At 67.7% G+C, this 114,911-nt stretch carries 101 protein-coding genes and 1 pseudogene (2 of these 102 cut by a window edge); 67 read left to right on the top strand and 35 right to left on the bottom strand.

Translation table 11 applies throughout. The annotated features are described in order from the left end of the window. From pheT to GS424_RS13375, 3 genes are all read left to right on the top strand, one after another. Positions 1-1,447, top strand: partial view of a phenylalanine--tRNA ligase subunit beta gene (pheT, locus tag GS424_RS13385; protein ID WP_160942576.1) — the 3' portion only. 992 nt of this gene lie to the left of the window's left edge; only the last 1,447 of its 2,439 coding nucleotides appear in the window; its start codon lies off the left edge, out of view; the stop codon is at positions 1,445-1,447. Positions 1,448-1,598: 151 nt separating this feature from the next. Further along, positions 1,599-2,315: a TVP38/TMEM64 family protein gene (locus GS424_RS13380; RefSeq protein ID WP_160942577.1), complete on the top strand. Its 717-nt coding sequence runs from the start codon at positions 1,599-1,601 to the stop codon at positions 2,313-2,315. 301 nt (positions 2,316-2,616) lie between these two features. Continuing rightward, positions 2,617-3,501 (top strand): methionyl aminopeptidase, encoded by an 885-nt coding sequence (locus tag GS424_RS13375; protein ID WP_160942578.1) that lies wholly within the window; start codon positions 2,617-2,619, stop codon positions 3,499-3,501. Positions 3,502-3,575: 74 nt separating this feature from the next. On the opposite strand, the gene GS424_RS13370 is transcribed toward GS424_RS13375, so the two are convergent. Then, positions 3,576-5,237 carry an FAD-dependent oxidoreductase gene (locus GS424_RS13370; protein ID WP_160942579.1) on the bottom strand — a complete coding sequence of 554 codons (1,662 nt, stop codon included), beginning with the start codon at positions 5,235-5,237 and terminating at the stop codon, positions 3,576-3,578. A 299-nt stretch (positions 5,238-5,536) separates the two neighbouring features. Between GS424_RS13370 and GS424_RS13365 the strand changes: the two genes are divergently transcribed. The 4 genes from GS424_RS13365 to GS424_RS13350 all read left to right on the top strand — a co-directional run bounded on the left by GS424_RS13365 (position 5,537) and on the right by GS424_RS13350 (position 8,707). Beyond that, positions 5,537-7,021 carry a LuxR C-terminal-related transcriptional regulator gene (locus GS424_RS13365; protein ID WP_244977553.1) on the top strand — a complete coding sequence of 495 codons (1,485 nt, stop codon included), beginning with the start codon at positions 5,537-5,539 and terminating at the stop codon, positions 7,019-7,021. 191 nt (positions 7,022-7,212) lie between these two features. After that, the gene (locus GS424_RS13360) at positions 7,213-7,458 is read left to right on the top strand and encodes a hypothetical protein (protein WP_160942580.1); all 246 of its coding nucleotides are present in this window, start codon (positions 7,213-7,215) and stop codon (positions 7,456-7,458) included. Further along, positions 7,445-8,296: a hypothetical protein gene (locus GS424_RS13355; RefSeq protein WP_160942581.1), complete on the top strand. Its 852-nt coding sequence runs from the start codon at positions 7,445-7,447 to the stop codon at positions 8,294-8,296. The genes GS424_RS13360 and GS424_RS13355 overlap by 14 nt, the downstream gene beginning before the upstream one ends. Before the next feature lie 234 nt (positions 8,297-8,530). Then, positions 8,531-8,707 (top strand): hypothetical protein, encoded by a 177-nt coding sequence (locus tag GS424_RS13350; protein ID WP_193666525.1) that lies wholly within the window; start codon positions 8,531-8,533, stop codon positions 8,705-8,707. Between the two features lie 130 nt (positions 8,708-8,837). Here the strand turns inward: GS424_RS13350 and GS424_RS13345 are convergent, their stop codons facing one another. From GS424_RS13345 to GS424_RS13335, 3 genes are all read right to left on the bottom strand, one after another. After that, complete coding sequence (locus GS424_RS13345; RefSeq protein ID WP_154333666.1) at positions 8,838-9,266, bottom strand: FKBP-type peptidyl-prolyl cis-trans isomerase; 429 nt, start codon at positions 9,264-9,266, stop codon at positions 8,838-8,840. Between the two features lie 216 nt (positions 9,267-9,482). Then, on the bottom strand, positions 9,483-9,917 hold the full coding sequence (locus tag GS424_RS13340) for an FKBP-type peptidyl-prolyl cis-trans isomerase (RefSeq protein WP_160942582.1): 435 nt from the start codon (positions 9,915-9,917) through the stop codon (positions 9,483-9,485). Then, positions 9,914-11,197, bottom strand: a complete 1,284-nt coding sequence (locus tag GS424_RS13335) for a glutamate-cysteine ligase family protein (RefSeq protein WP_160942583.1) — start codon at positions 11,195-11,197, stop codon at positions 9,914-9,916. Before GS424_RS13335 ends, GS424_RS13340 begins: the two co-directional genes overlap by 4 nt. Positions 11,198-11,334: 137 nt before the next feature. Between GS424_RS13335 and GS424_RS13330 the strand changes: the two genes are divergently transcribed. The 21 genes from GS424_RS13330 to feoB all read left to right on the top strand — a co-directional run bounded on the left by GS424_RS13330 (position 11,335) and on the right by feoB (position 41,200). Beyond that, on the top strand, positions 11,335-13,182 hold the full coding sequence (locus tag GS424_RS13330; RefSeq protein ID WP_160942584.1) for a polysaccharide biosynthesis protein: 1,848 nt from the start codon (positions 11,335-11,337) through the stop codon (positions 13,180-13,182). Between the two features lie 323 nt (positions 13,183-13,505). Continuing rightward, complete coding sequence (gene argC / locus GS424_RS13325; RefSeq protein ID WP_160942585.1) at positions 13,506-14,570, top strand: N-acetyl-gamma-glutamyl-phosphate reductase; 1,065 nt, start codon at positions 13,506-13,508, stop codon at positions 14,568-14,570. A gap of 36 nt (positions 14,571-14,606) precedes the next feature. Further along, a complete protein-coding gene (argJ, locus tag GS424_RS13320) occupies positions 14,607-15,869 on the top strand; it encodes a bifunctional glutamate N-acetyltransferase/amino-acid acetyltransferase ArgJ (RefSeq protein WP_160942586.1) in 1,263 nt (420 codons plus the stop codon). Beyond that, positions 15,866-16,852: an acetylglutamate kinase gene (argB, locus tag GS424_RS13315; RefSeq protein WP_154333671.1), complete on the top strand. Its 987-nt coding sequence runs from the start codon at positions 15,866-15,868 to the stop codon at positions 16,850-16,852. The genes argJ and argB overlap by 4 nt, the downstream gene beginning before the upstream one ends. Positions 16,853-16,874: 22 nt before the next feature. Further along, positions 16,875-18,152 (top strand): aminotransferase class III-fold pyridoxal phosphate-dependent enzyme, encoded by a 1,278-nt coding sequence (locus GS424_RS13310; protein ID WP_160942587.1) that lies wholly within the window; start codon positions 16,875-16,877, stop codon positions 18,150-18,152. Between the two features lie 204 nt (positions 18,153-18,356). Continuing rightward, on the top strand, positions 18,357-18,785 hold the full coding sequence (locus tag GS424_RS13305; protein WP_009305040.1) for an arginine repressor: 429 nt from the start codon (positions 18,357-18,359) through the stop codon (positions 18,783-18,785). 220 nt (positions 18,786-19,005) lie between these two features. Then, complete coding sequence (locus GS424_RS13300) at positions 19,006-20,394, top strand: argininosuccinate synthase (protein WP_160942588.1); 1,389 nt, start codon at positions 19,006-19,008, stop codon at positions 20,392-20,394. Between the two features lie 9 nt (positions 20,395-20,403). Beyond that, the gene (gene argH, locus GS424_RS13295; protein WP_160942589.1) at positions 20,404-21,798 is read left to right on the top strand and encodes an argininosuccinate lyase; all 1,395 of its coding nucleotides are present in this window, start codon (positions 20,404-20,406) and stop codon (positions 21,796-21,798) included. 268 nt (positions 21,799-22,066) lie between these two features. Next, the gene (locus tag GS424_RS13290) at positions 22,067-24,304 is read left to right on the top strand and encodes a transglycosylase domain-containing protein (RefSeq protein ID WP_244977552.1); all 2,238 of its coding nucleotides are present in this window, start codon (positions 22,067-22,069) and stop codon (positions 24,302-24,304) included. Between the two features lie 86 nt (positions 24,305-24,390). Next, entirely contained in the window at positions 24,391-24,897 is a 507-nt protein-coding gene (locus GS424_RS13285) for a hypothetical protein (protein WP_160942591.1), read from the top strand. Between the two features lie 198 nt (positions 24,898-25,095). Further along, entirely contained in the window at positions 25,096-25,701 is a 606-nt protein-coding gene (locus GS424_RS13280; RefSeq protein ID WP_160942592.1) for a HEAT repeat domain-containing protein, read from the top strand. Positions 25,702-25,799: 98 nt separating this feature from the next. Continuing rightward, positions 25,800-26,897 (top strand): isocitrate/isopropylmalate dehydrogenase family protein, encoded by a 1,098-nt coding sequence (locus GS424_RS13275; protein ID WP_160942593.1) that lies wholly within the window; start codon positions 25,800-25,802, stop codon positions 26,895-26,897. 9 nt (positions 26,898-26,906) lie between these two features. After that, complete coding sequence (gene acnA / locus GS424_RS13270) at positions 26,907-29,567, top strand: aconitate hydratase AcnA (RefSeq protein ID WP_160942594.1); 2,661 nt, start codon at positions 26,907-26,909, stop codon at positions 29,565-29,567. Positions 29,568-29,663: 96 nt separating this feature from the next. Further along, positions 29,664-31,586, top strand: a complete 1,923-nt coding sequence (locus GS424_RS13265; protein ID WP_160942595.1) for a Tat pathway signal sequence — start codon at positions 29,664-29,666, stop codon at positions 31,584-31,586. Positions 31,587-31,866: 280 nt separating this feature from the next. Then, positions 31,867-32,388: a 50S ribosomal protein L10 gene (gene rplJ, locus GS424_RS13260; RefSeq protein WP_015761102.1), complete on the top strand. Its 522-nt coding sequence runs from the start codon at positions 31,867-31,869 to the stop codon at positions 32,386-32,388. A 90-nt stretch (positions 32,389-32,478) separates the two neighbouring features. Then, the gene (gene rplL, locus GS424_RS13255) at positions 32,479-32,856 is read left to right on the top strand and encodes a 50S ribosomal protein L7/L12 (protein ID WP_015761101.1); all 378 of its coding nucleotides are present in this window, start codon (positions 32,479-32,481) and stop codon (positions 32,854-32,856) included. A 238-nt stretch (positions 32,857-33,094) separates the two neighbouring features. After that, positions 33,095-34,027 carry a DUF4013 domain-containing protein gene (locus tag GS424_RS13250; protein WP_015761100.1) on the top strand — a complete coding sequence of 311 codons (933 nt, stop codon included), beginning with the start codon at positions 33,095-33,097 and terminating at the stop codon, positions 34,025-34,027. A 102-nt stretch (positions 34,028-34,129) separates the two neighbouring features. Continuing rightward, the gene (locus GS424_RS13245) at positions 34,130-36,148 is read left to right on the top strand and encodes a YgiQ family radical SAM protein (RefSeq protein ID WP_160942596.1); all 2,019 of its coding nucleotides are present in this window, start codon (positions 34,130-34,132) and stop codon (positions 36,146-36,148) included. A gap of 103 nt (positions 36,149-36,251) precedes the next feature. Then, on the top strand, positions 36,252-37,658 hold the full coding sequence (locus GS424_RS13240; RefSeq protein ID WP_160942597.1) for a uracil-xanthine permease family protein: 1,407 nt from the start codon (positions 36,252-36,254) through the stop codon (positions 37,656-37,658). 15 nt (positions 37,659-37,673) lie between these two features. Beyond that, a complete protein-coding gene (locus GS424_RS13235; RefSeq protein ID WP_160942598.1) occupies positions 37,674-38,048 on the top strand; it encodes a VOC family protein in 375 nt (124 codons plus the stop codon). A 605-nt stretch (positions 38,049-38,653) separates the two neighbouring features. Beyond that, on the top strand, positions 38,654-41,200 hold the full coding sequence (feoB, locus tag GS424_RS13230; RefSeq protein WP_160942599.1) for a ferrous iron transport protein B: 2,547 nt from the start codon (positions 38,654-38,656) through the stop codon (positions 41,198-41,200). A 62-nt stretch (positions 41,201-41,262) separates the two neighbouring features. Here the strand turns inward: feoB and GS424_RS13225 are convergent, their stop codons facing one another. Next, complete coding sequence (locus tag GS424_RS13225; RefSeq protein WP_160942600.1) at positions 41,263-43,044, bottom strand: ABC transporter ATP-binding protein; 1,782 nt, start codon at positions 43,042-43,044, stop codon at positions 41,263-41,265. Between the two features lies 1 nt (position 43,045). Beyond that, positions 43,046-45,079: an ABC transporter ATP-binding protein gene (locus GS424_RS13220; protein ID WP_218958860.1), complete on the bottom strand. Its 2,034-nt coding sequence runs from the start codon at positions 45,077-45,079 to the stop codon at positions 43,046-43,048. Positions 45,080-45,307: 228 nt separating this feature from the next. Between GS424_RS13220 and GS424_RS13215 the strand changes: the two genes are divergently transcribed. Continuing rightward, on the top strand, positions 45,308-45,901 hold the full coding sequence (locus GS424_RS13215) for a TetR/AcrR family transcriptional regulator (protein WP_015761093.1): 594 nt from the start codon (positions 45,308-45,310) through the stop codon (positions 45,899-45,901). A gap of 43 nt (positions 45,902-45,944) precedes the next feature. Here the strand turns inward: GS424_RS13215 and GS424_RS13210 are convergent, their stop codons facing one another. The 4 genes from GS424_RS13210 to GS424_RS13195 are packed head-to-tail and all read right to left on the bottom strand — an operon-like array spanning position 45,945 to position 49,807. Next, positions 45,945-46,898, bottom strand: a complete 954-nt coding sequence (locus tag GS424_RS13210) for a helix-turn-helix domain-containing protein (RefSeq protein ID WP_160942601.1) — start codon at positions 46,896-46,898, stop codon at positions 45,945-45,947. Beyond that, entirely contained in the window at positions 46,885-48,429 is a 1,545-nt protein-coding gene (locus GS424_RS13205) for an ABC transporter ATP-binding protein (RefSeq protein ID WP_160942602.1), read from the bottom strand. The genes GS424_RS13210 and GS424_RS13205 overlap by 14 nt, the downstream gene beginning before the upstream one ends. 1 nt (position 48,430) lies before the next feature. Next, the gene (locus GS424_RS13200; RefSeq protein ID WP_244977551.1) at positions 48,431-49,174 is read right to left on the bottom strand and encodes an energy-coupling factor transporter transmembrane component T; all 744 of its coding nucleotides are present in this window, start codon (positions 49,172-49,174) and stop codon (positions 48,431-48,433) included. A gap of 3 nt (positions 49,175-49,177) precedes the next feature. Next, positions 49,178-49,807 carry an MptD family putative ECF transporter S component gene (locus GS424_RS13195; protein WP_160942604.1) on the bottom strand — a complete coding sequence of 210 codons (630 nt, stop codon included), beginning with the start codon at positions 49,805-49,807 and terminating at the stop codon, positions 49,178-49,180. A 418-nt stretch (positions 49,808-50,225) separates the two neighbouring features. Here GS424_RS13195 and GS424_RS13190 point away from each other — a divergent pair, with 418 nt between their 5' ends. The 4 genes from GS424_RS13190 (at position 50,226) to GS424_RS13175 (ending at position 55,112) form a co-directional block, all read left to right on the top strand. After that, on the top strand, positions 50,226-50,447 hold the full coding sequence (locus tag GS424_RS13190) for a hypothetical protein (RefSeq protein WP_015761088.1): 222 nt from the start codon (positions 50,226-50,228) through the stop codon (positions 50,445-50,447). A 67-nt stretch (positions 50,448-50,514) separates the two neighbouring features. Next, entirely contained in the window at positions 50,515-51,213 is a 699-nt protein-coding gene (locus GS424_RS13185; RefSeq protein ID WP_160942605.1) for a TetR/AcrR family transcriptional regulator, read from the top strand. A gap of 299 nt (positions 51,214-51,512) precedes the next feature. Then, complete coding sequence (locus GS424_RS13180) at positions 51,513-53,339, top strand: ABC transporter ATP-binding protein (RefSeq protein ID WP_160942606.1); 1,827 nt, start codon at positions 51,513-51,515, stop codon at positions 53,337-53,339. A 9-nt stretch (positions 53,340-53,348) separates the two neighbouring features. After that, positions 53,349-55,112, top strand: coding sequence for an ABC transporter ATP-binding protein (locus GS424_RS13175; RefSeq protein ID WP_160942607.1), 1,764 nt, complete (start codon positions 53,349-53,351; stop codon positions 55,110-55,112). On the opposite strand, the gene phnX is transcribed toward GS424_RS13175, so the two are convergent. Together phnX and GS424_RS13165 are read right to left on the bottom strand one after the other, a co-directional pair. Then, positions 55,096-55,869, bottom strand: coding sequence for a phosphonoacetaldehyde hydrolase (gene phnX / locus GS424_RS13170; RefSeq protein ID WP_015761084.1), 774 nt, complete (start codon positions 55,867-55,869; stop codon positions 55,096-55,098). The two genes, GS424_RS13175 and phnX, sit on opposite strands and share 17 nt — an antisense overlap. Position 55,870: 1 nt before the next feature. Next, the gene (locus GS424_RS13165; protein WP_160942608.1) at positions 55,871-56,977 is read right to left on the bottom strand and encodes a 2-aminoethylphosphonate--pyruvate transaminase; all 1,107 of its coding nucleotides are present in this window, start codon (positions 56,975-56,977) and stop codon (positions 55,871-55,873) included. 318 nt (positions 56,978-57,295) lie between these two features. On the opposite strand from GS424_RS13165, the gene GS424_RS13160 reads away from it, so the two are divergent. The 7 genes from GS424_RS13160 to GS424_RS13130 all read left to right on the top strand — a co-directional run bounded on the left by GS424_RS13160 (position 57,296) and on the right by GS424_RS13130 (position 64,908). Then, complete coding sequence (locus tag GS424_RS13160; protein ID WP_160942609.1) at positions 57,296-58,003, top strand: TetR/AcrR family transcriptional regulator; 708 nt, start codon at positions 57,296-57,298, stop codon at positions 58,001-58,003. Continuing rightward, positions 58,000-58,191: a cysteine-rich KTR domain-containing protein gene (locus GS424_RS13155; protein WP_057385171.1), complete on the top strand. Its 192-nt coding sequence runs from the start codon at positions 58,000-58,002 to the stop codon at positions 58,189-58,191. Before GS424_RS13160 ends, GS424_RS13155 begins: the two co-directional genes overlap by 4 nt. 132 nt (positions 58,192-58,323) lie before the next feature. Next, positions 58,324-60,153, top strand: a complete 1,830-nt coding sequence (locus GS424_RS13150) for an ABC transporter ATP-binding protein (protein WP_218958859.1) — start codon at positions 58,324-58,326, stop codon at positions 60,151-60,153. Beyond that, positions 60,150-61,889 carry an ABC transporter ATP-binding protein gene (locus GS424_RS13145; RefSeq protein WP_160942610.1) on the top strand — a complete coding sequence of 580 codons (1,740 nt, stop codon included), beginning with the start codon at positions 60,150-60,152 and terminating at the stop codon, positions 61,887-61,889. Before GS424_RS13150 ends, GS424_RS13145 begins: the two co-directional genes overlap by 4 nt. A gap of 81 nt (positions 61,890-61,970) precedes the next feature. Further along, positions 61,971-62,609 (top strand): MptD family putative ECF transporter S component, encoded by a 639-nt coding sequence (locus GS424_RS13140; protein WP_015761079.1) that lies wholly within the window; start codon positions 61,971-61,973, stop codon positions 62,607-62,609. After that, entirely contained in the window at positions 62,609-63,382 is a 774-nt protein-coding gene (locus GS424_RS13135; RefSeq protein ID WP_160942611.1) for an energy-coupling factor transporter transmembrane component T, read from the top strand. The genes GS424_RS13140 and GS424_RS13135 overlap by 1 nt, the downstream gene beginning before the upstream one ends. Continuing rightward, the gene (locus GS424_RS13130) at positions 63,376-64,908 is read left to right on the top strand and encodes an ABC transporter ATP-binding protein (protein ID WP_160942612.1); all 1,533 of its coding nucleotides are present in this window, start codon (positions 63,376-63,378) and stop codon (positions 64,906-64,908) included. The genes GS424_RS13135 and GS424_RS13130 overlap by 7 nt, the downstream gene beginning before the upstream one ends. Before the next feature lie 3 nt (positions 64,909-64,911). On the opposite strand, the gene GS424_RS13125 is transcribed toward GS424_RS13130, so the two are convergent. From GS424_RS13125 to GS424_RS13115, 3 genes are all read right to left on the bottom strand, one after another. Next, positions 64,912-66,954 carry a heavy metal translocating P-type ATPase gene (locus GS424_RS13125; protein ID WP_160942613.1) on the bottom strand — a complete coding sequence of 681 codons (2,043 nt, stop codon included), beginning with the start codon at positions 66,952-66,954 and terminating at the stop codon, positions 64,912-64,914. 404 nt (positions 66,955-67,358) lie between these two features. Further along, positions 67,359-67,634: a metal-sensing transcriptional repressor gene (locus GS424_RS13120; protein WP_021409250.1), complete on the bottom strand. Its 276-nt coding sequence runs from the start codon at positions 67,632-67,634 to the stop codon at positions 67,359-67,361. Positions 67,635-67,672: 38 nt separating this feature from the next. Then, a complete protein-coding gene (locus tag GS424_RS13115; protein ID WP_160942614.1) occupies positions 67,673-68,908 on the bottom strand; it encodes an MFS transporter in 1,236 nt (411 codons plus the stop codon). Positions 68,909-69,201: 293 nt separating this feature from the next. On the opposite strand from GS424_RS13115, the gene ahpC reads away from it, so the two are divergent. The 6 genes from ahpC (at position 69,202) to GS424_RS13085 (ending at position 74,372) form a co-directional block, all read left to right on the top strand. Then, entirely contained in the window at positions 69,202-69,765 is a 564-nt protein-coding gene (ahpC, locus tag GS424_RS13110) for an alkyl hydroperoxide reductase subunit C (RefSeq protein WP_154333683.1), read from the top strand. Between the two features lie 275 nt (positions 69,766-70,040). After that, the gene (locus tag GS424_RS13105; protein ID WP_160942615.1) at positions 70,041-70,808 is read left to right on the top strand and encodes a class I SAM-dependent methyltransferase; all 768 of its coding nucleotides are present in this window, start codon (positions 70,041-70,043) and stop codon (positions 70,806-70,808) included. Positions 70,809-70,883: 75 nt separating this feature from the next. After that, positions 70,884-72,035 carry an ABC transporter substrate-binding protein gene (locus tag GS424_RS13100; protein WP_160942616.1) on the top strand — a complete coding sequence of 384 codons (1,152 nt, stop codon included), beginning with the start codon at positions 70,884-70,886 and terminating at the stop codon, positions 72,033-72,035. A 3-nt stretch (positions 72,036-72,038) separates the two neighbouring features. Then, positions 72,039-73,067, top strand: coding sequence for a FecCD family ABC transporter permease (locus GS424_RS13095; RefSeq protein WP_160942617.1), 1,029 nt, complete (start codon positions 72,039-72,041; stop codon positions 73,065-73,067). Next, entirely contained in the window at positions 73,067-73,846 is a 780-nt protein-coding gene (locus GS424_RS13090; RefSeq protein ID WP_160942618.1) for an ABC transporter ATP-binding protein, read from the top strand. Before GS424_RS13095 ends, GS424_RS13090 begins: the two co-directional genes overlap by 1 nt. Before the next feature lie 157 nt (positions 73,847-74,003). Beyond that, a complete protein-coding gene (locus GS424_RS13085; protein WP_160942619.1) occupies positions 74,004-74,372 on the top strand; it encodes a heavy-metal-associated domain-containing protein in 369 nt (122 codons plus the stop codon). Positions 74,373-74,411: 39 nt separating this feature from the next. Here the strand turns inward: GS424_RS13085 and GS424_RS13080 are convergent, their stop codons facing one another. The 5 genes from GS424_RS13080 to GS424_RS13060 all read right to left on the bottom strand — a co-directional run bounded on the left by GS424_RS13080 (position 74,412) and on the right by GS424_RS13060 (position 80,783). After that, a complete protein-coding gene (locus tag GS424_RS13080; RefSeq protein WP_160942620.1) occupies positions 74,412-75,068 on the bottom strand; it encodes a DUF6320 domain-containing protein in 657 nt (218 codons plus the stop codon). Beyond that, positions 75,065-76,315, bottom strand: a complete 1,251-nt coding sequence (locus tag GS424_RS13075; RefSeq protein ID WP_244977550.1) for a phthiocerol/phthiodiolone dimycocerosyl transferase family protein — start codon at positions 76,313-76,315, stop codon at positions 75,065-75,067. Before GS424_RS13075 ends, GS424_RS13080 begins: the two co-directional genes overlap by 4 nt. A gap of 71 nt (positions 76,316-76,386) precedes the next feature. Further along, on the bottom strand, positions 76,387-77,406 hold the full coding sequence (locus GS424_RS13070; protein ID WP_160942622.1) for an alpha/beta hydrolase: 1,020 nt from the start codon (positions 77,404-77,406) through the stop codon (positions 76,387-76,389). A gap of 199 nt (positions 77,407-77,605) precedes the next feature. After that, entirely contained in the window at positions 77,606-79,996 is a 2,391-nt protein-coding gene (locus GS424_RS13065) for an FtsX-like permease family protein (RefSeq protein WP_244977549.1), read from the bottom strand. Positions 79,997-80,051: 55 nt separating this feature from the next. Further along, on the bottom strand, positions 80,052-80,783 hold the full coding sequence (locus tag GS424_RS13060) for an ABC transporter ATP-binding protein (protein ID WP_160942624.1): 732 nt from the start codon (positions 80,781-80,783) through the stop codon (positions 80,052-80,054). A 412-nt stretch (positions 80,784-81,195) separates the two neighbouring features. Between GS424_RS13060 and GS424_RS13055 the strand changes: the two genes are divergently transcribed. The 4 genes from GS424_RS13055 (at position 81,196) to GS424_RS13040 (ending at position 83,835) form a co-directional block, all read left to right on the top strand. Beyond that, a complete protein-coding gene (locus GS424_RS13055; protein WP_160942625.1) occupies positions 81,196-81,780 on the top strand; it encodes a TetR/AcrR family transcriptional regulator in 585 nt (194 codons plus the stop codon). Between the two features lie 122 nt (positions 81,781-81,902). After that, positions 81,903-82,535 (top strand): class I SAM-dependent methyltransferase, encoded by a 633-nt coding sequence (locus GS424_RS13050; protein WP_160942626.1) that lies wholly within the window; start codon positions 81,903-81,905, stop codon positions 82,533-82,535. After that, positions 82,532-82,861, top strand: a complete 330-nt coding sequence (locus tag GS424_RS13045) for a metal-dependent transcriptional regulator (protein ID WP_160942627.1) — start codon at positions 82,532-82,534, stop codon at positions 82,859-82,861. Before GS424_RS13050 ends, GS424_RS13045 begins: the two co-directional genes overlap by 4 nt. Before the next feature lie 107 nt (positions 82,862-82,968). Further along, the gene (locus GS424_RS13040; RefSeq protein WP_160942628.1) at positions 82,969-83,835 is read left to right on the top strand and encodes a hypothetical protein; all 867 of its coding nucleotides are present in this window, start codon (positions 82,969-82,971) and stop codon (positions 83,833-83,835) included. A gap of 50 nt (positions 83,836-83,885) precedes the next feature. Here the strand turns inward: GS424_RS13040 and GS424_RS17980 are convergent, their stop codons facing one another. Both GS424_RS17980 and GS424_RS17975 read right to left on the bottom strand, forming a co-directional pair. Next, positions 83,886-84,326 carry a hypothetical protein gene (locus GS424_RS17980; protein WP_244977548.1) on the bottom strand — a complete coding sequence of 147 codons (441 nt, stop codon included), beginning with the start codon at positions 84,324-84,326 and terminating at the stop codon, positions 83,886-83,888. Positions 84,327-84,399: 73 nt separating this feature from the next. Continuing rightward, a pseudogene (locus tag GS424_RS17975) lies at positions 84,400-84,657 on the bottom strand (LCP family glycopolymer transferase); the annotation flags it as partial. Between GS424_RS17975 and GS424_RS17970 the strand changes: the two are divergent. The 3 genes from GS424_RS17970 to GS424_RS13025 are packed head-to-tail and all read left to right on the top strand — an operon-like array spanning position 84,626 to position 86,056. Next, entirely contained in the window at positions 84,626-85,033 is a 408-nt protein-coding gene (locus GS424_RS17970) for a hypothetical protein (protein WP_244977547.1), read from the top strand. The pseudogene GS424_RS17975 and the gene GS424_RS17970 overlap by 32 nt on opposite strands. Before the next feature lie 22 nt (positions 85,034-85,055). Beyond that, a complete protein-coding gene (locus GS424_RS18155; protein WP_425321383.1) occupies positions 85,056-85,508 on the top strand; it encodes a LysR family transcriptional regulator in 453 nt (150 codons plus the stop codon). Next, positions 85,403-86,056, top strand: a complete 654-nt coding sequence (locus GS424_RS13025) for a LysR substrate-binding domain-containing protein (RefSeq protein WP_244977546.1) — start codon at positions 85,403-85,405, stop codon at positions 86,054-86,056. Before GS424_RS18155 ends, GS424_RS13025 begins: the two co-directional genes overlap by 106 nt. Before the next feature lie 14 nt (positions 86,057-86,070). Here the strand turns inward: GS424_RS13025 and GS424_RS13020 are convergent, their stop codons facing one another. Then, on the bottom strand, positions 86,071-86,538 hold the full coding sequence (locus tag GS424_RS13020) for a C-GCAxxG-C-C family protein (protein WP_160942630.1): 468 nt from the start codon (positions 86,536-86,538) through the stop codon (positions 86,071-86,073). A 100-nt stretch (positions 86,539-86,638) separates the two neighbouring features. Between GS424_RS13020 and GS424_RS13015 the strand changes: the two genes are divergently transcribed. The 4 genes from GS424_RS13015 to GS424_RS13000 all read left to right on the top strand — a co-directional run bounded on the left by GS424_RS13015 (position 86,639) and on the right by GS424_RS13000 (position 90,140). Further along, positions 86,639-87,361 carry a response regulator transcription factor gene (locus GS424_RS13015; protein WP_160942631.1) on the top strand — a complete coding sequence of 241 codons (723 nt, stop codon included), beginning with the start codon at positions 86,639-86,641 and terminating at the stop codon, positions 87,359-87,361. 118 nt (positions 87,362-87,479) lie between these two features. Further along, positions 87,480-88,397, top strand: a complete 918-nt coding sequence (locus tag GS424_RS13010) for an ABC transporter ATP-binding protein (protein ID WP_160942632.1) — start codon at positions 87,480-87,482, stop codon at positions 88,395-88,397. Then, a complete protein-coding gene (locus tag GS424_RS13005) occupies positions 88,397-89,167 on the top strand; it encodes an ABC transporter permease (protein ID WP_222617711.1) in 771 nt (256 codons plus the stop codon). Before GS424_RS13010 ends, GS424_RS13005 begins: the two co-directional genes overlap by 1 nt. A 25-nt stretch (positions 89,168-89,192) precedes the next feature. Next, positions 89,193-90,140 (top strand): sensor histidine kinase, encoded by a 948-nt coding sequence (locus GS424_RS13000; RefSeq protein ID WP_160942634.1) that lies wholly within the window; start codon positions 89,193-89,195, stop codon positions 90,138-90,140. Here GS424_RS13000 and GS424_RS12995 read toward each other — a convergent pair. From GS424_RS12995 to GS424_RS12985, 3 genes are all read right to left on the bottom strand, one after another. Continuing rightward, the gene (locus GS424_RS12995; RefSeq protein ID WP_160942635.1) at positions 90,137-90,604 is read right to left on the bottom strand and encodes a MarR family winged helix-turn-helix transcriptional regulator; all 468 of its coding nucleotides are present in this window, start codon (positions 90,602-90,604) and stop codon (positions 90,137-90,139) included. The genes GS424_RS13000 and GS424_RS12995 overlap by 4 nt on opposite strands. A 192-nt stretch (positions 90,605-90,796) precedes the next feature. Then, the gene (locus GS424_RS12990; protein ID WP_160942636.1) at positions 90,797-92,497 is read right to left on the bottom strand and encodes an FAD-dependent oxidoreductase; all 1,701 of its coding nucleotides are present in this window, start codon (positions 92,495-92,497) and stop codon (positions 90,797-90,799) included. 163 nt (positions 92,498-92,660) lie between these two features. Beyond that, positions 92,661-94,142: a helix-turn-helix domain-containing protein gene (locus tag GS424_RS12985; RefSeq protein WP_160942637.1), complete on the bottom strand. Its 1,482-nt coding sequence runs from the start codon at positions 94,140-94,142 to the stop codon at positions 92,661-92,663. Between the two features lie 601 nt (positions 94,143-94,743). On the opposite strand from GS424_RS12985, the gene GS424_RS12980 reads away from it, so the two are divergent. Further along, positions 94,744-97,281: a ribonucleoside-diphosphate reductase subunit alpha gene (locus GS424_RS12980; RefSeq protein ID WP_160942638.1), complete on the top strand. Its 2,538-nt coding sequence runs from the start codon at positions 94,744-94,746 to the stop codon at positions 97,279-97,281. Between the two features lie 144 nt (positions 97,282-97,425). Beyond that, positions 97,426-98,469 carry a ribonucleotide-diphosphate reductase subunit beta gene (locus GS424_RS12975; protein WP_160942639.1) on the top strand — a complete coding sequence of 348 codons (1,044 nt, stop codon included), beginning with the start codon at positions 97,426-97,428 and terminating at the stop codon, positions 98,467-98,469. A gap of 281 nt (positions 98,470-98,750) precedes the next feature. On the opposite strand, the gene GS424_RS12970 is transcribed toward GS424_RS12975, so the two are convergent. Beyond that, a complete protein-coding gene (locus GS424_RS12970) occupies positions 98,751-100,034 on the bottom strand; it encodes a type II toxin-antitoxin system HipA family toxin (RefSeq protein ID WP_160942640.1) in 1,284 nt (427 codons plus the stop codon). Further along, positions 100,031-100,375, bottom strand: coding sequence for a helix-turn-helix transcriptional regulator (locus GS424_RS12965; RefSeq protein WP_160942641.1), 345 nt, complete (start codon positions 100,373-100,375; stop codon positions 100,031-100,033). Before GS424_RS12965 ends, GS424_RS12970 begins: the two co-directional genes overlap by 4 nt. A 146-nt stretch (positions 100,376-100,521) precedes the next feature. Here GS424_RS12965 and GS424_RS12960 point away from each other — a divergent pair, with 146 nt between their 5' ends. Continuing rightward, the gene (locus GS424_RS12960; RefSeq protein ID WP_160942642.1) at positions 100,522-101,670 is read left to right on the top strand and encodes a DUF3810 domain-containing protein; all 1,149 of its coding nucleotides are present in this window, start codon (positions 100,522-100,524) and stop codon (positions 101,668-101,670) included. Here GS424_RS12960 and GS424_RS12955 read toward each other — a convergent pair. Then, positions 101,667-102,623, bottom strand: coding sequence for a DUF2268 domain-containing putative Zn-dependent protease (locus GS424_RS12955; RefSeq protein ID WP_160942643.1), 957 nt, complete (start codon positions 102,621-102,623; stop codon positions 101,667-101,669). The two genes, GS424_RS12960 and GS424_RS12955, sit on opposite strands and share 4 nt — an antisense overlap. Positions 102,624-102,768: 145 nt before the next feature. Here GS424_RS12955 and GS424_RS12950 point away from each other — a divergent pair, with 145 nt between their 5' ends. The 3 genes from GS424_RS12950 to cysK all read left to right on the top strand — a co-directional run bounded on the left by GS424_RS12950 (position 102,769) and on the right by cysK (position 106,646). Further along, positions 102,769-104,220, top strand: a complete 1,452-nt coding sequence (locus GS424_RS12950; protein WP_160942644.1) for a M20/M25/M40 family metallo-hydrolase — start codon at positions 102,769-102,771, stop codon at positions 104,218-104,220. A gap of 6 nt (positions 104,221-104,226) precedes the next feature. Further along, a complete protein-coding gene (locus GS424_RS12945; RefSeq protein ID WP_160942645.1) occupies positions 104,227-105,615 on the top strand; it encodes an MFS transporter in 1,389 nt (462 codons plus the stop codon). Between the two features lie 101 nt (positions 105,616-105,716). Continuing rightward, on the top strand, positions 105,717-106,646 hold the full coding sequence (cysK, locus tag GS424_RS12940) for a cysteine synthase A (protein WP_160942646.1): 930 nt from the start codon (positions 105,717-105,719) through the stop codon (positions 106,644-106,646). A gap of 121 nt (positions 106,647-106,767) precedes the next feature. On the opposite strand, the gene proC is transcribed toward cysK, so the two are convergent. Beyond that, a complete protein-coding gene (proC, locus tag GS424_RS12935) occupies positions 106,768-107,577 on the bottom strand; it encodes a pyrroline-5-carboxylate reductase (protein WP_160942647.1) in 810 nt (269 codons plus the stop codon). A gap of 173 nt (positions 107,578-107,750) precedes the next feature. After that, positions 107,751-108,731 carry a bile acid:sodium symporter family protein gene (locus GS424_RS12930; protein ID WP_160942648.1) on the bottom strand — a complete coding sequence of 327 codons (981 nt, stop codon included), beginning with the start codon at positions 108,729-108,731 and terminating at the stop codon, positions 107,751-107,753. Positions 108,732-108,894: 163 nt separating this feature from the next. Between GS424_RS12930 and GS424_RS12925 the strand changes: the two genes are divergently transcribed. From GS424_RS12925 to GS424_RS12910, 4 genes are all read left to right on the top strand, one after another. After that, positions 108,895-109,398 (top strand): RNA polymerase sigma factor, encoded by a 504-nt coding sequence (locus GS424_RS12925; protein WP_160942649.1) that lies wholly within the window; start codon positions 108,895-108,897, stop codon positions 109,396-109,398. After that, positions 109,395-110,240, top strand: a complete 846-nt coding sequence (locus GS424_RS12920; RefSeq protein WP_160942650.1) for a hypothetical protein — start codon at positions 109,395-109,397, stop codon at positions 110,238-110,240. Before GS424_RS12925 ends, GS424_RS12920 begins: the two co-directional genes overlap by 4 nt. A gap of 68 nt (positions 110,241-110,308) precedes the next feature. Beyond that, positions 110,309-111,220 carry an ABC transporter ATP-binding protein gene (locus tag GS424_RS12915; RefSeq protein WP_160942651.1) on the top strand — a complete coding sequence of 304 codons (912 nt, stop codon included), beginning with the start codon at positions 110,309-110,311 and terminating at the stop codon, positions 111,218-111,220. Continuing rightward, positions 111,213-112,478, top strand: coding sequence for an ABC transporter permease (locus GS424_RS12910; protein ID WP_160942652.1), 1,266 nt, complete (start codon positions 111,213-111,215; stop codon positions 112,476-112,478). Before GS424_RS12915 ends, GS424_RS12910 begins: the two co-directional genes overlap by 8 nt. A gap of 8 nt (positions 112,479-112,486) precedes the next feature. Here the strand turns inward: GS424_RS12910 and GS424_RS12905 are convergent, their stop codons facing one another. The 4 genes in view from GS424_RS12905 to GS424_RS12890 are tightly spaced (at most 24 nt apart) and all read right to left on the bottom strand, a layout consistent with a single transcriptional unit that may run on beyond the window. Then, a complete protein-coding gene (locus GS424_RS12905; protein ID WP_160942653.1) occupies positions 112,487-113,410 on the bottom strand; it encodes a slipin family protein in 924 nt (307 codons plus the stop codon). After that, on the bottom strand, positions 113,407-113,817 hold the full coding sequence (locus tag GS424_RS12900) for a GntR family transcriptional regulator (RefSeq protein WP_160942654.1): 411 nt from the start codon (positions 113,815-113,817) through the stop codon (positions 113,407-113,409). The genes GS424_RS12905 and GS424_RS12900 overlap by 4 nt, the downstream gene beginning before the upstream one ends. A 24-nt stretch (positions 113,818-113,841) precedes the next feature. After that, the gene (gene nrfD / locus GS424_RS12895) at positions 113,842-114,750 is read right to left on the bottom strand and encodes an NrfD/PsrC family molybdoenzyme membrane anchor subunit (protein WP_160942655.1); all 909 of its coding nucleotides are present in this window, start codon (positions 114,748-114,750) and stop codon (positions 113,842-113,844) included. Positions 114,751-114,770: 20 nt separating this feature from the next. Continuing rightward, positions 114,771-114,911: the 3' end of a ferric reductase-like transmembrane domain-containing protein gene (locus GS424_RS12890; protein WP_193666522.1), read on the bottom strand. It continues 453 nt past the right edge of the window; the window shows 141 of its 594 coding nt (coding positions 454-594); its start codon lies off the right edge, out of view; it ends in the stop codon at positions 114,771-114,773.

Below are 114,911 nucleotides of genomic sequence, written 5' to 3'. Positions count from 1 at the left end.
GGTCACCGAAGCCACCACCACGGTGCTGCTGGAGGCCGCCGCGTTCGACCGCGCGCACACGAGCCGCACGAGCCGCAACCTGGGCCTGATCAGCGAGGCGTCCATGCGCTACGAGCGCGGGGTGGACGACAACCCGGTGGCCCTCAACGCCGACATGGCCGCCGCGCTCATTGCCGAGGTGTCGGGCGGCACGGTGTGCCCCGGCATGGTGGACGTGTGGCTGGAGAAGACCGAGCCCATCGATCTGACGTTCCGCGTTCCGCGCTTCTGCGCCATGATGGGCGCCGAGATCCCGCGCGAGGAGGTCGTCGACATCCTCAGCCGCCTGGGCTGCGCGGTGGCCGAGACCGACGACGTCGACGTGCTGTCCGTGACGGCGCCGACGTTCCGCCCCGACCTCGAGCGCGAGATCGACCTGTACGAGGAAGTGGTGCGCCTCTGGGGCATGGACCGCATCCCGGCCACGCTGCCGGGCGGCCGCGGCCGCTACGGCACGCGCTCGCACCTCGAGCACGTGACCGACGTCATCAACCGCGCGATGTGCGCAAGCGGTCTCAACGAGACGATGACCTACTCGTTCGCCGAGCCGGGCGACCTCGATCGCCTGCGCATGAGCCCTGAGGGCCTGGGCCAGCCGGTGGAGCTTATCAACCCGCTGAACGCCGACCAGTCCATCATGCGCCAGAGCATCGTCCCGGGCCTCGTGCGCAGCGTCGCCTACAATCAGAGCCGCGGCGTGAAGAACGTGCAGCTCTACGAGACGGGCGCCGTGTTCTTCGCGCACGAGGGCAAGAAGCAGCCGAAGGAGCGCCGCCGCCTCGCCGGCGTCATGGCCGGCGCCATGGGCGAGACCGGGTGGAACGTCGCGCCCGCCGCGTTCGACTTCTTCGACGGCAAGGGCGTGGTGGAGAGCCTCGCGCGCGAGCTGGCGCTGCCGAAACTGCGCTTCAAGGCGCTCGCGGCCGACGAGGCGCCGCACCTGCAGCCCGGCCGCGCGGCCGCGGTGCTGTCCGGCGGCACGGAGCTCGGCTGGGTGGGCGAGCTGCACCCGCTGGCGGTGGACGCGTATCACGCGACGGCGCCCATCGTGGCGTTCGAGCTGGACGTGGACGCCCTCGCGAAGGCCAGCCGCCCCGCGCGCGACTACGTGGACGTGCCGACGTTCCCGGCCGTGTCGATGGACGTGGCGTTCGTCGTGGACGAGGGCGTCACGCACGAGAAGCTGCTGCAGTGCATGACCTCGGCCGGTGGCAAGCTCTTGGAGGACGTGCGCCTGTTCGACGTGTACCGCGACGACGCGCGCGTCGGCGTCGGCAAGAAGTCCATGGCGTACGCGCTCACGTACCGCGCCGCCGACCGCACGCTCACGAGCGAAGAGGTGGACAAGGCGCACGAGCGCCTGATCAAGAAGGTGTCCGGCGCCACCGGCGCCGAAGTGCGCGGGTAGGCTCTCCCGCGCGCCCTGCGCCCGACGCGGCTCCCGGCATCCCCCGGCCCGCGTCGGGCGCGGCGTCTCGTTACCCGTTCGTTAACGGATGCGCACCCGCGCGCGCTGCCGCCGTACGACAATCAGTGTCGAACGGCACGGAAGGGACGGCATGGCGAACGGTGAGAACAGAGGGCTGCGCGATCGTCGCGTGGCCGTGGCGGTGGCGCTGCTCGTGTTTTTGGGCATCGTCGGGGTGCTGGCGCTCCTGTTCGGCCGCGACGTGCTGGGGTTTCTGCTCGACGGCCACCGGGTGCAGCAGCAGGTGGACCGCATGGGGCCGCTCGCGCCCGTCGCGCTCGGCGTCCTCATCGTGGTGCAGGAGGTGACGGTCGTCATCCCCAGCGAGCCGCTCGAGCTGGCCGCCGGCTACGCGTTCGGCTTCTGGAAGGGCGCGCTCGTCTACCTCGCCGCCAGCGTGGTGGGCTGCATCGCCATCATCGCGGTCGTGCGCTTCGGCGGCGACAAGGTGCTTGAGCTCATCCTCACGGAGAAGCGCCGCACCCAGCTGGCCCATATGCGCGAGGCGCAGAAGTTCGACCTCGCCATCCTCGTGGCGTTCTTCATCCCCGGCCTGCCGAAGGACCTCATGGCCTACCTCGCCGCGTTCGCCGGCATGCATCCCGTGCACCTCGTGCTGATCACCACGGCAGGGCGGCTGCCGTCGGTGCTGGCCATCACGCTGGCCTCCTCGTTCGCCGCTGCGGGCGACTGGCGGGCCACGGCCGTCGTGTTCGGCGTCACCGCCGTGGCCGTGGTGGTGGGCGTCCTCGTCTACCACCGATTCAAGCGCCGTCACGGCGGGAGCGCGAAGGCGTCGCCGAAGTAGCCTTTCGCGGCGCGCGCGGATGCCCCCGCTTCCGGTTTTGGGCGCAAATCGGCACCCATGACAATTCGAAGGGTGAAATCGAGCGGCCAAAGAACGAGCGAGCTCCCGTCATCTGGGGTTTCTTGTGACCCCAGCGTGGCAAACCACCTCCTGCTCGCCCCGAGATTGTCAGGAGTGCCGTTTTGCGCCCAAGGTCGGGAGTTCTGCGTTTCGATTGCGGAAACCCTCGCACCGGTGGGCTTTCACGATGTTCGCGGGGGCTAACAGGGGTACAATAGCCCGCGAACGAAAGGACAACGCTATGTACGACGGCAAAGGACAACCGGGTCGCAACGACGAATGTTGGTGCGGCAGCGGCAAGAAGTACAAGAAGTGCCACCTCGATTTCGACGAGCGCCTGCAGGCCCTGTACGAGCAGGGCTTCGAGCTGCCCGAGCGCGCGCTGCTGAAAAGCGCCGCCGACCTCGAGGGCATCAAGCGCAGCGCGGCCATCAACATCGGCGTGCTCGACTACGTGTCCGAGCGCATCGGGCCGGGCACGACCACCGAGGAAGTCGACCGCTGGGTGCACGACTACACGGTGGAGCACGGCGGCATCCCCGCCGACCTCAACTACGAGGGCTATCCGAAAAGCGTGTGCACGTCCATCAACGAGGTGGTGTGCCACGGCATCCCGTCCGAAGACGACGTGCTGCGCGAGGGCGACATCGTGAACGTGGACTGCTCCACCATCCTCGACGGCTACTATTCGGATTCCTCGCGCATGTTCTGCATCGGGGACGTGTCGCCCGAGCGGCAGCGCCTGGTGGACGAGACGAAGAAGGCCATGGAGGCCGGCCTGGCCGCCGTCAAGCCCTGGGGGCTGCTCGGCGACGTGGGCGCAGCCGTGAACGCGTACGCGAAGGCGCAGGGCTACTCGGTGGTGCGCGAGTTCGGCGGCCATGGCATCGGGTTCGACTTCCACGAGGACCCGTTCGTGAGCCATGTGGCCGAGGCGGGCACGGGCATGGTGCTCGTGCCGGGGCTCGTGTTCACCATCGAGCCCATGGTGAACGCCGGCGAGGCGCCCATCGACATGAGCGATCCGAACGGATGGACCGTGCGCACGGCCGACCGCTCGGACACGGCGCAGTGGGAGATCCAGGTGGCGGTCACCGAAGACGGCTACGAGCTGCTCAGCTGGTAGCCGTCTTCGGCAGTTGAGGGAGAGCCGGGAAGGGGTCGGCTCTCCCGCGCGGGTTGTTCGCGGCCTCGCGCCTGCTACTTCTCAGCCACCATGCGGCCGATGACGTAGCCCTCGGTGTAGCAGCGGCCCAGCGACAGGCCGAACACGGTCAGCGGGTAGTCGATGCCGCCGTAGAAGTTGCCCGAGCAGTTGCCGATGGCGTACAGGTTCTCGATGACCTCGCCTTCCGGGGTAAGGCACTCGTGGTTCGCGTTCACGTCCACGCCCGAGCAGATGGCGCTCATGCGCACGTGGCGATGGATGCCGTAGAAGGGCGGGGTGTCCACGGGGATCAGGTAGTTCGCGGGCTTGCCGAAGTCCTCGTCCTTGCCGGCGGCGACCAGCTCGTTGTAGCGCTTCACGCTCTCGACGAACGCGGCCTTGTCGGTGATTTCCAGCTTGTCGGCCAGCCCTTCCAACGTGTCGGCCTTGAACGTGTTGATCTGGCCCTCAAACACGCCTTCGCGCTCGACGTCCTCCTCGGGCATGTACACCTTGAGCGCCTCGGGGTCCACCAGCTTGCCGGGCCACTCGGCCGCCGCGGTCATATAGTTGCTGTCGAACACCTGGCAGTAATGGCCGGAATCCTCAATGCTGCGCAGGTAGCAGTTCATGAGCGACATCTCCACCGTCTCGCTGGCGAAGCGCTTGCCGTTCATCTTCACGGCCAAAAACGGCATGTCGCACATGGAGGCCGGGCCCGCGTCGAAGTCGTGGAGCATCTTCGTGTGCGCGAGGTCCTCGATCTTGCCGCCGGCCCACACCACCATCTTGTGGCCGTCGCCGGTCTTGTTCGTCTGCTTGGGCTCGAAGTTCGTCATGTCGGGCTGGTAGTAGTGCAGCATCTCCTCGTCGTTCTGGTAGTCGCCGCACGCCACGATCACGCCCTTCGAGGCGTTGAACCGCACGTAGCCGTCCTTGCCCTTCGCGATGACGCCGGTCACCTTGCCGCCGTCGCCCGTGACGAGCTGCTCGGCGGGGGTGGAGTAGAATATCTCCACGCCCTCCTTCTCGGCGGTGGCGGCCAGCGCGCGCATGCCGTCGCCGGTGTTGTAGGGCTTGGGCCCGAAGAACGAGGTGATGAAGTTGATCTGGTAGCCATGCTTGTTGATGAGGGGCATATGCTGCTGGTTGCCCTGGTCGATCACCTGTGCGCCGCCTTCGAGCGACTTCTCGATGACCCACTTCACGGCCTCGCCGGAGTTCTGCGCCCACAGCTCCACGAGCTCGCGGTTGGGGCGATGCTGGCTGTCGGCGATGAGCTGCGACACGAGGTTGGCGATGTCGGCGGGGTCGCTCGTGGCCAGGTCGATGCCGCTGCCCGAGTTGCCCTGCGCGATGGCCTGGGACTCCTTCTGCAGCAGCGCCACCTTCGCGCCCGCCTCGAAGGCGGACAGCGCGGCCGGCACGCCCGACGCGCCGGCGCCGATGACCACGACGTCGAAGTCCTTCGTCTCCTTGATGTCGCCGTCGGCGACGGCCTCGGGCGCGGCGAGGAAGCTCGGCATGCCGGTGCGCAGGTGGCCGGCGGCCGTGGTGGCCTCGTCGGTCGTGCCCGCAGCGCTGGCCGATCCCGCGGTGCCCGATCCCTGCGGCGCGCAGGATGCCAGCGCCCCGGCGCCGACGACGCCCGCGGCCGCGAGGCCTCCGAACTTGAACAGATCGCGCCTGCTGATTCCGTTGGTGTGCTCGTGCATGATGCCCTCCTAGCGTGATGGTCCTTCGCGTTCGCCCCGTCCGGCGGTGGCGAACCCCTCGATGCGCACCATAGCCCGCCGATGCGCGCTTGTCGTTCGTCCACAGGCGGGGAAACGGGGATTATTTTCATCATCCTTAGGCATCATCCCATCGATGATCAGGCACTATGCGAGGGATTAACCCCGATATCGCCCGGGGCGCGCTGGGCAGGGCGCGCCGGTTTCGCTACAATGGGGCCACGGAAACGCTGGGGAGGGGCGCGCCGCGGGCCGCGCTTCGGCTTCGTGCTGGGGGTGCTATGGTGAACGACGGAAGGGTAGAGGAAGAGGCCGCATCCGAGGACCGCGATGCGCTCGACGATGCGACGGGCGTGCGTCCGCCGGGTCCGCTGCTGCCGTGGCTGCCGTCCATCCCGCTGTTCTTCCTCGGGCTGGGCGTGTACCGCGCGTGGATCGAGATCGTGTTCGTGGGCTCGTTCGTCGAGTTCCCCGCGGCCGCCGTCGCGGGCCACGACGCGTTCGACCTCGTGATGATCGCCACGATGTTCGTCTGCGCCGCCTGCGCGAAGCGCCTCGGCCCCCTGTTCGGCAAGCGCCCGGTGTACGTGGTGGCGGGCGCGTCGCTGACGGCGTCCACGCTGGGCATGTTCGCGTCGATCTGGGTTCCCGGATGGGCGGATGCGCTCGCCGTGCCGGCGGTGCTGCTGGGCGGCTTCGGCATCGCGCTCGTCATCTTGCTGTGGTCGGAGCTGTACGGCTGCCTCAACCCGTTCCGCGTGGCGCTGTACTACTCGGCGTCCATGATCGTGGCCGCGCTCATCATCTACGGCTGCCGCGGGCTGCTGCTGCCGTGGCTGGGAGCCATCGTGCTCGTGCTGCCCCTCCTGTCGCTCACCACCTGCGCGGCGGGATTCCGCTCGCTGCCGCCGGACGAGCTTCCGCAGCCCGAGCCGTCCAAGTTCTCCTTCCCGTGGAAGATCGTGCTGCTCATGGCCATCTACGCGTTCGCGTACGGGCTGAAGGAGTCGTCGATGTACCAGTCGACGTTCGGGCCGCACTCGGCGTTCGGCACGCTGGCGGTTGCCGGCATCGTGTTCGCGGGCGTCATCGCGCGCGGCGGCAAGTTCGACTTCGGCGTGATCTACCGCATCGCGCTGCCGCTCATGGTGGCGGCGTTCCTTATCCTGCCGAACGTGGGCGTGCTGGGGCAGGCCGCGTCCGATTTCTGCACGAGCGCCTCGTACACGGCGTTCTCCATCCTCATCATGCTCATCATGGCGAACCTGTGCTATCGCTACGGCATGTCGGCCGTGTGGCTGTTCGGCATCGAGCGCGGCGTGCGCGCGCTGTTCACCCTGTTCGGGCGGCAGGCCGAGCAGCTGCTGGGCGCGCCGGTGTTCGGGCTTGCCGGGTCGCAGGCCGTCGTCAGCGGGCTCGTGGTCATCCTCGTGGTGGCGGCTACGATGATCCTGTTCTCGGAGAAGGAGCTGTCCAGCCGGTGGGGCGTGTCGTTCCTGGGCGAGGAGGGCGCGGCGGGCGACCGGGCCATCGTGAAGAAGCAGGAGCTGGCGAACCGGTGCCAGGAGCTGGCGCGCACGCACGGGCTGTCGCCGCGCGAGGAGGAGGTGCTGCTGTTGCTGGCGCAGCACAAGACCGTCGGGTCCATCGAGCGCGAGCTGTTCATCGCGAACGGCACGGCCAAAACCCACATCCGCCATATCTACCGCAAGCTCGATATCCACTCGCGCGACGAGCTGACCGATGCGCTTGGATTATTCGAATAAATTACAAACAAATGTTCGCATCATATGGTATACTGTTGTCAAACGAAAGAACCAGTGCAAGCGCTGAAACCGATGCCTCCTCATAGGCCGGGCAGCCCATAGATGACAGCGGTGTTCCACGCCGTCCGTACCACGCTTGCAGGATCGAGCATCCTCCCCACGCCCTTGGAACGGGAACGAGGTGTCGTACCATGCCTGCATTCGGAGAACGATCGTCGTGCGCCTATCCCGCATCGCTCGTGCTCATCGAGGCGCTGCCGCTGTGCCGCGTCGTCGCACCGGAATGGCCGGGGGAGGAGGTTCCGGACAGCGTCCCCCTGCTCGACGACGAGGTCGAAGCCGCGGCGGTGCCCGAGCGCCCCGCGCGCTGCGCCGCGGTCATGCCGTGCGCCGACGCGTTCGCGCTTCTGGAGGAGGTCGGCCATGTCGGATGGTAGCGCCTGGGAGCGAGAGGCGCTCACCGTCAAGCAGATCCCTCCGCTGCAAACGCTGCTGCGCTGCTGCGACGAGCGGCTGCTCATCCGCGCGATCGTCGAGGAGCATGCGGCGCGTGTCGGCGATTGGGATGAGCTTCCCGCGAAGAGGCGACGCGCGGTGGAGAAGCGCCTGTCGGCCACGATCGCCACGATGCGCGGCCTGCCGCTCGACAAGAAGCGCGCCCGGGGAACCCTGCTGCTGCCGGACGAGGCGTTCGTGCTGCATGCACGCAGCGGGTTGATCGAGCGGCGCGTGTCCGCCGCGCTCGTCGCGCTCGACGACGCGCCGTGCGCGCGCCGGGCGGTCGAGCGCGACGATGCTGCGGCACGCGGGCGCGCGCCCGACGCCGATCCGGTCGGGGAGGGGGAGGGGCCCCGCCCGCGCGCCTACACGCTCGACCCTTGGGAGCGCACGCTCGCCTGCCGGGTGTGGCTCGGCGGCCCGTGGTGCTGTCGGGAGCGCTACCTCGTGCTGGCCTCGGCGTTCTGGGAGATGACGTACCTCGGGTTCGAGTACGAGCGCGTCTGCGCGCGCCAGGCCGAGGAGAAGGCGCGCCGCCTGGTGGAGGAAGGCGCGCCCGCCGGGGGCGCCGCCTGCGGGTCGTCGACGGGCGCGCCGCGCTCGGCGGCCGACGAGCGGCAGTGGCGGGCGAGGGCGTACGGGCTCGCGGAGCCCGACCGGTTCGCGCTCGACTACCGTGATCGGCTGGCGGCGTGCGTCGCGCAGCTCAACGACCGGAGCCGGCGGGCGCTCTGGTTGCGGCTGCTCGACGTGGCGGAGCGCCTGGGGAAGGGCTGAGGGCTTCCGTCCCTCGGCCGCTCCACGGTCGCCCCTAGCCGCCCACGGTCGCCCCGCGGCCGCCACGGCCGTCCCCGGTCGCCCTCTCCTCGATCCCTCCCCGGTCCTCTCGGCCGTCCCTTCGTCGTTGTGGGATGTTACAACGGGGCCCGATGCGGATTGTAAGAGCGACCAAACCCCGTGCCGCCGCATCCCGGTATGCTGGGGATGCGATCAGGAAAGGAGGAGGTTGTCATGATGAACACCTTGAACGACCAGGCGGTGTCGGCTATGGCCGCGCTCCCGCTCGACGATCTGGCGTATTGCCTCAAGCTCGCGAAGCGGCTCGAGCGGCTCGGCGTCGACGGCGAGAGGGCCAGCAGCGCGCTGTGCGGGCTCATCGAGCGCGATGCTATTCCCGCATCGCGCTGACCTCGCCGTCCCCCGTCGCCCGTCCGCTCGCCGTGCCCCGGGGCGCGTGATGAAGGCGTCCGGCGGGCGAGAACGAGAAGAGGCGCCCCGCAGGCGCCTCTTCTCGTGGATATCGGGTGGTGCGTCGCGGTTAGTCGGCAACCTCGACGAGCGTGATCTCGAAGTTGAGGTCCTTGCCCGCCAGCTCGTGGTTCATGTCGAAGGTGGCGATGCCGTCCTCGATGGAGCGCACGAACACGGGGAAGGGCTGGCCGCCCGGGCCCATCATGTACACCGTCTGGCCGACGGGAAGCTGGTCGCCGTTCGGGATCTGGTCGACGGGAACCTGCTGCACCATGGCCTCATCGCGCTCGCCGTACGCTTCGGCGGCGGGGATGTGCACGGTCTTGGTGTCGCCCTGGGCCATGTCCTTCACGGCCGTATCGAAGCCGGGGATCATCTGGCCGGCCATGCAGGTGAACTCGATGGGTTCGCCGCGGTCGACCGAGGAGTCGAACTTCGAGCCATCATCGAGCGTGCCCGTGTAGTGGACCTTGACCTTCTTGCCTTCGTTGCTCATGAAGAGCTCCTTTCGAGAGAATGCAATGCTCCACAGTCTACCCGAGGGCCTCAGGCTTTCCGGTTCGCGCGGCAAACTTGCTCCAAGTCGCCATAAGTCCGTAACCCCTGCTGTACCGCCCGCTTGCACCGCCGGGCGTCTCCGCTCCCCAGACGCGCCGCAGCGCGCGCGACGCGCTTCGGGAGCGGAGACGCGTTCCTGCGCGCTCGCGCTTGTCTAGCGATCCGGCAGGTCGTACACGTCGAGCAGCGTGATCTCGAAGTTGAGGGCCTTCGCGATGGCCTCGTCGTTCATGTCGAACACGGCAAGCTCGTCGTCGAGCTCGACGAGGCGCGCGGGGAACGTCTGCCCGTCGGGCTGCTCGAGGTTCACCAGCTCGCCCACCACGAGCTTGACGTCGGCGGGTATCTTCGCGCGCTCCACCCTGATCACGCGTTCGTCGGTGTGCTCCTCCCACGCCTCGTTCGCGCCCACGTGCGCGCACCGCGTCTCGCCCACCGCCATGTCCCGCACCGTCTCGATGAACACCGGCGGCATCCATCCTTCGACGCAGGGGTACTCGATGGGCTGCTCGATCTGCTCGATGAACGTGGAGCCGTCGTCGAAGTAGCCGCGGTAGGCCACCTTCACCATGCGGTTCTCGTTGCTCACGCCTGCTCGCCCCGCTCCGCGAGGTCGGCCAGCGTCACGCGCCGCGCGACGAGGTCGGCGAGCGGCTCCAGGAATTCCCGCTCGTCGTCCGCCAGCCCGTGCTGGGCGATCTCCATCACGCGGTCGCACAGCGCGGCCGCGGGCTTGCCGTACACCTCGGCCTCGTAGCCGCGCGCCATGAGGTCGCCCTGGGCGGCCAGGTAGTCGGCGCGCCGCACGTCGGCGAACAGCTCGTCGAGCGCGTCGAGGCTCTCGGGCGCGTAGAACAGTCCCTTGATGAGCGCCGCGTAGGCGATGACGTAGGGGATGGGCATGGCGTCAGCCGGGCGGATCTCGATGTAGGTTTTCAGGCGAACGTCCGTGAAGAACATGGACACCGCATGCTCCACCTCGGCGCGCGTCATCGTGCGCGTGGCGTAGATGTCGCCGAACGTGCGGTCGGAGTAGCACCACTGCTCCTTGTGGCAGGGGATGAGGATGGCCACCGTGTCGAGGATGTACTCCGCGTAGCGGCGCAGGTCGAACGCGGGGTCCAGCACGTCGGGGACGAGGCCGCAGCGGTCGTTGTCCACGTGCTGCCAGATGTCCGTGCGCACCAGCTGATGCTCGCGCGGCTTGCCCTCGAAGGTGGGCGTGTTGTCGCTGATCAGCGACAACACCGGCACGAGCGCGAACGCCAGCCGCAGCTTGCGCAGGCAGTCGGCCGTGCTCGTGTAGTCGATGGACACCTGCGTCGACGCGCTGCCGCGCATCATGCAGGGGCCGTATGTGTCGCGCTCGCCCAGGTACAGGTTCATGAACTGGTAGCGGCGCTTCGGGATGAGCTCGAGCGAGCGCGCCGTGGCCGTGGGGTGGTAGCCCACCGGCAGCGCCCGCTCGCCCACGGGCTCGAGGATGGAGGCGAGGCGCTGCGCGAACCCGTCGAACGCCTCGCGCGCGGTGGCGAGGTCGGCGAAGGGGCCGGCGGACAGCTCGATCTGCGCCGCGGGCTCGATGGTGACGGCCTCGCTTTGGCGGGCGACGCCCAGAAGGTCGCCGTGCTCGTCGGTGGTGGTGCGCGGGTAGTCGGCCTCCAGCTGGTGCAGCACCCACGCCACGCCGTGCTCGCCGCTGTAGGAGACGGGGCTCAGGTCGTCGTGCACGACGATCTGCTCCAGCTCGATGCCCAGCTCGCCGGGGCCGCCGAAGGGTTTGATGCCGCTTTCGAAGTAGCTGACGATGGCGTTGATGTTGCTCTCGCGTGCGGGCTGCGACTGCCCGGTTGCGGCTGTTTTATTCATGTAGCAAGCTCCTGAACTTTGCGTGTCCTATGCAATCGTGCGTTACTTTGTATACAATACCGCTTTGGTCGCCGAGCATGTCGGCATGTCGGCAAATCCATATCGTTTCGCTGCCCTACTCGAAGACGAGGCCCGGTTTGGACGCTCACATCACAAAACGCACAGCGATCCTGCTGCTGCTCGATATCGTCGCGACGTACGCCGCTTACTGGCTTGCATCGTTGCTCACCGATGTCGAGGGTGAAGTGTTCGTCAACAACGAGATCTACTTCATGCTGGGCATCCTCGCGCTCATCAACGTGGCCGTGCTCGGCCTGTTCCACCTGTACAACAACCTCTGGGAGTACGCCAGCGTCGACGAGGCCATCCAGATCGTGCTGGCCGTCGTGCTGTCCACCCTGGTGGGCGCCGTGTTCCTGTGGATCATCGACGTGCGGCTTCCCATCCGCGTGTTCTTCGTCTCGTGCTTCATGCTCATATTCTTCATGGGCGGCATCCGCCTCGTGTTCCGCGTCATGCGCCAGAAGAAGCGCGTGCTGGCGTCCACGCAGCGCACGTGCGATCGCCCGCGCACGCTCGTGGTGGGCGCGGGGGAGACGGGCTCGCTGGCCATCGGCCGCATGGCCTCCAAGGACCCCCTCATGCCGGGCATCCCCATCGTGGCCACCGACGACGATCCCACGAAGTGCGGCTCGCGCATCCACGGCGTGAAGGTGGCCGGCACCACGAACGACATCGTCGAGCTCGTGGACCGCTACAACATCGACCAGATCGTCGTGGCCATCCCGTCCTCCACGCCCGAGGAGCGCAAGCGCATCTACGGCGAGTGCACGAAGACCGACTGCAAGCTGCGCACCCTGCCCAACGTGCGCGAGCTGTCGCTCGACGAGATCGGCGACGTGCGCCTGCGCGACGTCGACGTGGCCGACCTGCTGGGCCGCGAGGAGATCATCCTCAACACGCGCGCCGTGTCGGGCTACATCGCCGGCGAGACCGTGCTGGTCACGGGCGGCGGCGGCTCCATCGGCAGCGAGCTGTGCCGCCAGCTGTGCAAGGTGGCGCCCGCGCGCATCGTCATCTTCGACATGTACGAGAACGACGCCTACATGCTGCGCAACGAGCTGCTGGCCGAGTACGACGACATCGACCTGGTCATCGAGATCGGCAACGTGTGCGACGAGGCGCGCATCAACGAGGTGTTCGCGAAGTACCTGCCCGGCGCCGTGTTCCACGCGGCCGCCCACAAACACGTGCCCCTCATGGAGCAGTGCCCGCGCGAAGCGCTCCACAACAACGTGTTCGGCACGCTCAACGCCGTCCGCGCCGCCGACGCCTACGGGGCCGCGCGCTTCATCTTCATCTCCACCGACAAGGCCGTGAACCCCACGAGCGTCATGGGCGCCACGAAGCGCATGGGCGAGATGGTCATGCAGTACTACGCGCGCACGTCGAAGACCATCTTCTCGGCCGTGCGCTTCGGCAACGTGCTGGGCTCGAACGGCAGCGTCATCCCCGTGTTCCAGCGCCAGATCGCCGCGGGCGGCCCCATCACCGTCACCCATCCCGAGATCGAGCGCTTCTTCATGACCATCCCCGAGGCTTCGCGCCTCGTCATCCAGGCAGGCGGCATGGCGAAGGGCGGCGAGATATTCATCCTCGACATGGGCGAGCCGGTGAAGATCGTCGACTTGGCGAAGGGCCTCATCCAGCTGCAGGGCCTCACGCCCGACATCGACATCAAGATCGTGTTCACGGGCCTGCGCGAGGGCGAGAAGATGTACGAGGAGCTGCTCATGGACGAGGAGAGCACGCTGCCCACCGACAACCACTCCATCCTCATCTCCACCGGCCAGGAGATCAGCTACAACGAGGTGGCGGCGAAGCTCGACGAGCTGGAGGCCGCGCTCACCCTCACCGACGAAGAGGCCGTGCACGTGCTGGAGAAAACCGTCTGCACGTACTGCCACACCCCCAACAAGGCGTAGGGGAGAGAGCCGACGGGCGCCTGCGCGCTGCCCGGCGAACCCGCCTCGACTCGCCGCGCGATACGGTGCCGCGCGCTCGCTCTGCCGCGCGCATCGGCGCCCCGAAAACGCGCCTCAGGGCCCGTTTCCGTGTTTTTCGGGCGACGATGCGCCCGAGCGGGCCGCCAATTTGCGTTCGAATCTTGTCAAACGCGCGCATCTTTCATAGGATGGTCACCAGCATTCAAAACGCCTCAATTTTGTGCATACGCACAAATCGGAGGCGACGCAACGGCTTGAACGTCGCGTCCGCGCAGCGGACGACGGGTACGAAGGGGATCGACATGGCGATCACGACAGGCATCGTTGGAGCGGCCGGTTTCGCCGGCATCGAGTTGACCAGGCTCGCGTTGCGCCATCCCGACTTCGACCTCAAGGTGGTCACCTCCAACGAGCTGGCGGGCACGCCCGTGGCCGCGGAGTACCCCGGCTTCACGGGAGCCACCGACCTCGCCTTCACCACGCACGACGACCCCGCGCTCGACGCGTGCGACCTCGTGTTCCTCGCGGTGCCGCACACCGCGGCGCTCGCGATGGCGCCGCAGCTCGTCGCGCGCGGCGCGACGGTCGTCGACCTGTCGGCCGACTTCCGCCTGAAGGACCCCGCCGTCTACGAGCGCTGGTACGCCACGCCGCACACGGCCGTCGACCTGCTCGAACGCGCCGCCTTCGGCCTGCCCGAGCTGTTTCCCGACGATCTCGAGCGCGTCGCCGCCGCCTGCGCGGCGGGCGAGGGCGTGCTCGTCGCCTGCGCCGGCTGCTATCCCACGGCCACGTCGCTCGCGGCGGCGCCGGCCGTCCGCGCCGGGCTCGTGCGGCCCGACGCCGTCGTGGTCGTCGATGCCATCTCGGGCGTCACGGGCGCCGGCAAGAAGGCGTCGACGCGCACGCACTTCTGCTTCGCCGACGAGAACCTCGAGGCGTACGGCGTGGCCACGCACCGCCACACGCCCGAGATCGAGCAGATCCTCGGCCTCGAAGGCCGCCTCGTGTTCACCCCGCACCTCGCGCCGCTCAATCGCGGCCTGCTGTCCACCGTGAACCTGCCGCTCGCTCCCGACGCCCCCGCCGACGCGGGCGAGATCGTCGAGCTGTACCGGCGGTTCTACGCGGACGACCCGTTCGTGCACGTGCTGCCGTCCGGCACCATGCCGAAGACGTCGTCGGTGGCGGGCACGAACTACGCGCACGTGGGCCTCGCCGTCAACGCGACGGCGCGCATGCTCGTGGCCGTGGGCGCGATCGACAACCTGGGCAAGGGCGCGGCCAGCCAGGCCGTGCAATGCGCGAACGCGGTGCGGGGCCTGCCCCAGACCCGCGGGCTCGAACCGATCTCCGTCCCGGTGTAAAGGGCCGCATCCGTCCGCAACGAGAAAGAAGCCGCTATGACCGACCAACAGATCGCCGAACCGCACCCCGCCTGTGACGGCGTGACGGCGGCGCGCGGGTTCCGCGCGACCGGCGTGCACGCGGGCTTCCGCAAGGACCCCGAGCGCCGCGACCTCGCGCTCGTGGTCGCCGACGAGCCGTGCGCGTGCGCGGCCGTGTTCACGCAGAACGTGTTCTGCTCGGCGCCCGTCACCGTGTCGCGCGAGCATCTCGAAGGCGTGGGCTACGGCACCGCGCGCGCCGTGGTGGTGAACTCGGGCAACGCGAACGCCGCCACGGGCGAGCCGGGGCTCGAGGCCGCCCGCGAGACGGCGCGCATCGCGGGCGACGCGGTGGGCTGCCCTGCCTCCGAGGTGCTCGTCGCCTCGACGGGCGTCATCGGCGTGCAGCTGCCCCTGGCCCCGTTCGGAACCGGCCTGCCGGCGGCGGTGTCGCTGCTGTCGGCCGCCGGCGGAGCCGACGCGGCGCGGGCCATCATGACCACCGACACGTGCCCGAAGGAGGCCGCCGCCACGTTCTCGGGCGACGGCGTGGGCTACGACGGCTGCACGTTCACGGTGGGCGGCATGGCCAAGGGCTCGGGCATGATCATGCCGAACATGGCCACGATGATCTCCGTCCTCACCACCGACGCGCCGGTGGCTCCGAACGCGCTGCACGAGGCCCTCGTGCGTGCCGTGGGCCGCAGCTTCAACAAGGTGACGGTGGACTCCGATACGTCCACGAACGATTCCTGCTTCCTCTTCGCCAGCGGCGACGCGGCGCCGGCGGGCGCGGGCGCGTTCGACCCGGACGGCCCGGCCTTCGCCCGCTTCGAGGCCGCGCTGACGAGCGTCTGCGAAACGCTCGCCCGCATGATGGCGGCCGACGGGGAAGGGGCCTCGCGCCTCGTCACCGTGCACCTGACGGGTGCCGCCAACGACGCGGACGCCGACCTCGCGGCCCGCGCCGTGGCGAACTCGCCGCTCGTGAAGACGGCCATCTGCGGCCACGACGCGAACTGGGGCCGCATCGCCATGGCCATCGGCAAGTCGGGAGCGTCGTTCAGGCAGGAAGACGCGTCCATCGACATCATGGGCCTGCCCGTGTGCCGAGGCGGGCTCGCGCAGGCGTTCGACGAGGACGAGGCGCTGCGCCGTTTCGAGCAGCCCGAGATCGTCATCGACGTCGACCTCGGCGCAGGCGAGGCGGAAACCACGGTTTGGACGTGCGATTTCACGCACGAATACATCACGATCAACGGAGACTATCGCTCATGAAGTACGCGAAGGACACGCGCCCGAAAGGCGTATCGCACAAAGCGGCGGAAGTGCTCGTCGAAGCGCTTCCCTGGATCAAGAACATCACCGGCAAAACCGTCGTCATCAAGTACGGCGGCTCGGCCATGGTGGACGCGCAGCTGCGCGCCGACGTGATGAACGACATCGTGCTGCTGAAGATCGTCGGCGTGAACCCCGTCATCGTGCACGGCGGCGGCAAGGCCATCACCGAGGCCATGGAGCTCATGCAGTTCCCCGTGGAGTTCAAGGACGGCCAGCGCGTCACCACGCCCGAGGCCATGGACCTCGTGCGCACCGTGCTCATGGGCAAGGTGAACCAGGAGCTCGTCGAGGCGCTCAACGAGCACGGCAACTTCGCCGTGGGCGTGAGCGGCGCCGACGCGGGCGTCATCGTGGCCGAGCAGGCCAGCCCCGACCTGGGTCGCGTGGGGCGCATCACGCGCATCAACAGCCCGCTTTTGGACGACCTCGTGGCCGGCGACTACATCCCCGTCGTGGCCTCGGTGGCGCTCGGCGAGGACGGCGGCTTCTACAACGTGAACGCCGACATGGTGGCGGGCCACATCGCGGCCGCCATCGGCGCGCACAAGGTGGTGTTCCTCACCGACGTGGACGGCCTGTACGAGAACTTCGAGAACAAGGACTCGCTCATCTCGAATCTCACGCTGTTCGAGGCGCAGTACATGGTGGAGAACAACATCGTGTCCACCGGCATGATCCCGAAGCTGAAGTCGTGCATCCACGCGCTGGATTCGGGCGTGTTCCGCGCCCACATCATCAACGGCATCACGCCGCACTCGCTGCTGCTGGAGCTTCTGACCAGCACCGGCGTGGGCACCACGATGCACTCGACGGAGGAGTCCTGCGCGTTCGACACGCACCCGCTGGGCAACTTCGCCTCCAAGCTGCTGGAGAACCGCCAGCACGCCGCGGGCGCCACGCCGAACACCAAGGGCTACTAAGGGAAACGAAAGAAGGACGATCATGGGCTTCATCGAGGAACGGCAGCTTGAATCCACCTACGTCATGGGCACGTACGCCCGCAAGCCGGTGGAGCTCGTGCGCGGGCGCGGCATGCAGGTGGAGGACGCGGAGGGGCGCACGTACCTCGACTTCGTCTCGGGCGTGGGCGCGGTGAGCCTGGGCCACTGCCACCCGGCGCTCGTGTCGGCCCTCGAGGAGCAGGCGCGCACGCTCGTCCACGTGAGCAACTACTACTACATCGAGCACCGCGGCGAGGTGGCGAAGCTCGTGTCCGACCTGCTGAACGAGCGCGTCGCCGATGACGAGCGCGAGCCGTGGCAGAGCTTCTTCTCCAACTCGGGCGCCGAGGCGAACGAGTGCGCCTTCAAGCTGGCGCGCCTGCATGCCAAGAAGCGCGCGATGGCCGCGGCCGAGGCCGCCGGCGCCGACGAGGAGGCCGTGCACGCCGCCTCGCTGAACGCGCCGCGCGTCATCGTCACGCTCGACGCCAGCTTCCACGGCCGCACGCTGGCCACGCTGGCCGCCACGGCGCAGCCCGCCAAGCAGGAGGCGTTCCAGCCCCTGCCCGACGGCTTCATCCGCACGCCCCTCAACGACGTCGCGGCGCTCGAGGCGTTGTTCGCCAGCCAGGGCGACGCCGTCTGCGCCGTCATGGTGGAATGCGTGCAGGGCGAGAGCGGCGTGCATCCGTGCACCCCCGAGTTCCTGGCCGCGGTGCGCCGCCTCACCGCGGAGCGCGGCGCGCTGTTCATGTGCGACGAGATCCAGTGCGGCATGTACCGCTGCGGCACGTACCCCTTCGGGTTCCAGCACTTCGGCGTCACGCCCGACGTGGTGACCATCGCCAAGGGCATCGCCTCGGGCTTCCCCATGGGCATGTGCGCGGCGCGCGCCCAGGTGGCCGCCTCGTTCGACGCCGGCGACCACGGTTCCACGTTCGGCGGCAGCTGTCTGGCCGTCGCGGCGGCGGAGGCCACCGTGAAGGCGCTTGCCGCCGAGAACGCCGCCGAGAACGCCGAGCGCGTGGGCGCCTACCTGCGCGCGCAGCTGGCGACGCTGCCGCGGGTGGAAGAGGTGCGCGGCCTCGGGCTCATGGTGGCCGTGGACCTCGCCGAGGACGCGAGCGCTCCCGACGTGGTGCTGGCCGGCCTCGATGCGGGCCTGCTGCTCAACTACACGGGTCCGCGCACGCTGCGCTTCCTGCCGCCGCTCGTGTGCTCGACGGAGGATGTGGACGTGCTGGTGGAGAAGCTCGGCGCGCTGCTGGCCGCCGCCTGACGGCGACGCCGAGCGCGCGGCGGGGCGTTCCGCCGAAAATCTTTCTGCACTTTTTGAAATTCTGGGTACGGAACGCCCACCGATGAGGTACTATTTAATGCATATTTTCGCCGGGTCTTGCGCAATTCTGCATACCCCGCGAAGGTGCTTGTGATCGGAACCGTATGTGATCGTTCTCGGACGGGAACAGAGAGTATCGAGGGCATGAGGAAACGTCAACAACGGCACGACATCATTCGCGACATCATTCGCGAACATAATGTCAAGACGCAGCGCGATCTCGCTAATCAGCTGCAAGCCGCTGGGTACGAGTGCACTCAAGCCACGATCTCCCGCGACATCATGGACATGGGCCTGGTGAAGTCCCGCGAGGGCTATTACGTTCTCCCCGAGGAAATGCGGCTCCAACGGATGGTTTCCGAATTGGTTGAAGAGGTGCACGTGGCAGGCAATATGGTCGTAGTGAAGACGTTCTCCGGCGGAGCTGCCGGCGTCTCTGCTGCGCTCGATAAGGCCAGCCTGCGCGGTGCATTGGGCACGGTGGCTGGCGACAACACGATCATGATCGCGGCGGAGAGCCCTGAGGCTGCCGTCGAAGTTGAGCGCGCCATCGACCGACTGCGACGACGCTAGTCGTCGACTATATTTCTTGGCAGGGATGCTTTTCTCCCTGCACTCACCCCCACGCTTAGTACAAGCAGCAGCGTCCGAGCCGCCCGGCTCCGACGTTCGCCACCACGAAAAGCCGTGGTGCGCACGATGGTAACCTGTGCGGCATGCGCCGTATAAGGTTCGCGTAGCCGCATCATGACCGGGCATCCCATACCAACCAAACACGGGGAAGGACCCTACCATGACTCAGCAGACCCAGCAGACCCAGCAGAAGGACAAAGCGGTACTGGCGTATTCCGGCGGACTGGACACGTCCGTGTGCATCAAGTGGCTTCAGGAAGAGAAGAACCTCGACGTCATCGCCGTGGTCGGCGACGTAGGGCAGGAGCACGAGGGCCTCGAGAAGATCAAACAGAAGGCGTTGAAAACCGGCGCCGTGGAGTGCCTGGTCGTGGACATGCGCGACGTGTTCGCCCAGGACTACCTGTCCAAGGCGCTGGCGGCCAACGCCATGTACGAGAACAAGTACCCGCTCGTGTCCGCGCTGTCCCGGCCGCTGATCTCCAAGCACCTCGTGGACGCCGCGCACAAGTTCGGCGCGAAGTACATCGCGCACGGCTGCACGGGCAAGGGCAACGACCAGGTGCGCTTCGAGGCGAGCATCCTCATGCTCGATCCGGACATCGAGATTATCGCCCCGGTGCGCGAATGGGACCTGCACACTCGTCCCGAGGAGATCGACTGGGCCATCGCGCACGGTATCGACGTGCCGGCCACGAAGAAGTCGCCGTACTCCATCGACGACAACCTGTGGGGCCGGGCCATCGAGTGCGGCATCCTCGAGGACCCCTGGATGGAGCCGCCTTCGGACATCTACACGATGACGGCCGACCCCACCGAGGCGCCCGATGAGCCGCAGTACGTGGAACTCGAGTTCGCGCGCGGCCTGCCGTACGCCATCGACGGCAACCAGAAGAGCTTCCTCGGCATCATCTACGCGCTCAACGAGATCGCCGGCAAGCACGGCTACGGACGCATCGACATGATCGAGAACCGGCTCGTGGGCGTGAAGAGCCGCGAGTGCTACGAGGTGCCGGGCGCGCTGTCGCTGATCCAGGCGCACAAGGCGCTCGAGGACCTCGTGCTCGAGCGCGAGGTGCTGCACTTCAAGCTGGGCATGGAGCAGGAGTGGGCGAAGTGCGTGTACAACGGCCAGTGGTTCTCGCCGCTCAAGGAGGCCCTCGACGCGTTCCTCGCCTCCACGCAGCGCTGCCTGGCCGGCACGGTGAAGCTCAAGTTCTACAAGGGCTCCTGCACGGTGGTGGGCCGGAAGAGCGCCTACTCGCTGTACGACTACGCGCTGGCTACCTACGACAAGGACGACTCGTTCGACCATGCGGCGGCCAAGGGCTTCATCCAGCTGCAGACGCTGTCGGCGAAGACGTGGGCCTCGAACCGTCGGCAGGAGGGCGCGCCGGCCGAGCTGTTCGACGCGCAGAAGAAGGTCGGCCCGCTGACGAGGGGCAAGTACGAGGACGTCACGCCGGTGGGCCAGGCGGCCGTTGCGGCGCAGGCCTCCCTCATCGAAGAAGCGGAAGCGGCCCTGCAGGGCGCGCCCGAGAAGGCGTAAGGGGATATCATGGCTTTGTGGTCGGGCAGGTTCACCGAGAACGTGAGCGAGTTCACCCAGCGCTTCGGGGCGTCGCTGCCGGTTGATCAGGCGCTGTACGCGCAGGATATCGCCGGGTCGCAGGCGCACGCGCGCATGCTGGCGAAGGCGGGCGTCATCGAGCCCGCCGATGCCGCGGCCATCGTCGACGGGCTCGATCGCGTGAAAGCGCGCATCGAGGCGGGCGATTTCGCGTTCGACATCAACGACGAGGACATCCACATGTCCGTGGAGCGCGCGCTCATCGCCGACATCGGCGACGCGGGGGCGCGCCTGCACACGGGCCGCAGCCGCAACGACCAGGTTGCCACCGACACGCGCCTGTTCGCCAAGCAGCGCTGCAGCGATCTCATGGCGGCGAACGTGGCCCTGCGCAGCGCGCTCGTCGCGCAGGCCGAGGCGCACTTCGACGTCATCCTGCCCGGCTACACCCATATGCAGCACGCCCAGCCGGTGCTGTTCTCGCACCATATGCTGGCCTACGTGTGGATGCTCACGCGCGATTTCGAGCGCCTGGCCGCCGCGCGCACGGCGGCCGACGCGAGCCCGCTCGGCTCGGCGGCGCTCGCGGGCACGACGTATCCGCTCGATCGGCAGATGACGGCGGCGGAGCTCGGCTTCTCTACCGTCATCCCGAACTCGCTCGACGCCGTGTCCGACCGCGACTTCCTGCTCGACCTGTCGTACGCGTGCAGCGTGTCGTGCATGCACCTGTCGCGCCTGTGCGAGGAGATCGTGCTGTGGTCCAGCTCGGAGTTCGCGTTCATCGAGCTGTCCGACGCGTTCTCCACGGGATCGTCCATCATGCCGCAGAAGAAGAACCCCGACTTCGCCGAGCTCATCCGCGGCAAGACGGGCCGCGTCGTGGGCGACCTCGTGGCGCTGCTGGTCACCATGAAGGCGCTGCCGCTGGCGTACAACAAGGACCTCCAGGAGGACAAGGAGGGCGCCATCGACGCGGCCAAGACGCTCGAGGACTGCCTCGTGTGCGCGGCCGGCATGATCGAGACGATGCGCGTGGTGCCCGAGGCCATGATGGCGCAGGCGAAAAAGGGCTACCTGGCGGCCACCGACGTGGCCGACTACCTGGCCAAGAAGGGGATGCCGTTCAGGCGCGCCCACGAGGTGGTGGGGCACCTCGTGCTCGTGTGCGAGCAACGCGGCTGCGACCTGGACGATTTGACGCTGACCGACTTCAAGGCCGAGAGCGACCTGTTCGAAGAGGACATCACCGCGTCGCTCGACGTGGCGAGCATCGTGGCCGCCCGCACCACCGAGGGCGGCACCGGCCATGCGGCGGTGCGCGTGCAGCTGGCGCTCGCGCAGGAAGCGCTCGCGGCCGACGTGGCGGCGCTCGAGGGGTAGAGCGACGCGCAGGGAGCGCGCGAGGGGAGCGTACGAGGGAGCGGGGCGCGTGCCGAAGGGTGCGCGTCCCGTGCGTTTCAACGGAGTTTTGAGCCTCCGACCGGGCATTTCTCGTTATGACCTTTTTCCAACAAACTTATGTTCTTTCACGGGTGGCAACGACCCGATGTTACAATGGGCGAAGTTTTTTTGGAGGTGACACGTGGCTTCACGTTCGATAAAGAATCGGCCGGGGATCAAAAAAAAGCATCCGTCCATCGGCTTTCTCATGGTGTTCACGGTTATTTTGGCCGTGATCGTTGCAGGCTGTTCGGGCATCTACGCCCTTGGTTCGTCGTGGATCGGCGACCTCGAGGACTACGACGTATCCGACGCCACCCAACTCAATTCGTCGCTGCCGTCCGTCGTTCTGGCGAGCGACGGCACGCAGCTCGCGCGCTTCCAGGTGGAGTACCGCGACCCGGTTGAGCTCGACGAGATCAGCGACTACGTGCTGGAAGGCACGGTGGCCACCGAGGACGAGCGCTTCTACGAGCACGGCGGGTTCGACCTCGCCGGCATCGCCCGCGCGGTGTACGTCAACCTCACCGGCTCGGGCAAGGAGGGCGCGTCCACCATCACGCAGCAGTACGTGCGCAACACCATCCTCGCCGACGAGATGACCGACATCTCGTTCAAGCGCAAGGTGCGCGAGATGTACCTGTCCGTCAAGATGGAGGAGCAGTACTCCAAGGACGAGATCCTGCTCATGTACCTCAACACCATCAACTACGGCTCGGGTGCCTACGGCATCCAGGCCGCGTCGCAGCGCTACTTCTCGAAGGACGCGAGCGAGCTGACGCTGGCCGAGGCGGCCACGCTCATCGGCATCCCCCAGTCGCCGACGTACAACAACCCCTTTTACGGCGATGGCAGCAACTGCCTGAACCGTCGCAACCTCGTGCTCGACCGCATGCTGTCGAACGGCTACATCACGCAGGAGGAGCACGATGCGGCCCAGGCCGAGGAGATCGTGCTCAACCCCACCGAAACGACGGTGGACGGCCTGGAGCAGTACCCGTACTTCGCAAGCTACGTGCGCGACCTGCTCATGGACGAGGACGGCGACTACCGCTACTCCGAGGACGAGATCTTCAAGGGCGGCCTCACCATCCAGACGACGCTCGACGTGAGCACCCAGGAAGCCGCGGAAGCCGCCGTGAGGGAGAAGCGCGACAACCTTGCCGATTCCGATTTCGAGCTGTCCGCCATCAACGGAGCGCTCGTGGCCATCGAGCCCGACACGGGGTACATCAAGGCGATGGTGGGCGGCGACAATTGGGAGACCGAGAAATACAACCTGGCTACCGGTGAGCGGGGTGTCGATAAGCCTGGTCGCCCCTGCGGCTCCTCGTTCAAGGTGTTCACGCTCATCGCGGCGCTCGAAGCGGGTATCAGCCCTCAGACGATGATCGATTGCACCTCGCCAGCAACCATTCCCAACACCGAATACGGTAAGACCATTCCGGCGTTGGAGAACATCAACAACACCAATTACGGCACCCGCTCCATTCAGCGCGCGTTCGCGGTGTCGTCGAACACGGGTTTTGTGCGTCTCGAAATGGCGCTTGGCGCCGATAAGGTTGTCGATACGGCTAAGAAGATGGGGATCACCTCGACGTTGGAGCCGAATGCTTCGTTGACGCTCGGTACGCAGAACGTGACCATGCTCGACATGGCGACGGCGTATGCGATCATCGCAAACGGCGGTGTGCGCGTCGATCCCACGCCCATCCTCACCATCACGAATTCGAAGGGCGAGGTGATCGTCGACAACACCACGCCCGACACCGAGCTTTCGAAGACGCATGCGACGCAGGTTATCTCGCCTGAGGTTGCTCACGCTGCCACCGAGGTCATGAAGAGCGTCGTGAACACCTCCGAGGGCACGGGCCAGAAAGCGGCTTTGCCGAACGGCCAGGTGGTTGCTGCGAAGACGGGTACGAGCGAGAGCTACAAGGACATCACGTTCTGCGGTATCACGCCGCAGATGTCGGTTGCCATCTGGTTCGGGGATCCGAACAACGAAGTGTCGCTTCCTACGAGCACCGGTGCGGACGATGTGTTCAGCAGCTTCATGGGCGTCGTGCTCAGCGGGCAGCCGACGGAAGAGTTCCCGCAGGCGTCCGATCCGGCGTACAAGACTTTTTCCGATGCGACGTATCATATCGGCGGGTATTCGAGCTCGTCTGACAAGAGCACCGGCACTCAAGATAGCGAAAACGAGGGAACGGACAACAAGTCCGACGGCACCCAGGACAAGAACACGGACAAGCCGTCGGACAATGGCACGACTCCGACGCCCGATCCGACTCCGACGCCGACCCCGGACCCCGATCCGACGCCGACGCCCGATCCCGAACCAACACCCGACCCCGATCCGACGCCAACGCCTGATCCCGACCCTGGCACCAAGCCCGCCGCCGTTTCGATGTCTCTTGATTTGTGGGCTCGGAAACCGTTCTGATACGATCGCCCCGCATGCGCGGCGCGCGGCGGGGCGAACCGCTACGATAGTTCAACGATGATTCGATGCAAGAGAGCAGGTACGACATGAAACATACGAGATTCGCCAAGGTGCTCGTCGCCATGTTCGCGGGCGTTTTGATGGTGGCGGCCTTGGGCGGATGCGCGCAGCAGGATACGGCTGCCACGCAGCAGCAATCCGAGAACCGTCAGTACATGACGCAGGTCAATCAGACGATGGAGGACCTGAAGACGCGCCTCGAGAGCTTCACCGACGCGGTGTCGCGCGGCGACGTGGTGGGCATGCGCACGCAGGCCGACAACGCGTTCAAGGCCATCGACGACCTGAACAACATCAACGTCCCCGACGCCCTCAAGGACATCCAGAAGGAATACGTCGACGGCACGGCCGACCTCAAGGATGCGCTGAATTCCTACATCGACCTGTACACGGAGATCGACAGCGCCACCGAGGAGCAGCCGTTCGACTACTCCACGTACGATCAGCGCATCCAGGATATCAAGACGAAGTACGACGAGGGCATCGGCAAGCTCCAGTCCGGCGACAACAAAGCCAGCGAGCTGCCCGAATAGACCCAGATCGACCTTGTGCGAACAAAGGCAGCCTCGGGCTGCCTTTTCTTTTTCCCGCCGCCCACGTCGTCCTTCCGGTTCCGTGCGCGGTTGCGGTCGTGTTAATTCTGCGCTTGCGATCGGGGGGTTCGGGGGCGAAGGGTATAATGGAAAAGGAGAATAGCATCTGTTTTCCCACATGAGGACGAGGAGCGAGCGGTGAGCGAAAAGACGCAGGGAGCGAGAAACATCGCCGAAGAGGCATTCGGCAACGAGCGCAAGTTCAAGCAGCTGGTGGATGCGCTGTCGGGCCCGTCGCGACGCGAGCGCCAGAACGCCGCAGCGGCGCTGTCCTTCTTCGCGAAGGACCACCCCGACCTGATGATCCCGTTCGGCACCGCCGTCATCGACGCGCTCAACCGCCCCGAGGCGCAGACGCGTTGGGAATGCCTCGACATCCTGACCACAATGGTCGACCACGACTCCCGCACGTGCGACAAGGCGGTTCCCGGAGCCGAGACGGCGCTGTTCGACGAGGAGAGCGGCCCGGTGCGCCTAGCGGCCATGCGCTTCCTCTGCAAGCTGGGCGCCACGACCGAGAACCGCTCGGAGCGGGTGTGGCCCCTCATCGACGAGGCGATCCAGTGCTACCACGGCGACCTGGAATTCCAGGACATGCTCGTGTCGGTCATCGACTTTTCGGCCGGCAAGCTGGCGCCCTCCGTGAAGGACGAGCTGGGCGTGCGTATGGCGTTCGACGCGTCCAACGGCCGCGGGCCGCTCAAGCGCCGCGCGCAGCAGATCATCGACAACGTGCAGAAGTAGTTCGCGCACGATTTCCAACGGGCCCTTCGGCCCGTTTTCCGTCGCCCCGGCAGGGGTGGGGCGCGGGTACCGGTTGAACAATTGCAGAAGGAGAGAACATGGCATCGCATACCGTGACCCTCATACCCGGTGACGGCATCGGCCCGGAGACGACGGCCGCCATGCGGCGGGTCGTGGAGGCGAGCGGCGCCGATATCGCGTGGGAGGTCGCCGAGGCGGGCGCGCACCTCATGGAGGAGCACGGCACGCCGCTGCCCGCATCCACCGTCGAAGCCGTCAAGCGGAACAAGGTGGCCATCAAGGGCCCCATCACCACGCCGGTGGGCACGGGCTTCCGCAGCGTGAACGTGGCGCTGCGCAAGGCGCTCGACCTGTACGTGTGCCTGCGCCCCGTGCTGTCCATCCCGGGGGCGGGCGGCCGCTACGACGACGTCGACCTCGTCATCGTGCGCGAGAACTCCGAGGACCTGTACGCGGGCGTCGAGTTCGAGGCGGGCTCCGCAGCCGCGCGCAAGCTCATCGCGCTGTGCGAGGAGGAGGGCGCCGGCACCATCCGCCCCGATTCCGGCATCTCCATCAAGCCGATCTCGACGGCGGCCTCCGAGCGCATCGTGCGCTACGCGTTCGACTACGCCGAGAAGCACGGGCGCGCCCAGGTGACCGCGGTGCACAAGGCCAACATCATGAAGTACACCGACGGCCTGTTCCTGCGCGCGGCGCGCGACGTGGCGGCCGCGCGCGAGGGCGGCATTGCGTTCGACGAGCGCATCGTCGACGCGTTCTGCATGAACATGGTGGCGGATCCCGCGCAGTTCGACGTGGTGGTGTTCCCGAACCTGTACGGCGACATCGCCAGCGACCTGGCCGCGGGCCTCGTGGGCGGCCTCGGCATCGCGCCGGGGGCGAACATCGGCGACGAGTACGCCGTGTTCGAGGCGGTGCACGGCTCGGCTCCCGACATAGCGGGGCAGAACAAGGCCAACCCCACGGCGCAGGTGCTGTCGGCGGCCATGATGCTCGACCACTTGGGCGAGCTCGAGGCGGCCGAGCGCATCCGCCGGGCGGTGCGCGCGGTGTACGCCGAGGGCGCGTGCCTGACGGGGGACATTCGCAAGGCAACCGGCTGCGACCGGCCGGCGGCAAGCTGTACGGAATTCACCGATGCCCTGATCGCGGCCATCGGAACGTTGGAGTAAGGAGAACCCATGACGCAAGAGAACAGCCGATTCGCTTCGACGCTCGAGGTTGACGGCGCATCGTACACCTACTACCCGGTTTCCGCCATCGCGGGCTCCGAGGAGCTGCCGTACGCGCTGACGGTGCTGCTGGAGAACGTGCTGCGCAACGCCGAGACCCCGCAGGCGGCCGAGGAGCTGGCCGCGCGCATCGTCGAGGCCGGCCGCGCGGGCGCGGTGGGCAGCGAGATCGAGTTCTCGCCGGCGCGCGTGCTGTTCCAGGACTTCACGGGCGTGCCCGTGTTCGTGGACTTCGCCGTCATGCGCGAGGCCTGCGCCCAGCTGGGCGGCGACCCGACGAAGATCAACCCGCAGATCCCGTGCGACCTCGTGATCGACCACTCGGTCATCGCCGACGTGGCCGGCTGCGCCGGCGCGCTGCAGCGGAACATGGAGCTCGAGTTCTCCCGCAACAAGGAGCGCTACGACTTCCTGAAGTGGTCGCAGGAATCGTTCGAGAACGTGCGCATCGTGCCGCCCGGAGCGGGCATCTGCCACCAGCTGAACATCGAGCAGTTCGCCCACGTGGCCATGACCGCCGAGGGCGCGCCGGGCGAGACGGTGGCGTACTTCGACACGCTCGTGGGTACCGACAGCCACACGCCCACGGCCAACGGCATCGGCGTGCTGGGCTGGGGCGTGGGCGGCATCGAGGCCGAGGCGGCCGCGCTCGGCCAGCCCATCACGACGCTCGTGCCGAAGGTGGTGGGCGTGCGCCTGACCGGCGAGCTGGGCGAGGACGTCATGGCCATGGACGTGGCGCTGACGTTCGCCCAGATGCTGCGCGCCAAGGGCGTGGTGGGCAGCTTCGTGGAGTGCTTCGGCCCCGGCTTGGGCGCCTTGAGCGCCACGCAGCGCACGTGCATCTCGAACATGACGCCCGAATACGGCAGCACCTGCACGCTGTTCCCCGTGGACGACCAGACGCTCGCGTACCTGCGCCTCACCGGCCGCAGCGACGAGCAGGTGGCGCTCGTGGAGGCCTACGCGAAGGCGCAGGGCTTCTGGAACGACCCGCATGCCCCGGCGCGCACGTACGCCGAGGTCATCGAGTTCGACCTGGGCGCCGTGGAGCGCTCGATCGCCGGCCCCTCGCGTCCGCACGACCGCATCCCGCTGGCCGAGGCGCAGGAGCGCTTCCGCGCCGTGTGCGACGAGCGCGGCCTCGACCTCGACCGTCGCGTGGCGGTCGACCTCGACGGCGCGACGCACGAGCTGACCCACGGCGCGCTGGCCATCGCGGCGGTGACGAGCTGCACGACGGCCACCGACCCGTCCATGATGCTGGCCGCGGGCCTCATCGCGAAGAAGGCGGCGGAAGCCGGCCTCAAGCCGCAACCGTGGGTGAAGTGCGTGCTCGCGCCGGGCAGCAAGGCCACCGAGCTCTTGCTCGAGCGTGCCGGGCTGCTGGACGGCCTGCGCGCGCTGGGCTTCTACACCTGCGGCTTCGGGTGCATGAGCTGCATCGGCAACTCGGGCCCCATCCGCGACGAGCTGCACGAGGTGGCCGAGAGCATCGAGCTGGCCAGTGTGCTGTCGGGCAACCGCAACTTCGAGGGCCGCATCTCGCCCGACGTGTCGCAGAACTACCTGGCCGCTCCGGCCACGGTCATCGCGTACGCGCTGGCGGGCACGATGGACGTGGACCTCGAGCACGACGCGCTGGGCACGCGCGCCGACGGCACCCCGGTGCGCCTGGCCGACATCTGGCCGAGCGACGAGGAGATCGCCGCGCTCGTGGAGAGCCATGTCGACCGCGCCCTGTACGAGGAGGGCGCCCGCGGCCTCTACGACGGCGACGCGGCGTGGCAGGCGCTGGGGAGCGAGCCGAGCGACACGTTCACGTGGGACGACGCGTCCACGTACGTGCGCCGTGCGCCCTACTTCGACGGCATGGAGCGCGAGCCCTCCGCACCCGAGCCCATCGAGGCCGCCCGCGTGCTGGCGCTGCTGGGCGACTTCATCACCACCGACCACATCTCGCCCGCGGGCTCCATCGCGGCCGATTCGCCGGCGGCCCGCTACCTCGAGGAGCGCGGCGTGGCTCCGGCCGACTTCAACACCTACGGCGCGCGCCGCGGCAATCACGAGGTGATGATGCGCGGCACCTTCGCCAACGTGAAGTTGCAGAACAAGCTGGCCGAGGGCAGACGAGGCGGCTGGACGCGCGATTTCGCCACGGGCGAGGTGCTGCCGCTGTTCGACGCGGCCATGGGCTACGAGGACGCGGGCGAGCCGCTTGTGGTGGTGGCCGGCAAGATGTACGGCAGCGGCTCCTCGCGCGACTGGGCGGCGAAGGGCCCGGCGCTGCTGGGCATCCGCGCGGCGTTCGCCGAGAGCTTCGAGCGCATCCACCGGTCGAACCTCATCGGCATGGGCATCCTGCCGCTGCAGTTCCTGGACGGCGAGAGCGCCGAGAGCCTGGGGCTGGACGGCTCGGAGCGTTTCACGGTGGCGCCCGTCGATTTCTCGCAGGGGCTGCCCGAGCCGCGCGTGGTGGACGTGACCGCCGAGCGCGCGGACGGCGAGACGGTGGCGTTCCAAGCCACGGTGCGCGTGGACACGCCCACGGAGGGCCGCTATTACGAGCACGGCGGCATCCTTCCGTTCGTTCTGCGCAACCTTTTGTAAAGAAGAGGTAACGTCGGCGCCCGATCGCGATGAGCGACCGGGCGCTTTGTCGTATACTGGGTACTTTAACTATAGGCACACTTGGGAAGGGATGCCGTGAAACAGACATCCGGTTTCGATGCGCTGATTGAAGCGCTCAAGCAGTCAGGGGTCAACGTGGACGGGCGGTTCGACGCCGACCATGAAGCGCCGTCCGAAGGCGCGGGCCGTTCGGGCAACGGGGGAGGGTCGCAGCCTCCGCACGTGAACGTGGAGATCCCGTTCGCCGACCGCATGGCCTCGTGGGGCAAACGCGCCCTCATCGTGGCCGCCATCGTCATCATCCTCGTCGGCCTCGGGGCCTACTGGTGGTTCCATCCGCCCATCAACATCCACTCGACCGATACGTGGATGTTCGTGGCCGTGTTCATCCTGCTGCCGCTGTTCCTGCTGTTCTGGAGCCGGTCGTACAGCTACAAGAACGGCACGAGCAAGGTGGAGCCGAACGCGGGCAAGGCCAAGGCGTTCAAGTGGGCGTCGTACCTGCCGGTGCTCGTGGCCGTGATCGGCGTGATCGGCGCCGTGGCGTCGCTGTCGATCTTCCCGGGCAACGCGGCGAAGTACGCCAACGTGCTGCAGACGGAGACGGAGACGTTCGCCGACGACATCAAGGAAGTCAACTACTCCGAGATCCCGGTCATCGACCGCAGCTCGGCCATCCTGCTGGGCAACCGCGAGATGGGCTCCATCCCCGACTTCGTCAGCCAGTTCGAGATCTCGCCGCTGTACAGCCAGATCAACTACCAGAACGCCCCGGTGCGCGTGAGCCCGCTTGCGTACGCCGACCTGTTCAAGTGGTTCACGAACCGCGACGGCGGCATCCCGGCGTATGCGCTCGTGAACATGACGACGCAGGACGCCGAGATCGTGCGGCTCGACGACAGCCCCATCTACTACTCGGAGTCCGAGCCGCTCGCGCGCAACATCGACCGCCACGTGCAGCTGAGCTACCCGTTCTACATGTTCGATCAGAAGTCGTTCGAGATCGACGACGACGGCCACCCGTGGTGGATCTGCCCGGTGCAGTCGCGTACCATCGGCCTGTTCGGCGGCACCACCATCAGCCGCGTGGTCATGGTGGACGCCACCACGGGCGAGACGCAGGACCTGGCCATCGAAGACGTGCCGCAGTGGGTGGACCACGCCTATCCCACCGACCTGCTGCTGGAGCAGTACAACTGGTCGGGCAAGTACAAGGACGGTTGGCTGAACTCGGTGCTGGGCCAGCGCAACGTCGTGCAGACCACGCCGGGCACCGACGGCAACTTGGGGTACAACTACATCGCCAAGGACGACGACGTGTGGGTGTACACGGGCGTCACCTCGGCCACCGCGGACAACTCCATCGTGGGCTTCGTGCTGATCAACCAGCGCACGGCCGAGTCGCACTTCTACTCGGTGTCGGGCGCGACCGAGGATTCGGCCATGCAGTCGGCCGAGGGCCAGGTGCAGAACCTGCGCTACCAGGCAACATTCCCGCTGCTGATCAACGTGTCGGGGCAGCCGACGTACTTCATGGCGCTCAAGGACGACGCGGGCCTCGTGAAGCAGTTCGCCATGCTCGACATCCAGCGCTACCAGAACGTGGCCGTGGGCAACACGGTGGCCGAGTGCCAGAAGGCCTACCAGGCGCTGCTCGCCACGAACGGCGTGCTGACCGAGGAGGGCGTCGACACCGGATCGCTTGAGATGCAGGGCACCATCTCCACCATCGCCCAGGCGGTGATGGAGGGCAACTCGCACTTCTACGTGACGCTTGACGAGGGCGAGGGCATCTACGACTTCGCGCTGCCCGGCCTCATCGAGATCGTCGGGTACAAGGAAGGCGACACCATCTCGTTCACGTACGTGGAAGCCGAGCCGACGAACCCCGTCGAGGAGATCCTCGATAGCTCGAAGACGGGTACGAGCGAGAAGGCTGCCGAGCAAACCGCGAAGGAAGCCGACGCGACGGCCGACGCCAAGGGAGACGCGGCGTAGGACGGCGTCACGGTGTTGGCGTGGCGCGTGGAAAACGCTTGACATTCGTTTTGGGTAGGGTAGAATAAGCGAGTTGTTTAGTTTGTTCCGCTGCCCAAGACAGCTGGTACCGATGAGGTTTAATCGCAGGAATGCGGCCCGCCGAGGTGGTTCTGATAAGTTTCGCGCTTTGACGACCCCCTGCTGTCACGAGACGGCGGGGGGTCGTTTCTTGTTTTCAAGCGACGATTCCCACCCGCGAGGGGCGGAACCCGAGTTTGAGAAGAAGGAGGTGTACTACATGCCCAACGCAAAGAATCAAGAGATGCTCACGAAGATCAAAGGCGACCTGGACGGCGTTTCCGCCGTGTGGGTGGTCGACTACTGCGGTCTGACGGTGAAGGACATCCAGGCGCTGCGTACGGCGATCCGCGAATCCGGTGCGAGCTTGAAGGTGTACAAGAACACGCTCATGCACATCGCCCTGGAGGAGTCGAACCTGCCCACGCTCGACGACATGCTTGCGGGTCCGAGCGCGTTCGTGTTCGCCGGCGACGATGTGGCTGCGGCTGCCAAGGCCGTGAAGACGTTCGCCAAGACCAACAAGAACCTGGAGATCAAGGGTGGCTTGATGGAAGGCGCGCAGGTGTCCGCCGCACAGGTGGAGGCCATCGCTTCTCTCCCGTCTCGCGAAGAGCTCCTGGCTCAGATCGCCGGCGCCATTTCCGGTGTCGCTCGCGGCCTCGCTGTTGCCCTCAACGGCGTGCCGAGCGGTCTTGCTCAGGTCACGAAGGCTGTGGCCGACCAGAAAGAAGCTGCTTAAACGCAGCGCTGGCAGCGTGATGAGCGCTGCCTAACCGAAAGCTGAAACGTACCGGTCGGATGAGATCCGACCACTTTGAAAGGAACTAACATGGCTGTTACTCGCGAAGAGATCATTGAGGCCCTCAAGGAGATGTCCCTGCTCGAGGCGTCCGAACTGGTGAAGGACATCGAGGAGACCTTTGGCGTTTCCGCCGCCGCCCCCGTGGCCGTGGCCGCCGCCGCTCCTGCCGAGGGTGGCGCTGCTGCCGAGGAGAAGACCGAGTTCGACGTCGTGCTCGAGGGCTTCGGCGACAACAAGATCGCCGTCATCAAGGTTGTCCGTGAGATCACGAGCCTGGGCCTGAAGGAGGCCAAGGAGCTGGTCGAGGGCGCCCCGAAGCCGATCCAGGAGGGCGTGAACAAGGAGAAGGCCGAGGAGATCAAGGCCAAGCTCGAGGAAGCCGGCGCTGCCGTCACCATCAAGTAACTTCCGTTCGCTGGTCTGACGACCGTCGAACGTGCTTGACGCTGAGCGACCCCCAGATTCTGGGGGTCGCTCGCTGTCTGGGTGCCCGAGCTTTGGCGCGGAAACGCCCTGGCCCCGGACGTTGCTCCGCGCCGCTGAGGCAGGCGCTTCACCTTACTGACGGAATGGCAACGAAACGGACGCTGGCGGGGGTGCGCGCTTATAGTGGGTGCCAAACGCTAAGGAAAAGAAGGTCACTATGCAAACCGGTTACTTCAACGCCGCTTGGCAGGATATCAAGAACTCCCCGGGCTGGTTCGGCAAGCTCGTGCTGTTGTCGCTGCTCAGCCTCATTCCCATCTTCGGCTGGCTCGTCGTGCTGGGCTACCTGTACGGGTGGGCGCGCGACATCGCGTGGAACGTGCACGGACCCCTGCCGAAGCGCATCTTCGGCAACGAAGACGGCAAGCTGTACAGCCGCGGCTTCTTCGCGATGGTCATCGGCTTCGTGTGCATGCTGGCGCCGTGGATCCTCGAAGCGGTGTGGGGTGCCATCACCGGCATGGGCACCGCCTGGTCGGGACGGGGGCACGGCGGCCTGTTCATGTTCGTCGGCCTGTCCACGATGATATTCTCCCTGCTCATCATCGCAGCTTCGTTCTTCGCGACGCTGTTCTCGTGGGTGGGCTCCATGCGTATGAGCGTGTACGGCCGTCTGGGCGCCGGCTTCCAGTTCGGCAAGGTCTGGGCCATGATCCGCCACGATTTCAGCGGCCTGCTGCGCATCCTCGGCATGGCCATCGTGCTGGCCGTCGTCATCGGCATCGTCGTGTCCATCCTCATATTCGTCCTCGTGCTCATCGGGCTGTTCATCGGCTTCGCGATGACGGGCGGCAACCTGAACATCCAGTCGTCGCATCCCGGCGCCGCCGTCTGGGCCATCGTGTTCGCCACGGGCGGCATCATCCTCGTGTTCGCGGTGCTGTGCGGCATCCTGAGCACGGGCATGTACGTGTTCGTCGAGATGATGATCGTGCGCGCGCTGGGCTATTGGACGCGCCAGTTCGACGTGCCCGCATGGCGCGGCCAGGACGACCCCATGCCCTTCGAGCTTGCCGGCGCGGCGGGCTATCCGCCCGTGCAGCAGCCGCCGCACGTGCCGCCTACCGGGCAGCCGCCCGCGCAGGGCTAGCCTTTCGTTGTTGTGCGATTTTGAACCACCGGGGCATTGTGCCTCGGTGGTTCTTTGCGTATAGGGTAGACTCGAAGCGCAAACAAGATGGGAGGATGGGCCATGGAAACGGCGTTTCTGCCGGTGACGCGCGAGGAGATGCTGGAGCGCGGCTGGGATCGGGTCGATTTCGCGTTCGTGTCGGGAGACGCGTACGTCGACCATCCCTCGTTCGGCATGGCCATCATCACCCGGCTGCTGGAGGCGAACGGCTACAAGGTGGGCGTCATCGCCCAGCCCGATTGGAACGACCCCCAGAGCATCGCCGTGTTCGGCGAGCCGCGGCTGGGGTTCTTCGTGTCGAGCGGCAACATGGACTCGATGGTGAACCATTACACGGTGGCGAAGAAGCGCCGCCGCAGCGATGCGTACTCCCCGGGCGGCGAGGCGGGCAAGCGCCCGAACCACGCGGCCGTGGTGTACGGCAACCTGATCAGGCGCACGTACAAGAAGACCCCTCTCATCCTCGGCGGCATCGAGGCCAGCTTGCGGCGGCTCGCGCACTACGACTACTGGTCGGACAAGCTCAAGCGCTCCATCCTGCTGGACTCCGGCGCCGACCTCGTGTCGTACGGCATGGGCGAGCACTCCGTCATCGAGATCGCCGACGCGCTGAACGCGGGGCTCGCCATCGAGGACCTCACGTTCATCGACGGCACGGTGTTCCGCGCCTCCTCGCTCGAGCATGTGTACGACGCCGAGACGCTGCCGTCGTTTCCCGCCCTGCAGGCCGACAAGCTGGACTACGCGCGCAGCTTCGCCGTGCAGTACCGAAACAGCGACCCGTTCACCGGCAAGCGCCTCGTGGAACCCTATTCCGACCACGAGTTCGTCGTGCAGAACCCGCCGGCCGCGCCGCTCACGGAAAGCGAGATGGACGCCGTGTACCGGCTGCCGTACGCGCGCACGTACCACCCGATGTACGAGCAGGCCGGGGGCGTGCCGGCCATCAGCGAGGTGAAGTTCAGCCTGACCAGCAACCGCGGCTGCTTCGGCGAGTGCTCGTTCTGCGCGCTCACGTTCCACCAGGGGCGCATCGTGCAGGTGCGCAGCCACGACTCGCTCGTGGAGGAGGCTCAGGCCATCATCGGGGAGCCGGACTTCAAGGGCTACATCCACGATGTGGGCGGCCCGACGGCGAACTTCCGCGCCCCGGCGTGCGCCAAGCAGCTGAAAGCGGGCGCGTGCCCGAACAAACGCTGCCTGTATCCCGAGCCCTGCAAGCAGCTGAACGCCGACCACGGCGACTACCTGGGCCTGCTGCGCCGCCTGCGCAAGCTGCCGGGCGTGAAGAAGGTGTTCGTGCGCTCGGGCATCCGGTTCGACTTCGCGCTGGCCGACGAGGAGCACGGCGACGCGTTCCTCCGCGAGCTGTGCGCCCACCACGTGAGCGGCCAGCTGCGGGTGGCGCCCGAGCACGTGTCGGACGCGGTGCTGTCGGTGATGGGCAAGCCGCGCAACCTCGTGTACCAGCGCTTCTCCGAGCGCTTCACGCGCGTGAACGAGCAGCTGGACAAGAAGCAGTACCTCGTGCCGTACCTCATGTCGTCGCATCCCGGTTCCACGCTCGACGAGGCCGTCGAGCTGGCGGAGTACTGCCGCGACCTCGGCTACATGCCCGAGCAGGTGCAGGACTTCTATCCCACGCCCTCCACGATGTCCACGGCCATGTACTTCACCGGCGTGGACCCGCGCACCATGCAGCCGGTGTACGTGCCGAAGAGCCCGCACGAGAAGGCGCTGCAGCGCGCGCTCATCCAGTACCGCGACCCGAAGAACCGCGAGCTCGTGCTGGAGGCGCTTCGCCGCGCCGGGCGCATGGACCTGGTGGGGTTCGGGCCGACGTGCCTGCTGCGACCCCAGGGGCAGGGCGGCGGCAGGGACAAGGGCAAGGGCGAGGCTGGCGCGAAGCCCCGGGCCGGAGCGAAGCCTCGGGCCGGAGCGAAGCCCAAAACCGGCGCGAAGCCCCAAGCTGGTGCGAAGCCTCGGCCTCCGTCCTCGACGAAGCCCCAGGGTGGGCGCTCGGGCGCTGGCGCTTCCGACGGCCGTCGCGGAAAAAGTAAGGCGCCCCGTCGGCATTGATGCTGCACGGCGCCCTATGTTGTGGCAAAATACTACTGGTCAGCCCGGGTGCTCCTGGGTCGGGCGGCCGGTAGGCGAAGGCTCGACAGACAAGGGGTACCACGTGAGCGAGGGCAAAGCGACGCCGACGATGGGGGCTCAAGACAGTCCCGAGGCAATCTACGACGCACGGAAGCTCGGCAAGCCGAAGATGGCGGTGTTCGGGCTGCAGCACATGTTCGCCATGTTCGGCGCCACCATCCTGGTGCCGACGCTGACCGGCCTGTCCGTTTCCGCGACGCTACTGTTCGCGGGCGTGGGCACGCTGCTGTTCCACTTCATCTCGAAGGGCAAGGTGCCCGCGTTCCTCGGCTCGTCGTTCGCGTTCATCGCGGGCTACGCGGCCATCGCGCCGAACGGCGAGGCCGACCTGCTGCCGTACGCCTGCCTGGGCGTGGCGTGCGCGGGTCTGCTGTACCTCGTGCTGTCGGCGCTGTTCAAGGTGTTCGGGCCCACGCGCGTCATGCGCTTCTTCCCGCCCGTGGTCACCGGCCCCATCGTGATCTCCATCGGCCTCATCCTGGCCAGCTCGGCCATCACGAACGCGTCGACGAACTGGCCCATCGCGCTCGTGGCCATCGCCATCATCGTCATCGCGAACATCTGGGGCAAGGGCATGATCAAGATCATCCCCATCCTGTTGGGCGTGGTGGGGTCGTACGTCGTGGCGTCCGCCGCAGGTGTCGTGGACTTCGCGGGCGTTGCTGAGGCGGCGTGGATCGGCATGCCGTTCACCTGGAACGATACGGTGTTCTCCATCTTCGGTGCGCAGTTCGACGCGGGTCTGGCCATCACGGCCATCATCACCATCATGCCGCTGGCGTTCGCCACGATGATCGAGCACATCGGCGACGTGTCGGCCATCAGCTCCACCTGCAACCGCAACTACATCGCCGAGCCCGGCCTGCATCGCACGCTGCTGGGCGACGGCCTGGCCACCATCCTCGCGTCGCTGTTCGGCGCGCCGGCGAACACGACGTACGGCGAGAACACGGGCGTGCTGGCGCTGACGAAGGTGTTCGACCCGCGCGTCATCCGCCTGGCGGCGCTGTTCGCCATCGCGTTCTCGTTCTGCCCGAAGTTCGCTGCCATCATCGCGGCCATGCCGGCCTGCGTCATCGGCGGCGTGTCGCTTGTGCTGTACGGCATGATCTCGGCGGTGGGCATCCGCAACCTCGTGGAGAACCACGTCGACTTCATGAAGAGCCGCAACGTGCTGATCACGGCGCTCATCCTCGTGCTGTCGCTGGGCATCGCGTACAGCACGGCGGGCGCCATCGTGGTGCCGGTGGGCGAGATCACCATCTCGCTGTCGGGCCTGGCCGTGGGATCGATCGTGGGCATCGTGTTGAACATGATCCTTCCCGGGCACGAGGACGTGGCCGGCGCGAGCGACGCGGAAGACGAGGAGATGGACGGCCCTCTGCCGTTGGAAGGTAATCTCGAAGAGTTGAGCACGCAGAACGGCTGACGAAAGGAGCACGCAATGATCGACCATGTGAGCATCAAGGTGAAGGACGTCGAGCAGGCCAAGGCGTTCTACGAGGCCGCGCTTGCCCCGCTGGGGTACGTGAAGGGCATCGAATACCCCGGCGGCATGCAGCTGCTGGTGGAGGGCGAGCCCGGCGACGTGTGGTTGGCCCCGCTGCCCGAGGGCGCCGATGCCGTCCCGACGCACCTCGCGCTGCGCGCGGCCGATGCCGCCGCGGTGGCCGCGTTTTACGAGGCGGCGCTGGCCGCCGGCGGCACGGACAACGGCGCACCCGGCCCGCGCGACTACCATCCGGGTTACTACGCCGCGTTCGTGTACGATCCCGAGGGCAACAACATCGAGGCCGTCATCCACGACTGGTCCGAGTAGGCGCTCGCACGCGCGCGGCTGCGCCGCACGCCGCACGTCGCACCGGCCCCGCCGAGCTCGACGGCGCCGGTGCGACCGGGGGCCCGCGTCCGCAAGGGCGCGGGCCCTTTTCGTAGGGGGAGGGCCCCTCCCCGCCGATTGTGAAGAAATTGTATGCCTAGGTTAACTTATATTGCGCACGATGAGTTGTTAGCCTAATATAACTTTCATCGAAAGCGAAGCGATCGAAGGAACTGAAACTCGGGTGGCGATGCCACAGCGGTTCGATTCTCGCGAAGCCTTCGAAACAGTCTGCTGACCCGGCGGCGGAAGCTCCTCTCGTCTGGCTATCCGTCGCGCTTGCAAGCGGAGGGAACCCCCCTTTCCCTCCGCTTTTCCTTTTGTCCCGCACCCCTCATACGAACGAATGTTTCACGTGAAACATTCAGCTGCGCCTGCGCGCGACGCGGGCGTCTCGCGTTGCGCCGCGGCCGGCACGCGCCCGCGTTCGCCATGGGCAACTTTCCCGTGCTTCGCGCGGGGTTTCGCGGTACCATGGGTGCGGACAAAAGACGAGCAAGCCGGCAGGACGAGGGGGTCGTCCCGCCGACGCGAGGAGACACGCGTTGACAACTCTGAACGATCTTCCTATCGGGAAAACCGCAACCGTGGCCGCGGTGGGCGGCGAGGGGTCGCTTCGACAGCATTTTCTGGACATGGGCATCATCCCGCTGGTCGACGTGACCATGGTGAAGCATGCGCCCATGGGCGACCCGATCGAGGTGCGCATCCACAGCTACGAGCTGACGTTGCGGCGCGACGACGCGCGCAACATCGAGATCGACGACGTGCGCGACGGTGCCGACGTGCGGGAGAGCCGCGCGTCGGGCAAGCCCGTCCCGCATCCGGGCCTGGGCGAGGGCGGCAAGTTCCACGACCGGGCGGGCGAGAACCCGCTGCCGGAGGGCACGCCGCTCACCTTCGCGCTCGTGGGCAACCAGAACTGCGGCAAGACCACGCTGTTCAACCAGCTGACCGGCTCGAACCAGCACGTGGGCAACTTTCCCGGCGTGACGGTGGATCGCAAGGACGGCTGCATCAAGGGCCATCCCGAGGCGCTCGTCACCGACTTGCCGGGCATCTACTCCATGTCGCCGTACTCGAGCGAGGAGGTGGTCACGCGCCGTTTCCTGCTGGACGAGCGCCCGCGCGGCATCGTTAACATCGTGGACGCCACGAACGTCGAGCGCAACCTGTACCTGACGATGCAGCTCATGGAGCTGGGCATGCCCATGGTGCTGGCCCTCAACATGATGGACGAGGTGGAGGGCAACGGCGGCACCATCCACGTGAACGAGATGGAGAAGCTGCTGGGCATCCCCGTCATCCCCATCTCGGCGTCCAAGAACGAGGGCACGGCCGAGCTGGTGGACCACGCCCTGCACGTGGCGCGGTTCCAGGAGCCGCCCGTGCGCCAGGACTTCTGCGCGCCCGACGAGCACGACGGAGCCGTCCATCGCTGTCTGCACAGCATCATGGCGCTCATCGAGGACCATGCCGAGCGCGCGGGCATCCCGCCGCGGTTCGCCGCGAGCAAGCTGGCCGAAGGCGACCAGCTGGTGCTCGATCGGCTCGACCTCGACCAGAACGAGAAGGACGCGCTCGAGCACATCATCTGCCAGATGGAGGCCGAACGCGGCCTCGACCGCGCGGCGGCCATCGCCGACATGCGGTTCAGCTTCATCGGCCGCGTGTGCGAGCAAACGGTGGTGAAGCCGACCGAGAGTCGCGAACACGCGCGCAGCACGCGCATCGACAAGCTGCTGACCGGCCCCTTCACGGCCATCCCCGCGTTCGTCGCCATCATGGCGCTCGTGTTCTGGCTCACGTTCAACGTGGTGGGGGCGTGGTTGTCCGAGCTGCTCGACGGCGGGATCACGGCGCTCACCGACGTGGTGGCGTCGGGGCTTGCGGCGGCGCACGTGAACGAGGTGCTGCAATCGCTCATCATCGACGGCGTGTTCAACGGCGTGGGCAGCGTGCTGAGCTTCCTGCCCACCATCGTCACGCTGTTCTTCTTCCTGTCGCTGCTGGAGGATTCCGGCTACATGGCGCGCGTGGCGTTCGTCATGGACAAGCTGCTGCGGCGCATCGGGCTGTCGGGGCGCAGCATCGTGCCCATGCTCGTGGGCTTCGGCTGCACGGTGCCGGCGGTCATGGCCAGCCGCACGCTGCCGTCCGAGCGCGACCGCAAGATGACCATCCTGCTGACGCCGTTCATGAGCTGCTCGGCCAAGCTGCCCATCTACGCGTTCTTCACGGCGGCGTTCTTCCCGGCGAACGGGGCGGCGGTGATGGTGGGCCTGTACTTCGGCGGCATCGCGGTGGGCGTGCTCGTGGCGCTGCTCATGCGCTCGTCGATGTTCTCGGGCGAGGCGGTGCCGTTCGTCATGGAGCTGCCGAACTACCGCATGCCCAGCGCGCGCAACGTGGCGCAGATGCTGTGGGAGAAGGCGAAGGACTTCCTTGAGCGCGCGTTCACCATCATCTTCCTGGCCACGATCGTCATCTGGTTCTTGCAGACGTTCGACTTCGGGCTGAACGTGGTGGCGGACTCGCAGGACAGCATGCTGGCCGTGGTGGCCGGCTGGATCGCTCCGGTGTTCGCGCCGCTCGGCTTCGACGACTGGCGCATCTCGACGGCGCTCGTCACGGGCGTCATGGCGAAGGAGAGCGTCGTGTCCACGCTGTCGGTGCTGTTCGGCAGCACGGCCACGCTCGTGGCGGCCATCACGCCGCTCGCGGCGCTCGGCCTGCTGGTGTTCTGCCTGCTGTACACGCCCTGCATCGCGGCCATCGCATCGGTGAAGCGCGAGCTGGGCGGCCGATGGGCGCTCGGGATGGCGTTCGGGCAGCTGGGCGCGGCGTGGGTTGCGGCGTTCGCGGTGCGCGGCGTGGGATTGTCGCTGGAGGAGGGCCCGGCGGGGGCGCTGACGCTCGCGTTGGGCGCGGCCGTCGCCGTGCTGGCGGTGCTCGCGGCGCGGCGCCTGGCGCGCAAGCGGCGCGCGCCGGGCGCCGTGCTGGGCTGCGGCGCGTCATGCGACGGTTGCGACGGCTGCGCGCAAGCGGGCGCGGTCGAGGTCGAGGAGGAGGCCGGCGCGCGGGCGCGGTAGGCCGGGCCGGCTCCACCGGGGGCGCCGGTGGAGCCTTTCGCGCGCGGCGCGGCGGCGGGGGCCTAGGGTCGCGGGCTTGCCTCGGACTTGATCTTCCAGCCGTTGGCCCGTTGCTGCTCCGCCCAGAGGGCGGCGTACAGGGGGCTGCGTGCGAGCAGCTCGTCGTGGGTTCCCTGGCTTTCCACGCGGCCGCCGTCGAGCACCACGATGTTGTCGGCATCGCGCACGGATTGCAGGCGGTGCGCGATGGCCACCACGGTCTTGCGCTTCACCAACTCGACGATCGCCTGCTGGACGGCCACCTCGTTGGCGGGATCGAGCGAGCTGGTGGCCTCGTCCAGGAGCACGACCGGCGCGTCCTTCAGCAGCGCGCGGGCGATGGAGATGCGCTGCTTCTCGCCGCCCGACAGCGTGCAGCCGCCTTCGCCCACCACGGTGTCGAAGCCGTCGGGCAGCGCCTCGATGAAATCGAGGCAGGCGGCCAGGCGCGCCGCCTCGCGCACGTCCTCGTCGGTGGCGTCGGCGCGGCCCATGCGGATGTTCTCGGCCACGGTGTCGTGGAACAGGAACACGTCCTGGAACACCACGCTCGTGCCGGCCAGCACGTCGTCGGCGGCCCTGCGCGCGAGATCCGCCCCGCCGAGCGTCACCGTCCCCGCTTGCGGGTCCCAAAAGCGCGCGGCCAGCTTCGCCACCGTCGACTTGCCCGAACCCGAGGGTCCCACGAGCGCCGTGAGGCCTCCCTCGGGGATGGTCAGGCTCACGTGCTCCAGCGCGCGTTCGTCGCCGCCGTAGGAGAAGCTCACGTCGTCGAACGCGATGTCGTGCCCGTGTGGCGCGACCGGCTCCTCCGCGGGTGGCTCGGGAAGCTCGGGCTCGGCGAGCAGGCGCTCGATGCGCTTTCCCGCGGCGTCCGCGTTGCCGAAATCGGACAGGAAGTAGAACAGGGTCACGATGGGCTCGTAGATGCCGAGCGCCAGGAGCAGGAACATGAGCAGCACGAACGGGTGCACCGCCTGCGCTTGGAGCAGCGCGCATCCGGCCAACATGACCACGCCGGCGCCGGCGAGCAGCAGCGCGCGGCCGAACACGCCCACCGGTCGGCTGGCCTCCTCCTTGCCGAGCGATGCCTTCCTCAGCTCTTCGAAGCTGGCGCGCAGCGAGTCGAAGCGGGTGCCTGCGAGGTTGAACGCTTTGAGCGTGCGGATGCCTGCCACGTACTCGATGGTGCGCGACGAGCATTCCTGGGAGGCTTTCGTCAAGCGCCCGCTGCTCTGCGCCATCGCATTGAACCCCTTCCAGAGGAAGGGCAGCGCACAGGGCACCACCGCGAAGGTGGCTACGGCTAGGCGCCAGTCGAAGAAGGCCAGCACCACGGCCGACAGCGTGGTCTTCGCCGCGATCATGCCCGCTTGCGACAGCACCTCGGCGCCGTAGTTCTCCACCGTCTCGTAATCGCGCAGCAGCACGCTGTCGATGTCCCCCGCGTCGTGGCGCTGGTAGAACCCGAGCGGCAGCCGGCGCAGCTTCTCGCCCATGGCCAGCCGCGCGTCGAGCACGGCGTCGGCCGTGCCGGCGCACGACAGCACGTAGACCTTGTGCGACGTGGCGTAGGAGGCCAGCACCTGCGCCGCCAGCACCGCGACGCAGGCCCACAGCGCGACGAAGTCGAGCGCGGCGCCCGGATGGACGATCGGCTGCACGAGCAGCCAGGTGGCCACCACCATGACCACGGACGGCACGGACGTCACGAGCGAGTCGAGGAAGCGCCACAGCACGAAGCGCACGCAGCGTCGCGGGTTGCCGAAGGTGAGCCGGTCGATGCTTTCTTTCAGGCGTCCCATGTCAGCCTTCCTTTCCGACGGTGAGCGTCCACGCGTCCTTGCGCTCGTCCGCGTCCACCATCGAGCGGTAGAGCGGGCAGGCGTCCATGAGGTCGTCGTGCGTGCCCGTGCCGACCACGCGCCCCTCGTCCACGACGACGATGAGGTCGGCGGTGCGCACGGTTTTCATGCGGTGGGCGATGACCAGCACGGTTTTCCTGGCGGCCAACTGGGCGAACGCATCTTGTATCTTCGCCTCGTTCTCGGCATCGGCGTAGGCCGTGGCCTCGTCGAGGATGATGAGGGGCGTGTCGCGCAGCATGGCGCGGGCGATGGCGAGGCGCTGGGCCTCGCCTCCTGAGAGCCGCGTGCCGCCTGCGCCGACGACGGTTCGGTACCCCTGGGGCAGCGCGTCGATCACGTCGGCGATGCTGGCGGCTTCGGCGGCGGCGACCACGCGCTCGTGCGGCGCGGACGAGCCCATGAGGATGTTGTTCTCCACGGTGTCGTCGAGGACGAACGAATCCTGGAACACCGAGGAGGCCAGCTCGGTCAGGCGCTCGGGCGCGATGTCCCGCAGGTCGACGCCGCCGAGCGCGATGCGGCCCTCCTGCGGGTCGAAGAAGCGCAGGCCGAGCGCCGCGAGGGTGGACTTCCCGCCGCCCGACGGGCCCACGAGGCCCACGACGGAGCCCGCGGGAACGCGGAAGGTGACGTCTTCCACGGCGTTCTTCTTCCCGTCGTAGGAGAACGTGACGTGCTCGAACGCCAGATCGAACGCCGTGGGCTCGACCGGGTGCTCGGGTTGCGAGAGCTCGGGCTCGGCCAGCACCTCGTCGATGCGCGCGACGGAGGCGTTGATGCCGTTCACGCCGAGGGCCTGCGTGATCATCTGCATGACCGGCTCCTTCATGCCGCCTCCCACCAGGAAGAACAGCAACGCCGTCGAAAGGAAGTCGGCGTAGGACGCCGCCGTGGGCAGGATGATGAGCACGGCGGGCAGCAGCAGGAGCATCTGCGTCCCCACGGCGGCGTAGAGCTTGCCCATGCCGCGGGCGTTGAACCAGGTGGCCCACTTGATGTTGCCCACGAACTCGCGTGCGTCCGCCTCGAAGCGCCCGAATGCGGCCAAGCTGCGGTTGAACACCTTGACCACCGGCATGCCGTGCACGAACTCGACCGTGGTGCCGTTGAGCTTCTCCCGGCTTTGCGCCATGGCCCGCTGGCATGCCGCGCCCTCGGGGCTTCCCAGCGCGCTGCCCAGCAGGAGGAACGAAACGACGATGGGAACCACCAGCAGCAACGCCAGCCGCCAATCGACGAACGCGAGGGCGGCGATGGTCAGCAGCGGCAGGGCGACGGCGCACACCGTGTCGGAGAGGTTGTGGGCGATGAACCCCTCGATCTTCTCCACGTCGTCGTTGAGCACCTTCTTGATCTCCCCTTGGCGCACCTGGTTGAAATAGCCTGACGGGATGCGGGCGAGCTTGTCCATGAGCTGCAGGCGCACTTCGTACAGCACGTCGAAGGCGGCCCGGTGGGCGAGCATCATGGAGAGGTAGCCCGTTGCGCCGTGCAGGACGGCCGCGCCCACCGTGGCAAGCGCGAGGCCCCAGAGGAAGGGCAGGTCGAGCGCGCCCAGGTCGTTCCAGTTCAGGATGATGGCGCGCACCATGAGGTAGATGGTGAAGTACGGCGCGAGCCGCGCCGCCGCCGAGAGCACGGCCAGCGCGCAGGCGCCTGCGAGCGGGCGCGCCCGGCTGCCCGCAAGCTCCATGAGCCGTGCGAGGCCCTGCTTGGGGCGGGCGTTCTTGGCCGGGGGCTCGGCGGCGGGCCGGGCACCGGGTGCGGCTGGGCCCGCGGCGGGGGCGGCAGGGGAGGGGGCCGCCGCAGGGGCCTGCGACCCCTCGGGCGCTGCGGCGGGCGGCAGCGCGCCCTCGTCTGCGGCGCCCGTGCTTGCCCGCGCGCCCCCTCCCGCCGCCAGCGATTCGTAGAACTCCCGTTGGGCGCTTGAGAACACGGTTCTGAGCGCCGGTTTGCACGCGGGCGTCGCCATGGGCCTTCCTCCTGCTTCCGCTTGTCCGCTCCGATAAAATGACCGGAATTGAGAATTCGGTCATTTAGATGTTAGCGTAGGATAACTATTCCGGCAAGAAGAAAATGACCAAATTATCAACAGCGGTCATTTTGTGTGCGGTTCGCGTGCGCGGTTCGCGGTAGAATGACGGGGAGGATCCAAGCGCGCCCGGGCGCCGCAGGGCGCGCCTGCGCGAAAGGAGGGGCCATGCCCGCGATATTCACCGAGGCCGACCGCGAGGAGCTTCGCCGCCGCATGTTCGACGCCGGGTGGGACCTCATCGTCGAGAAGGGCGTCCGCAGCTTGCGCGTGGAGGACGTGGCGAGCCGGGTCGGCATCGCCAAAGGCACGTTCTACAGCTTCTTCCCCTCGAAGGAGGAGTTCGCGTACTCCATCGTGAAGGCGAATCGCCGCGCGGTCATGGACCTGTTCGAGGAGCTGTGCGAGCAGGAGGGCGGCCGCCTGGGCCGCGACGCCATGCGCACGTGGTTGCGATCGCTGTGGTACAGCGATCGCAACATCTACCGCTACGCCACCGCCGAGGATTTCGCCTACCTCTCCCGGCGTTGGCCCGACGAGCACAGCTTCGACCCCGAGGTCGATCGCGTCACGATGGGCCGGATCATGGAGCGCCTCGAGGGCGTGCGTCCCGATGCGGACTGGCGCGTGGTGGCGAACCTCCAGAAGGGCATCGCGCTCATGCTGCTCGACCGGAGCCTCATGCACGCGGAGGCCCTCGACGCCGCCGTCGACGCCGTCATCGAAGCTATCTGCGACGAGCTGTTCGGCCGGAAGGGCTAAGCCGCCCGCCGCGGCCCTGCATGGTGCGGCGGGCGTCCGAACGTCAGCCGCGGGCGCGCCAGGCCGAGGGGGTCGCGCCGAAGCGCTCGACGAAGGCGGCGGCGAACTTGCTGGGGTTGCGGTAGCCCACGCGCGCCGCGACGCTGGCGACGCTCTCGCGGCTCCCCGCAAGCAGACGCGCGCCTTCCTCGACGCGGCATTGGCGGCGGTACGCCATGGGCGACAGCCCATAGGCGTGCAGGAAGCGCTGCTTGAACGTGGAGAGGCCCATGTTCGCGCAGCGCGCCGCATCTTCGAGCGCGAGGTCTTCGTCCAGGTTGCTGCCGAGCAGGTCGAGCGCGCGTTCGAGGGCGAGCGCATGATCGTGGGTGCAATAGGGAAACGTCTTCCACACGGGGCGCTCGGTGGCGTCGAGCAGCGCGACCAGCTCGAGGGCCTTCAGGCGCATGCGCTCGATGCGCGCCCGATCGTCGATGCGGTAGAACGAGGCCAGCAGGGATGCCAGAGTGTCGTCGGGCAGGAAGATGCGGCATCCGTCCCCGCCAGCATAGCGCTCGCGCAGCGCGTTGAAGTCGACGCCGCCCGTCGCGTCGTGCGCCCTGAGCGTGGAGCTGCCGGTCTCGTACTCGATGCTGAGCGTCAGCCCCACGTAACGGGGCATGGGGTAGCGCATCTGCCGCTTGGTGATGCGCTGGTCGTGCACCGCGCATTCTCTTTCGTGGATGAAGTAGCTTTTGCCGTTGGCGCTGGCTATCTCGCCGCGGCCCTGCTGGCACCATTCGATATGAAGCGAACGAGGCTCGCTGCTCTTCCAGGTCAGCGAGCCATGCGGGATGTCGTTGAACGTGAGATTCACGCCCTCGAACAGCTCCCAGTCCTCTACGATGCCGGACGCTCCGTTGTCCAGCGCGAGCCGGAACACGGTGCGCGGGCCGTCCTTCTCGACGATATCGAAGCGGCCGGCGTTGCGCGTGGCCAGGTACTCAAGGCTTTTCATCCAAAGCTCCTTCGTGCATGAAGAACCCGCTCAGCCGACGCGTTCCCGCCGCGTCGAGCGGATAGGATTCCATGATACCCCCGTCCTCGAGGCGCACCACCCACGAACAGCAGGCCATGATGAACTCGGGATCGTGGGTGATCACGAGCTGCGCCGCCCCGCGACGCCGCACGTCGTGGATCAGCCGGGCGACCTGCCTCATGTGGTGGAGGTCGAGCCCGCTCGTGGGCTCGTCGTATACGATCACCTCGCGTTCGCTGGCCAGGGCGGACGCGATGCACGCCCGCTGCTTCTGCCCTCCCGACAGCGAGAGCGGGTGGTCGGCCGCGCGCTCGTCGAGGTCGAGCGCGGCCAACAGGCGATGCGCCGCTTCCTCGTCGGGCTTCGCCATGCTCAGCAGCACCTCGTCCAGCACGCTCTCGGCGAATAGCTGATGGTTCGCGTCCTGCATCACCTGGAAGCAGCTGCCTGCGCGCGCACGGCGCGAGCGGGCGCGTCCGTCGACGGTGAGGGTTCCCTTGCAGCGGTTGAGGCCGCACAGCGCGTTGGCGAACGTGGACTTGCCGGCGCCGTTCGCGCCGATCACGGCCACGACGGCGCGTCGCGGCAGCTGCGCGTGCGGGATGTCGAGCGCGCAGCGCGAGCGCACGCCGCGGCGGTAGGAGAAAGAGAAGCCGTCGAGCGCGAACGTGCCGGCAGGCTCTGCGGGCTCGGCCGCTGCCGGGGGCTGCACGAACGCCGCGGAGAGCCGCAGCGTTCGCAGCCCGAGCTCTTCCAGCTCCCGGTCGTCGAGCGAGCGCAGCTCGGTTCCGCTCCACTGGCGCGCGACCGCCCCGTCGCGCAGGTAGTAGGCCCGGTCGACGAGGTCGGCCAGGTAGTGCAGCCGGTGCTCCGCCACCAGCACCGCGCAGCCCTCGCGCTTCCAGCGCTCGACGGCGGCGCGCAGGTGCGCCATCGAGGGGAAATCCAGGTTCGAAGACGGCTCGTCCAGCACCACCAGCCGCGGCCCGGCGGCGGTGGCGCTGGCGCAGGCGATGCGCTGCTTCTGCCCGCCGGACAGGTCGAAAAGGCTCCGCCCCATGAGCGGCTCCAGCTCGAACGCCGTGGATGCGGCGTCGATGCGCCGTTCGATCTCGGCGCGCTCCATGCCCTGGTTCTCGCAGCCGAAGGCCAGCTCGCCGCGCACGTCGACGTTGAAGAACTGGGACTTCGGGTTCTGGAACACCGAGCCTACGAGGCGCGCCGTGGCGTGCAGCGGCGCGTCGGCCACGTCCAGCCCGCCCACGCGCACTCGTCCTTCCACGCGGCCCTCGTAGTAGTGGGGCGCGAGGCCGTTGGCCAGGCGGGTGAGCGTGGTCTTGCCGCAGCCCGACGGGCCGCACAGCAGCACCACCTCGCCGGACGCCGCTTGCAGGTCGACGCGGCGCACGCCGGCACCCTCCCGCCCGTTCGCGTAGGAGAACGAAACGTCTTCCATGACGAGTGTGGGCTCGCTGGTCGAGCCCGCGCTTCGGTTTCCCTCGACGTCCATCTCAAGCCCCTATCCAACCGAGGCTGCTCGCCACGAGCAGCCCTACCGACACGGCGCACGCCGCCCACACGACGACGTCCGCCGCGCCGAAGCCGATGTCGCAGATGTTCGTCCGCTTGACGGGCGCGCCCAGCCCGCGCGTCAGCGACGCGGCCGACAGGTCCTCGCCTATCTGCACGGCGCACGAGATGAGCGGCACCAGGCGGTATTCCACGAGCGATACCGGACCGGCCTTGCCCAGCCTCAGGTTGCGCATGCGCATGGCGGAGCCCACGGCGCGCGCCTCCTCGCCGAGGGTGGGGAAGAAGCGGAACAGCACCGACAGCGGGATGACCAGCCATTGCGGCGCATGTACGCGCTCGGCTGCGGCCATGAACTCCGACACCGTGGTGGTGGCGAACACGAAGTACGCCGTGGCGATGGTGGGCAGAAAGCGCGAGGCGATCATGCACGAGGCCACGATAGCGAAGTTCAATGGCCCTTCGACCAGGGGCACCGCGAGCGCGGTGAGGCTCCACGATGCCGCGTAGGCGACCAACAGCCCCGCCGCCGCGCCGATGCGGCCCGACACGGCCAGCAGCGCGAAGGGAGCCAGCAGCATGAGCACGCGCGCCGCATCCATGACCGGGCCGCTCCCGCCTACCAACAGCGCGGTCGACACTGAAACGAGCAGCACGAGCTTGGTGCGAGGATCCAGGCGCACGGTGCGCTCCACGGCCCCGGTCTGCAGCAGTTCCACGGCCATGCCCTACGCGATGCCCGCGCGCTTGAAGTGCTTCCCCAGCACCTTGAGGCCGATGAGCCCGCCGACGATGCCGGTGACGAAGCACGCGATCAACATGGCCGGGTATGCCCACGGCTGCAGGTAGCCCATGAGCTCGTTGACGTAGGCGTCGCCGAACTGCCCGCGCATGGTGGCGTAGTAGCTGTCGGCCGTGAGCAGCATGGGCAGGAAGTTGCCGATCATCCAGCAGCTGAACACGCCGTGCGACAACACGCTCATCTTCGCGTTGGCGTAGCCCCCAGCGCGCACGATGAGGTCGGCGATCAGGCCGCATACCAAGCCGGTGACGATGCTGAAGTAGCCCATGCCCGTGACGAACATGATGATGCCCACGAGCAGCCCCATGATGGTGATCATGCCGAACTTCTTCACGCGGGTGAGGTACAGCATGTAGGGGATGCCCGCTACGAGTGGGATGATGCCGCAGATGAGCACCATAAAGATGGGAATGAAGCCCAGGCACGCCACCGCGAACACGATGACGAAGTAGATGGCGGTGAATATGCCGATGTTGATGAAGTCCTTGCCGTTCAGCCTTCCGCCTGCGGAGGCGGGCGAGGAGCCCAGCGCGGCCCCGGACGAGGTCGTCTTCATGGTTGGTCCAGCCTTTCTTGCCGAAGCGCGCAGGTGCGTGCTCGGCCGATGTCGAGGGTCGATGCAGATGGGGATGCGGGACGTGCGGACGTGCGCTTGCACGGACCCGGCGTCCGGTTCGCCGGCTCACGATCTCCGGAGTAAAAGTTAACCAAAGCGAACCATTGGCATGATACGGCATTGCATAGGGGTTGTGCAGCTCCGAAAAGCCGTCGCAAGCCCGAGCAGCCGACCGTTCGGAGCAGGAGGGGGCGAGAGGGGGTCGAGGAGGGAGTGCGCGGCGAGGTCGGGTCGCGAGGAGGCGGGAGGCGGGATGCAGAGGATTCGCGTTACCTTGAGGAGCTCATTCCTTTAAAGTTAGCAATGGCTAACAATGTGGTATCATGGGCGTCGTCATCGGAGATGGAAGGCGGTACCTATGGTTGTCGGCGTGCACAAGTCGCTTGAAGAGGGTCGGACGTATTCCTACGCCGAGCTGCGCGATCGGTTCGGCCTCGCAGGCCCTGACCTGGAGCGAGTGCTCGATCGTCTCGTGGAGCGCGGGCGGCTGAAGCCGGTGCTCTTCCGCCGCGTGCAGCAGGCGGGGCGCGCGTCGCTCGTCTGCGCCACGCGCGAGAGCCATCTGCGCTGGGAGGCGTGAGCGCGCTCGTGCCGATAGGCCGCGCTTCCGGCATCGCCGTCGCGCCGCGCAGCCGCTTTGGGGTATCATGGCTGCAACGACGGACGAGACCGGGCGGGGGACCATGCGCAACCACAAGACGCCTGCAGGCGAGACGGCGGGAAGCGAGCGGCGCGATGCGCGCGGCCGCCTCATGTCGTGCGCCGTCGCGGAGTTCATGGAGAAGGGGTTCGCCGGAGCTTCGCTGCGCTCGATAGCCGCGGCTGCCGATATGACCACGGGCGCCATCTACGGGTACTTCTCCGGCAAGGAGGCCCTGTTCGACGCCGTCGTCGCCCCGGCCGCCGACGAGCTGTACGCCCGCTACGAGGGCGCCCAGGACCGGTTCTACGAGCAGCCCCTCGAGGCCCAGACGTTCGAGCGGATGAGGGTCTACGAAGAGCGCATGATGCACGATCTGCTCGACTTCGTCTACGACAACCGCGACGCGTTCGTCCTCGTGTTCGCGAGATCGGCCGGCACCGCGTGGGAGCGCTACCTCGACCGCTTCATCGAGCTTGAAGTGCGGAGCACCGCCCGCTACGTGCGCGAGATGCGCGAGCACGGCATCGGGGTCGTCGAGCCCACGCCCGAGATGTCGCGCATCCTGGCCGGCATGTTCTTCCGCGGCTACTTCGAGCCGCTGCTGCTGGGCCTGTCGCGCGAGGCGGCCCACGCGTTCGTCGCCGATTTCGAGCGCTTCTTCCATGCCGGCTACGAGACGATCATGAGCCCCCAGCCATCGTGATCCTCGGGTCGCCCCGATGTTTCACGTGAAACATCCGTTCCCTTCGCGACGGCGGATGCGCGCTCGCGCAACGGGACGCGCGTGCGCAACGGGACGTGCGTGCGCAACGGGACGTGCTCGCGCAACGGGGCGCGTGCTCGTTCGCCCTTCCTTCCGCTACGATCCTCGCCGAATCGCGACATCGCGCGCCCGTCCGTCCCCGCACGATCCGCATCGGGGCGAAAAAGTTGTAACAATGTTATATAACGGTGTTATACTTCCGAATGTAAGCCTGAGGTAACTTTCGGAAAGGAATGCGTATGGATGCGGGAAACGCGGTTGTTGCGGACGATGCCTGCGTCGGCGCGCCCGAGCGGGGCCCGGCGTCCGCGGAGAAGCGGGAGCCGAACCCGGTGGCGCTGCTGCTGGCGTGGTCGGAGGAGAACAGGGGCCGCTACGCGCTGTCGGTGCTGCTGGCCGTGATCGGCGTGGCGGGCAGCATCGTGCCGTACGTGGCGGCGGGGCAGATGATCGTGGGCGTGCTGGGCGGGGTGCGCGACTTCGGCTTCTACCTCATGTGGTGCGGCGTGGCGGCGGCGGGCTACGCCGGCTACATCGTGTGCCACCACGCCTCGACCGCCGTGTCGCACAAGGCCACCTTCTCCACCATCAGCAAGGTGCGCCGGCGCATCGCCGACAAGCTCACGCGCGTGCCGCTGGGCTACGTGCTGGACACGCCTTCGGGCAAGCTCAAGAACATCATGGTGGAGAAGGTGGACAGCATCGAGACGACGCTGGCGCACGTGGTGCCCGAGATGACGTCGAACCTGCTGGTGCCCGTTGCCGTGGTGGCGTTCATGTTCGCGCTCGACTGGCGCATGGCGCTCGTGGCGCTCGTCACGCTGCCCATCGGGTTCGTGGCCTACATGGGCATGATGAAGGACTACGACCGGTGGTACGCGAAAACGGTGCAGGCCGGCGAGGACATGAGCACCACGGCGGTCGAGTACGTGAACGGCATCGAGGTGATCAAGGCGTTCGGCCGGTCGGCCAGCTCCTACGAGAAGTTCTCGGAGACGGTGGGCCGCTACGCGCGCTCGTTCATCGACTGGATGCACCACGTGCAGATCTTCCAGGACCTGGGCCTGGCCATCTGGCCGGCCACGCTGGTGACGGTGCTGCCGGTGGGATGCCTGTTCATCCTGCAGGGCACGCTCGAGCCGGCCACGCTCGTGATGGTCGCCGTGCTGTCGCTGTCCATCTTCCCGCCGCTGTACGCGGCCATGAGCTTCATCGACTCGCTCGCGCAGATCGGCACGGTGGTGGAGCAGATCACCGCCATCCTCGACGAGCCGGAGCAGCGCCGCGCCTCGGCGTCGGCCGGCGCCGAGGCCCCGGCGCAGCCGCGCGGCACGCGCATCGAGCTCGAGGGCGTGCGCTTCTCCTACGGGCGCGAGGAGGTCATCCACGGCGTGGACTTGGCCATCGAGCCGGGGCAGGTGACGGCGCTCGTCGGGCCGTCCGGGTCGGGCAAGTCGACGCTCGCGCGCCTGATCGCCGGGTTCTGGGACGCGGACGCCGGCACGGTGCGCCTCGGCGGCGTGCCGGTGGGCGAGCTCTCGGCCGAGCAGCTTGCGGGCTGCATCTCGTACGTCGAGCAGGACAACTACCTGTTCGACGACACGGTGATGGAGAACATCCGCATGGGCAGGCCGGGCGCTTCCGACGAGGAGGTGGTGGCCGTGGCGAAGGCGAGCGGCTGCCACGAGTTCATCGAGGCGCTCGAGCACGGCTACCGGACGGTGGTGGGCGGCGCGGGCGGCCACCTCTCGGGCGGCGAGCGCCAGCGCATCGCCATCGCGCGCGCCATGCTCAAAAACGCGCCCGTGGTCATGCTCGACGAGGCCACGGCGTACACCGACCCTGAGAACGAGGCGATCATCGAGCAGGCCGTGGGCAAGCTGGTGGCGGGCAAGACGCTCGTCGTCATCGCGCACCGCCTGTCCACCATCGTCGATGCCGACAAGATCGTCGTCGTGCGCGACGGGCGCATCGAGGCCCAGGGCACGCACGACGAGCTCATGGCCGGTTGCCCGCTGTACGCGGGCATGTACCGCGCCCACATCGACGCCAAAGACGCGGCATAGGAGGCTCGCATGCTCGATACCATCAAGAAGTACTTCGCGTTCGGCGGCAGCTTCGCCGGACACCTCAAGCGCGGCATGGCGTGGTCGGTGCTGAACTCGTTCTTCGAGGCGTGGCAGATGATGGCGTTCGCCGTCGTGCTGTTCGCGCTGGCGGACGGGACGCTTTCCGAGGCCACGATGTGGACGGCGCTCGCCATCATGCTGGGCAGCATCGCGGGCTGCTTCGTCACCTCGCACTTCAAGAGCGAGAACTTCTGCAAGGGGAACTTCTCCATGACGGGCGAGAAGCGCCTGCAGATCGGCGACCGGATGCGCTACCTTCCCATGGGCTACTTCAACGAGAACAGCCTGGGCGCCATCTCGGGCACGATGACCAACACGCTGGACGACGTGCAGAACGCCGGGGGACAGGTGTACTCGAACGTCATCTCGGGGTTCGTGTTCTCGGGGCTCATGGCGCTCATGCTGCTGGTCTTCGATTGGCGGCTCGGTGCCGTGGTGATCGCGACCATCGCGCTGTTCCTGCTGATCAACAGCGCGATGCAGCGGAGCGCGCACGCGTTGTCAAGTCAGCGCATGGCCGCGCAGAGCGCCATCGTGGGCGCGGTGCTGGAATACGTGCAGGGCATGGGCGTGGTGCGCGCGTTCTCGATGACGGGCGACGCCGAGCGGAAGCTGTCGGGCGCCATCGCCGAATGCGAGCGCATGAACGTGTCGTTCGAGTTCAAGTTCATCCGCTTCGCCGTGCTGCAAACCGTGCTGACCAAGACGTCGAGCGTGCTCATGTGCCTCGTGTGCGTGTGGTGCTGGATCGCGGGCACCATGGACGCGGGCGTGTGCCTCGTGGCCATCGTGGCGTCGTTCATGGTGTACGGGAAGCTGGAGATGTCCGGCACGTTCGCCAGCCTGCTGCGCCAGATCGACATCTGCATGGACAAGGTGAACGCCATGATCGCCACGCCGGCCATGGACGAGGGGGCCGGGGTTGAGCGGGCCGACGGCCTCGACATCGAGCTGCGCGACGTGTCGTTCGGCTACGAGAACCGCACGGTGATCGACCGCGTGTCGCTGACCATCCCTGCGCGCACCACGTGCGCCATCGTGGGGCCGAGCGGCTCGGGGAAGACCACGCTGACGCAGCTCATCGCACGGTTCTGGGACGTTGACGCCGGGCGCATCACGCTGGGGGGCGTCGACGTGCGCGACTGGAAGGTGGACGAGCTGCTGGGCAACTTCTCCATGGTGTTCCAGGGCGTGTACCTCTTCGAGGACACCATCGAGAACAACATCAAGTTCGGCCGGCCCGACGCCACGCACGAAGAGGTGGTGGAGGCCGCGCGCCGCGCGTGCTGCCACGAGTTCGTGGAGGGGCTGCCTGAGGGCTACGCCACGCGCCTGGGAGAGGGCGGCGCCACGCTGTCGGGCGGCGAGCGTCAGCGCCTCTCCATCGCGCGCGCCATCCTGAAGGATGCGCCCATCGTCATCCTCGACGAGGCCACCGCCAACGTCGACCCGGAGAACGAGCGCGACCTGCAGCGCGCCATCGCCGAGCTGACGCGCAGCAAGACGGTCATCATGATCGCGCATCGCCTGAAGACCGTGCGCGATGCCGACCAGATCGTCGTGCTCGACGGCGGGCGCATCGTGCAGCGCGGCACGCACGATGCGCTCATGGCCGAAGGAGGCCTCTACGCCGATTTCGTGGGCATGCGCGAGCGCGCGATCGGCTGGAAGCTGGGCGGGGCTGCGACCTGCGCTAACGCTCCTGCCTGAGCAACTGCGGGAGCTCGGCCAGGGTGCGCACCACGGCGTCGGCCCCGGCTGCGCGGAAGCGGGCCTCCACCCGGTCGCGCGCCCGGTCGCGCTCGGCCGGGCTCAGGGCCTCGTACTCCTCCTGCGCAAGCCCCAGCTCGGAGCTGCCCTCGATCACGCCGATGGTGAACACGCCCGCCGCCTTGCCCTCGCGCATGTCCGAGGCGGTGTCGCCCACCTTGGCGGCCGCCTGCACCGAGCTCACGCCGAGGGCCTCCAGGTTGCGGAACACCATGTAGGGCCACGGGCGGCCCTTGCCGTGCGTGGCGTCGGGGGTGATGGAGAAGTCGGGCGCGTAGCCGCGCTCGCGGGCGGCGGGCGCCACGATGGCCATCATCTTGTCGGTGTAGCCGGTGGTGGCGCCGATGCGCACGCCCGCGGCGCGCAGCTCGGCCACCGTGTCCAGCACGTGGGGCTTCGGCTCGGCGAAGCGGGGGAGGATGGACAACAGCTTGCCCTCGAACAGGGCGTACAGGGCCTGCGCGTCGTCCTCGTCGGGCCGCTTGCCGTGCACGCGCTCCCATGCGGAGGCGATGCGCTCCATGCGCAGCATCTCCCTGATGTGGTCGATTTTCAGCATGCCCATGGGCGCGCGCGTTTCCTCCATCGTGGGCTTCACGCCGTGGTGCTCGAACACGTCGGCGAACGCTTGCACGGGCGCGAAGCACCCGTAATCGACCGTCGTGCCCGCCCAGTCGAAGATGACCGCTTCAACCATGCTACGCCTCCTTGCGCTTCGTTGCGACGAACTCGCCGAGGATGCTCGTCACGTTGAGGATGTCTGCCGGATAGATCTCGCCGATGGTGCCGATGCGGAAGGTGTCGCCGTCCGTGAGCTTCCCCGGGTAGATGACGTACCCGCGCGCCTTGACGTAGTCGTACATCTCGCGGAAGGTGAACGCCACGTCGGCCGGGTGCGCGAAGGTGGTGATGATGGGCCCCTGGTTGTCGGTGAGGTAGGGCTCGAAGCCCAGCGCGCGCATGCGCTCGATGAGCAGCCGGTTGTTCTTGGCGTACCGCGCCGCCCGCGCGCTCACGCCGCCCTCCTCCTCCAGCTCGCGCAGGGCCTGGGCGAAGGCGAGCACCGCGTTGGTGGGCGAGGTGAAGCGCCACTTCCCGCCGTCGCGCTCCATGGTCTGCCACTGGGCGTACAGGTCGAGCGACAGGCTGCGCGCCTTGCCGCGGCTGCCTTCCAGCAGGTCGCGACGGCAGATGGCGAAGGAGAAGCCGGGCACCCCCTGGATGCACTTGTTCGCGCTGCTCACGATGAAGTCGATGCCCCAGTCCTCCACGGGGATGTCGATGCCGCCGAAGCTGGACATGGCGTCGACGATGAACGCCGCCCCTGCGCGCTTGGCCACGGCGCCTGCGGCTTCGATGTCGTTGACCAGGCCCGACGTCGTTTCGCTGTGCACCATGGCCACGTGCGTGATGGAGGGGTCGGCTGCCAGGTGCGCCGCGACGCGCTGCGCGTCGACGGGGGTGTCGTAGGGCTCGGCGTACACGGTGACGGGCACGCCCGCCTGGCGGCAGATCTCGGCGAGGCGGTCGCCGTAGGCGCCGTTCGCGCAGACGAGCACGCGCTCGTCGTCGCCGACCACGCTCGTCAGCACGGATTCGTTGCCGAACGTGCCGCTGCCCTGCATGAGCACGGCCGTGTAGCGCTCGGGCGCGACGTGGGCGAGGCGCAGCAGGTGGGCGCGGATGTCCTGCGTGATGCGTTTGTAGTCGTCGTCCCAGGTGCAGTGGTCGAACAGCATCTGCTCCTTCACCGAGCGCGTGGTGGTGAGCGGGCCGGGCGTCAGCAGCTTGTAGGTAAGCTCCAAAGCGATCTCCTCCGATGGCGAAAGCGGGTTTTCTTCGCACCGTATTCTGCGTTTGGAACGTTTGGCCCTCGTCAACCGCGGGTAAAGATCGCGCAAATTCGCAGGGGCGGCGGGACATCGGGCGAAGCCGCTGCGGTGCGATCCGCCCCCTCCCGACACATCGGGCGAAGCCTCCGGGAAAATAAGTTAGCCACAGTTGACATAAGAAGAGGTGCTCACTATAATTCGAACCGTCGGTTTGAGACCGTTGGTTTTGATGGCGGCGGGCGCGCCCTGCGAGGAGGCGCCCGAAGCGGAAGCTCGAGGAGGTGCGAAGGCGTGAAGCGGATCGAGGGCGTGACCGAGCGGCTGCTGGCGGCTGCGCGCGAGGAGTTCCTGGAGAAGGGCTACGAAGCCGCGTCGCTGCGCGCCATCGCCGAGCGTGCCGGGTCGAGCAAAGGGGCCATCTACGTGCGCTACGCCGACAAGGAGGCGCTGTACGCGGCCGTGGTCGACCCGGTGATCGAAGAGCTGTGCCTGTTCTTCACCGAGGAGTTCAACGGCTTCGGCAAGCTGCCCGCTGACGTGCAGCAGTCCACGATGAACGACTATGCCGACCAGGGCATAGGGCTCATGATGGACTACATCTACGACCACTTGGCCGAGTTCAAGATCCTCGTGACCAACGGCGGCGAGCGCTACGACGAGTTCATGCACCGCGTGGTGGAGTTGAACAGCGCGACGACCTACCGCTACATCGAAGCCGTCGGCAGCGACGCCGTGACGGCGGGGCGGCTGACGCCCGAGCTCATGCACATGATATCGAGCGCCTGCTTCTCGGGCATCTTCGAGGCCGTTGCGCACGACATGGGGCGCGACGAGGCGAAGGCCTACGTCGAGCGCCTGTGCCTGTTCTTCCGCGCGGGCTGGCAGGCCATCTTCGACCCGCAGTTCGCGGCGTTGGTCGACCTGGCCGCGCAGATGCCCGATGCGCCCGTGCAGGACGTGGCCGCTCGCCTCGTCGAAGCGCGCGGGGGCGCGCCATGAGGTGCCTCGTCGACGCCGAAGGCTGGGTTCGCTGCCCGGTGTGCGGCGCCAAGACGAGGACGAAGGTGCGTGCCGACACGCACCTGGTCCGGTTCCCCCTGTACTGCCCGAAATGCCATCGCGAAACGGTGGTGGATCGGCGGCCGGAGGGGGAGGCGCGTCGATCGGACGCGCGTACAACGACATAGAACGACATAGAACGACCCGCGCAGAGCCAGACGCATTCGACGCAGAGCCGCACCGCAGGGACTTCCGGAAGGAGCCTGCGGTGCGGCTCTTTTCATGCGCCCGGCCTGCTTCGAAGAGAAGGAGACGTCCTCATGACGGATAGTGCAGGCGGGGTCGCGGCAGCCGATGCGGTTGCCGTGCCCGCCGAGAAGGCCCCGCTCCCGAACCCGCGCGCCGCGTCCGCGGAACCTGCCGCGACGAAGCCCTTCGCGCGCCTGCGATCGCTGGCAGCGCCCCATCGGGGGCTCTACCTCAAGTCCATCCTGCTGGCCGTGGCGGGCGTGGCGTGCGGCTTCCTGCCCTACGTCGCCGTGGCCAACATCGCCACAGCGCTCATAGCCGGAACCACCGACCTCGCATTCTACCTGGGCTGGTGCGCGCTCGCCGCGGCCGGGCAGGTGGCGAAGGCGTTCCTGTCGGGCGCCTCCACCACCACCTCGCACCGTGCCACGTTCGCCGTGCTGTCGGAAGTGCGCCGCGCGCTGGCCGCCAAGCTCGACCGCATGCCGCTGGGCTACGTGCTGGAAACCCCCTCGGGCAAGCTGAAGGCGCCGTTCGTGGAGCGCGCCGAACAGCTGGAGGTGCCGCTGGCCCACGTGGTGCCCGAGATGACGGCGAACCTGCTGGTGCCGCTGGGCATCATCGCCGTCATCTTCGCGCTGGATTGGCGCATGGGGCTGGCGTCGCTCGTCACCATTCCCATCGGCATGCTGTGCTATGCGGTGGAGATGCGCGACTACGCCGAGAAGTACGGGCGCGTGGTGGCCGCGAAGAACCACATGGGCGCCACCATCGTGGAGTACATCGGCGGCATCGAGGTGATCAAGGCGTTCGGACGCAGCGCCTCGTCCTACGCCAAGTTCACCGACGCGGTGAAGGCGAACTCCGGGCTCATGATGGACTGGTCGCGCACCACGCTGCCGTGGACGGCCATCATGATGAGCGTGTGGCCCAGCGTGCTGCTGGGCGTGCTGCCCGTGGGCTGCTTCCTGTTCATGGACGGGTCGCTCTCGGCTGCCACGTTCATCACCGTGATCGTGCTGTCGCTGGGCATCATCGGGCCTTTGTTCTCGGCCATCATGTTCACCGACGACATCGCCAAGATATCCACCATCGTGGGCGAGATCGGCACGGTGCTCGACCAGCCCGAGATGAACCGTCCGACGCGCCCGTGCCCGGTGCGAGGCTCGCGCATCGAGCTTGACGACGTGACGTTCTCCTACGGCGACGTGCCCGTGCTCAAGGGCGTGACGCTTTCGATCGCCCCCGGATCCATGGTCGCGCTCGTGGGGCCGTCGGGTTCGGGCAAGTCCACCGTCGCGAAGCTCATCGCCTCGCAGTGGGAGGCTGCGGGCGGGGCCGTGCGCATCGGCGGCTCCGATGTGCGCGACATGCCGCTTTCGCAGGTGGCCGACGCGATAGCCTACGTGGCCCAGGACAACTACCTGTTCGACGACACGGTGATGGAGAACATCCGCATGGGGCGTCCCGGCGCCACCGACGAGGAGGTGACAGCCTGCGCGAAGGCGAGCGGCTGCCATGAGTTCATCACGGCTTTGGAGCACGGCTACCAGACCGTGGTGGGCGGTGCCGGCGGGCATCTGTCGGGCGGCGAGCGCCAGCGCATCGCCATCGCGCGCGCCATGATGAAGGACGCGCCCATCGTCATCCTCGATGAGGCCACGGCGTACACCGACCCCGAGAACGAGGCGGTCGTCCAGGACGCCGTGGCGCGCTTGGCGCGCAACAAGACGCTCGTCGTCATCGCGCACCGGCTTTCCACCGTCACGCATGCCGACGCCATCGCCGTGATGGACGACGGGCGCGTGGTGGCCTGCGACACGCACGAGAACTTGCTGGAAACCTGTCCGCTGTACGCGAGCATGTGGGCCGCGCACGAGTCTGTGAGGGACGTCGCATGATCAAGATATTCAAGAAGTTCTTCCGATTCTCGGGCGAGCATCGGCGCGCCTGGTACCTGTCCGTCGTGCTGGAGTTCTTGCGCTGCATCGCCGAGGCCATCCAGTTCTTTCCGCTGTTCCTCGTGCTGCTGCACCTCGTGGACGGCACGATGGCGCCCGCTGTGGCGTGGACGGCGCTGGGGTTGGTGGCGCTTTCGGTGGCGCTGCAGGCCGTCCTGCACTACTTCAGCCACAAGCTGGAGATGCGCGCGTGCTACCTCATGCTGGACGACAAGCGCATCTCCATCGGCGAGCGCATGAAGTACATGCCCATGGGCTACTTCAACGACCGCAGCCTGGGCAACCTGACCGCCATCTGCACGTCCACCATGGAGGATCTCGAGTCCATGGCCGGCGCCATCGTCGTGCGCATCCTGGCGGGCGTCCTGCATGCGCTCGTGTTCTCGCTCGGCTTCATGATCATCGATTGGAGGATCGGCCTCATCTTCCTGGCGGGCGTGGTTGCCATGCTGCTGGTGAACTCGCGCATGCTGGCCATGTCGCGGAAGTGCTCGCCCGAGCGTCTGGCGGCCCAGATGAGGCTGGTGGACGCGGTGCTCGAGTACATCCAGGGCATGAGCGTAATCAAGGCGTTCAGCTTGTCGGGGCGCGCGGGCACGTCCATCGAGGACACCATCGACGAGACGGAGCGTCAGAACTTCAAGCTGGAGAAGAAGAGCATTCCCTACACCATCGCCCAGCAGGTGGTGCTGCGCCTGTTCGCGGTGGCGGCCATCGCGGCGTCCATCGTGTTCTTCCTGGGCGGGACGATGTCGCTGTTCGTGTGCCTGCTGATGGTGATCGGCGGCTTCCTCGTGTACGGGCAGCTGGAGGGGGCGGGCTCCCTGTCGTTCATGCTCCCCATGGTGGAGGCGTCCATCGATCGCGTGGAGGAAGCCGATTCCGCGCCGTACATGGACGAGCGCGGCACGGTGCGCAGCGCGCCGGGGCATGCGATAGAGTTCGCGCACGCCAGCTTCTCCTACGGCGAGCGCACGGTGATCGACGACGTGTCGCTGAGCATCCCCGAGCGCACCAGCTGCGCCATCGTGGGGCCGTCCGGGTCGGGCAAGACCACGCTCGTGAACCTCATGGCCCGCTTCTGGGACGTGGACGCGGGCACGGTGTCGCTGGGCGGCGAGGACGTGCGCGACTGGAAGCTCGACGAGCTCATGGCGCACTTCGCCATGGTGTTCCAGGACGTCTACCTGTTCAACGACACCATTGAGAACAACATCAAGTTCGGCCGTCCCGATGCCACGCACGAGCAGGTGGTGGCCGCGGCGCGGGCCGCGCGCTGCCACGACTTCGTCGAGGCGCTGCCGGAGGGCTACGCCACGATGCTGGGCGAGGGCGGGGCGACGGTGTCGGGCGGCGAGAAGCAGCGCATCTCCATCGCGCGAGCGCTGCTGAAGGACGCGCCCATCGTGCTGTTGGACGAGGCCACGGCGAACGTGGACCCGGAGAACGAGGACGAGCTGCAGGCCGCCATCGAGGAGCTGACCCGGCGCAAGACCGTGGTGATGATCGCGCACCGGTTGAAGACCGTGCGGCATGCCGACCAGATCCTCGTGCTCGACGGCGGGCGCATCGTGCAGCGCGGCACGCACGACGAGCTCATGGCCGAAGGCGGCATCTACGAGGACTTCGTGCGCATGCGCGAGAAAGCCCTCGGCTGGAAGGTGGGCGCGGCCTAGCCAGCTGACGGGACGGGTCGGAAGGCGGGCGGGGCGATGGGCCCTGCCCTTGTTGGAAGCATCGGAGAAAGAAGGTTTTGTATGGCGCAGGTTCAAACGACGAAGGGCGCACCTCGGGGCGCGAAGCGCGAGATCGAGCAGAAAGCGGGCATCGGGGTGCGCGACCTCGTGACGGTGGCGGTGTTCTCGGTCATCTATTTCATCATCTTCTTCGCGTGCGGGTGCTTGGGGTTCGTGCCCGTCATGGCGTTTCTGTTTCCGCTGCCGCTCGCGCTGGTGTCGGGCATCCCGCAGATGCTGTTCTACACGAAGGTGCGTTCGTTCGGCATGGTCACCATCATGGGGGCGCTGCTGGGCCTGCTGGCGTTCCTGATGGGCTACGGGCCCATCGGGCTGGGCTTCGGCATCGTGTTCGGGCTGATCGCCGACTTGATCCTGCGCGCCGGGGCGTACAAGAGCACCCGGTGCGCCGTGGCCGCGCACGCTGCGTTCAGCCTGTGGGTGGTGGGCACCATGCTGCCCATGTGGATCTTGGGGCAGGCGTACTTCGAGCCGTTCCGCTCCTCGCAGGGCGACGCGTACGTGAACGAGATGCTGGGCCTGCTTTCGGGCGGCATGCTGGCTGTGGTGGTGATCGGCATCGTGGCCTGCGCCGTCGTGGGCGCGCTCGTCGGCCGCGCGGTGCTGAAGAAGCACTTCGAGCGCGCGGGGATCGCGTGATGAAGGCCGTCGCGCTCGTCGCTTCGGAGGGCCTTGCGCGCGCATCGGAGGCGCGCAGGGCCTTGCGGCTCGACCCGCGCACGAAGGTGCTCATGCTCGTGTGCGCGAACGTGACGCTCCTGTGCTCGGGGTTCGATGCGGCCGGCTTCGTGCTCAAGTTCCTCGTGGCGGGCATCGTGGTGGCCCTGCTGATCGCGGCGGGGCGTCGCGCGGCGGGCATCGGGTTCGCGGCGGTCTTCGCGGCTGCGGCCCTGTTGGAGCAGATGAACGAGCGCGGCCTGCTGGACGCCCTCGGGTCCACGAGCGCCGCCGCCGTGACGCTGCGGTTCCTGTCGGCGCTCGTGCTGCAGCTCATGCCGGGCACCATGTTCGCCTACTACCTGTTCGCCACGACGAAGGTGAGCGAGTTCGTGGCGGCGATGGAGCGGGTGCGCCTGCCGCAGCGCGTGATCATCCCGTTCGCGGTGGTGTTCCGGTTCTTTCCCACGGTGCTGGAGGAATACCGCTCCATCCGCGATGCCATGCGCCTGCGCGGCGTGGGTTGGCGGAGCGGGCCGGTGGCCCTCGTGGAGTATCGGCTCGTGCCGCTGGTGGCGGGCATGGTGAAGATAGGGGACGAGCTGTCGGCGGCCTCGGTCACGCGCGGCCTGGGCGGCGAGGCCGTGCGGACGAGCCGCTGCCGCATCGGGTTCGGGGCGGCGGATGCGGCGCTGGCGACCGTGTTCTTGGCGTGCGCGGCGACGACGGCGGCGAAGGGGCTGATGGGATGGTAGCGAACGGATCGGCCGCGGCCGTTTCGGCGACGCACGTGTCGTTTCGGCACAAGGGTGCGTCTGCGGGTTATGCGCTCGACGACCTGGAGCTCGAGGTTCCGGCGGGCGAGGTGGTGGTGTTGTGCGGGCGCTCGGGCTGCGGCAAGACCACGGTCACGCGCCTGCTGAACGGGTTGATCCCGCAATTCTACGAGGGCGATCTGTGGGGGCGCGCGGACGTGCTGGGCGTCGATCCGTCCGTCGAGCCCATCACGCGCCTGGCAACCGTCGTGGGCAGCGTGTTCCAGAACCCGCGCAGCCAGTTCTTCAACGTGGACACCACGAGCGAGCTGGCCTTCGGGTGCGAGAACATGGGGTGGGCCCCGACGCTCATCGACGCGGCGATGGCCGGCGTCGTCGTGCGTTTCGGGCTGGAGGACCTGCTCGACCGCAACCTGTTCAAGCTCTCTGGGGGCGAGAAGCAGAAGATCGCCTGCGCGAGCGTGTCGGCCCACGACCCGCAGCTCCTCGTTCTGGACGAGCCGGCGTCGAACCTGGACGTGGCCTCCATCCGCATGCTGGCGTCCATCGTGGCGCAGTGGAAGGCCGAGGGGCGCACGGTGGTGGTGGCGGAGCATCGCCTGGGCTACCTGCTGGACGTGGCCGATCGGTTCGTGCTCGTGGAGGACGGACGCGTGGCCTGGGAGAAGACGGCGTCCGAGATGGCCGCGCTGTCCGAGGGCGAGCTGCATGCCGCCGGGCTGCGCTCGGTGCGGCCCGTGCGCTTCGAGCGCGCCCCCGCAGGATGTGGCGGGGCGTCGGCCGCGCACGACGAGCCGGCCGGGCTCGAGGTGCGTTCCCTGCGCTTCGGCTACGAGAAGGCGGGCGCGCCGGACGTGGACATGGAAGGGCTCTCGTTTCCGCGCGGGTCCATCGTGGGCGTGCTGGGCGACAACGGCGCGGGCAAGTCGACGTTCGCGCGGTGCCTGTGCGGTCTGGAGAAGCGCGCTCGCGGCGAGGTGTCCGTGAACGGGCGCGCGTGCTCGAACGCGCAACGCCGAAGATTGTGCTACCTGGTCATGCAGGATGTGAACCACCAGCTGTTCACCGAGAGCGTGCGCGAGGAGGTGGCGCTGTCGCTGCGCAACCGGGCGGAGGGCCCGCTGCGCGGCGAGGCGGCCGAATCCGAGATCGAGGCCGTTCTGGCCGGGCTCGGCTTGACGGATCTCGTCGACCGGCACCCGATGGCGCTGTCCGGCGGCCAGAAGCAGCGCGTGGCCATCGCCAGCGCCGTGGCCAGCGGCCGCGAGGTGTGCGTGTTCGACGAGCCCACGAGCGGCCTGGATTGGGCGCACATGCTGGACACGGCGAACAACCTGCACGGCCTCGCGGCGCGCGGCGTGACGAGCCTGGTGATCACGCACGATCCCGAGCTGGTGGCCGCGTGCTGCGACCACGTGCTGTTCGTGGAAGGGGGCCGCGCGTCCTGGTGGGGACGCCTCGACGACGCGCGGGTGGCGAGACGCGTCGAGGCGTTCTTCGGCTGAGCGCTAGGCCGCTTCCGCGTCCGGCTCGAGGTCGCGCAGGGCGGTTGCCGCGCCGGGCGCCGAGGCGGGCGATGCGTCGCCGCTCGCCGCGGAGCCGCCGCGGTGCTTCCACTTCAGCAGCAGCGCGGAATTCACGATGACGATGACGGAGCCGGCGTTGTGCACGAGCGCGCCCACGACGGGGTTCAGGATGCCGGTCATGGCCAGCGCGATGGCGACGAAGTTGAGCCCGAGCGAGAATCCCATGTTCAGCTTGATGGTGGTCATCATGCGCTGCGAGATGGCCAGCAGGTGGGGCAGTGCGGCGATGTCGTCGCGCACGAGCGCGATGTCGGCGGCGTCGACGGCAATGTCGCTGCCCGCGCCGCCCATGGCGATGCCCACCGAGGCGCGTTTGAGGGCGGGCGCGTCGTTGATGCCGTCGCCCACCATGCACACGGGCGCGCCTTCGCGCTCGAGGCGCTCGACGGCGGCCAGCTTGTTCTGGGGGAGGCAGTCGGCCTCCACCTCGACGATGCCGGCCTGGGCGGCGATGTGGCGCGCGGCCTGGGCATGGTCGCCGGTGAGCAGCACCGGCTCGACGCCCAGCGTGCGGATGCCGCGCACGGCGGCTTCGGCCGTGGGTCGCACGGTGTCGGCCAGCGCGATGAATCCGGCGGCCTGGCCGTCGAGGGCGGCGAGCACCACCGTGCAGCCCTGCTCGGCGAACGGGAGGGCCACCGCCTGCAGCGCGTCGGCTCCGTCGACGCCCAGCTCGGCTAGCATCTCGCGGTTGCCGGCGGCGACGTCGCGGCCGGCAACCGAGGCGCGCACGCCGCGGCCGGGAACCATGTCGAACGACGACGGGCGGGCGAGCGCGGGTGCGGCGGAGGCCGCGTCCGCGGCTTCGGAGGCCTCCGCGGTTGCCGCCTCGCCCGGCGCGGCGGCCGCGCGCTGCTCCCACCCGCGCACGACGGCTTTGCCGAGGGGGTGCTCGCTCATGCTTTCCGCACTGGCGACCAGGGAATACAGCTGCTCTTCGTCCACCTTCGAGCCCTCGATCGTCCCGACGGCCACCACTTCGGGGCGGCCGTAGGTGAGCGTGCCGGTCTTGTCGAACGCCACCTTGCGCACCTTCGCCAGCCGCTCGAGCGCATCGCCTTCGCGCACGAGCACGCCGAGCTTCGTCACGTTGCCGATGGCCGCCATGATGGCCGTGGGCGTGGCCAGCACGAGCGCGCAGGGGCAGAACACCACGAGGATGGTGACGGCGCGGATGATCTCGCCGGTGACGAGCCACGTGCCGGCCGCCGCGGTCAGGGCGATGACGACGATCCAGGTGGCCCATCGGTCGGCGAGGCGCACGATCTTGGCCTTGCCGGCGTCGGCCGACTGCACGAGCTCGATCATGCGGGCGAGCGAGCTGTCCTCGCCCACGCGCTGGGCGCGCATGTCGAACGCCCCGAACTGGTTCACCGTCCCGCTCTTCACCTCGTCGCCCGGCGCCTTGTCGACCGGCAGCGATTCGCCGGTCATCACCGACTCGTCGATGGAGGTGCGCCCTTCCAGGACGGTGCCGTCCACGGCCACGGTTTCGCCGGGCAGCACGCGCAGCACGTCTCCCACCTGCACGTCCTCGGCGGCGACGACGGTTTCCGCACCGTCGCGCACGATGCGCGCCGTGCGGGGCGACAGATGCACGAGCCGCTCGATGCCGGCGCGGGCCTTCGCCACCGTCAGGTCCTCCAGCAGCGCGCCCAGCTGCATGATGAGCGCTACCTCGCCGGCGGCGAAGTCCTCGCCAATGGCCACCGCCGCGATGAGCGCGAGCGATACGAGCACGTCGGCCTTGATGTCGAACTCCGTCACCAACCCGATGACGGCGCCCAGGATGATGGGCGCGCCGCACAGCACGATGGCGATCCAGGCCGGGTTGAAGGGCAGCGTCTCGGGCGCGAAGAAGCTGAATCCCAGCGCGACGGCCGACACGGCCAGCAGCGCGACGTCCTTCTTCGTGCCGCCTCGATCGAGCAGTTCTTCGAGTCGTTCCAGCAAGGGTGCGCGCATGGCCATCGTCTCCTTCGTGAGTGGTTCTCCGTTGCACTTTGGTACCTATGGGGGTATAGGTATAATACTGCGCGAACGAAGAATTATCCAGAGGTAACTTTTGAACATGGAGGAAGGGGCGGGGAGGGCGAATCGGGGTTGCGCTGCTTGCCGGGCGCGCCCGGTTGGCAGCGCTCGCCTGGAATGTTTCACGTGAAACATTTGTTCTGGTGGCTTGTTTAGCACATGGCCGCAGAATGGGATCGAGCCCCCGGTCGTCCTGGGCGGAGGCGTCCGCAGGGCGCCGGTGCCGAAGGGTCCCGCGCGGTGCCAGCCGGAGCGGGGAGCTCCCTTCCATCCGGCGGTCATGCGCCCCGCTTCCGTTGCTCCCTGGGGAAGGGGCGGGCGCTCGGTCGCGCGGAAGATTAGCTCATGTTGGAGAAGCGCTCGACGGCTTTGGTGAAGCTTTCGATGGTCTTGTCGGCGTCGCCGTGCTCGATGCCGTCGCGCACGCAGTGCTGGATGTGGCCCTCGAGCACCACCTGGCCGCACTTGTGCAGCGCCGACTTCGCGGCGTTGATCTGCGCGAGCACGTCCTCGCAGGGCACGTCCTCGTCCACCATGCGGTCGATGGCCTGCACCTGCCCGACGATCTTCTTCAGCCTGCGGTGCAGGTTATCCGCGTCCATGCATTGCCTCATGGCGCTCCCTTCGCTTGCGACTCGTTGCGTTCGGGTTCTCATTCTAGGCGAAAAGCGGGCTGCGTGCACGACGGCGTTTCCGGGGCGTCGTGCACGTCGATGCCGTCCGGCGCGCCGGCTGCGCGGTAGCGGCGCTCGTAGCGGGCGGCGAACACCGCGAGCAGCGCGACGGCCGCAAGCGAGAAGGGCACGCCCGCCAGGCTCGGCGAGGCGTAGGACGCGCCGGCGTTGAGCACGGCCTGGCCGATAGTGGCGCCGAACGCGTTGCCCAGGTTGAACGCCACCTGCACGCACGCCGACCCGATCATCTCGCCGCCGCCGCGCCCCACCTTCACCATGAGCAGCTGCTGGGGGCTCGACACGAAGAACATGCCGAAGGCGCACAGGAACATGAGCCCAGCCGCCGTGGCGGGCGTGCCCGAGAACGCGAAGATGAGCGCGAGCGTGATGCAGCCGATGGCCTGGCCGGCCGCCGCCATCTTGCCGGGCGACGTGCGGTCGGTGAGCCGGCCGCCCACGAGCGAGCCGACCACCATGCCGAAGCCCGCCAGCACGAGCAGCGCCGGCAGCGCGTCGGACGGGAAGCCGCCGACGTCCGTCAGCCACGGCGACACGTAGCTCCACCAGCAGAACACGCCGGTGTTGCCCAGCAGCACCGCGCCGATGACCAGCCAGGGGCCCGGCTTCTTGAGGAAGCGGAACTGGCCCGCCAGGCCCGCGTCGGGGATGGGGCGCACGGCGGGCACGAGGCGCGCGACGAGCGCAAACGAGCCGACCGCCCACACGGCGACGAACACGAACGCCGCGCGCCACGACACGAGGCCGGCCAGCAGCGTGCCGCCGGGCACGCCCACCATGTTCGCCACCGTCTGTCCCAGCACCATGATGGACACGGCCTGACCCTCGCGGCCGGGGTCGGCCAGCTCGCGCGCCACGATGGTGGCGGTGCCGAAGAACGCGCCGTGCGGCAGGCCGGACACGAAGCGCGCCGCCGCGAGCACCTCGGCGTTCGGTGCGAGGGCGGCCGCGGCATTGCCGAGCGCCACGAGCGCCACGAACGCGAGCAGCAGCCGCTTGGGCGGCACGCGTCGGCCGAACACGAGGAACAGGGTGCCCACGCACACGCCGAGGGCGTATGCGGAGATGAAGGTGCCGGCCGTCGGCACGCTGACGTGCAGGCCGGAGGCCGTGACGGGGAGGATGCCCATCATCACGAACTCGGCGAATCCGAGCGCGAACGATCCGGTGGCGAGGGCGAGCAGGCTTTTCTTCATGGGTCGGGCGGTTCCTTCGGGACGGGGAGGGGCGGGGCGCTGCGATGCGGCGTGCGCGGCGCAGCCGTGCGGGCTTCGCGCGGAGCTGGGACAGTATGCCATCGCCGCGCGCCGAGCGGTGGAAATTTGTCGGGAATATGACAAACCCTCCATCGGACGAACGCGAAACGCCGCGCCGCTTTTGGAGATTGTCCGGAGACGCTACAATACGATGGTTACGAGGTATCATTTATGAGAAAGTTTGCTTTGGATAACAACTTGGCGAAGATAGACCGCAGATAGGAGCAGCAACTATGTCCATGATCAACAAGGAAATCGACGACTTCACCGTCCAGGCGTTCCACAACGACGACTTCGAAACGGTGACGAAGGACGACGTGCTGGGAAAGTGGGGCGTGTTCTTCTTCTACCCGGCCGACTTCACGTTCGTGTGCCCGACCGAGCTGGAAGACCTCGGCGCGCTGTACGACAAGTTCCAGGAAGCGAACTGCGAGATCTACGCGGTGTCGTGCGACACGCATTTCGCGCACAAGGCGTGGCACGACGCGTCCGAGAACATCAAGAAGCTGCCGTACCCGATGCTGGCCGACCCCACGCACAAGCTGGCTGACATCTTCGACGTCTACATCGAGGAGGAGGGCGTGGCCGAGCGCGGCAGCTTCGTGGTGAACCCCGAGGGCAAGATCGTGTGCTACGAGGTGAACGCCGGCAACATCGGCCGCAACGCCGCCGAGCTGCTGCGCCGCGTGCAGGCCAGCCAGTTCGTGGCCGAGCACGGCGACTCGGTGTGCCCCGCCGGCTGGGTGCCGGGCGCCGAGGTGCTGCACCCGGGCATCGACCTGGTGGGCAAGCTGTAAGGAGCGTCGCCGGCCGCTCGGCCGAAAGATGCGATCGCGAGCGCTGCGACGGGGATGCCGTCGCGGCGCTTTTTTGCGCTCGGCGACGGCTGCGCACGCGGAGAAGCGCCCGGGTCCGCAAGGGGTCGAGCGCTTCTCCGCGTGCCCTCGAAGCGCCGCATGCCGCGCGCATCCCGTCCGTTCGTTACCTTCCTGTTGACTTCGTCTGCACCACGCTATACTCTTCGAGAATATTTTATAGGGAAAATATTCTCGATACAGGCGAAAGGAAGGCCATGGACGGTTCGGTGCCGGAGTCCGCGCTTCTCGAACGCTCGCACGCGTACTGGTCGCAGCGGGCGGAGGAGTACTCGGCGCTGCACGACGCGTCGCGCCACGAGGCGCTGCGCGACGCCTTCCGCGCGCTCCTGCGCGACCTCATGCCCTGCGTCGAGGGGCGGCCTCCGCGCGCGCTCGACGCAGGGTGCGGCTCGGGCTTCATGTCGCTCATCCTGGCCGAGCTGGGATGCGACGTGACGGCCGTCGACTTCTCCGAAGACATGCTGGCCGAGGCGGCGCGCAACGCCGCGCGGGCGGGCGCGACGTCCATCGCGTTCCAGCAGGCCGACGTCCAGCGCCTCGATTTCGACGAGGCCTCCTTCGACTTCGCCGTCTCGCGCAACGTGCTGTGGGTGCTGCCCGACGCGGCCGCCGCCTACGCGGGCGTCCTCCGAGCGCTCAGGCCGGGCGGCGTGCTCGTCAACATCGACGCGAACTACGGGCGGGCCTTCAACGCGGCCGCCGAGGCGGGGGACGAGCCCGTGCATCCCACGCAGAGCGCCGCGCAGCTGCGCGAGCGCAACGCCATCGCCGCCGACCTGCCCGTCACGCGCGCGCAGCGGCCGGCGTGGGACCTGGCGACGCTGCTCGAGTTGGGCGCGTCCGAGGTGCGGTGCTTCCAGGACGCGGAGCGGCTGCTGGGCATCGAGGCCGCCGATCGCTTCTCCGCGCAGGCGAGCGCGCAGGAACGCGCCGCGCTGTTCATCGTCAGCGCGCGAAAGTAGTGCAGGGCCGCTCGACCGGGGAAAGCCGGCTGAACGTATAGAGGGTAGGGAATTCGCAACGAAAGCAGGAAGACCATGGAATTGTTCTCGCGCCGCACATTTCTGAAGGGCACGCTCGTGGGTATCGGCAGCGTGGCGGCCTTCGGCCTCGCCGGCTGCTCGTCCGCACCGCAGGACGAGGCGCCCGTCGCCGACGGCGGCGACGCCGAAGGGGCGGCGAAGGCGACCGAGCCCGTATCGCAGGAGGATTGGACCTTCGAGGACCAGGCAGGCACCACGGTGACGGTCAGCGTGCCGGTGCAGCGCATGGTGGTCATGCAGCACCACTCGCTCGACATGTTGGCCCAGCTGGGCATGCAGGACAAGGTGGTGGGCACCGAGAAGAACTGGGAGGGCGACCTGGGCGCGTACATGCGCGACGTGTTCCCCGGCATCGACGACCTGCCCACCCCGGGAGACTTGACCGATTGGAGCGTCGAGGCCATCGCCGCGCTCAAGCCCGACGTGGTGATCGCCGCGTCGCAGGCCGACCCCGACGCGATGAAGCAGGTGTCCGAGCTGGGCATCCCCGTGGTCGTGGTGTCGCTGCGCGGCGAGGGCAAGCAGGCCGAGGCGCAGAACCCGCGCCTCGCCGACGCCGATGCGGCTTACACGGAGGGCTGCCAGTGGGCCATCTCCACGCTGGGCCGCCTGACCGGCGCCGACCAGAAAGCCGGCGACATCTGGAAGATGTGCCTGGAGAGCCGCGCCATCGTGGACGAGGCCATCGGCCAGATGGACGACGCCGACCGCATCCGCGTGTTCGTGGCCAACACGAAGGAGCAGACCTACGGCAACGACAAGTACGTGGGCTGCCAGCTTCTGCGCGCCGGCGCGGTGAACGTGGCCGCCGAGGACATCCAGGGCTACAAACCCTACACGTTCGAGATGCTGGCTTCGTGGGATCCCGAGGTCATCATCGTGCAGGACCGCTACATGGACGTGTACGATACCATCACGGCCGACGCGAAGTACCAAGAGCTCCAGGCGGTGAAAAACGGCAAGGTGCTGTTGGCCCCGTATTGGACGAAGCCGTGGGGCAACCCCGATACCGATTCCATCGCGCTGGGCGAACTGTGGCTGGCGAACCAGTTCTACCCGGAGAAGGTGAGCGCCGACACGGTGCGCGAGTACGCGGAGCGCTTCTACCGCGACTTCTACGGCGTCGAGTTCACGGGCACCGTGTAGGCGATGGGCGACGCGAAGGCCACGGCCCGGCGCGGCCTCGACGCGGTGACGGTGGCGGTGCTCGTCGCGCTGCCGCTCGTCTTCGCGGTGGGGTCGCTCGCGCTGGGCGCCTATGCCATCAGCCCGCTCGAAGTGTGCCAGATCATCGTCGCGCGGGTCACCGGGCAGGACGCCGGCGTGGACGCGATGGCGGCGAACCTCGTGTGGGAGGTGCGCATGCCGCGCGTGCTGGCCGCCGCCATGGTGGGCGCGGGGCTGTCGGCCACGGGCGCCCTGTTCCAAGGGCTGTTCAAGAATCCGCTTGCCGCGCCCGACACCCTCGGCGTGTCGAACGGCGCCGGATTCGGCGCGGCGCTGGCCATCGTGCTGGGGCTGTCGGGCTTCGGCACGCAGCTGGGGGCCATCGCGTTCGGCCTGGCGGCCGTGGCGCTGGCCTTCGCCATCGTGGCGCGCGGGCGCGCGTCCACGGTGACGCTCATCCTGTCGGGCATGCTCATCGGGTCGCTGTTCTCGTCGCTCGTGTCGCTGCTCAAGTTCGTGGCCGACCCCACCGAGAAGCTGCCGCAGATCGTCTACTGGCTCATGGGGTCGCTGTCGGGCGTGGGCTACGACGCCCTTTTGGCCGTGCTACCGCTGTACCTCGTGTTCATGGCCGTGCTGTTCCTGTTCCGCTGGAAGGCGAACGTGCTGAGCCTGGGCGACGCGGAGGCGCGCTCGTTCGGCATCGACGTAGGGCGCGACCGCGGCATCATCATCGCGTCGTGCTCGGTGGTGACCGCGCTCACGGTGAGCATCTCGGGCATCATCGGCTGGGTGGGCATCGTGGTGCCGCATCTGGCGCGCATGCTGGTGGGGCCCGATTTCCGGCGGTTGCTGCCGGCCTCCATCTCGCTGGGCATGTGCTACCTCATCGCCATCGACGACCTGTGCCGCACGGTTTCCGCGTTCGAGATACCCATCGGGGTGATCACGGGCATCATCGGCGTGCCCATGTTCCTGTACTTCATCTACCGGAGAAAGGTTGCGTGGTAATGCGTCTCGACATCGACAACCTGAAGTTCTCCTACGACGGCGGCGGGCGCTCGGTGATCGACGGGCTGTCGCTGACGTACGAATCACCCGAGGCGCTGTGCATCCTCGGATCGAACGGGACGGGGAAGAGCACGCTTTTGCAGTGCGTCATCGGGGCGTTCAAGCCCACCGGCGGCGAGGTGCGCATCGACGGCAGGCCCGTGGGCTCGTACGCGATGCGCGACCTGGCGCGCCTCGTGGCCTACATCCCCCAAACGCACGTGCCGGCCTTCGAGTACCCGGTCATCGACGTGGTGACCATGGGGCGCACGTCCATCATCGGGCGGTTCTCCACGCCCGGCGCGGCGGACGAGGCGTGCGCGCTCGAGAAGCTGGACTTCCTCGGCATCGCGCATCTGCGCGACAAGCCGTACACGCAGATATCGGGAGGCGAGCGCCAGCTGGTGATGATCGCCTCGGCGCTGGCCCAGGAGCCCGACGTGCTCGTGCTGGACGAGCCGACGGCGCACCTCGATTTCGGCAACCAGTACCGCTTCGTCAAGCTGGTGGAGCAGCTGTGCGCCCAGGGCATGGGCGTCATCATGACCACGCACTTTCCCGACCACGCCCTTGAGCTGGGCGGCACGACGGCGGTCATGGGGGAGGGCCGCATCACGTGCGCGGGACCCGCGCGCGAGGTGATCACCCCCGACAGCATGGGCGCCCTCTACGGCATCGAGGTGAACGTCGAGCGCATCGGCGGCAGGAGCATCTGCATCCCCGGTCCCTTGGAGGGATAGGGGCGCGCGGCGCGGGAGACCTCTTGCGCGAGCGGGCTTCGGTGCTACAATTAAGTTAGCTGTATGTAACTATTGGCGGGGCTGGCGCGCGACGCCTCTCGGTCGCGTCGCCGCCGCTCCGCCCGCCACCGCCCGCCCGTCGCGAAAGGACGCTGCCATGAACGCATCGACCGCCATCGTCCTGGTCCTCATCCTCGTCATCGTCGTGTTCGCCTGTCGGCGCATGTTCAGGGTGTTCTTCGGCACATCGGACTGCTGCGGGGGCGGCGGCGCGAAGGCGAAGCGCGTGCGCGTGGCCGACACGGACGAGGCGCACTACCCGTACGTCCAGGACGTGCAGGTGGGCGGCATGACGTGTCCCGCCTGCGCGAACGCGGTGGAGAACGCCCTGAACGCGCTCGGGGACACCTGGGCCCGCGTCGACGTGGACGCGGGGTCGGCGCACGTGCTGTCGAAGCGGCCGCTGGACGCCGAGGAGATCAGGGACGCGGTCGCCGGCGCCGGCTACTACATGGCGCGGCGATAGCGCCGGCCGCGACCGCGCCGCGGCCGGGGCGCCTTTCCCCTACGCCGAGAACAGCTTGCGCACCTCGGCCACCAGCTGCTTGCGGGTGAACACGACGAGGCCCAGCAGGAACACGCTGGCGACGAGGGCGCTCACGTTGGCCAGCACGTCCCAGGTGGTCAGGCCGAGCGCGGACAGCGCGAGCGGGATGAGGCCCAGCGCCACGTCGAACAGCAGGTACTTGGCATAGCCCGACACGAAGGTGCCGCGGAACACCGCGAGCAGCACGCCGTCGAACACGAGCGCCAGAAGGCAGATGCCGGGGATGACGAACGTCGTCACCACGAGGTTGCGCGACACGAGGAACCACACGGCGGCGATGGCCAGCAGCACGAGGAAGTAGCGCACCACCACGCGCAAAAAGTCGGGCGTGTGCGTGATGATGTTGCGCACGAACAGGTAGTTCACCACGAGGCCGAGGCACACGGTGAGCACGATGTCGCCCGGCAGGCCCAGCAGGTTGCCGAGGAACAGCATGACCAGCAGGCACGCCCCGGTGGCGAACGCCAGCACCGCCAGCGCCAGCGCGCCCGACTTGCGCACCTCGTTGCGCGGGAACACCGACGGCGACGCGTCGCCCTCGAGCTCGGACTGGCACAGCGGGCACCGGTCGAAGTCGCCGGAGAACTTCACGCCGCATTTTTCGCATCGCTTCATCGGCCGTCGTCCTCCCTCGCGTCCGTCGCTTCGCCGCGCGCGGGACCCTGCCCGCCCAGGCGCTTCATCGACGCCTCGATCTTCGTCTCGATGCGGTCCTCGGCCACCTCTTCGCTCGTCTTGTTGAGGTTGAGCGTGCCCTCGATGCCGCGCCCCGAGAAGAACCGGCAGAAGTTCTTGATGATGTCGGGGTTCGAGTACACCGTGGATATGCCGATGCTCAGGTCGTCGCCGAACGAGCACGCCATGAAGTTCATGCCGGTGGTGGACGTGAGGATGTTGACGTCGCGGAGGTAGGGGGCCAGCCGCTCGTCGATGCGGATGGTGCCGAGGTTCGACATCGTGGTGGTCACGTCGCGCGCGGCCACGCGGTCGGCCAGCTCCAGGATGGCGTCCTTCACGAACAGCGGGGCCAGGCGCAACAGCGGGTTCTTCTCGAGCTTGATCATGCGGTTCATGCGGCTCTTGAGCTCGTCGGCCTGCGTGGCGGCTCGAAGCTGGTCGTGGATCTGGCGCGCCACGACCTCGACGGGCTCGTCCTCGTCGCCGGGGATGTAGGACACGAAGGCCAGCCCGAAGAAGTTCTTGACGGTGGTGGACTTGAAGAAGCGCCGCAGGTCGACGGGCACGTCCATGCGGATGGCCCGCTGCCGCTCGCGGCGCGGCATCTCGGCGCGGATGGAGCACATGATGACGGCGATCAGCAGCGCGGTGAGGCTGACGCCGCAGTCGTGCGCGAGGTCGAGCACGCGGCCCGCGGGCAGGTGGTACTCGAAGAACGTGGGGTCGGCCTTGTCGCGCCAGCCGGAAAGGCGGTACACCTTCGGCGCGCGCGTGGGGGCGGCCTTGTCGCGCTCGAAGTACTTGTCGAAGCTGTTCTCCGCCTTCTGGTGGTCGGAGCCGTCGTACTCGGGCGGCACGCCCTCCACCCCGTAGCGCTCCTCGATGTAGGCGTGCAGCAGCGCCTTGAAGAAGCTCAGGGAGCCGCGCCCGTCCGACACGATGTGCGACACCTCGAGGTTGATGCGCGCGGCGTGGTAGCTGACGCGGAACAGCACGCTCTTCGCGTGGACGTGCAGGCCGTAGCACAAAGGGAGGTTCTCGCGGTGCACGGCGGGCGGCTCGGCGGCCTGCTCCAGGTAGTGCCAGAACATGCCGCTGCGCAGGCACACGTTGAAGTTGGGGAAGGCGGACACCGTCCTCTCGAGCGCGCGCTGCAGCGTCGCGGGATCCACGTCGTCGCGCATGGTGGCCGCGTAGCGGAACACCGTTTGAGCCGAGCTGCCCGCCTGGGACGAGTAGAACTTGCCGACGTTGTCTAGTCGGTACCAAGTATCCCGAGCCATGCGGGTTCACCCTCCTGCGCAAGCTCTTCGCCGTCCAGGAAGTGCTTGATGATGCGGTACGTGTCTTTGACCAGGCTGAGGATCGACGGGTACAGCAGGTAACCGTGCACGGCGTCCAGCATGCGGTAGCATTGCACCTCGCCGCCCTCCAGCTCCAGGCGCCCGGCGTACGCCTCGCCCTCGTCGCGCAGCGGGCAGTACTCGGCGCTGATGACGAGCGTGCGCGGCTGGCCCGACAGGTCGGGGTCGAGCAGCGGGGCGAAGTAGGGGTTGTCGAGGTCGGCGGGGCAGGAGCGGTACAGCTCCATGTAGCCCTCGATGTCGCGCCAGGTGAGCAGGTAGTCCTCGCCGTTCTCGCGCACCGAGTCGAACCACGACGTGAAGGGGTCGTGGTCGTTGTACGTGACGGGGTACAGCAGCATCTGCGTGCGCGGCTCGAAGTCGCCGCGGTCGCGCGCCATGAGCGACAGCGCCGCCGCGAGGTTGCCGCCCGCGCTGTCGCCGAACAGCACCACGTGCTCGGGGTCGACGTCGGCCAGCAGCGTGCCCGCGTACAGCTGGCGCGCCACTTCGTAGCAGTCTTCGGCCGCCTGGGGGAAGCGGTGCTCGGGCGCGCGCCGGTAGTCCACCGACACCACGCGCCGCTCCAGCTGGATGGCCATGGTGGTGCACGCGTCGATGTAGAAGTCCACCGTGCCGTTCACCCAGCCGCCGCCGTGGAAGAACAGGATGGTGCCGCGGGAATCCTCGCACACCTTGAGCCCCTCGGCGAGCGAGAAGTCGAAGTCGAGCGGGGTGAACACGCGCAGCGGCACCTCGAAGCCGTCCGGCATCGTGGCGGTGGCCTCGTCGATGCGGCAGCGGGGGTTGGGCAGCACGAGCTTGGCGCTGACGTCTTCGGCGAAGCGCTGCGCCTTGTAGAACTCCCTGATGTCGGGCCGAAGCCGCGTTGCTGCCTTGAATGCAGCGAGAACCGCCTTGTTGATGGGCATGCGATGCCGTCCTTTCTCGGAAGCCCATCGTAGCATAAGCGCGCCCCGGCAAGCAGAGCGTTACGCAAGGCTCACCCAAGAGAGGAGGGCGGGCGCGTGCGGCATGACCCCCTTCCCGGGAGCGCGCACCCCTCCCGGGAGCGCACCCTCCCGGGAGCGCGAACGGATGTTTCACGTGAAACATCCGTTCGCGGCGCGGCTACTCCTGCACCTTCAGCGCCAGCGCCAGGGGCACGCGCTTGATGCGCCTCGTGTGCAGGAAGGCGACGACGGCGTACACGGCCACGCCGATGAGCACGACCACGACCAGGCGGTCGGCCGGCGTGAACACCTCGATGCTGCCGTTGTACTTCATGAACACCACCTTGAGCAGGGCCGTGATGCCGCCGATGACGAGCGGCAGGCTCACCAGCAGCGACGCGATCACCGTCACCGTGATGGAGTGCAGGTACAGCTTGTTGATCTCGCCGTCGCGGTAGCCGAACACCTTCATGTACGAGATGGCCCGCGCGCTGCGGTCGATGACGGTCTTGGTCAACAGGTACATGAGCACGAGGTAGACGAGCACGGCGGCCGCCACCAGCATGCCTACCATGTCGCCCATGGAGTCCCGCATCTGCGCGCCGATCTTGTCCATGTCGGCTGGCGTGAGGTCGCTGGCCAGGTACCGCTCGTCGAGGTCGAGCGCCTCGTCGGACGCGTAGCCGTTGAAGTGGCCGGCGTCGTTGCCGAACAGCTCGTTGAAGTCGTCGAGCGACATATATACTGTCGTGTCCGTGGAGCCGCCCACCACCGAGGTGGGCACGAGGTCGTAGGACGTGTCGGCGTACGCGTCGTCGAACGCGGCGGGTTCTCCCACGACCATGCCGCACTTCTCCGCCAAGCCGCGTCCGACGGCCACCTTGCCGCCGCCCACGTCCACGTCGTCCCAGTAGCGCGAATCCTCCTGGACGCCGTACACGGTGACGGTCTCGGCGCCGCTGTCGAGGGGCCGGGCGGTTTCCAGCTGGGCGGCCGCGTACTTCTCGGCCTGCGCGATGGCGGCGTCGGCGTTCTCCCGCGTGTTCACGGGGTTCGCGTCGGCATCGACGCCGGCGGCCTTCTGCGCCAGCTTCGCCAGCTCCGTCGGGTCCATGGCCTCGAGGTCGGCTTGCGATGCGGTGGCCAGCGTCGTCGCGGCGGCGAAGGCCTCGCGCTCCTCGGCGCTCGCGTCGATCTCGAGCGGCGCCTTCAGCGTGTACTGGTGCTCCGCCGCCAGGTTGTCGCGCAGCGAATCGGCGTAGTGGTCCATCGTCGGCATCATGCACAGGCCGAACAGCAGCAACAGGCTGGCGAACGCTATCCCCACGAACAGCGTGGCGAAGTGCGAGAGGTTGCGCAGGAACACGCGCAGCCGGAAGCGGGCGACGAAGCCCAGGCGCTGGTTGAGGCGCATGCCGCCGCGCACGCCCGCGCGCGCCGTCTCGCGGCGCAGGAACTGCAGGGGCGTGCAGCGCAGCTTCCGGCACAGGCCGACGAACGTGATGCCGATGAGCAGGGCGAACGGCAGCACCGTGGTCAGGAGGAACACGCGCCAGTTCCAGAACGCCTCGTAGGGAGGCAGGCTGTAGCTGTTGTAGTAGAGGTTCTTCATGGGCTCGGCGAGGGCCGTGTAGCCCAGCACGTTGCCCGCGACGGCGGCCGCCAGCCCCACGAAAAGCGGCAGCGCCAGGTAGTGGCCGATCAGCTCGCGCTTGCGGTAGCCCGAGGCCAGCAGCGTGCCGATGATGGCGCTTTCCTCGTCGATGGTGGCCGAGGTCAGCACCACGAACACGAACGCCATGATGATGACGATGAGGAACAGCAGCACCTCCCACATGAGCTGGTCGCCCTCGACGTCCTCGCCGGGGTAGACGATGCCCTGGTTCGCGTCGGCATCCACGAGGTCGGTGAGCACGGCGCCGTTCTCGCCGAGCGCCTCGACCAGGTCGCTTTCCAGGTCGGTGCGGTCGGCGGGCGACAGGCCGCGGTCGTCGCAGACGAACGAGTAGGTGAACGTCTCGCTGCCGGACAGCCCGTCGAACGCGGGCGCGTCCACCACGCCCGAGCTGAACGTGAGCGTGTTCATGACGAAGTCGCTGTTCTTCTCGAAGAGCGCCGCGTAGTCGGGCAGCGTCATGATGCCCGACACGGCGAAGGCCCGCCCGTCCACCTGCACCTCGTCGCCCACCTCGATGCCGTTGTGCTCGCAGAAGACGCGGTCGAGCGCGATCTCGTCCGCGCCGCGTGGGGCGCGGCCCTCGACGTAGGCGGCCTCGTTGAAGCCGGTGCGGTTCTGGTGGATGCGCACGACGGCGTCCTGCACGCCGCCGTCCTGGGCGAGCGCCAGGTCGTAGCTGAAGTTCTCGTGCACGGTGACGCCGAGGTCCTCCACGGCCTCGACGGCCTCGACGGGCGCCTCGAAGCTGGTGGTGAAGCGGCCGTCCTCGACGACGTAGGCGTCGCGCATGCCGTCGATGATGCGCTCGATGCTGCTGGCCGCCACCAAGAAGCCCGAGACGAGCGTGATGGACACGGTCATGAGCAGGAAGATGCCCAGGTACTTGCCCAAGTTGTGCTTTAGCTCGCGGGGCAGGCGGCGGACGAGGGGAGAAGGCACGGCGCACCTACCATTCCAGGTTGCGGGCGGGCACGAGCGCGGCGTTGCGCTCGTCCTCCACGAGCGAGCCGTCGCGCAGGCGCAGGATGCGGTGCGCCATGTGCTTGATGGCGTCGTTGTGCGTGACGATGACGATGGTGCAGCCGAAATCGCGGTTGACCTGCTCCATCAGCTCCAGGATCTCCTTCGAGGTCTGGTAGTCCAGCGCGCCGGTGGGCTCGTCGCACAGCAGCAGGCCGGGGTTCTTCACCAGCGCGCGGCCGATGGCGCAGCGCTGCTGCTGCCCGCCGGACACCTGGCGGGGGAACTTGTCGCGGTGCTCCCAAAGGCCGAGCGAGTGCAGCAGGTCGTCGAGCGGCAGGGGGTTCTTGCTGAGGTAGCGGCACACCTCGATGTTCTCGCGCACGGTGAGGTCGGGCACGAGGTTGTAGAACTGGAACACGAAGCCCAGCTCGCGGCGACGGTACTCGCCGAGATCCTTGGCGGAGAGCCCCGTGAGCTCGCATCCGCCGACGCGGATGCTGCCGGCGTCGGCGGGCTCCAGCCCGCCCACGAGGTTGAGGAACGTCGACTTGCCCGAGCCCGACGGCCCCAGCAGCACGCACACCTCGCCCTTCCCGATCGAGGTGGCGATGTCCTCGAGCACCGTCACGCGGGCTTCGCCTTCTCCGTAGTGCTTGTACAAGCCGTCTACCGTGAGAAAAGGCCGGGCAGGCGAGACGTTCGTGCTCTGGTTCATGGGGGGCTCCTGTGCGGATGGGTATAAGTTAGATGCATCAAACTTTATAGCACTCGCCCTCGGACAGCGCAAGGAAGAAATACCTTGCGGAACACGAACGAATGTTTCACGTGAAACATTCGAAGCCGCGCAACGCTTCAGCGAGGCGGCGAGGCGGGCGCGGAGGGTGCAGGGGGCGGCCGGGGCGCGGCGAGCGCGGAGGGCGCTGGGGGGGCTGGGGGCGCGATGGCGCGAGGGGCACGAGGCGGCCGGGGGAGGGCGTACGCGGAGGGCGGCCGGCTGCGCCGCTGCGCTGCGCGTTTTTTGCCGCGCTGGAAGGGCGGGTCTGATTTCGTTAAACATTGTTCATTGACAATCGTTCAATGGCGTGGCATGATCGACGAGGAACGGCGGCGAGGCGGAAGGGCGCGACGTGGTGCGAACGGTGAAGGATCCGGAGGAGCGGAAGCGGGACATTCTCGAGACGGCCATGGAGCTGTTCGTCGAGCGCGGCTACGAGGCGGTGTCCATGCGCGACATCTCGCATGCGGCGGGCATCACGCCGGGGCTGTGCTACCACTACTTCGACTCCAAGCAGAAGCTGTTCTCCGCCGCCCTCGAGGCGTACGCGGAGGAGTGCTGCCGCGACTACCTCCGCATCCTCGACGATGCGAGCATCTCGCTGACCGACAAGATCGACGCGCTGTTCAGCGCCGTCGCCGACGAGGGAAGCCTGCGCTACCACGAGTTCTTCCACGAGGAGGGCAACCGGGAATTCCACCGCCAGCTCGGCTTCGAGCTGTGCGACCGCATCCGCCCGCACATGGTCGCCGCCCTCAAGGCCGACGCGCGCAAGCGCGGCGTGACGGTGGCGTCGCCCGAGGTGCTGGTCGATTTCATCACGCACGGGCAGATGAACATCCTGACGAGCGCGAACGCGCCCGACCCCGAGGCGCTGGCGCTCGTCCGGAGCTACGTCTACGCGCTCCTCGATTCCCAGACCGCGCCGCTGGACTAGCCGCCCCATCCCGCCACACCCGCCTCGGCCCGCCGAGGCATTTTTCGAACCGATGATTGAACAGCGTTTAATGAAGCGAAGGACGCAGGAATGCAACGAGGCGAACGAGGAAAGGAGCAAGCATGAGCGAATCGACAGACGGCGTCGTGCGCGACGCCAAGGAGGTTTCCCGGCGGGCGTTCGACGCGCAGGCGCCGACGTACGACGACGACATGAAGGGGGAGCACGCGCGCCGGCTCTACCCCTATGTGCTGGAGGAGGTGGCGGCCGCCGCGCCCGCGCGCGTGCTGGACGTGGGATGCGGAACCGGCGCGCTCGCCCAGCTGGTGCTGGAGGCGCTTCCCGACGTCGAGCTGGACGGGATCGACCTGTCCCCGGCCATGCTCGACCGCGCGCGGCAGCGGTTGGGGCGGCGCGCCGCGCTGCACCAGGCGGACAGCGAGCATCTCCCCTTCGCGGACGAGACGTTCGACGTCGCCTACTGCAACGACTCGTTCCACCACTATCCCGACCCGCGCCGCGCGGCGTTCGAGGCGTGGCGGGTGCTGCGCCCGGGCGGCGTGCTCGTCGTGGGGGAGTGCTGGCTGCCGGCCCCGGCGCGCACGGTGATGAACGCGTTCATGCCGTACAACAACGAAGGCGACGTGCGCATCTACTCCGAGCGCGAGCTGCGCGACATCCTGGGGACGTGGTTCGGCGAGGTGGGGTGGAAGCGGGCCGGTTCGAACGCGTGCCTTGCGAGGGCGGTGAAATGAGCGGGTTGACCCCGGCCCTCGCGCGCTACCTGCTGGCCATCCGGGACGGCGTCGAGCGGCGCGTGGAGCTGGCCGACCGGCTGGAGGTTTCCAGGCCGAGCGTGACGAAGGCCGTCGAGCGGCTCGAGGCGATGGGGCTCGTGACGGAGGGCCGCGGCCATCGTCTGGCGCTCACCGCGCAAGGCGACGAGGAGGCGCGCGCCCTCGCGGCGTCCGTGGAGACCGTCGAGCGGTGCCTCGTCGCCCAGGGCATGGCTCCCGGCTGCGCCCGCCGTACGGCCTGCGAGGGCGCCTTCGTCCAGCCGTGTCCCGTACGGTACAGATAGGCAATAGAATATGTTGCTATTTAAAATAGCAACATATTCTAACCATTGTAAGCAACGTATTTTGTTGCTATAGTGCTGTTCCAGATGACAATCGATAAGGAACGGCTATGGATCACTATTGTGCGCTCGTCGTCGAGGTGCGCACGGCGCGAAGCTGCGGCGATCGCGATCGCGAGGCTTTGCAGCTCCTCATCGCGGACGCGCTCCCGTATCTCAACGCCCTCTTCGAGGCGGGCATCGAGAAGGACGTCGCCTTCGGCCGCGCCGACGAGGTGCAAGGGTTGTTTCGCGACCCCTTGACGGCGTTTCTGTACTACCGCATGCTCGGCTTCATCCTGGGGTTCGACGTGCTGCGCGGCGGCCTGGGCGTGGGGGCGTGGAGCGTGCGCGTCGATTCGGGCGGGTCGGCAAGCCAAGACGGCCCGGCCTACCGCAACGCCCGCGCCGCCCTCGCCGAAGCCGGGAAGGGCCGGCGGTTCGACGTCGCCATCTGCTCGGGCAACCTGTTCGACGACATGCTGGTCACGCTCATGGACCATGCGCTGAGCATCTGCAGGATGAGAACCGCCGTCCAGAACGAGACGGCGCTCGCGGTGGAGCTGCTCCGTCCGCTCGTCCCCTCCGGGCAGGAGGATCGGCCGCCCGCTTCCGCGGAACGCTTGTCGGCGCTCGGGCTGTCTGCTTTGAGCGGTTGGCGAGACAACAGGGGCCTGATAGGCAGGGCGCTCGCGTGCGGTTCGGCGGGCACCCTGTTTCTCGCGGGGAAGCCGAGGGCCCTCGGCCGGCTTTCCGGGACGTCCTCCGAGTTCGAGCTGACGGGAGGCGACCTCGTGGGGGTGTCGTACGACCTCGCCGAGATCGCCCGCTCGGCGCGCCAGGGCATCGACCGCCACCTGTCGCAGGGTCGGGTGGCGCAGGAGCGAAACGCCGTCGCGCTCCTCGCGTTCTCCCTCGACCAGCTGTTCGGGCGGTGACCGGGCGGTGACGCCCGCTGCTCGACGAACGGCGGGCGGGCGAAGAAGCCTTACGGCAGGTCGATCACCGTGGTGGTGCTGACGGGGGCTTCGGGGGACTCGGTGTCGGCGCTCCAGACGCTGACGGCGGGCGCCGGATCCTCGCCGGCGTCGACGGCGTCCATGAGGGCCTTCCACTCCTCGGGGCTCTCGGGCACGAGCCACACGCCGCCGAGCTCCTCGATGAAGTCGCCGTAGTAGGGGCCGGTGGTGCCGTACACGGTGATCTCGTCGCCCGAAGCCAGCTCGTCCGCCCAGGCCAGCTGGTCGTCGAGCGGCACGTTCGTGGTCACGAATCCCTGCAGCAGCGTGAGCAGCGCGCCGGTTTGCGTCGGATCGGCGTACGCCAGCTCGATGAACTCGGTCATCATCTGGCGGTCGACCACCTGGCGGATCATCTCCTGCTGGTAGCCGGTGTCGCCGTAGCCGGTGCGCGCGCGGGACAGCGCCATCGCCCTCCACCGGCGTGAGCGTCTGCTCGCCGGCGTCGAACACCTCGTCGGGGTAGTCCTTCGTGTAGAAGTTGTACGTCAAGCCGTAGGGCAGGTCCAGGTCGAGGCCGCCGAAGTGCTCGACGATGCTCTGCAGCCCGTCGAACCCGACGACGACGTACTGCGACACGTCCACGCCCACGACGTCGGACACGGCGGCGCACTGCTCCTCGGGCCCGGCGATGGTGAGCATCTGGTTGAGCTTCGAGGTGTTGCCGTCGGGGAACACGTAGGCGGTGTCGCGCGGCACGGAGACGAGCGTGATCTGGTGGCGCGCGAAGTCGAGGCGCATGAGCATCATGAGGTCGGCGTGGCCGGGCGTGTACTGCTCCCAGGAGTCGTCGCCGATGACGAGGATGTACTCGGGATCGGGCGCGGGCGGCTCCGGCGTGTCGTTCACGACGAGCTGCTCGGTCGGCGCCGGCTGCGCGTCGCTTTCCTGCGGCTCCGGCGCGGAGCAGGAGCCCAGCACGACGGCGAGCGCCGCCGCCAGCGCGACGAGCAGGGCGAGCAGCCCCGGACGGACCTTCGATGTTGTGCGGCGCTGTGCGATGGCGACCATGCGAACCACTTCCTCGTACGAATGCTGCGTGACGTTTCCGCCTATGATACCTGATAGGCGAACCGACGGGGACGTGATCGGGCTCAACGGCCCGTCGGAGGGCTAAAGGTGATTACAAAAATAATTGAATGAAACGCGATTGGCTTCCGGGAAAAACGGCATGCGATAAAGTCAGACCGGTGCAAGGTTCCCTAGAGTCGAGAGTGCGTTTATTGAACATCAAGCAGATCAGATACTTCGCCTCCGCGGTTGCCCATGGCAGCTTGACCGCGGCGGCGAAACACGAGTACGTCAGCGTGCAGGCGATCTCGAAGTCGCTGAGCGACCTCGAGCGGGAGCTGGGGTACTCGCTCTTCTCGCGCAAGAGCCACGGCATCGCCCCCACGGCGTTCGGCAACGCGTTTCTGCGGGAAGCGACGTCGGTGCTCAAAGGGTTCGAGCGTCTGGAGACGTTCGCAACGTGCTGGGGGGGGGGGTGCTCGAATCTCAGGGCAAGGTGTTCCATATGGCGCTGTGCCTGCCGCCGTTCTACAACTTCGATCAGACGTGCCGTCGCATCGCCGCGATGGCGCAGCGGATAACCAACGCGAGCGTGACGGTGTCGCTGGCTCCCAGCGGCAAGGGCCTGAACGGGCTGCACGTGGGGAGGTTCGACGCGCTCCTCACCCTGGGCGCGGTGTCGCACCCCTCCGTGGACTGCGTGCCCGTGGGCGCCGTGCCGCTCGGCGTGTTCATGGCGAAGGACCATCCCTGCGTAGCGCGCGACGAGGTGCGCCTCGACGACTTGAAGACGTATCCCGTGCTGACCTCCGAGGGCTTCGAGCTGTTCAACGACGTGGTGGTGTCCACGTATCGCAAGCGCGGGGTGGACATCGCGTGCTCGCCGATGACCTCGCAGGAGATCGATCGGTTCCTGCGCGAGCGCCTCGGCTTGGTGCTGGCCGTGGGCATTCCCGCGCTCGGCGGCATGCTGCCCGGCGCGACGATGCGGCTCATGCGGCCCGAGGACGGCTTGCCGATCGCGATTTGCCTGGTCACGGCAAAGGGAGCCAAGCGTCCCGAGTACCGGGCGCTCGAGGGCACCCTCGCCAGCGGCTTGAAGGCGCTCGCGGGCGAGGCCTTCGAGTAGCGCTTGGCGCGCCTCTAGCGCGCGTTCGCGCGCGGCGCGTCGGCGGCCAGCGCGTCGGCGGCGAGGTGCAGCGCGTCGAGGATGCAATCGTTGCAGCTGCGCAGGGGCTGCCTCGTCTTGATCCCCTTGAGCTCGGGGCATAGCGTGGAGCCGTTGTGCGCGCGGAAGTCGGCGACCAGCTTGCGCATGATGCGGTAGGTGCCCTGCTTGCTCGTGGGGTCGTCCTTGCCGTTGCTGTTCGCCAGGCCGATGATCATCGCAGCGCCCGTGAGCGCCCCGCAGGTTTCGGTGAGCCCGCCCATGCCCGCGCCGAGCGCCTCGGCGGCGCGGAAGCACTGGTCCTCGTCGGCGCGTACGGCAGGCGCGAGCGTGCAGGCCACCGCCTGCGCGCAGTTGTAGTTCATGCCGTGCAGCTCGAGCGCGCGTCGGTCGAGCGCCTCGCGGTCGGCCAGCTGCGCCGTGCGGGGATCGGCGTTCGTCATGGGTGCTCCTTTCGTGTGATCGTGGCTATGATAGCGCTTCGTCGCGCTACACGGTATCATGGCCCGAAGGTTTCACGTCGATCGGTTCGGAAGGGGCGTTGTGGGCGCGCAGACCATTCTCATCGTGGAGGACGACGCGGACATCAACGCGCTGCTCGCGAAGATCGCGGCGCGCGAGGGGTTCACCACCGTGCAGGCGTACTCGGGCACCGAGGCGCTGCTGCGGATGGAGTGCGCGGCGTTCGACCTGATCCTGCTCGACATGATGCTGCCGGGGATGGAGGGCTCCGAGCTCATGGCGCGCCTGAGGGGCGAGCTGGGCTCGTCGGTGCCGGTGATCGTGGTGTCGGCGAAGGCGGGCTCCGCCGACAAGGTGGGCATGCTGGCCGCGGGCGCGGACGACTACGTGACGAAGCCCTTCGACCCCGACGAGGTGGCCGCGCGGATGCACGCGGTGCTGCGCCGCGCCGCGGGCGGGGCCGCGGCGGCCGGCGGGTCGGGCGCGAGCGCGGGCGGGGCCGCGGCCGACGTGCTCGCGCATCGCGACCTGCGGCTGGACGTCGCGTGCCGGCGCGTGACGCTCGGGGGCGCCGAGGTGGCGCTGACCGCGCACGAGTTCGACATCCTGCACGTGCTCATGCAGGCCCCCGACAAGGTGTTCTCGCGCGAACTGCTCTACGAGCTGGTGTGGAAGAGCGGCTACTACGGCGAGGAGAACGCCATCAACGTGCACGTCAGCAACATCCGCAAGAAGCTGGCGGCGGCGGGCGCCGAGGGCGACTACATCAAAACCGTGTGGGGCATCGGCTTCAAGCTGGCGTGACGGGGCGACGGCGCATCTTTATGCTTTCCTTATTCTTTCTTGAGGACTTATTTCCAGCCGGCATCGTAGAGTGCTCCCCGAAGCGAAACGCAAACGGGAGAAAGGGAGCACGGGCATCATGGACGCGGTAATCGAAACGAGGGGGCTGACGAAGCGCTACGGCGGCTTCGCGGCGCTCGACGACGTGAGCATCTCCGTGCGTCGCGGAGAGATATTCGGGCTGGTGGGCGACAACGGCGCGGGCAAGTCCACCCTGTTCAAGCTGCTGTGCGGCCTAGCGTTCCCCACCGAGGGGGAGATGCGGCTGTTCGGCGCGCACGAGCGCGGCGAGGTGGAGCGGCAGCGGGCGCGCATCGGGTGCATCATCGAAAGCCCCGGGTTCTACCCGCAGCTCAGCATCGAGAAGAACCTCGAGTGCTGCCGCATCCAGAAGGGCGTGCCGGGCAAGGACGCGGTGGCGCGCCTGCTGGACGCGGTGGAGCTGGGGCACGCGAAATCGCGCCGGTGCAAGGACCTGTCGATGGGCATGAAGCAGCGGCTGGGGCTGGCCATGGCGCTGATGGGCGAGCCCGAGGTGCTGATCCTCGACGAGCCGGTGAACGGCCTCGACCCCAGCGGCATCGCCGAGATCCGCGCGCTGCTGCAGCGGCTCAACCGCGAGAAGGGCATCACCGTGGTGCTGTCGAGCCACAACCTGCCCGAGCTGGAGCAGCTGGCCACCGAGTACGCCTTCCTGCGCCAGGGCAGGCTCATGGAGCAGGTGAGCGCCGAGCAGCTGCAGGCCCGCTGCGCGGACTGCATCGACATCGCGGTGTCGGACGCCGAGCGCTACCTCGTGCTGCTGGAGCGCGAGCTGCATCACGAGCGCTACCAGGTGCTTCCTGACGGGACCGTGCGCATCTTCGACCCGCAGCTGGAGGCGGAGGCGTACAGCCGCCTGGCCGGCGAGCAGGGCATGGGTGTGTCGCGCCTTGAGCGCCGTCGGACGTCGCTCGAGCAGTACTATTTCGAGTTGAAGGAGAAGGGGGCCGCGTGATGCTGAACTACGTGAAAAGCGAGTGGTACCGCATCGTGCACGGTCGCGAGCTGTACCTGTTCACCGGTGCGCTGTGCGCCATCGTGCTGGCGGGGAACGTGCTGCTGTGGGTCATGTCGACCACGCCCGACTTCCCCTACGCCACCGTGCGGTTCTCGATGAGCAACCTCATCTCGATGCTGACGTTGCTGTTCTTCATGGCGGGCTTGCTGGTATGGGTGCTGTTCGCCGACGACCGGAAGGACGGCACGTTCAAGAACGCCATCGTGCACGGCTGCTCGCGACGCGATCTGTTCGTGGGGAAGTGCCTCGTGGCGACGGCGCTCGGGCTGTGCGTCATGGCCGTGGTTTTGGCCGTGTACGTCGGCAGCGCGGTGCTGCTGCTGGAAGGCTCGACCGAGGCCGTGTTCATCCTGCTCAAGGGCGTGGCGGCGGCGTTGCCGTTCACCGTGGCCTGCATCGTGCTGGGCGTGGCGGTGTGCTCGACGCTGCCGAAGACCATCGCCGCGTTTCTGGTGTGGCTGGCCATCGTGAGCATCGTCCCCGGAGTGTTGGGCGTGATCGGGATGGGCGTCGAGCCGGTGGCCCGGTTGGCAAGCTGGCTGCCCGCGAACTTCTTCTCGAGCGAGGTGGCCATCAACCAGAGCGGCCTGGCGCAGTTTCTGTGGGATACGCCCGCGGGGTTGGCGAAGTGCATGATCGCCGGGTTCTCGGGTATCGTGGTGTTCGGCGTCGCGGGGCTGTGGCGCGCGAACAGGGCCGAGCTGTAGGGGCCAGGCGGGGAAAGGTGCGGGCATGACGGTGGTCCTCGGGGTGCTGGCGGCGGTTGCAAGCGCGTGCGCGGCGTACTTCGGCGCGCGCTACCTGCTGCTCAAGCGCTCGCTTCGGCAGGTGAACCGCGACTTGTCCGAGATCGTGGAGCGCCTCGAGGACAACCGCATCGTGAAGCTGCCGGTGCCCGATGCCGAGCTGGAGGCGCTGCTGGGCACCGTGAACCGCGCGCTCGAGGGCATCCGGCGGCAGGCGGTGGCCTACGCGCGCCACGAGGCGGAGCTGAAGACGCAGGTGGAGTGCATCAGCCACGACCTGCGCACGCCGCTGACGGCGATCCTGGGGTACCTGGCCCTCGTGGACGAGGACGGCATGGACGCGGAGACGCGCGCGTCGTTGGCCACGGTGCGGCGCAAGGCCGACGCGCTGCAGCGCCTCGTGGCGCAGTTCTACGAGCTGTCGCAGGCGCGCAGCGAGGACGCGCCCTTCGAGCGGGGCGCGGTGGAGGTCGGGCGCCTGCTGCGCGAGTCGGTGGCGGGGCGCTACCGCCTGTTCGAGGAGCGCGGGCTGGAGGTGCGCCTGAGCGCGCCCGACCGGCCGGTGACCGTGCAGGGCGACGCGAACGCGCTCGAGCGGGTGGTGGAGAACCTCGTGCACAACGCCGGCAAGTACGCGCGCACGACCTTCGACGTGGAGGTGATCGAGGGGCCGGGCAGCGTGCGCGTCGTGTTCTCGAACGACGTGGACGCGCTGCCGCCCGGCGACGCGGAGCGGCTGTTCGAGCCGTTCTACACCGCGGACGCGGCGCGCTCGGACGCGTCGTCGGGGCTGGGCCTGGCCATCGCGCGGTCGTTGGCGAGCCGGATGGGCGGCACGCTGGACGCGCGGCTCGAGCGGGCGGGCGACGCGTCGTGGTTGCGCTTCGACCTGCGGTTGGACGCCGCCGAGCCCGACCTCGGCGCGCGTTTCTAGCTTCGGTCCGCTGCGCGCGCGGGCTCGTTCGATTCGAGCTCGCGCCCGAACAGGGCGAGGTAGCGGGTGCTGATCTCGTGCGCGCGGGTCATGTCCTCGACGCCGATCTCCTCGACGCAGCGCATCTCGATGGCGCGCAGGGCGTCCATCATCTCGTTGCAGTGCCGGGCGCCCTCGGCGGTGAGGGCGTGCAGCTTGCTGCGCCTGTCGGCGTCGTCCTGGCGGTGCTCGGCCAGCCCGCGCCGCTCGAGGCCGGCCATGATGGAGCCCACGGTCTGCTTGGGGAGGTACAGCACGGCGGCCAGCTGCTTCTGGCTGATGCCCTCCGGATGCTCGCCGAGGAGGTAGAGGATCGACATCGAGTGGTACGATTCGCCGTAGCGCTTCGCGAACTCGCCGTACAGGTAATCCATCTGGAAGAAGTCCTCGTACATGTCGTCGAGGCACCGTTCGATGCGCTCCATCGCCTTCCTTCCGCCGCCGTGCGCACATTTAGTCCGATCTCAGACGATACTAGCAGAGCGACGGGGAATTGCAAGGAGGTGCACGGGACGTTCCCGTTCCGACACGACCGCGGCCGCCCCGGAGGGCGGCCGCGTCGGATAAGGGGGCAGGAGAGGGAGGGGTCCCGCCCCCGTGCGTCAGCGCGTTCGCGGTTAGGCGAAGTCGAGCTCGCCGATGGTCGTGTCCTTGGCGCACGCTTCGCCGACCAGCTGGCCGAACGTCACGCAGCGGCCATGGCTGACGCCGGGGCAGTGCACCGGGTAGTCCTTGCCGAAGAAGTCGCCCTGCACGTTGCCGATGGCGAACAGGCCCTCGATGGGCTCGTCCTCGGCGGTGAGCACCTGCGAGTCGGCGTTCACGTGGAGGCCGAACGGGATGGTGAGCGTGGAGCACACGTTCTTCGTGGCGTAGAACGGCGCGGTCTTCACGGGCGCGAGCCACTGCGCGGGCACGTCGAAGTCGACGTCCTCTCCGGCCTCGGCCATGCTGTTGTAGCGCTCGACGGTGGCCTTGAACGTGTCGGCCGGGATGTCGAGCTGCTTGGCCAGGTCGTCCAGCGTGTCGGCCTTGATGAGCTTGCCGTTGCCCAGCCACTTCTCCATGACGGCGTCGAGGCCGTCGGTGAAGCGGTCGAAGCGCTCGGGCTGCTGCTGCATGAGGTACGTCTCGTAGTCGCCGTCGAAGATGGACCATGCCACGTTGCCCGGGGTGTTCATGCGGGCGTTCGTCAGCATGGGCTCGAAGGGCATCTCGGCGCCGTAGCGCTCGCCGTTGGCGTTCACGGCCAGCCAGCTCATGATGAAGGACGTGAGGTTGAACTCGAGCGTGTCCAGCGTGAACTGGTGGATCATCGGCGCGGCTTCGCTCTTCGACAGGGCGGCCCCGGCCCACATGCCCATGGTCAGGCCGTCGCCGTTGTTGAAGCCGGCCGGCGCGTAGCAGTTGGAATCCGAGCGGTTCGAGATGGGGCAGAACGCGTCGATCATCTCCTGGTTGCCGCCGATGTCGCCCGTGGCCAGGATGACGCCCTTCTTGGCGTTGTACTGCACGTGCTTGCCGTCCTTCGTGGTGGCGATGACGCCGGTGATGCCGCTTGCCGCGTCGCCCACGAGCTGCTCGGCGCGCGCCTCGAACACGAATTCGGCGCCGTTGTCGACGGCGGAGTTGTACACGAGTTCGCCCAGCGTCACGTTGACCGGCTGGCCGTCGTCGCGGGCGTCGTACTTCTCGCCGCCGCGCACGAACGACACGGCGTCGGGGTAGACGCGCCAGTGGTCGGACAGCGTGGACCAGTTGCCGTACTTCGCCGTGCCGGACAGCGCGGACACCATGCTCACGCCGTTCTTGGAGCCCAGCTCTTCGATGTAGTCGAACACCTCGCCGGAGCGCGAGGCCCACACGTAGATGAGGTCGTAGTTCGTGGTCTGATGCGAGGCTTGATGCAGGAAGCGGGTCGCCACGCGCGGGTCGAGGTCGAAGCCGTTCGCCTTGTGGTACTTGCTGCCGAGGTGCCCCACGTCCACGCCGCGCACGGAGAACGTGGTGTTGCGCTCGATGACCACCGTCTTGGCGCCGTTGCGAGCGGCCGCTTCGGCGGCGTTGATGCCCGCGAGGCCGGCGCCCACGATGACCACGTCGTAGTCCTGCGTCTCGGCCACGTCGGAGATGGGCTCGGGCGCCACTTCCCACGTGTGCTTCGCCGCGGCGTCGCCCTTCGACGAGCCTGCGCTCGCGCTGCCGGTTGCGGCGTCGGAGGACGCGGCGGGGCTGCATGCCGGCAGCGCGACGGCCGCGGCGGCGGCAGCGCCGGTGACGAGCGCGCCCTTCAAGAAATTCCTGCGGTTGATATCCATTCAGATACCCCTTCCCTCAGGACCCCTCGGGGGTCCGTATCCCTTGGTCCCGCTGAGCGGGCTGCGCAGCTGTGCGCTGCGCTGGGATCAGGGTGCGGGTTGGGGGCGCGCCCGCGCAACGCGCGATTCGCCTTATTTTGCAATATCAGGTGTCTCCCGTGACTTATTCCGCCCGCTCACGTGATTCGGGTGACGGCGTCTGATCAGGCGAGAAGACGAAATCGATGAATTGCTGGCGATCGTGCACGCCCGCCTTCTGGTAGATGTGCCGCACGTGGGTGCCCACGGTGTTCTCGGAGATGCTGAGGCGCTCGGCGATCCAGGGCTGGGTGCGCCCGTAGGCCAGCAGCACGCCGATCTCGCGCTCGCGCGTGGTGAGCCCGATGCCGTCGAACCACGCGTCGAGGCGCGCTTCCTGGGTTGCGCGCTCGTCGCCCGAGAGGTCGGGGCGGGCGCGGCCGAACAGCATCCACATGTCCTCGCTGCTGAGCAGCAGCACGGTGGCGATGACCACGAGGTAGCCCACCACGGTGGTCTCGGCGGCCACGTTGCCGTGCATCGTCTCGTCGTTGCCCACGAGCATGATGCCCACGACGGCACCCACCACGTAGCACAGCACGGCTAGCAGCCGCATGAGTGCGATGGTTTTGAGCGGGTCGCGCGATTGCGCGTAGGAGATCTGGGAGAACGCGACCCAGATGAGCAGGTCGAGGATCGTGTAGCCGCTGATGATGATGGCGCCCGACACCCAGAACAGGTCGGTGCCGAACAGGAACGCCATCAGCATGAAGCCGGCGATCATGGCCAGCAGCCCCACGCGGTACACGGTGCTGGCACGGCGCTCGGCCAGCACGACGATGGCGAAGATGAGCACGGCCGTGATGCCGCGCGCCACCTGCACGAGGATGCCGTTGGAGTACCCGCCGCTGGCGATGGGCGAGAACGACACGAGGTGTTGCAGGTAGCCGAAGCCGGTCATGACGAGGGCCACGGCGCACAGCAGCATCATCGACGTGCCGAGGTGCACCTTCAAGCGCGAGCGCAGGCCGCGCTTCGGCCGCGGGTCGAGCGGGGTGGTGCGGCGATAGGTGCGCAGCTCGGGCGCGATGGCCACGAACAGCGCGCCGGAGACGAGGGGCAGAAGCGCCGAGAACACGGCGGCGGCCTCGGGGATCATGAACAGCAGCGGCGTGTCGATGACGATGGCGCAGGCGAACCCGCCGGCCACGTAGGGCGTGGCGCTGCGCTCGCCGTCGTGGCAGTAGGCGGCGCCCCATCCCAGCTGGTACGTCGCCATGAACGCGCCGGCGCACAGGCCGCCGGCCGCGAGCGCGATCCAGTTGTGGTTCATGCCGGCCAGCAGGAACAGCAGCGAGCCCGCCGTGCCCAGCGCGGCGAACGCGAGCGGCACGCGCTTCTGCGCGAGCAGGCTGTTGCATGCCGCGGGTTTGACGAGCGCGAGGGCGAGCCAGGGCAGGCTCAGCCCGAACACGGCCACGGCCGCGAGCTCCGCCATGAAGCCCTCGGCTTCGGGGCGGACGAAGAACAGGCTCATGAACAGCGCGTCGAGCCAAGCCCAGAAAAACGCCGAGCCGATGATGATCTTGATGCCGGTCGTGCCGTGCACCCGTTCCAGCAGTTTCATGCGATTCCTCCCTAGACGCAGGCGATTATACCCCAGCGCCCCCGTGCGTTCGCGGCTGGCCGAAAGGTGTACCCTGCGCGTGATGTCCGGCCAACCCGAATCGCGTTCGCCCCCTGCCGAATGTTTCACGTGAAACATTTGTTCGTTGGCGATGTTTCGGGGGGGGGGGCGAGCGTTTGCGGCGCGGTCCTCGATGCGAACCTGGTCGGGCGCGTCCAGTACCCCCCCCCTTTTTTTTTTACGGGTCGGGCTGTTTCTGCCGAATCCGGTACGTTCTTGCCATCTGCGCCCTCTTCGAAGACGGGGGGGGAGGGCGAGGACGTGAAGCGCGGGGCGGATGCGGATCGCCACGATGGTGCGCCGGATGTTTCACGTGAAACATTTGTTCTTGTACGTTGCGGGCGCGTCGCCCCGCCCGCGCAGCGCCGCGCGTGCCCCCTCGACCGCCTTCCCGGCCGCATGCGCCGTTTGCCTCGTTTCCGCCGATGTGGTGCTTGTTACGCATTCGTTCCCCAATATGTTGCGATTTTGATAACATATTGTGCTACCATGGTCGCTCCCACAACGCACCGTAACCGGAGAACGAAGGACCGATACCATCATGCAGATTTCCAAGCGCAACGGCACGACGGAGCCCTACGTCGTCGACAAGATCAAGCGCGCCATGGGCGCGGCGTTCGCCAGCGTGGGCACCCGCCTGGACGACGAGGAGGCCGACCGCCTCGTCGCGGGCATCGAGCGCGCCATGGGCGATGCGGCGCAGGCCGCAGGCGACGCCATCGCGGTGGAGGACGTGCAGGACCTCGTGGAGCGCGCGCTCATGGAGGCGAACCACTACGAGGAGCTGAAAAGCTACATCCTGTACCGCGAGGACCGTGCCCGCAAGCGTGCAGCGCGCGAGCGCCTGTGCGCCCAGCTGCCGGACGTCTCCGCGCTGCCGGACGTGCTGGCGGCGGTGCAGAAGGAATTCCCCGGCGAGGAGTACGAGCTGGCGCACCTGAGCGCGAAGTCCCAGTCGTTCGCCAAGCCCGACGCCACCGACGACCAGAAGCTGGCCATGCTCGTCAAGGCGGCGGTGGAGCTGACCACGCAGGAGGCGCCGCGCTGGGAGATCATCGCCGCGCGCCTGCTGATGGTGCAGTTCGACCGCGCCCTGGCCGAGCGCTTGGCGGCCCGGCGCATCGGCACCTTCTCGCAGAAGGTCGCCTTCCTCGCCGAGGAGGGCCTGTACGGCGACTACATCCTGCAGCGCTACACGCCCGCCGAGCTCGACGAGGCAGCCGGCTTCATCGACCTCGGCCGCAACGACCTGTTCACCTACGCGGGCCTGCAGCTGCTGCTCGACCGCTACGTCATCCGCACGCATCAGGGCGCGCCGCTCGAGTCGCCGCAGGAGATGTTCCTCGGCATCGCGCTGCACCTCGCCATGGAGGAGCGCGCGGACGAGCGCATGGGCTGGGTGCGCCGCTTCTACGACATGCTGTCCACGCTCAAGGTGACCATGGCCACGCCCACGCTGTCGAACGCGCGCAAGCCGTTCCACCAGCTGTCGTCGTGCTTCATCGACACGGTGCCCGACAGCCTGGACGGCATCTACCGCAGCATCGACAACTTCGCGAAGGTGAGCAAGTACGGCGGCGGCATGGGCCTGTACTTCGGCAAGGTGCGCGCCAGCGGCAGCGCCATCCGCGGCTTCGACGGCGCGGCCGGCGGCGTCATCCGGTGGATTCGCCTGGCCAACGACACGGCCGTGGCGGTGGACCAGCTGGGCATGCGCCAGGGCGCCGTGGCGGTGTACCTGGACGCGTGGCACCGCGACCTGCCCGAGTTCCTCGCCCTGCGCACGAACAACGGAGACGACCGCATGAAGGCGCACGACGTGTTCCCGGCCGTGTGCTACCCCGACTACTTCTGGCAGCAGGCGCGCGACAACATCGAGGGCGACTGGTACCTTATGTGCCCGCACGAGATCGCCACGGTGAAGGGCTACGCGCTGGAGGACTGCTTCGGCGAGGAATGGACGCGCAAGTACCTCGAATGCGTGGCCGACGCGCGCATCAAGAAGCGCGTCATCCCCCTCAAGGACGTCATCCGCCTCATCATCAAGAGCGCCGTGGAGACGGGCACGCCGTTCACGTTCAACCGCGACGCGGTGAACCGCGCGAACCCGAACAAGCACCGAGGCGTCATCTACTGCAGCAACCTGTGCACCGAGATCGCGCAGAACATGGGCGCCATCGAGCAGCTGGAGCAGCGCATCGAGGACGTAAACGGCGAGCAGGTGGTGGTCACCGTGACGAAGCCGGGGGCGTTCGTGGTGTGCAACCTGGCCAGCCTCTCGCTCGGTCATATCGACGTGGACGACCCGCAGGAGCTGGCGCAGGTGACGGAAAGCGCGGTGCGCGCGCTCGACAACGTCATCGACCTCAACTTCTTCCCGGTGCCCTACGCCGAGATCAACAACCGTCAGTACCGTCCCATCGGCCTGGGCGTGAGCGGGTACCACCACCTGCTGGCGAAGCACGGCATCCGGTGGGAGAGCGAGGAGCACCTCGCGTTCGCCGACCGCGTGTTCGGCGACGTGCACTACGCGGCGGTGCGCGCCAGCTGCGCCATCGCGCGGGAGAAGGGCGCGTACGGCTACTTCGAGGGAAGCGGCTGGCAGACGGGCGACTACTTCCGCGACCGCGGGTTGACGGAGGGGCGCTGGGCCGACCTCGCGCGCGACGTGGCCGAGCACGGCCTGCGCAACGGTTACCTGCTGGCCGTGGCGCCCACGAGCTCCACGAGCATCATCGCCGGCACCACCGCGGGCCTCGACCCCGTCATGAACCGCTACTTCCTCGAGGAGAAGAAGAACGGCCTCATGCCGCGCGTGGCGCCCGAGCTGTCGATGGACACGTTCTGGTACTACAAGAACGCCCACCTCATCGACCAGGCGTGGTCGGTGCGCGCGTGCGGCGTGCGCCAGCGCCACATCGACCAGGCGCAGAGCATGAACCTCTACATCACGAACGAGTACACGTTCCGCCGGGTGCTCGATTTGTACCTGCTGGCCTGGGAGGAAGGCGTGAAGACCATCTACTACGTGAGGTCGAAGAGCCTGGAAGTGGAAGAATGCGAAGTGTGCTCGTCGTAATGCGTTCCGTCGGCCTGCCGGCGCCGGAGCCTGCCGACAGGCTGCGCCGCGAAGCAAGTCCCGAAGAGCGCCCCTCGCTGACCGACTACGCCAACCTGCGCGTTGATATGCGCCCTGCGGGCGCATGGAAGGAGATAGCCTGCAATGTCTCAACTCAAGAAGAAGCCCCTGTTCAACCCGCTGGGCGACACCGATGTGCTCGACCGGCGGATGATCGGGGGCAACACGACGAACCTCAACGACTTCAACAACATGAAGTACGAGTGGGTGAGCGACTGGTACCGCCAAGCCATGAACAACTTCTGGATACCCGAGGAGATCAATCTCGGCGTGGACATCAAGGACTACCGCAAGCTGCCCGCGCCCGAGCGGCGCGCCTACGACAAGATCCTGTCGTTCCTCATCTTCCTCGACAGCCTGCAGTCGGCGAACCTGCCCAACGTGGGCGAGTACATCACCGCCAACGAGGTGAACCTGTGCCTGGCCATCCAAACGTTCCAGGAAACGGTGCACAGCCAGAGCTACAGCTACATGTTGGACACCATCTGCGAGCCGCAGGAGCGCAACGACGTGCTGTACCAGTGGAAGGAAGACGAGCACCTGCTGGCGCGCAACGAGTTCATCGGCAACCTGTACAACCAGTTCCAGGACGACAAGAGCCCCGAAGCGCTCGCGCGCGTGCTGGTGGCGAACTACATCCTGGAAGGCGTGTACTTCTACAGCGGCTTCATGTTCTTCTACAACCTGGGGCGCAACAACCTCATGCCGGGGTCGGTGCAGGAGATCCGCTACATCAACCGCGACGAGAACACGCACCTGTGGCTGTTCCGCAACATTCTGCTTGAGCTCAAGGAGGAGGAGCCCGCGCTGTTCACGCCCGAGCTGGTGGAGGAGTACCGCGCCATGATCAAGGAGGGCTGCGAGCAGGAGATTCGCTGGGGCCACTACGCCATCGGCGACGACGTGGCCGGCCTGAACAAGCAGATGGTGACCGACTACATCCAGTACCTGGGCAATCTGCGCTGCACGCAGCTGGGCTTCGAGCCGCTGTACGAGGGCCACGAGCGCGAGCCGGAAAGCATGTCGTGGGTGAGCCAGTTCTCGAACGCGAACATGATCAAGACCGACTTCTTCGAAGCGCGCAGCACCGCCTACGCGAAGTCGAGCGCCCTGGTGGACGATTTGTAGAGAGCGCGGCGCAGGCGCGGTCGGCGCGGTCGACGCCGCGTACTGCCCCGTCCACGCGGTCGGCGGCACCGCACGGCTCTCGGCTCCTTGTGGGCGCAAAAGCGCTCCCATGACAATTTTCGCCGGTCTGGTTCTCGGCGCGAAGCCGGGAGAAATTTCGCCACCTGGGGTTTCAGGCTCTGCCGAGGCTGCGGCGCGCGCCGCATGTGCCGCGAAATTGTCATGGGAGCGCTTTTGCGCCCACGTTGGCGCGGCATCGTGGGCGGTTGCCGGGCGTTTCGTTACAGCGTCAGCAGGTTTCGCTGGATTTCCTCGCACGCCGCTTCGGGGACGTCGGCCGACTGCGCGAAAGTTCTCCATTCCCGGACGGCCCCGTTCACCTGCTCGGTCAGCTCCAAGGCGCGGATGCGCGGGACGTCCATGGCCTTCGCCGCAGCGAGCAGGTCGTCCAGCCCTATGTTCTCGGCCTTGCCTGCAACGGTCATCTGATGGCGGGACAGCCACTTGTTGCCCGGATCGTTCGCGTACGTCACGTCGTATGCCGGGGCAAGGCTCCATGTTCCGCGCCTGTCCATCAAAAACGACAGGTTCTTCACGTGGTCGTCCTGGTTCCTGGCCAGAACGTTGAACGTCATTCTGAGGTACAGCTGCTCGAGGCTGTCCTGGCCGAGATTCAGGCGTCGCATGACGCTGGCGGCTTGCTCGTAGCTGTGCGCCGCCGGAGCGTTGAAGTCGAAATGGGCGAGGGCGCCGAGGGTTTGCATATGCAGCTTGCCGCCGTCTGCCGTCCGATCGAAGCGCCTCGTCATGAAATGCCGGCGCCCGTTTTCCTCGAACAGCTCGCACGCGCTCATCTCGAGCCCCGCCGCGATCGCCATGGTGTAGTAGGCGAACTCTATGCGCGTGTACGCAGGTCGATCGTAGGAATCTCCCTTGTCCTTATTCTTCTCGACGCCGTCGAACTTGATCAGCCAGTGCTCGTATCCGGGATCGGCTGCTACCTGCCCCGAGCGAACGTCGTTCGTCGTTCGGTTCCAGGCGATCACGGCTTTCGCGCGGGCGCCCCCGGCCGACGTTCCCACGCTCACCAAATGGGCGAGGCCCTTGGCGTCCATGGTTTCGCGCATTCCCTCGCGCCGGTTCAGCACGTCGTTCGCGACGCCGACCAACGCGTCGATGTCGACGTCGTCGTTGCGGGCGAACCGGTCGTAGGAAGGCTCGTACTCCAAGGCGCCCATTCCGCGTTTGCCGGTATAGAGCAAGCGCTCGACGGCGCTGAGCCTCCGGTAGTCCCTGCCGTGTTGGGCCAGATAGCTGTCCAGCAGGGCGTTGCCGAATTTGTCCGGCAGCGAATCGGCCAGCATGCCGGGCAAGCCGTGGAACGACTCGCCGTTGAGGGTGGGAAACGAGTAGAGGGCGCCGGACAGGGGCATCTCGAGCGGGGAAAGCTCGATGCCGCTCAGCGTGAAATCGGGGTCGTAGTTGAAAACGGGGATGTCGTCGACGTCCTCTTGCTGGACGGCCCCGATGCGGGTGCCCCACAGGAAAACGTTGGCGGCGATCATCGTTCGTCACCCCACGTCCAACCCTTGTTCGGCTGCGCGCTTTTCGAGGAGGCGGCCCGCTTGCGTTTCTGCCGCCCGTCGAATGCCTCGGTGGGCGCCATCCGGTATTCGGGAACCAGCAGGTCGATATTGCGAAGGATTCCCAGCGATCGCAAGATGCCGAGAAAGCCGTCGAGCGCGATGCCGTCGCCCGACTCGAGGCGCGCCACCGTGCGCGAGGAAACGCCGCTTTTCTTCGCCAGCTCCGCTTGGGTGAGCCCGAGCGCGAGCCTTTGGTCGCGGATGCGCTGTGCGAGCTCCGAAAGCACCGCCGTGTTGTTCTCGTAGCCGGTCAGTTTCATGTCCACCTCTTTATATGCCATATTTGTCTGTTTTATGCTGTTATTCTATAGTAATATGCCATATTTGGCTAGTTGCTATTGTTTGATTGAGATCAAGGCGAAACGTTTCCGTGGGCGCTCGCCCGCACAGGTTATACTGTCACCCTATGGAAACCGACGAACCGAAGCGCGGCATACGGAAGTTCTTGCTCAAGCGGATGCTGTTCATCCCGCTCGGCATCGTCGCGCTTGCGGCGACGATGGTGGCGCGGGCGAACCCCGACGCGGCCGAATGGTACAGCCAGACGGTGTACCCCGTGCTGTCGAGCGTCGTGGGCTTTCTGCCGTCGCTCGTGGGGTTCTCGGTGGCCGAGTGGGTCACGGCGCTGTTCCTGCTGTTCTGCGCGGGGTACGTCGTTTACTGCATTCGCAAGATCGTCGTGAGCAAGGGCGCGCGCCTCATGGCGGCCTACCGCGGCGCGATGGGGGTAGTGGCCATCTGCTGCGTGGTGTACTTCCTGTTCACGGCCTTGTGTGGGCTGAACTACTACCGCTACACCTTCACCGAGCACGCCGGCTACGACGTGGAGGAGGCCGACGCCGATCCGGCGCAGCGCCAGGAGGAGCTCGTGGCGCTCACTACTTCGCTCGCCGACGATCTGGGGCAGGCCCGGGCGCTGCTGGGCGACGACGCGGACCTGTTCGAAGCCGAGCCGGGCCAGTTCGAGCGCTACGCACAGGAGTCGGTGGAGGCCATGCGGAAGCTGGCCGCGCAGTACCCGGTGCTGGAGCGGCCGCTGTACTCGCCGCCGAAGCCGGTGCTCGCTTCCGAGCTGATGTCGTACGCGAACATCGGCGGCATGTTCTTCCCCTTCACGATGGAGTCGAACATCAACGTGGACAACCCGTCGTTCGCGATCCCCTGGGCCATGGCGCACGAGCTGGCGCACCAGTGCGGCTTCATGCGTGAGGACGAGGCGAACTTCATCGCGTACCTGGCGTGCAAGGAGTCGGACGATGCGCTGATGCGCTACAGCGGCTACCTGCTGGCGTACGACAACGCCATCTCGGCGCTGCGGAAGGTCGACCCGGAGGCGGCGAGCGCGATCGCCTCGGGGCTGTCGGCGGCGGTGCAGCGCGACCTCGCCCAGCGCGCGGAGCACTGGGCGAAGTACGAGGGCCCGGTCCAAGACGTCTCCAACGCCGCCAACGACACGTACCTGAAGGCGAACAACCAGACCGACGGCATGCGCAGCTACGGCCGCATGGTCGACCTGCTGCTGGCCGAGCAGCGAGCGGAGGGGGAGGGCGCCTAGCCCCAGAACCCTGCCGCCTCCACCTCTTGCAGGATGACCTCGGCGGGCAGCAGCGTGGCTTCGGCAATGTCGGCGCCGGTGGCGTCCAGGTAGCAGCGCACCAGGTCGTAGCCGCAGGCGTATCCGGCGCAGTAGGGCAGGCCCACCGTCGGGTAGCCCTGCGCCGCGGCGATCTCGTCGCCGTAGAGGTACGCCGACAGCCCGGCCATGCCCTGCACGTCGAGCGCGGCGCGGATGGCGGGCTTGACGGTGCTCTCGAGCACGTCGGCGCCCGTCTTCGTCACCCAGGGCCCGGCGTTCTCCTCGCCGTACAGGCTGACGGCGAAGTTCTCGGCCAGCCCTTCGCTCACCATCATCTCGCCGAGGGTGATGTCGTCGCGCCAGGCGATGAACTGGAAGCGCACGTTGTGGTTCGTCTCGTGCGCGAGCGCGGCGGGCAGCCGACGCACGGTGTCGTCGCTGGGCACGAGCCACGCCAGCACGTAGCCGGGGATGCCGCCGTCGCCGCAGTAGCCGTCGCTCGCGGCCAGCGCGGGGTTGTCGGGGTCGCCCAGCAGGATGGAGAACAGGTAGTCCTGCACGCGCAGCTCGATGCCGCGCTCGACGAAGCGGGCGAGCGCGCGCTCGACGGCCTGCCGGCTCGCGCGCCACAGGTCGTCGTCGGCCAAGCGCCGGACGGCGTCGGCCCAGCTTTCGTCCACGCGCGCGGGTGGCAGGATGCCCAGCATCTCGCTGGCCATCACCACGTCGTAGCCGCCGGGCTGCGCGGGACGCAGCGGCACGCGGTAGCAGTCCCATTTCGCCTTGAACGGCGCCATGAGCTCGTGGCGGTAGATGTCGGCGCGCTTTGCCGGCGGCGCGGCGATCATGCGCGTGTACGCGTCGCCCGTGCGCAGCGCGCGCACGGTGGGCAGCGCGGGCGACGGCGAGGCGGCAGGTTTCTTGTGGGACATGGGCGTCTCCTCTCATCGGGGAGGCCCATCCTACCCCCTCACGTCGCGTGAGGGTCAACGCCTTCGTGCCCTTTTTCTTCTCGACGCTCCCCATCAGGCGGAAGGGCTATAATAACCCCATGTCAGCCGAAGGGGAGGAGCCCTCATGATCGTGCTTGCCGTCGTGGTCGCGCTTGTCGCGCTGCTTGCAATCGTGCTGGTGGTGAACGCGGCGCGGCTCAAACCGACGCCCGTTCCCGACCCCCTGCCGCAGAGCGGCATCGAGGGCGACGACGCCGCGGTCGCGCGCTTCCAGGAGCTGCTGCGCTGCGAAACCGTGTGGGACCTGCACAACCCCGACGCCGACCGCAGCGCCTTCGACGAGTTCGTCCCGCTGCTGCGCCGTTTGTACCCGACGGTGTTCGAGCGCCTGGAGCTGGAGCTGATCGACGGCTACGGCATCTCGCTGTTGTGGAAGGGCGCCGACCGCGCGCTGGCGCCGGTGGTGCTCATGGCGCACCACGACGTGGTGCCGGCCGACGCGTCCGAGTGGACGCACGATCCCTTCGCCGCCGACATCGCGGACGGCAGGATCTTCGCGCGCGGCGCGGTGGACACGAAGTGCATCTGGGCGGCCCTCATGGAATCCGCCGAGCATCTGCTGAAAGAGGGGTACGTCCCTCCGCGCGACGTGTACTTCTTCTCGTCGAACACCGAGGAGGACGGCGGCGACACGGCGCCCCACATGGTGGAGCACCTCAAAAGCATCGGGCGCGTGCCGTACATGGTGCTGGACGAGGGCGGCGCGGTCATCGACAACCCGCCGCTGGGCGTGAAGGGCCAGTTCGCCGTCGTGGGCGTGGCCGAGAAGGGCATCTTCGACGCGTTCATCACCACGAGCGCCGAGGGCGGGCATGCCGCCACGCCCTCGCTCGAGGACGCCACGGCGAAGCTCGTGTCGGGCCTCGACGGCCTGCAGAAGAACCCGCCGGCGTCCAAGCTGTCCGCTCCGGTGGCGGCCATGCTGCGCGAGCTGGCGGCGCACGGCAGCTGGGCCTTGCGCATCGTGTTCGCGAACCTGTGGCTGTTCCGGCCCGTGGTCATCCGCATCATGCAGGGCGACCCCGAGACGGCGGCCATGGTGCGCACCACGTACGCGCTGACGCAGCTCGAGGGGAGCCCGGCGCACAACGTCATCCCGAAGCGGGCGAAGGCGACGGTGAACGTGCGCGTCGATCCCGGCGAGACGGTGGACGCGGCCTTCGCGCGCATCAAGGAGCGTTTCGACGAGGGCACCTCCTACGAGCTGGCCGAGGTCAGCGAGCCGTCGCCCATCGCGCCGTTTGCGGACGACCCCGCGTTCGACTACCTGCGCGCCGTCATCCGCAGCGTGTATCCCACGGCCGGCATCGCGCCGTACGTGCAGACCAGCTGCAGCGACGCGCGCCGGTTCCATCGCATCTGCCCGCGCACGTACCGATTCGCCGGCATCCTGTTCAAGGGCGACCAGCGCAACCGCGTGCACGGCCAGGACGAGAACCTCGACGTGGACAGCTTCAAGCGCGGCATCGGGTTCTACACGGAATTCATCCGACATCTCGACCGATTGGGGAAGTGAGGCATCGTGGCCGACACGAAGGGGGCCGCGACAGCGGCGAAGACGGGCAAGTTCTTCTACGGATGGTGGATCGTGGCGGGCGGCCTGCTGATCATGGCAACCTGCTACACGGTGTTCGTGAACTGCATCCCGCTGTTCCAGACGCACATCGTACGCGACCTGGGGCTGACGGTGGGGCAGTTCAACACGGGCGTGTCCATCACCACGGTGGTGGCGGTGTTCGCGTCGCTCGTCATCGGGCGGCTCACCGACAAGTGCTCGGCGCGCGTGCTGGGCACGGTGACGGTGCTGACCAGCTCGATCGTGCTGGTGGGGCTCTCGTTCATCACGGCGGTGTGGCAGCTGTACGCGCTGTGCGTGGTGGCCGGCATGGTGGTGGTGGCCGGCACGCGCCTCTTGGTGTCGGTGGTCATCTCGAACTGGTTCACGCTCAAGCGCGGCTTGGCGGTGTCCATCGCGCTGTCGGGGTCGGGCATCGGCGGCGTCGTGCTGTCGCCGGCCACGAGCGCGATGATCGAGGCGTCCGGCTGGCGCTCGGCGTTCCTGCTGCTGGCGGTGGTGTGCCTCGTGGCCGCGCTGCCGCTCGTGCTGGCCACGTTCAGCACCCGGCCCAGCGACAAGGGCCTGCTGCCGTACGGCGCGGGCCAGGTGGAGCAGACGAAGGCCGACCGCTCGCCCGACCGGCCCGTCAACGTGTCGATCGGCTGGAAGACGCTGCGCTCGAGCACGGCGTTCTGGCTGCTCGTGATCGGCTTCGTGGCCATGGGCATCACGAACGGGTGCATCATCACGAACTCCATCGCGAACATGACGAGCGTGACGGTGGGCGGCACCGAGGTGGTCACCGGCGGGCACTCCACCCTGTGGGCCGGCAGCGTGTGGTCGTTCTACCTGGCCGTGGTCATCGTGGCGAAGGTGGCGCTCGGCGCCATCTACGACCGCTGGGGCATGCGCGCGGGCACGATCCTCGGCACGATCACGTCGGTGCTGGCCGGAACCATGCTGCTGTTCCCGACCACCGACTGGGGCCCCATTCTGGCCTGCCTGTTCTTCGGATTCGCCACCTGCATGGGCACGGTGGCGCCGCCCATCATGGTGGTGAAGGAGTACGGCAAGAAGGACCTCGGCACGGTCACGGGCATCGTCACGGCGTTCGAGCTGCTGGGCGCTGCGGTGGGTGCGGTGGTGTCGGGCGTGATGTTCGACGCGTACCTGTCGTTCGCGCCGGTGTGGATCATGGTGATCGTGGCGAGCGTGGTCATGGGCGCGGCGCTGCTGGCGTCCATCCCCGCGGCGCGCCGCCTCGTGGCGCGGCGGGTGGCTGCGGGCGCGCCCCAGCTGGACGCCGAAGGGTTCGAAATCGACGTCGACGGTCAGCGCTTGACTAAAGCATAGCGTTCTAGTAGGATTTAGCGCGACACACAGGAAGCCCGCCCTGCGGGCACCGGGCGCAGCCGGGCAGGCGCGACCGGAGAAGACGGGAAAGCAGGCGCATCATGACCGTACATGCAAGCGTTGCCGAGCTCATCGGCAACACGCCGCTCGTAGAGCTCGTGAACTACGAGGCGAACAACAACCTGGACGCCACCATCGTGGGCAAGGTGGAGTCGTTCAACCCGGCCGGTTCCGTCAAGGACCGCATCGCGAAGGCGATGATCGACGACGCGCTGGCCGCCGGCAAGATCGACGACGACACGGTGCTCATCGAGCCCACCTCGGGCAACACCGGCATCGGCCTGGCCGCCCTCGCCGCCGCGCGCGGCATGCGCCTCATCATCACCATGCCCGAGACGATGTCCATCGAGCGCCGCAACCTCATGAAGGCCTACGGCGCCGAGCTCGTGCTGACCGACGGCGCGCAGGGCATGAAGGGCGCCATCGCGCGCGCCGACGAGCTGGCGGCCGAGATCCCCAACTCGTTCATCGTCGGGCAGTTCACGAACCCGGCGAACCCGGCCGTCCACGAGGCCACCACGGGCCCCGAGATCTGGGAGGCCACCGGCGGCGACGTGGACATCTTCGTGGCGGGCGTGGGCACGGGCGGCACGGTGAGCGGCACGGGCGCGTACCTGAAGCGCATGAACCCGGACGTGCGCGTGGTGGCCGTGGAGCCGGCGGCGTCGCCGGTGCTGTCCGAGGGGCGCGCCGGCGCGCACAAGATCCAGGGCATCGGCGCGGGCTTCGTGCCCGACACGCTGAACACCGAAGTGTACGACGAGGTGATCACCGTCGCCGACGAGGACGCCTTCGCGGTAGGTCGCGAGCTGGCGGCGAAGGAGGGCCTGCTCGTGGGCATCTCGTCGGGCGCGGCCGTGGCCGCCGCCACCGAGCTGGCGCGCCGCCCCGAGAACAAGGGCAAAACCATCGTGGTGATCCTCCCCGACACGGGCGAGCGCTACCTGACGACGGCGATGTTCGGCTTCTAGGAAGCCGCGACGCGAAGGGCCCCGCGGCATGCCGCGGGGCCCTTCGTCGTGAGAGCCCGTCGCCGTCCGAAACGGACGCTTTCGGACGGCGACGGCATGCGAAGCGGTTTCGCGTGCGAACCTACTCGCCCTCGATGGCGTCGATGGCGTCGATGGCGTCGATCACGGTGCCGCGGAAGCCGTCCTTCTCGAGCGCGGCCACGCCCTTGATGGTGGTGCCGCCCGGCGAGCAGACGGCGTCCTTCATCGCGCCGGGGTGCGTGCCGGTTTCCAGGTACAGCTTGGACGTACCCATCATCATCTGCGCCGCGAGGCGGTAGGCGGTCTGCCGCGGCAGGCCGTGCTTCACGCCGGCGTCGCCGAGGGCCTCCAGGAACATCGCGGCGAACGCGGGGCCGCAGCCGGCGATGGAGCTGGCCGTGGACAGCAGCTTGCCGTCGACCCACTCGATGAGCGCGATCTGGCCGAACAGGTTCTCGAACGTCTGCAGCTGCTCGTCGGTGAGCGAATGGCGCTGCTCGCAGGCCACCACGCCCGCGCCCACGGCGATGGGCGTGTTCGGGATGGTGCTGAGGTGGTGGCTGTTCGGGGCGAGGATGCCCTCGTAGAACGCGAAGTCGCGCCCGGCGGCCACCGAGATCACGGCTTTGCCGGCAAGCGTCTCGCGCACCGGTTCCACCACCTGCTCGATGAGGTAGGGCTTCACGGCGAGAACGACGAAGTCGCTGGCTTCCACCACCTCGGCCGCCTCGCGATGCGCGTGCACGCCGAGCTTCTCGGCCGTGGCCTGCAGCTTGTCGAAGTGCCCGGCGCACGCGTGGATGTGCTCGCCCGAGAGCGCGCCCGAATTCACGAGGCCCTGCGCCATCGCCTGGGCCATGTTGCCGAACCCGATGAAGCCGAGCTCGATGCTGCTTGCTGTGTCCGCCATGCTGAGAACCTTTCCGTTGCGACTGCGTTTTTACTGGCTCATGATTGTACGCCAGGCGAGGCGCGCTTCCAAACGACGATTCTGTGACGTGGGGTTCGGGCCGTGAAAAAAGGCCGGAACCCCGAGGGGCTCCGGCCTTCTCGAACCGGTTGCGCCGTCGCGTCGCGTGCCCGTTACGCGGCGGCCTGCTCAACCTCGTCTGCCTCGCCGGCGTCCTTGTCGGCCGAGCGGGCGAGGATGTTCGCGTACACCGCGCCGGAGATGTTGTGCCACACGCTGAACACGGCACCGGGCACCGCGGCCAGCGGCATGCTGGCGAAGTGCACCGTGGCGAGCGAGGTGGCCAGGCCGGAGTTCTGCATGCCCACCTCGATGGACAGCGTGCGCATCTGGGCCTTCGACAGGCGCAGCGCGCGTCCGGTGAGGTATCCCAGCGCGTAGCCCAGCACGTTGTGCAGCATGACCACCACGATGATGAGCGGCCCCACCGTCAGCAGCTTCGCCTGGTTGGCGGCCACCACGGCCATGATGATGAGCGAGATGCCCACCACCGACACGAGCGGCAGCACGTTGGCGCAGACGCTGGCAGCCTTCTCGAAGAAGTAGTTGATGAGGAAGCCCAGCGCGATGGGCACGAGCACCACCTGCACGATGGACAGGAACATGTCCAGCACGTTCACGTCCACGGTCTGGCCGGCGAACAGCAGCACGAGCAGCGGCGTGACGATGGGCGCCATGATGGTGGTGCACGCGGTCATGCCCACTGACAGCGCCACGTCGCCTTTCGCCAGGTACGTCATGACGTTGGAGCTGGTGCCGCCGGGGCACGAGCCCACGAGGATCACGCCCACGGCCAGCTCGGGCGGCAGCTGGAACACCATCGTCAGCAGGAACGCCAGCACCGGCATGATGATGAACTGCGCCAGGATGCCCACGATGACGGCTTTCGGCTTCGTGAACACCACCTTGAAGTCGGCCAGCTTGAGGGTCATGCCCATGCCGAACATCACGACGCCCAGCAGGATGTTCACGTAGCTGGTCTTCACGACGGCGGACACGGGACCGGGAAAGACCAAGGCGATAATCGCGACGGCGAGTGCGATGATCGCCATGTACTTTCCCGCGAAGTCGCTGATCTTGGTAAGCGTCTTCACAGGGGATTCCTTTCTCGAAGGTGGTAGGGTTGGGAAAGTATACCGCTTCGCTGGGTGAAGCACGAGGGGCATCCGGGCGAATGCGTCCGGAAATTTTTTCAGCTGAGCCCGCACGGATCGACCGTAGGATTCGTTATAGAGGATAGAGGAGGTGAAGCGGGGCTTGAAGAACAGATTGCGAGACGGCGAGGCGTTCGATCGCTTGGTCGAAGAGCATTACGACGACGTGCTGGCGTACTGCCGACGGCACGCGCCGTCCTACGACGACGCGCCGGACGTGGCGCAGGAGACGTTTCTGCGTTTCGTGCGCAGCGGGCGCTCGCCGGGCGAGGGCAAGCCGCTCGCGTACCTGTTCACCATCGCGCGCAACCTCTGCATCGACGCCGCGCGGGTGCGCCGACTGCCCGTCGGGCCGCTCGATGCGGACGTGCCCGACGGCTCGCCCGACGCGGACCCGGCGGCGGCGATTGCAGGCGGCGAGGTGGGCGCGCTTGTGGAAGCGCTCGACCCCGAGCTGCGCGAGGTGGTGGAGCTGCGCTTCGACCAGGGGTTCAAGGTGGGCGAGATCGCGAGCGTGCTGGGCGTGTCGCGGTTCGCGGTGAACCGGCGGCTCAATCGGGCGCTCGCGGAGTTGCGGCGCGGTTTGGAAGGAAGGAACGAGGCATGAGCGGAACGGGAAAGCGGGACGTGGAGCGGTTGCTGCGGGCGCACTACCGCGCCGAGCGCGGCGCGCCGGACGCGGCGTCGAAGGCGGCGACCCTTGCGGCCGTGCGCGCGGCGGTGGCGTCGGGGCGGCCGGCGGGCGCAAGGATGGGCGCGGAAGCCGCGGCGGGCGCATGCGCGGGCGAGCGCGGCCGCAGGGCGACGTTCGCCGGGTTCGTGGCTGCCCAGGCGCGCTTCATCCATCCGCGCGTGTTGGTGGCGCAGCTTGCGCTCGTGGCGATGATGGTGGCGGTCTGCTTGCCGTCGAGCGGCATGGTGCGCGGCTTCTCGGTCGTCTCGGGCATGCTGGCGGCGGCGACGGTGCTCGTGGGCCTGCCCGACCTGCTGGCCAGCGCCACGCACCGCGTGGCCGAGCTCGAGTACGCCTGCCGCTTCGACTGCCGCGCGGTCGCGTTGGCGCGGCTCATCGTGCTGGGATGCTCGGACGTGGTGGCGGTCACCGCCATCGCGCTCGCGGCGCCGATCGCGCTGGGGGCCGATCCCTTCGCGTCGTTCCTGCACGCGTGCGTCCCTTACTTCCTCTCGTGCGCGGGCGCGCTGCTCGCGGCGCGGCGCTGCCCGCCGTCGCAGGCGCTGCTGCTGGCCTGCGTGTGGACGCTGCTGGTGATGGCGGGGGCGTATGCGGTGCACTCCCTCGCGCCCGGCGCGTACGCCCAAGCGTCGGTCTGGCTGTGGGCGCTCGTGGCGGCGGCTTCGCTCGGTTGGGCCGTGCGCGAGGTGCGCACGTGGCTCGGCAGCATCGCGGCCGGCCTCGACGTGTTCGCGCCCGCCCCGACGCCTCGATGAGCCGATGGATCCGATGAGCCCAGCGACCCCGACCTACCCGACGACCCTACGATGACAAGGAGCATGGCATGGACCTGACGATAGACCGCCTGACCAAGCAGTTCGGATCGAAGATCGCGGTCGACCGCGTGTCGGCGCGGCTCGAGCCCGGCGTGTACGGCCTTTTGGGCGCGAACGGCGCGGGCAAGACCACCCTCATGCGCATGGTGTGCGACGTGCTGCGCCCCACGTCCGGCGAGATTCGCTTCGACGGCCGCGACGTGCGCGTGCTCGGCGACGAGTACCGCGCCTGCCTGGGCTACCTCCCGCAGGATTTCGGCTACTACCCCGACTTCACGGCGCTCGACTTCATGTGCTACCTGGCCGCGCTCAAGGGGCTCGACCGCCGCGCGGCGCGCCGCCGCTCGCTCGAGCTGCTGGAAACGGTGGGGCTCGCCGACGTGGCGCGCACGAAGGTGCGCACGTTCTCGGGCGGCATGAAGCAGCGCTTGGGCATCGCGCAGGCCGTGCTGAACGACCCGGCGGTGCTCGTGCTCGACGAGCCCACGGCCGGGCTCGACCCGAAGGAGCGCGTGCGGTTCCGCAACCTCATCGCCAGCTTCGCGCAGGACAAGATCGTCATCCTGTCCACGCACATCGTGTCGGACATCGAGTACATCGCCGACGAGATCCTCGTCATGCGCGCCGGCTCCTTCATCATGCAGGGCGCGCCGACGGACATCGTCGCGGCGGTGACGGGCAAGGTGTGGGAGTGCCACGTGGACGCGCGGCGCGCCGACGAGCTGGCGGCCACGAGCTGCGTGAGCAACGTCCACTACGCCGCGGACGGGCACGCGGTGGCGCGCGTCGTGGCCGACGAGGCGCCGGTGGCCGGCGCGCGGACGCTCGATCCCACGCTGGAAGATCTGTATCTGTACGTGTTCCGCGACGAGGTCCCTGCGGCCGTCGCGTCCGACTCCCGAGGAGGGCACCATGCTTGATCTGGTGAGATTCGAACTCAAGAAGCTGCTCGTGCGTCGCACGTCGCTCATCGCCTGCGCGGGCATCCTCGTGATGCTGTGCGGGATCATGACGCTCAACATCGTGCAGACGAAGACGACCTCCAGTGCTGACGAGGTGCTGAGCGGCACCGCTGCCATCGCGTACCAGAAGGAGAAGACCGCCGCGCACGAGGGCGTGCTGACGGTCGAGCGCGTGCAGGACGAGGTGGCCGCCTACCAGGAGCTCGCGTTCTCGAAGGTGGACCCCGCCGACGTGAGCGGGCTCAGCGACCAGGCGGCGTACACGCTCATGAACCAGGCGTACGACGAAGACGAGTTCCGCGCGATCTACGACGCGTACTACTCCTACCTGTTCTCGCCGTGGAAGGAGGGCGCGCTCGAGCCGTACCAGGTGGCCGCGCAGCTCGACGACGGCGCCGCCGACGGGTTCTACGAGGCCATCGCCGACAAGCTGCAGCGCACGCTCGACGACGGCATGGGCGGCACCTGGGTGTACTCCGATGCCGAGCGCGCGTACTGGACGGAGAAGCAGGATGCGGTGGGCGAGCCGCTCGCCTACGGCTACGCGGGCGGATGGAGCGACGTGCTGGCGTGCCTCGGGTTCTTCGCGTTCGCGATGGTGGCCGTCTGCGTGGCGCTCACGCCCGTGTTCGCGGGGGAGTACCAGGATCGCACCGACGCCGTGCTGCTCTCGTCGCGCTACGGCCGCTCGAAGCTCGTGGCGGCGAAGATCATCGCGGCGCTCGTGTTCGCCACGGCCTACTTCGCGCTGGCGACGCTCATCATCATGGGCGCGGCGCTCGCGTTCTTCGGCGCCGAGGGCGGCGATCTGCCGGTGCAGGTGCTGTCGCTGGGCATCCCGTACGACCTCACGATGGCCGAAGCGACGTGGACGGCGGTGGGAATCGCCTACCTCATGACGCTCGGGTTCGCGGCGCTCACGCTGCTGCTGTCGTCGAAGCTGCGCTCCCAGCTGGCCATCTTCGTCGCCTGCGCGGCGCTCATCTTCCTCACGGGCATGGTTCCCTCCGGCGGCAACGCCGTGCTGCTGCACGCGCTGTACCTGTTCCCCCTCAACGCCCTGGTCGACCAGGTGCTGTTCAACGCGCTCGTGTCGTACGAGGTGGGGCCGTTCGTGGTGGATCTCGTGGGCCTGCTCGTTTGCGTCTACGCCCTCGTGCTGGTCGTGTGCGTGCCCTTGGCCGCAAGGGCCTTCAGGAGGCACCAGGTGGTGTGAGGGAGGCGCTACTCCAGCACTCCCTTGACCGCTTCGGCGGCGGCTTCGTTGAACCCTTCGCTGTAGGCGCTCGGCACCACGACCATGCCGCCGTTCTCCTTCACGCTGTCGTACACGAGGTTCATGGTGCGTAGCTGCAGGGCCTTGTCGGGCTTGCCGTAGATGTTCGCGGCATCGACGTACATCTCGGAGATGTCGCGCTCGACTTCGGCGAGGATCAGGCGCGCGTCGCGCTCGCGCTCGGCCTGGGCTTGGCGCGACATGGCGGCCTGCAGCTCCTTCGGGATGACGATGTCCCTGATCTCGACCGAGACGACGGTGATGCCCCAGTCGTCGACCTTCTCCGAGATGATGCGCTTGAGCTCTTCGTCGAGGTACGTGCGCCGCATGGCGATTTCAGAAAGGCAGATCTGCCCGATCACGTCCCGCATGGCCGTTTGGGCGGCAAGGGATATGATCGACTCGTAGTTGCGTACTTCTTTGCAGGCGCGTTCGACGTCCCAGACCACCCAGAACAGCACCGTGTCGACGTTGACCGGCACGAGGTCGGAGGACAGCGTTTCCTCGGCGTCGAACGAGATGGTTCGGATGCGCTGGTCGATACGGGCCGCTTCGGACTCGATCACGGGCAGGGTGAAGTAGATGCCCGGTCCGGCGATGCGGTTGAACTTGCCGAGCCGCATGATGACGGCCTTCTCCCATTCGAAGGCGATGTGGACGGACAGGAAGCAGACCAGGCCGGCGAGCGCGGAGAGCGCGATGGTCCAGATGCTCGTGTTCGACCAGGTGAGCGCCAGTCCGATGGCGGTGGGGACGATGAACATGCACGCTGAGAACACGAACGACCCGCTGTGCGAGGTGGTCGAGCTCTGGTCGCTTTGTTGTTGAGGTGCGCGCGCGGCGGCGTCGTTCGCGTTTTTGTTCCGTGTCATGCTTCACCCTCCTGAACGGGTGCATCGGCGCCTCGACGGCGCGCGACGCGTTTGGAAACCTGGTTGGGGATGTCGTCGATGGGAACCCCGAGATCGAGGCATTGCTTGATCATGATATCGATGACGTTGTCCGCGGGGGAGTCTTCTTTGGGCGCGTCGGGCTGCGCGATGTCGCACACGAACGTGCCGCGCCCGCGGTGCGCCATGAGGTAGCCGTCGTGCAGAAGGCTCTGGTACACCTTGTTGACGGTGTTGTAGTTAATTTTGAGTTTGATGGCCAGGTCGCGTACCGTGGGCAGCTTGTCGCCCGGTCGATAGTAGCCCGACGAGATGAGGTACACGAGCCGGTTCTTCAGCTGGAGCCAAATAGGGATGCTGCTTCGCTCGTCTATTTCGAAAACTTCCACTCGGTCACTCCGTTTCCCGTGGCGCTACAGCCCGGCGAACATGAATAGGGAAAGATGCGTTCCCGCCTGCATAAGGCAGTAGCGGAGGAAAAACCCGCCGATGATCACCGATGCGCCGGTGCAGCACACGATCACGCGCGGGGCGATGGATCGCGCGAGCATGATGACTTCGATGCTCAGGGGAATTATAAGGCCGCACGCTGCGAAACCCAGCCAGAATTGCCCGGCGTAGCTCCCGATGGCGAGCGATTCCATCGAGACGAGCGCCGCTGCGTTATCTCGCAGCGCAAGTGCCATGATGCCGCAGAGGACGATCTCTCCGACGATGACCGCGCAGTCCGCGGCGATGAGGGCCCTATCCGGTTCGGCGAGCTGCGTTCGCGCAGAGCCGATCTTGCTGCTGGCGAACGACGCGACGATCAGGACGGCCGCGATTCCGGTCGACAGGGCCGAAAGCAGGAAGAGCGCAGGCAGCAGGGGCGACGACCAGAGCGGCACGGCGGCGATGCCTGCCAGGAGGATGCCGGTGTACAGCGCCACGATCAAGGCGGTCGCGGCCGAAAGCGCCTTGACGACGCGGAAGGCCGTCGTGTCAGACCCCTTCCCGCGCAGCTCCATGGCGATGCATACCACGATGAGGACGGCCAGGGCGATCAGCGAGAATGCGCCGATGGATATGGGCGTCAGCGTGGGCTTCAGGAACAGAAGGTACGCATCGGAGGATCGGCCGAGATCCTTGAGCAGGCAGAGCGCGCCGAATGTCAGAGCAGCTGCCGTAAGGACGAGCGAGGGTAGCCAGACTGCGTGGGTGAACGGCGTCCAAGCGCCATGGCGATGAGACGCGATGCGTTCGCAAGCGTACGCAACCAGGTAGAGGCCCGTCCCGAGTCCCCCGAAGAAGAGGTACCACGTTATGAGGTCGTTCGCCAGCACCGGCGCCGCTTCGCCTCCTCTCAACCTGCATCGCTGCGAGCCAGCCGTCGTTGCGACGAGATCGCCTTTGCCGCTCGCAGGATCGCGTAACAGCCGATGATGCCAGTATAAACGACAATGCTGCCGAACGCCTTCTGTCCGGCTCGCGAAGCCGAAGGGGC

The sequence above is a fragment of the Eggerthella guodeyinii genome (genome assembly GCF_009834925.2).
Classification (GTDB): Bacteria; Actinomycetota; Coriobacteriia; order Coriobacteriales; family Eggerthellaceae; genus Eggerthella; species Eggerthella guodeyinii.
The sequence above is the reverse complement of the archived record's forward strand: the minus strand, read 5'-3'. Positions and strand labels throughout refer to the sequence as shown.

Bases quoted from the DNA above. Each gene is read 5' to 3' on its own strand.
- GS424_RS13335 (WP_160942583.1), bottom strand. From the start codon at position 11,197: ATGAATAAAACAGCCGCAACCGGGCAGTCGCAGCCCGCACGCGAGAGC.
- GS424_RS12955 (WP_160942643.1), bottom strand. From the start codon at position 102,623: ATGTCCCACAAGAAACCTGCCGCCTCGCCGTCGCCCGCGCTGCCCACC.
- GS424_RS13235 (WP_160942598.1), top strand. From the start codon at position 37,674: ATGATCGACCATGTGAGCATCAAGGTGAAGGACGTCGAGCAGGCCAAG.
- GS424_RS13010 (WP_160942632.1), top strand. From the start codon at position 87,480: ATGGACGCGGTAATCGAAACGAGGGGGCTGACGAAGCGCTACGGCGGC.
- GS424_RS13145 (WP_160942610.1), top strand. From the start codon at position 60,150: ATGATCAAGATATTCAAGAAGTTCTTCCGATTCTCGGGCGAGCATCGG.
- GS424_RS12960 (WP_160942642.1), top strand. From the start codon at position 100,522: ATGGAAACCGACGAACCGAAGCGCGGCATACGGAAGTTCTTGCTCAAG.
- GS424_RS13175 (WP_160942607.1), top strand. From the start codon at position 53,349: ATGCTCGATACCATCAAGAAGTACTTCGCGTTCGGCGGCAGCTTCGCC.
- GS424_RS13150 (WP_218958859.1), top strand. From the start codon at position 58,324: ATGACGGATAGTGCAGGCGGGGTCGCGGCAGCCGATGCGGTTGCCGTG.
- GS424_RS13095 (WP_160942617.1), top strand. From the start codon at position 72,039: ATGGGCGACGCGAAGGCCACGGCCCGGCGCGGCCTCGACGCGGTGACG.
- GS424_RS13005 (WP_222617711.1), top strand. From the start codon at position 88,397: ATGCTGAACTACGTGAAAAGCGAGTGGTACCGCATCGTGCACGGTCGC.
- GS424_RS13375 (WP_160942578.1), top strand. From the start codon at position 2,617: ATGTACGACGGCAAAGGACAACCGGGTCGCAACGACGAATGTTGGTGC.
- GS424_RS13210 (WP_160942601.1), bottom strand. From the start codon at position 46,898: ATGAAAAGCCTTGAGTACCTGGCCACGCGCAACGCCGGCCGCTTCGAT.
- GS424_RS12975 (WP_160942639.1), top strand. From the start codon at position 97,426: ATGTCTCAACTCAAGAAGAAGCCCCTGTTCAACCCGCTGGGCGACACC.
- GS424_RS13130 (WP_160942612.1), top strand. From the start codon at position 63,376: ATGGTAGCGAACGGATCGGCCGCGGCCGTTTCGGCGACGCACGTGTCG.
- GS424_RS13075 (WP_244977550.1), bottom strand. From the start codon at position 76,315: ATGCGCGACGACGTGGATCCCGCGACGCTGCAGCGCGCGCTCGAGAGG.
- GS424_RS13100 (WP_160942616.1), top strand. From the start codon at position 70,884: ATGGAATTGTTCTCGCGCCGCACATTTCTGAAGGGCACGCTCGTGGGT.
- GS424_RS13020 (WP_160942630.1), bottom strand. From the start codon at position 86,538: ATGACGAACGCCGATCCCCGCACGGCGCAGCTGGCCGACCGCGAGGCG.
- GS424_RS12995 (WP_160942635.1), bottom strand. From the start codon at position 90,604: ATGGAGCGCATCGAACGGTGCCTCGACGACATGTACGAGGACTTCTTC.
- GS424_RS13305 (WP_009305040.1), top strand. From the start codon at position 18,357: ATGAGGAAACGTCAACAACGGCACGACATCATTCGCGACATCATTCGC.
- GS424_RS13080 (WP_160942620.1), bottom strand. From the start codon at position 75,068: ATGAAGCGATGCGAAAAATGCGGCGTGAAGTTCTCCGGCGACTTCGAC.
- rplJ (WP_015761102.1), top strand. From the start codon at position 31,867: ATGCCCAACGCAAAGAATCAAGAGATGCTCACGAAGATCAAAGGCGAC.
- GS424_RS13285 (WP_160942591.1), top strand. From the start codon at position 24,391: ATGAAACATACGAGATTCGCCAAGGTGCTCGTCGCCATGTTCGCGGGC.
- GS424_RS13180 (WP_160942606.1), top strand. From the start codon at position 51,513: ATGGATGCGGGAAACGCGGTTGTTGCGGACGATGCCTGCGTCGGCGCG.
- GS424_RS13250 (WP_015761100.1), top strand. From the start codon at position 33,095: ATGCAAACCGGTTACTTCAACGCCGCTTGGCAGGATATCAAGAACTCC.
- GS424_RS13360 (WP_160942580.1), top strand. From the start codon at position 7,213: ATGCCTGCATTCGGAGAACGATCGTCGTGCGCCTATCCCGCATCGCTC.
- GS424_RS13380 (WP_160942577.1), top strand. From the start codon at position 1,599: ATGGCGAACGGTGAGAACAGAGGGCTGCGCGATCGTCGCGTGGCCGTG.
- GS424_RS13345 (WP_154333666.1), bottom strand. From the start codon at position 9,266: ATGAGCAACGAAGGCAAGAAGGTCAAGGTCCACTACACGGGCACGCTC.
- GS424_RS12905 (WP_160942653.1), bottom strand. From the start codon at position 113,410: ATGACACGGAACAAAAACGCGAACGACGCCGCCGCGCGCGCACCTCAA.
- GS424_RS13365 (WP_244977553.1), top strand. From the start codon at position 5,537: ATGGTGAACGACGGAAGGGTAGAGGAAGAGGCCGCATCCGAGGACCGC.
- GS424_RS13350 (WP_193666525.1), top strand. From the start codon at position 8,531: ATGATGAACACCTTGAACGACCAGGCGGTGTCGGCTATGGCCGCGCTC.
- GS424_RS12985 (WP_160942637.1), bottom strand. From the start codon at position 94,142: ATGAAACTGCTGGAACGGGTGCACGGCACGACCGGCATCAAGATCATC.
- GS424_RS13245 (WP_160942596.1), top strand. From the start codon at position 34,130: ATGGAAACGGCGTTTCTGCCGGTGACGCGCGAGGAGATGCTGGAGCGC.
- GS424_RS13195 (WP_160942604.1), bottom strand. From the start codon at position 49,807: ATGAAGACGACCTCGTCCGGGGCCGCGCTGGGCTCCTCGCCCGCCTCC.
- argB (WP_154333671.1), top strand. From the start codon at position 15,866: ATGAAGTACGCGAAGGACACGCGCCCGAAAGGCGTATCGCACAAAGCG.
- GS424_RS13190 (WP_015761088.1), top strand. From the start codon at position 50,226: ATGGTTGTCGGCGTGCACAAGTCGCTTGAAGAGGGTCGGACGTATTCC.
- GS424_RS13355 (WP_160942581.1), top strand. From the start codon at position 7,445: ATGTCGGATGGTAGCGCCTGGGAGCGAGAGGCGCTCACCGTCAAGCAG.
- GS424_RS13370 (WP_160942579.1), bottom strand. From the start codon at position 5,237: ATGCACGAGCACACCAACGGAATCAGCAGGCGCGATCTGTTCAAGTTC.
- GS424_RS18155 (WP_425321383.1), top strand. From the start codon at position 85,056: ATGAAACGCGATTGGCTTCCGGGAAAAACGGCATGCGATAAAGTCAGA.
- acnA (WP_160942594.1), top strand. From the start codon at position 26,907: ATGACGCAAGAGAACAGCCGATTCGCTTCGACGCTCGAGGTTGACGGC.
- GS424_RS13085 (WP_160942619.1), top strand. From the start codon at position 74,004: ATGAACGCATCGACCGCCATCGTCCTGGTCCTCATCCTCGTCATCGTC.
- argH (WP_160942589.1), top strand. From the start codon at position 20,404: ATGGCTTTGTGGTCGGGCAGGTTCACCGAGAACGTGAGCGAGTTCACC.
- GS424_RS13135 (WP_160942611.1), top strand. From the start codon at position 62,609: ATGAAGGCCGTCGCGCTCGTCGCTTCGGAGGGCCTTGCGCGCGCATCG.
- GS424_RS13070 (WP_160942622.1), bottom strand. From the start codon at position 77,406: ATGCCCATCAACAAGGCGGTTCTCGCTGCATTCAAGGCAGCAACGCGG.
- GS424_RS12915 (WP_160942651.1), top strand. From the start codon at position 110,309: ATGGACCTGACGATAGACCGCCTGACCAAGCAGTTCGGATCGAAGATC.
- GS424_RS12920 (WP_160942650.1), top strand. From the start codon at position 109,395: ATGAGCGGAACGGGAAAGCGGGACGTGGAGCGGTTGCTGCGGGCGCAC.
- GS424_RS13125 (WP_160942613.1), bottom strand. From the start codon at position 66,954: ATGCGCGCACCCTTGCTGGAACGACTCGAAGAACTGCTCGATCGAGGC.
- GS424_RS13185 (WP_160942605.1), top strand. From the start codon at position 50,515: ATGGCTGCAACGACGGACGAGACCGGGCGGGGGACCATGCGCAACCAC.
- GS424_RS13115 (WP_160942614.1), bottom strand. From the start codon at position 68,908: ATGAAGAAAAGCCTGCTCGCCCTCGCCACCGGATCGTTCGCGCTCGGA.
- GS424_RS13220 (WP_218958860.1), bottom strand. From the start codon at position 45,079: ATGGCGACGCCCGCGTGCAAACCGGCGCTCAGAACCGTGTTCTCAAGC.
- GS424_RS13120 (WP_021409250.1), bottom strand. From the start codon at position 67,634: ATGAGGCAATGCATGGACGCGGATAACCTGCACCGCAGGCTGAAGAAG.
- GS424_RS13290 (WP_244977552.1), top strand. From the start codon at position 22,067: ATGGTGTTCACGGTTATTTTGGCCGTGATCGTTGCAGGCTGTTCGGGC.
- GS424_RS13275 (WP_160942593.1), top strand. From the start codon at position 25,800: ATGGCATCGCATACCGTGACCCTCATACCCGGTGACGGCATCGGCCCG.
- GS424_RS13215 (WP_015761093.1), top strand. From the start codon at position 45,308: ATGCCCGCGATATTCACCGAGGCCGACCGCGAGGAGCTTCGCCGCCGC.
- phnX (WP_015761084.1), bottom strand. From the start codon at position 55,869: ATGGTTGAAGCGGTCATCTTCGACTGGGCGGGCACGACGGTCGATTAC.
- GS424_RS12910 (WP_160942652.1), top strand. From the start codon at position 111,213: ATGCTTGATCTGGTGAGATTCGAACTCAAGAAGCTGCTCGTGCGTCGC.
- GS424_RS12965 (WP_160942641.1), bottom strand. From the start codon at position 100,375: ATGAAACTGACCGGCTACGAGAACAACACGGCGGTGCTTTCGGAGCTC.
- GS424_RS13225 (WP_160942600.1), bottom strand. From the start codon at position 43,044: ATGGGACGCCTGAAAGAAAGCATCGACCGGCTCACCTTCGGCAACCCG.
- GS424_RS13060 (WP_160942624.1), bottom strand. From the start codon at position 80,783: ATGAACCAGAGCACGAACGTCTCGCCTGCCCGGCCTTTTCTCACGGTA.
- GS424_RS12950 (WP_160942644.1), top strand. From the start codon at position 102,769: ATGATCGTGCTTGCCGTCGTGGTCGCGCTTGTCGCGCTGCTTGCAATC.
- GS424_RS13300 (WP_160942588.1), top strand. From the start codon at position 19,006: ATGACTCAGCAGACCCAGCAGACCCAGCAGAAGGACAAAGCGGTACTG.
- GS424_RS13140 (WP_015761079.1), top strand. From the start codon at position 61,971: ATGGCGCAGGTTCAAACGACGAAGGGCGCACCTCGGGGCGCGAAGCGC.
- GS424_RS13205 (WP_160942602.1), bottom strand. From the start codon at position 48,429: ATGGACGTCGAGGGAAACCGAAGCGCGGGCTCGACCAGCGAGCCCACA.
- GS424_RS13000 (WP_160942634.1), top strand. From the start codon at position 89,193: ATGACGGTGGTCCTCGGGGTGCTGGCGGCGGTTGCAAGCGCGTGCGCG.
- GS424_RS13105 (WP_160942615.1), top strand. From the start codon at position 70,041: ATGGACGGTTCGGTGCCGGAGTCCGCGCTTCTCGAACGCTCGCACGCG.
- cysK (WP_160942646.1), top strand. From the start codon at position 105,717: ATGACCGTACATGCAAGCGTTGCCGAGCTCATCGGCAACACGCCGCTC.
- argC (WP_160942585.1), top strand. From the start codon at position 13,506: ATGGCGATCACGACAGGCATCGTTGGAGCGGCCGGTTTCGCCGGCATC.
- GS424_RS12970 (WP_160942640.1), bottom strand. From the start codon at position 100,034: ATGATCGCCGCCAACGTTTTCCTGTGGGGCACCCGCATCGGGGCCGTC.
- GS424_RS13155 (WP_057385171.1), top strand. From the start codon at position 58,000: ATGAGGTGCCTCGTCGACGCCGAAGGCTGGGTTCGCTGCCCGGTGTGC.
- GS424_RS13040 (WP_160942628.1), top strand. From the start codon at position 82,969: ATGGATCACTATTGTGCGCTCGTCGTCGAGGTGCGCACGGCGCGAAGC.
- GS424_RS13200 (WP_244977551.1), bottom strand. From the start codon at position 49,174: ATGGCCGTGGAACTGCTGCAGACCGGGGCCGTGGAGCGCACCGTGCGC.
- GS424_RS12990 (WP_160942636.1), bottom strand. From the start codon at position 92,497: ATGGATATCAACCGCAGGAATTTCTTGAAGGGCGCGCTCGTCACCGGC.
- GS424_RS12980 (WP_160942638.1), top strand. From the start codon at position 94,744: ATGCAGATTTCCAAGCGCAACGGCACGACGGAGCCCTACGTCGTCGAC.
- GS424_RS13090 (WP_160942618.1), top strand. From the start codon at position 73,067: ATGCGTCTCGACATCGACAACCTGAAGTTCTCCTACGACGGCGGCGGG.
- rplL (WP_015761101.1), top strand. From the start codon at position 32,479: ATGGCTGTTACTCGCGAAGAGATCATTGAGGCCCTCAAGGAGATGTCC.
- GS424_RS13310 (WP_160942587.1), top strand. From the start codon at position 16,875: ATGGGCTTCATCGAGGAACGGCAGCTTGAATCCACCTACGTCATGGGC.
- GS424_RS13045 (WP_160942627.1), top strand. From the start codon at position 82,532: ATGAGCGGGTTGACCCCGGCCCTCGCGCGCTACCTGCTGGCCATCCGG.
- proC (WP_160942647.1), bottom strand. From the start codon at position 107,577: ATGGCGGACACAGCAAGCAGCATCGAGCTCGGCTTCATCGGGTTCGGC.
- argJ (WP_160942586.1), top strand. From the start codon at position 14,607: ATGACCGACCAACAGATCGCCGAACCGCACCCCGCCTGTGACGGCGTG.
- GS424_RS17980 (WP_244977548.1), bottom strand. From the start codon at position 84,326: ATGGCGCTGTCCCGCGCGCGCACCGGCTACGGCGACACCGGCTACCAG.
- GS424_RS13050 (WP_160942626.1), top strand. From the start codon at position 81,903: ATGAGCGAATCGACAGACGGCGTCGTGCGCGACGCCAAGGAGGTTTCC.
- ahpC (WP_154333683.1), top strand. From the start codon at position 69,202: ATGTCCATGATCAACAAGGAAATCGACGACTTCACCGTCCAGGCGTTC.